We start from the raw sequence: 98,482 nt of genomic DNA on the forward strand, positions 1-98,482 counted from the left end.
CCGGTGTCAGGCTGCGGAAATAGGGCACGAAGCGTTCGTCGTGACGCACGGTATCGCGATAGGCGGTCAGGCTGGCTTGTGACATCTGTTCGAGCAGGTCGCGCCATTCCTGTTTCGGGGCTGCGTTGGGCTCCAGTGTGGCGCGCAGGGTGGCGGCCACATAGATGCCCAGGCTGCGTACCGCAACGCGGGGCAGACCAAACTTATAACGAATCATCTCGCCTTGTTCGGTGACTCGAATCGCGCCTTGGACGGAACCCGGCGGTTGCGAGGCCATGGCTTTTTCGACCGGGCCGCCGCCGCGACCAACGGTGCCGCCACGACCGTGGAACAGCATCAGATGAATGTTGTTCTGTTGTGCCAGAGCGACCAGTTTTTCCTGCGCTTTGTATTGCGCCCAGGTGGCGGTCAGTTTGCCGGCGTCTTTGGCGGAGTCGGAGTAGCCGATCATTACCGTCTGGCGCGCATCGCAGTACTGACGATAGGCGGGCATGGACCAGAGTTGCTCCATCACATCGAAGCTGCGGTCCAGGTCATCCAGGGTTTCAAACAGCGGTACGATGGGCACGTTCCAGTTCAGGCCGCTTTCTTTCAGGATCAGCGCTACGGCCAGCACATCAGACGGCTGACGGGCCATGGAAATGATGTAGCTGGACAGCGTTTCCGGCGGTTCTTCGGCCAGAATACGGGCGGTGTCGAGCACTTCCTGAGTGTCGGCGCTGGGTTCCCAGTTGCGTGGCAGCAGTGGACGTTTGCTGGCCAGTTGTTCCAGCAGGAAGGCTTGGCGTTGGGCTTCGTACCATTCACCGTACTCGCCCAGTTCCAGATAGCGGGTGATTTCATCCAGTGCCTGGACGTGGCGGTCGCTGTCCTGGCGGATGTCGAGTGGCACCAGATTGATGCCAAAGCAATGCACACGGCGAATGGTGTCGAGCAGGCTGCCACGGGCGATGCGTTTCATGCCGCAGTCGGTCAGCGAGCGGTAACACAGCATCAGCGGTTCGAGCAGGTCGTCGCGGCGGGTAATGACGTCGTCTGGAGGCGTCGGGGTTTCACCATTTACACAGGCATCGGCCCATTCCAGGGTGCGCTGCAGGCGGTCACGCAGGCTGTGCAGAATGGCGCGATAGGGCGTGCGCACGTCACCGGAGCGAGCCAGCAGCTCGTCGGACGCTTCGCTCATGCTCAGATCACCGGCCAGATCGTGAATGTCTTTGAGGTACAGATCGGCGGCCATCCAGCGACCCAACAAAATAACTTCGCGGGTGACGGTGTGGGTGACGTTGGGGTTGCCGTCACGGTCGCCGCCCATCCAGGAGTAAAAGTGGAAGGGTGAGGCGTCGACGGGCAGACCCTGGCCCAGACGATGGCGCGCGGCGCGGTCCAGTTCGCGCATAAATTGTGGCACGGCTTGCCACAGCGAATTCTCGATCACCGCGAAACCCCACTTGGCTTCATCGACCGCGGTCGGGCGCTCGTCGCGAATTTCGTTGGTGTGCCAGATCTCATCGACGGTGCGCTTAAGGCCCGATTGCAGTTCGTTGCGCTCATGCGGCAACAAGTCAGTGCGCTTGAGTTCGGCCAGTGCCTGGGCAATACGCTCGTATTTGCGGATCAGCGTACGGCGGGTGACTTCGGTCGGGTGAGCGGTCAGCACCAGTTCGATATTGAGGTTCTTCAGCGCGCCGGCGACATCGTCTTTGCCCAGGGTGTCGACCAGTTCGTCCAGGGTCGATTCCAGGCTGATTTTCTGTTGCGCTTCGGCGCTGGAGAAATACTGTTCATCGGCAATGTTGGCGAGATTTAGAAACTGACTGAACGCCCGCACGATGGGCAGGATATCCTCGTCTTCCAGGTGCGCCAGTTCATCGATTAAAGGTTGTGGGTCGCCATCTTCGGAGGCGTTAACGGCCTTGCCCAGGCGGCGGATGTCTTCCACCTTGCGAAACAATTCTGGACCCTGGTTCTCGAGCAGGGTGTCGCCCAGCAATTCGCCCAGCATTCGAACGTTGTCGCGTAGGGTTTCTGGGATAACGGTCATGATATGGATGCTCCCTCTGGATGCGTAGTCGGCGCGCAGCCTCCAAGCATAGTCGGAGTGCGCATGTTGTGCCGAAGCGCCATCGGCCTGTGCAGCCTCAATCGGCGCGTTATAATAATTAACAGTGCTCGACCATCGTGCCGAGCCAGACCTGTATTGTGGTTAAATTACAAAAAAACTGCCACCTATCTGTGAAATTCGCTCATTTAACGGCGTTTTTCGCCTCAAAATGAAAGGTTCTTACATGACTGTCTTCCATTCGGTTAATCCAGCCACAGGTGAAACACTGGGGCAATGGCCGATATGGACAGATCAGCAACTGCTGGCGGTGATCGATGAACAGGCCGGTCACTGGCCGAGCTTCGCCGCTACGCCTTTGTCACAACGCCTGGCTTGGTTAGCCGCTTTCGGTGATCGTCTGGCTGAGCACCGTCACACTCTGGCGCTGTGCATGACCCGGGAAATGGGCAAGCCTCTGGCGCAGTCGGAAGCCGAAATCGATAAGACCCGCGCGTTGATCGATTATTTGTGCGTGGAAGTTCCCCGAGCATTTGCAGCACAGTCGTTGACCCAGGGCGTGGCGCGCAGAGCCGTTGCTCTGGGTGGCGTGCTCGGCATCATGCCGTGGAATTACCCGCTGTGGCAGTTGGCGCGATTTGCGCTGCCGGCTTTGGCGGTGGGCAACAGTGTGACCATAAAGCCCGCGCCCAATGTGTGGCAATCGAGTGTTTTGTTGGAGCAATGGATTGCCGAGGCGGGTTTTCCTGCGTCGGCTTTGCGGCTGGTGCGTGCTGATATCGACCAACTGCCGTTGCTGTACGATCACCCGCATCTGCGCCAGGTGCACTTTACCGGCAGTCGCGATGTCGGTCGGCAGATTGCCGCAGCCTGTGGTGAGCGCCTGAAACCCACGACCCTGGAATTGGGTGGCAACGATGCCTGGCTGTTGACTGACAGCGGTGATGTCAGCGCTTTTGTCGAGGCGGCGCTGAGCTCACGTTTGAACAACAGCGGCCAAAGCTGCCTGTGCGCCAAACGCTGGCTGGTGCCGCAAGCATCGCTGGATTTGGTTTTGGCATTTCTCGACGCCAAATTACCGCTTTATCAACCGATGTCGCCGGAGCATCCGGACGCACGTTTAGGCCCATTGGCGCGTGCCGATTTGCGGGATCAGTTGCTGTCCCAGTGGCGCCAACTCTGTAGCGAGGCGCAACGGCGCAGTGCCGACCCGGTGGTCGATGGACAGTTTGTGTCGCCGGCCTGGGCAGTGCTGGATAATCCACTAACCAGCCAGGTGTGGCCGGAAGAAGTCTTTGGTCCGCTGATTCAGCTGGCCGCATACGACAACCTGGATCAGGCCGTTGCCTGGGCCAATCACAGCGGCTACGGGCTCGGTGGCTCGGTCTGGGATGCCGACCCGCAACGGGCTTCTGAGCTGGGCCTGCGTCTGCACACGGCCAACCTGGCCATTAATCGACCGATGCGCAGCCGCATTGACGTCAGCTTTGGTGGTCGCGGTTCATCGGGTTGGGGTGTTGAGCTCGGTCAGGACGGGATTGCTGCGCTGATGCGCGGTCAGGTTCAGTACTTTAACGAGTGAAAAATATTCACTCATAGCGTGAAAAAGCATCGTTTGTGAGGCGGCAGTCAGCTGCTTACTCTGTGTGCTGTCCGAATGACCAAACCCAAAGGGGGTCAATATTATGGATAGCAAGATGACCGATAGCACCACGCTCGCTCTGCAAGAAGCCGGAGTGGTATTGGATGACTGGGGCAATATCGACGTTGCTCACTACGAAGCCAAGGCTGTGGAAATGCGCAGCGAATATCTGACGCAGATGTTTGCGTCCTGGCGCAGCAGCGCCGCTCACGCCATCCGCGCCGTCTTCAGTGCGCCGGTGACGCGTAACGTTTAACAGTCTGGGCCGGGTTTTTTCCCCGGTCTGTGCGAGCAAGCTTGAGTACAGTCAGTGCTCCGCTAGGGAGCGAACTTTGACCGGGTAAGGGTTCTTGCCCGGTTTTTTTATGGCCCGGTTTTTCTAGGACCCGGTTCAGCGCGGCTCAATGGCGCCGGTCAGCACGGCTGGTACTTCCTGGTCACGAACCTTCAGGTAGTGCTCTAAAGTCGCGGTGATGGTGCGGAAAGCAATTTCCTGCCAGGGCAGGTCGTTCAGCTCAAACAGAGCGACCTCGCTGCTTTCCTGGGTAATGGAAAATTCAAAATCCGGCATATCGACACGGTAAAAGACGTGCACCTGATCGAACTCGGGCAGGCTGATCATCGATAACAGCACCGGGTTGTGCGCCTTAACCATCGACTCTTCCAACGTCTCACGCAGTGCGCCTTCGACTACGGTTTCGCCGTTTTCCATAAAGCCGGCGGGCAGTGTCCAGTAGCCCAGACGCGGTTCAATGGCGCGCCGACACAACAGAATACGACCATCGGGGGCAACCGGCAGGGTGCCGGTGATCAGGCGTGGATTCTGGTAATGGATGCTGCCGCAGTGGTCGCACAGATAGCGCGGGCGGTTGTCCATATCGGGAATGGCGAACCGCAGAGGTTGGCCGCAATGACTGCAAAAATTCATTGAATTGAAGCGGTGGTGGCTGGAACGACCAGCCTATCAGGACTCGTCGGCTTCGTCTTCCCAAGAACGCGGGCGCAGTGGGATAACATTGGTGGGTCGCGATGCAACCGGCTCGGAAACGACCGTCAGAGTGGAGAAGTCGTTCAGGCTGTCGCACAGGTCGGTGACGCGTTCGTGCATCATCTGCGACATCCGCATGCAGCTTTGGACCGGGTTTTTGGCTTTGCGGCGTTCCATATCGATGGTGAACTGCAAGCCTTGCAGACGTTGGCGTTGATTATCCGGAGCGCGATCAATGAAATCGCGAATCAACGAAGTACGAAGGTGTTCCAGGCCGTCTGGATCGCGATTGGCCAAGTCCATCAAGGTATCAAAGTTGGGTAGTTCTTTTTGGAGTTCCGCCATGAGCGACTTCCTCACCCACTTCCTTGGGGTTGTTCGGGCGACACCGCAGCGCCGCGATCATTTAGGAGCCTTGCGCGAGTTATTCAGAGGCTCTTTACTTCGGCTGGAATCCTTGTGCTCCCTTTCCCAGCCGCTGATAAAGCTAGCATCGAAAAACCGATTTGGGTACCCGTATGGCAATCTCTATCAACGTTAAACGGCCAAATTGTGATTCAGAACGCTGGTCTGCTGCCGATACAACAAGGTTAAGCCCGGCGGCGAGGTCAAGCCACGGCTGTCGAAATATGAGATGCTGTACCCATGAAGCCTGTCAGTCCCCATCAAAACCGTTTTATTGAGCCGCTGCGCTCACATCGCCCACGTCAGTTGACACTCACCACACCCAAAGCCGGTGTGCTGGTACCTTTGGTTGAAACCGATGAGGTGGGCGTATTGCTGACGGTGCGCGCGGCGCATCTTAATAGTCATCCTGGCGAGGTGGCCTTTCCCGGTGGTATGTGGGAGGTCGAAGACAGCGATCTCGCCGAGACCGCCTTGCGTGAAACCCACGAAGAACTCAACTTACCGCCGTCGCGCATCGAACTGCTGGGCTCGCTGTCGACCGGTTTGTCCAAGTCGGGAGTGCAGGTGTTTCCCTACGTTGGCTGGGTTGAGCATCTGGATGATTGCCGGCCGAGCCCGGATGAAATTGCTGACTGGTTTATTGTCCCCTGGGCCTACTTTGCCGATACCGCGCCGGAACTAATGCCGGTGCATCGTCATGGCGTCGATTTCCAGATTCCGCATTATCATTACCAGGGACGCCATATCTGGGGGCTGACCGCTATGATTCTGTTGGAACTGATTAACCTGGTCGAAGGCACCGACTGGCCGCTGCCAGCCTTTGCACCGAGCGATGACGATTTCCCGCTATGAGCTTTGCTGATCGCTTGCGCGAACTGATTGGCACCAGCTCTGTCAGCGCCTTTGCCCGCCGCGTTGATCTGGGTGAAAGTCTGATTCGCAAATACCTCAAAGGCTCAGAGCCGACCTTATCGCGGGCTAACCAGATTGCTGACATCACCGGCTGCTCGCTGGAATGGCTGGCGACTGGCCGTGGCACGCCGGATTATCCGGTCGATGCTGTCGATCTGGTGGCGATGAAAGCGGCCATTTCGATCATGCGTCAGGAAGCGGGTCTGGAAGCAGAGGAAGCGCCAGAAGATGACGGCCTGATACGCACCGTCGCGGTCTATCAATACTTGCGCGTTAACCGCCAGCGTAATGGCGAACCGGACATCCAACTGGGTCGTGCCTTTGCGCGCTTCTTGCGTAACGAAGAAAACCTCAAGGCGTTTCGCGACGAGCGGGTGCGCTGATCCAGGCCAGACTCAGAGCGCCGGCCCCACACTGCCGGGCGCTGGCGTCATCCATAGCGCTCAGCCAGCAGCGACCACCACGCTCATGAACTCCCTGATGCCAGTCCCGGAAAGCGGTCAGTGCTTGCAGTGAGGTCGGATCCCCGGCGTAACTCAGGTTGAATGAAACCTTAGACGGTGCCAGGTCGCTGCTGAGTTGCAGCAAGGCCTGAACCGGGTTGTTACTGGATAAGAGGCGTTGTTCCCGGCCAGGCTGGCATTGCATCACGCCAGCGGTGGTGCGACGCCAGCGCCGCATCCAAGAGGGTCTGTTTTCATGCCACTGAGCTGAGCCAGCAGGCAAAGCCAGGTAGTGCTGAACCAGCGTCTCCGTCCGCGCCAGCTGCGCTCTTATCGCATCGGGATGCCATTGCCGTTCAAGCAAGTCGGCCGCCGTGCTGACCATAATGCCCAAGGCCGCGTAGCCATGCCGACTGCCAAACAACCGCAGATAAAAAGGGTGTTTTAGCTGGGCACTGAGACGCCGGTCTGCAAACTCGGTCTGGTGCTGTGCAACCAGCCTTTGCCAGCGCTCTACCGGTCGCTTCGAACCCACCGCCAGCAAGGCGTCACACTGATAGAGCCAATTATTGATCAGACGATCGGCAAAGCCGTTAGTACCCGTCAGGCGGTCGATCGGAAATCGATTCAGTACGCCCTTGGGCAGATGGCAGTTGGTGTCGGTAATCAGCAATCCATGCACGGCTATCCACTCATTCTGTTTTGTCGCGGTACTCGCATAAATCTTCGATCAGGCAGGCGCCACAACGTGGTTTGCGGGCGGTGCAGGTATAGCGACCGTGGAGGATCAGCCAGTGATGGGCATCCATCATAAACTCGGCGGGAATTAGCCGGACTAGCCGTTGTTCGACTTCCACCACGTTTTTACCGGGTGCAATGCGGGTGCGATTGGCCACCCGAAAAATGTGCGTATCGACGGCCATGGTGGGTTGGCCGAAGGCGGTGTTCAGCACCACATTGGCGGTTTTACGACCGACGCCGGGCAGTGCTTCCAGCGCTTCGCGGGTCTGTGGTACTTCGCCAGCGTGCAGATCGAGCAGTTGCCGGCACAGCTTATGGACGTTTTCGGCTTTGGAATTAAACAGACCGATGGTTTTGATGTAGTCCTTCAGGCCATCGACGCCTAGGTCGTAAATCGCCTGAGGCGTATTGGCGACCGGAAAGAGTTTGGCGGTGGCTTTATTGACGCCCTTGTCGGTCGCCTGGGCCGACAGCACGACGGCGACCAACAGCTCAAAGGGGCTGCTGTATTCGAGCTCGGTTTTAGGCGAGGGGTTGGCCTCACGCAGGCGGGTGAAAATCTCGATGCGTTTGGCTTTGTTCAAGCGGTCGTCTCCAACGGTGGTCGATCAGCAAGGCTACTCGAAGAGTCGGGTTGTGTTAACTGATATGGCCGGTGACCCGAACTCTTTTGGAACCGGCCACAACCCGATCAGCCTTGGCCGCGCGACGGGCTTCAATGCCCGTGTCGATGCGGTTTTTCAGTGCAATCAACAAGCCTAAACCGACAAAGGCGCCGGGCGGCAGAACGGCAAACAGAAAGTCCGGATAGTCGGGAAAGAGGGTCAGTTCCCAGCTGGCCGCAGCAGGCCCGAAGATCAGTTCCATATTGGTCAGCAGCGTGCCCTGACCGATGATCTCGCGCAGCGCGCCGAGCACCAGCAACACCGCCAGGAAACCGAGGCCCATCATCAAGCCGTCGAGCATCGACGGCAGCACCGGGTTCTTACGCGCAAAGGCATCGGCGCGACCGAGAATGGCGCAGTTGGTGACGATCAGCGGAATAAAGATGCCCAGCACCTGATAGAGCTCGTAGGTGAATGCTTGCATCAGCAATTCAGCGCAGGTCACGAAGGACGCGATGATCATCACGAAGGCGGGCAATCGAACGGTATCGGGCACGTAATTGCGAATCAGCGACACCGCCGTATTGGAACCCACCAAAACCACCAGCGTTGCCAGCCCCAGGCCCAGCGCATTGACCACCGTGCCGGTGACGGCCAACAGCGGGCACAGGCCGAGTAGCTGTACCAATGCCGGGTTGTTGCTCCACAGACCATTGCGGGTCAGTTCGCGGGCATCGCTCATTCGCTGGGCTCCTGCGTTGGGTTGATGGTCAGTAACACTGAGCGGTTGAGTTCAAAGAACTGCAAACCCCGGGCGACGGCGCGTACCACGGCTCTTGGGGTGATGGTGGCGCCGGTAAGCTGATCGAAAGCGCCGCCGTCCTTTTTCACTTGCCAGTCTTCCAGCGGTGGCTGCCCCAGAGATTGACCATCAAAGCCGTGAATCCAGTCGGATTTAGTAACCTCAACCTGATCGCCCAAGCCGGGTGTTTCGCGATGTTGCACTACGCGCACGCCCATCAGGGTGCCATCGTGATCGACGGCCATGATTAAGCGGATGGCTTCGGTATAACCTTCCGGCGCCACTAACGGCAAAATCACCGCTACCACTTCGTCGTTCTGCTGAGCCTGATACCAGAGCGCTGGCTCGGGCAAGCGCAGCAATTCGGTTTGGGTTAAGCCGGCTAAGTCCGTGGGGTAGGCGGTATCCAGCAGTTCATTATCGTGCTGATCGGCCGGGACCAGCGCCAGCAATGTCTGAGCTTCGAAAGCGCGTTTGTTGTCGGCGATGCGCTCGGCGGTCAGTTGCTGCGTCAGCGCGATCAGCCCCGCCGTTAACACAGCAAAGAGCCCCAGCCCGATGGCGCCACGGCGAATAGCGCCGCTCAGGGTGATGGTGTCGGTCGGCTCAGTCATCGCGCTTGAATCCTTTGATGGCTTTGCGGTGGCCGTAAACACGCGGTCGGCTGTAGTGGTCGATTAGGGGCGCGGCAAAGTTCATCAGCAGGACCGCAAAAGCAACCGCATCCGGGTAATTACCCCAGGTCCGAATCAGGTAAATCAACACGCCAATACCGGCGCCATAAATCAGTTTGCCTTTGTTGGACGTTGCCGCGCTGACCGGATCGGTGGCGATAAAGAAAGCGCCGAGCATGGTGGCACCACCGAGCAGATGCAGCGACAAGGGCACGCGCAGATCGGCGTCGGAGCCAAACAGCAGGCTCATTATTGCCAGCGCACCGAGCAGCGCGACCGGAATATGCCAGCTGATGATGCGCTGCCAGATCAGCAAAACGCCACCGATCAGAAAGGCTAGGTTAGCGATGTCCCAGCCCTGGGCGACAAAACTGCCAAAGACAGGCTCACGCAGTACTTCGCTGGCGGTCAGGTTGGCGATATTGAGCTTGTACACATCCAAAGGCGTTGCTGCTGTGGCGGCATCGATCGGTACGCCGCCAGCGAAGATCACCGACAGCGTGTCGGCGAATGACAACCACTGATCCGGGTTGGCCCAGCGGGTGGTCATATAGAGCGGCAGCGACACCAGCAGCAAGGTGTAAGCCACCATGGCCGGATTAAACGGATTGTTGCCCAGCCCGCCGAACAGATGCTTGGCGAAGATCAGCGCTAGAGCAGTGCCCAGCACCGTCAGCCACCAGGGTGACAGCGGTGGCAGCGCCAGTGCCAGCAAAGCAGCGGTGACCAGGGCGCTGAAGTCTTTGAGGAAGAACAGCACCGGTCGGCCGCGGGCTTTTAGCAGAGCGGCTTCGGTGATGATGGCAGTTGCGCCAGCCAGTAATGGATTGATCAGATAACCCCAGCCGAAAGAGGCAATCAACACCACCCAGCCCGGAATCAGCGCAGCGAGCACTAAGGCCATCACGCGGCTGACGGAGACCGGGCCTTGAATATGGGGCGCTGTCGGCGTGCTGTTTATCATAAGGCGTTACCCTGATCTCGCGCCGTTTCCAACGCTTGCTGTGCCTGGCGGTGTTTCTCTTCCAGCTTGGTGATGGCCTTTTGCAAAGCGGGCACGGTATCTGGCGCCTCCTGCTCGGCGGCGACCAGGCGCTCATTGGCTTTTTTGACCTTGGCTGCCGCCAGTTCCAGTGCTTTTTCCAGATCGGCCAGGCTTGGCTGGCCGTTGTCAGCCGCTCCGGTTTGACGTTCAGCGCGCTTGGCACGGGCGCGTTCCAGCGCTGCCTGGACCGGATCCGAGCTGGTTTCACCAGCCTCGGTCTGCTTGCGTGCCTGGGCTTCAGCGGCGGCTTTGGCTCGGGCGGCGCGGCGAGCTTCTTTTTCCTGCTGTTCTTTTTCCAGTCGCGCCTGGCGTGCTTCGAAGCGTGCCCGGGCGCGTTCGGACTTAATTTGTTCTTCGCGCTCCTGGCGAATTTCGCCCTTGGCGTAGCGGTAATAGTGCACCAGCGGAATGTGGCTAGGGCACACCCAGGCGCAGGCGCCGCATTCGATGCAATCGGCGATGGAATGCAACTCGGCGCTGTCCAGATCGCGGCTCTTAGCGGCCCAGAACAGTTGCTGCGGTAACAGGCCTGCCGGACAGACCTGCTCGCACTGACCGCAACGAATGCAGGGGTTGTCGATCTGGCTCGGCGGCAGTTCTTTTTTGCTGGGCACCAGCAGGCAGTTAGTGGTTTTGCTCAGCGGCGCGGTGATGTCGGGCAGGGCAAAACCCATCATCGGGCCGCCCATAATGACGCGGTCGGCTTTTTTCAGATGCACGCCGGCCTGGTTGAGCAGGGTTTCGATGGGCGTGCCGATCAACACTTCGTAGTTGCCGGGGCGGTCGGCGGCGGCACCGGTGACGGTGGTAACACGCCGGATCAGCGGTTCATCGTCGATCACTGCGGCGCGAATGGCGGCCAGCGTACCGACGTTCTGGCAGATGATGCCGAGGTCGGAGGGCAGGCCTCCGGCGGGCACTTCCTGGCCAGTAATCAACTGTATCAGTTGTTTTTCGCCGCCACTGGGGTACTTGGTGGGCACCACCGTGACTCTTAATGACAGCTCAAGTTGTTGAGCTGCTGCGGTCATGGCGGCCAGGGCTTCGGGCTTGTTGTCTTCGATGCCCAGACGAATAGTAGTGGCGCCGACCAGGCTGGCGGCAATGGCAGCGCCTTCGAGAATCTCAGTGGCGCGTTCGCGCATCAGCCGGTCGTCGGCGGTGATATAGGGTTCGCATTCGGCGGCGTTGATGATCAGCGTATCGATGGCGTGATGGGTGTTGCGGTATTTGACGTCGGTTGGGAAGCCAGCGCCGCCCAGACCGGCCAGGCCGCAATCGCGCAGGCGTTGAATCAGTTCGCTGGCGTCGCGTTGGCGCCAGTCCGGATAACCCTGACGCTCACGCCAGGCGTCTTCACCATCGGCTTCGAGCACAATGCAGGGCGCGCTCAGCCCCGACTCGTGCGCAATGATGCGATCTTCGATGGCGACTATGCGGCCCGAGGTCGGGGCGTGGACGGCGGCGCTGATGGCGCCATCGGCATCGGCCAGAACATCGCCTTTACGCACCGTCATGCCGACGCTGACGCGCGGTTCGGCGGGTGCGCCCAGATGCATGCGCAGCGGTAACACCAAGACGGGCGGCAGCGGCAGTGTTTCGATGGCGGTGCTGTTCGATTGCGCTTTGTTATCAGCCGGATGTACGCCGCCGTGAAAGCGATGCGGCCGGTCGGTGATGATCAGCGGAGCATTCATGCGGCCTGCTCCCGGTCGGTGGCAATCAGGTTGGCGGGTTTATCCAGATGCCAGTGGTCGAGGTCAGTACCCACTTCCACCATATCGATGCAATCGACCGGGCAGGGTTCCACGCACAGATCGCAGCCGGTGCATTCGCTTTCGATCACGGTGTGCATCTGTTTGGCGGCGCCGAGAATGGCGTCGACCGGGCAGGCCTGAATGCACTTGGTGCAGCCGATGCATTCGTCTTCGCGAATGACCGCCACCATCTTGGCTTTCTCGACGCCGTGTTCGGCATCCAGCGGCTCGGGTTCGACATCGAGCAGATCGGCGAGCGATTGAATAGTAGCTTCGCCGCCCGGCGGGCATTTGTTGATCTTGTCGCCACCGGCAATGGCTTCGGCGTAGGGCCGGCAGCCGGGATAACCGCATTGGCCGCATTGGGTTTGCGGCAGAACGTTATCGATTTCATCGACGATGGGATTGCCTTCGGGCTTGAACCGCACCGAGGCATAACCGAGCGCCGCGCCAAGAATGGCCGCCACGATCAACAGAGTAATAACCGCTGTCCACATCGTCTTAACCCACCGCAACCAGGCCGGAAAAGCCCATAAAGGCCAGCGCCATAATGCCGGCGGTGATCATGCCAATCGCCGGACCCTGAAACGGCTGTGGCACATCGGCTACTGCCAGACGCTCGCGCAGAGCGGCAAACAACACCAGCACCAGCGAGAAACCCACGGCAGCGCCAAAGCCATAGAGGAAGCTTTCGACCAGCGAATTCTGCCGGCTGATATTAAGCAGGGCGACACCGAGAACGGCGCAGTTGGTAGTAATCAGCGGCAGGAAAATACCCAGCACCCGATACAGCAGCGGGCTGGTTTTGCGCACCAGCATTTCGGTGAATTGCACCATAAAGGCGATCACCAGAATAAAGCTGATGGTTTTCAAATAGGTCAGACCGAGCGGTACCAGCAACCAGGAATAAACGATGTAGCTGGCGACCGACGACAGCGTCAGCACAAAGGTCGTCGCCAGTGACATACCGACGGCCGTTTCCAGCTTGTTGGACACGCCCATAAAGGGGCATAGGCCTAGAAACTGAACCAGCACAAAGTTGTTCACCAGAATGGTGGCTACCAACAGCAGTATGTAGTCCGTCATTGCAAGTCCTTGGCGCGGCGCTTGAAGCGGGCGTCATTATCGGGAAACCGGCGATGCCACTCAAGCTGGCAACGTCAGCTGGTTGATTTAGCTCAAGGCGATCAAGGCTACGCCGGTAAAGGCAACCACTAAACCCAGCCAGGCTTTAGATGAGGCTTTATTGCCGCGCAGGCGGTCGATGGCAAACGCCATGATAGCGCAGGTGGCAATCAGCGTTTGTACTACCCCGGCTTCGGCGCGCTTAACCGCCAGTTGTTGGAACCAGATCGCCAATAAGGTACCGACCAAGGTACTCAACGCCAGAATCATCCACTGGCGCAGCGTTAAACGCGGCAGCCAGGACTGACGGCGCAGACTGAGCAAGACCGGCAGGGCGGCGATGCCCGCTAACAAACGCAACAAAGCGCCTTGGCTTGCCGGCATATCCACTGCCAGAAACACCTGGCGCATTAACACCATGCCCAAGGCCTGGCACAGCGCTGCACCCAGCGCAAAACTCAAACCCAATAAAGGATGACTGCGATGCGCTGGATTGCCGGGTTCCAATACCCAGAACAGCGCCGGCAAAATCAGCGCTGCGCCGAGCCATTGCCACAGCGTCAGAAACTCACCGAGCCACAGCATACCCAGACCAATGGTGAACAGCGGCGCGGCCGATTCGGCGATGGTCAGGGTGGTGCGTTCACCAATGCGATTCAGCGCCGAGAACAGCAGCGTATCGCCCAGGGTAATACCGATCAGACCGCTTAATAACAGTGGCAGCCATACCGCCGATGGCAAGCTGATCCACTGGCCCGAGACGGCAATAAAAGCCGCCAGGCCCAGGCAGGCGAGAATGCCTTTCCAGAGGTTCAGCTGCAGCGGTGTCAGGGTGCCGCCGAGATGCCGAAAGCCGTAAGCGGCGGTTGTCCACGACAAGGCCGCTAACAGCGCATAGAGTTCGCCCATTTCGGCTAGCTGATCTTGGTGCCAGGAGCGGCTGCAGCCGGACCTTCCAGTACCCACAGATCGTCACCGCTACTGGCGGCCAACACCATGCCTTCGGACAGGCCAAAACGCATTTTGCGCGGCTTGAGGTTGTACACCAGCACCACCGACTTGCCGACCAGATCCGCCGGTTCGTAGTGGCTGCGAATGCCGGAAAATACCTGGCGGGTTTCGCCATTGCCGGCATCGAGTTGCAGTTGCAGCAGTTTGTCGGCGCCTTCGACGTAGTCGGCGTTCAGTACCTTGGCAACGCGCAGGTCGACCTTGGCGAAATCGCCAAATTCGATTTCGGCCGGGCTGTCTTCAGCGGGTTTGCTCTCGGCTTTAGGCGCAGCCTTTGCTGCTGGTTTGGTTTCAGCGGCAACGTCTTCTTTGCTGGCTTCGATCAGCGCATCAATTTGATCCATCTCGATGCGCGTCAGCAGCGGCTTAAACTTGTTGATGGCATGGCCGGTCAGCACCGTATGACGGTCGGTAAAGTTCAGGCTGTCGACATTCAGGAAAGTCGCAATTTTTTCACTCATTGCCGGCAGCACGGGACCCAGATAGATGGCCAGCAAACGGAACAGGTGAATGCCCATTGAACAGATATCCTGCACTTCCTGATCGCGGCCTTCTTCCTTCGCCAGGCTCCAGGGTGCTTTGGACTGAATGTATTCGTTGGCGCGGTCGGCGAGTGTCATGATTTCACGGATCGCCCGGCTGTATTCGCGCGCTTCAAAATGAGCAGCGATGCGTTCGCCGGCAGCCTGGAAATCGGCCAGCATGGCCGGTTCAGCAATGTTGTCGGACAGCTTGCCGCCGCCTTTTTTGATAAAGCCGGCACAGCGGCTGGCGATGTTGACCACCTTGCCGACCAAGTCGGAATTCACCCGTTGGGCGAAGTCGGTCAGCGACAGATCGATGTCTTCCACACCGTCGCCGAGTTTGGCGGCGTAGTAATAACGCAGGTATTCCGGGCTCAGATGTTCCAGGTAGGTTTTGGCCATAATGAAAGTGCCGCGCGACTTGGACATCTTCTCGCCGTTGACCGTGACATAGCCGTGCGCATAGACGCCGTTCGGTTTGCGGTAGTTGGCGCTGTCGAGCATGGCCGGCCAGAACAGAGCGTGGAAATTAATGATGTCTTTGCCGATAAAGTGATACAGCTCGGCATTGGATTCCTTGCGCCAATAGTCGTCGAAGTTCAGATCGTCGCGACGGTCGCAGAGGTTTTTAAAGCTGGCCATATAGCCGATCGGCGCATCCAGCCAGACGTAGAAATACTTGCCCGGTGCATCGGGAATTTCGAAACCGAAATAGGGCGCATCGCGGCTGACATCCCAAGGCTGCAGTTCGGCATCAACCCACTCAGCCAGCTTGTTGGCGACGCTTTCTTGCAGTGTGCCCGAACGGGTCCAGCTGCGCAGCATGGTCTGGAATTGCGGCAGGTCGAAGAAGTAGTGCTCGGATTCTTTCTCGACCGGCGTGGCGCCGCTGTATACCGAACGCGGGTTGATCAGTTCGTTCGGCTCGTAGGTGGCGCTGCACACTTCGCAGGCATCGCCATACTGATCTTCGCTGCCGCATTTCGGGCAAGTGCCTTTGACGAAACGATCGGCCAGGAAGATTTCTTTCTCCGGATCGTAGAGCTGGCGAATGGTCTTGGTGGTGATATGGCCATTGGCTTTTAAGCGACCGTAAATCTGCTCGGCGAAGAAACGGTTTTCCTCGGAGTGAGTGCTGTAATAGTTGTGGTGGTCGATCAAAAAGCCGGCGAAATCGCGCATATGTTCGCGGCGCATGGTGTCGATATGATCTTCCGGCGTCTTGCCTTCTTTTTCGGCGCGCAGCATAACGGCGGTGCCGTGGGTGTCGTCGGCGCAAACGTAGGTGCAGTGGTTACCCATGCTGTTTTGGAAGCGTACCCAGATATCGGTTTGGATATGTTCCAGCATATGACCCAGGTGGATGGGGCCGTTGGCGTAGGGCAGGGCACTGGTAACCAGAATCTTGCGGGGTTCGCTCATTGCTTCGCGCTTCCTCGTGATTGGACAGCAAAAGGTTCGACGATATCGGCCAGACACAGCGGCCGAAAAAGGCCGCACAGTGTACCCGAAGGCGATTAGAGCGTCATCCTGTGGAGTGATGCGGTCGTGGGCTTTGGCGGCCAGCCAGTGCTATCATCCGCGCATTCTGACACTGTTGAACATGGAGATTGCGGGTTGATTATTCCTGTTTTGCTCGCCGGTGGCGTCGGCTCACGACTGTGGCCGGTATCGCGTGAGTTGTTTCCCAAGCAATGCATCAGCCTGACCGGCACCGAGCACAGCCTGATCCAGCAAACTGTCGAGCGCGCTCAGGCGGCCGGTATGACCGAGGCCCCTATTATTGTCTGTAACGATGAGCACCGGTTTTTAATCGCCCAACAAATGGCCGATTTGCAAGTCAGCAGTGATTTAATTCTTGAACCTGAAGGTCGCAATACGGCCCCGGCCATTGCTTTGGCAGCCTTTCAAGCCGTACAGCGTGATCCGGATGCCACTCTGGTGGTGTTGCCTGCCGACCATGTGATTCAGGATCGGGCATCCTTTAGCGCCGCCTTGCAGCAGGCCCTGGAGCAAGCGGCAGAAGATAAGCTGGTCACCTTCGGTGTGACGCCCAGCTACGCCGAAACCGGCTACGGCTATATTGAAGCCGCCCAGCCTGGGCAAGTCAGCGCCGTTGCCGCCTTCCGTGAAAAACCCGATGCCGAGACCGCTGCAGGCTATTTGCAAAGCGGTCGCCACTACTGGAATTCGGGCATGTTCGTCTTTAAAGCCAGCGTCTATCTGGACGAACTGAAGCGTCATCAGCCGTCGATTTTTGCCGCGACCGAAGCGGCCATGGCCGGTGAATACAGCGATTTGGATTTTATCCGGGTCGATGCCGAAGCCTTCGCCAAGAGCCCGTCCGATTCCATCGATTACGCCATTATGGAACACACCGATCGCGCGGTGGTGGTGCCTTATAGCGGCGACTGGAACGACATCGGCGCCTGGTCCGCACTCTATGATTTGAATGACAAAGACGCCGACGGCAACGCCATTCAAGGCGATGTGTTGACGCACGATGCCCATGGCAATTTGATCCGCGCGGAAAGCCGTTTGGTGGCTGCGGTTGGCGTTAACGATCTGGCCATTATCGAAACCGACGATGCGGTACTGGTGATTCCGCGCGAGCGCGCTCAGGACGTCAAAGAGATCGTCACCCAGATCAAAGCCGGCGGCCGCAGCGAACACCAGCTGCACGCTCGTGTGCATCGTCCCTGGGGCGCTTATAAAACCATTAACATGGGTGAGCGCCATCAGGTGAAACGCATCACCGTCAAACCTGGCGAGAAACTGTCGGTGCAGATGCATCACCATCGCGCCGAACACTGGGTGGTGGTCAGCGGCACGGCTAATGTCACCATCGGTGAAGACACTCGCATGCTGAGCGAGAACGAGTCGGTCTACATTCCCATCGGCACCGTTCATGCGCTGGAAAACCCCGGCAAGATTCCGCTGGAATTGATCGAGGTTCAGACCGGCAGCTACCTGGGTGAAGACGACATCGTGCGCTTTACCGATCGCTACGGACGCAGTTAATGAAGCATCGGGCGGGGCGACTTTAGAAGCCCCGCCCGCATCCCCATCTTGCTACCGCACCCATTTTCCAAATTGAGTTCTTATGTCTCACGAACGCATCCAGACGCTGCTGGGAATCCTGAAAGATCCACACACCGATCGCCCGCTGGCGGAGACCGCCGATATTCGCATCGATGGCGATGATCCCGTCCAGGTTCATATCCATCTGCACTATGCCGCCGGCCAATACGCGCGCGGCCTGAGCATGCTGGTGCAAAGTCATATTGAAGCGCAGTTGGATGATGTCAGCGCTGAAGTCAGCGTTGACTGGTCGGCCGCAGCGGTGAACGTGCGGGATAATCTTCCCGGCCTGAACGGCGTTAAAAATATTATCGCCGTGGCCTCTGGCAAAGGCGGTGTCGGCAAGAGCACCACGGCAGTTAACCTGGCGCTGGCGTTACAGGCTGAAGGTGCGCGGGTCGGCATTCTGGACGCCGATATTTACGGCCCGAGTGTCGCCGCCATGCTCGGTGTGGCCGAAGGCACCCGGCCACAAACGCGCGATGAAAAATTCTTTATTCCGGTAGCAGCGCACGGCCTGCAAAGCATGTCGATGGCTTATCTGGTTACCGAAAAAACGCCCATGGTCTGGCGTGGCCCGATGGTTTCTGGCGCCTTGCAGCAGTTGCTGACGCAAACACTCTGGGATGACCTGGATTACCTGGTCATCGATATGCCGCCGGGCACCGGTGATATCCAATTGACGCTGGCGCAGAAGGTGCCGGTATCCGGTGCGGTGATCGTCACCACACCGCAAGACATCGCCTTACTTGACGCCCGCAAAGGCATTGAGATGTTCCGTAAGGTCGACATTCCGGTGCTGGGTATTGTTGAAAATATGGCCATGCATATCTGCTCCAACTGCGGTCATGTCGAACACATCTTTGGTGAGGGCGGCGGGGCGCAACTCGCGACCGACTACGACGTCACGTTGTTGGAAAGTTTGCCGCTGGATCTGGCCATTCGCACCCAAACCGATGCTGGTGAACCGACGGTTGTTGCTGAGCCGGATGGCGAAATTACCGCTCACTATCAGTTACTGGCGCGTCGCACCGCAGCGGCTTTGGCATTGCGCGGCGCCGATAGTGGACCTAGTATCTCGATGCAATAGAGGCTGTCATCGAATTGTCACTCGGGTGTCATAGTCTGGGCGCGTCCTGAACCGGGCCAGACAGCATCCTCTGCTTAAAGACGCAGTTGCTGGCTGCGGTTAACGACTTATTAATCACAGGGATTTTCATGAAAGTAACTGTTTTTGGTATCGGCTATGTGGGTCTGGTTCAAGGTACTTGCCTGGCAGAAGCGGGCCACGATGTGGTCTGTGTGGATGTCGACGCCAATCGCGTTGAAAACCTAAAACAGGGTCGCATCCCGATCTACGAGCCGGGTCTGGAACCACTGGTTAAAGAAAACTACCAGGAAGGTCGACTGAACTTTACCACCGATGCCGCCGAGGCGGTGCGTCATGGTGACATCCTCTTTATCGCTGTGGGCACACCACCGGATGAAGATGGCAGTGCCGACCTGAAGTACGTGTTGACGGTTGCGCGTACCATTGCCGAAACCATGGATGACTATAAGGTGGTTATCAACAAATCCACGGTGCCGGTTGGTACCGCCGATAAAGTGACCGCCGCCATTGCCGAAGTGTTACAAAAACGCGGCAGCGACGTCAGTTTTGACGTGGTTTCTAACCCGGAATTTTTGAAAGAAGGCGCGGCGGTTAACGATTGCCTGCGTCCGGATCGTATTGTGATCGGTACCGATAGCGAACGCGCCGAAGAAATGCTGCGCGAGCTCTATTCTCCCTTTAACCGCAACCACGACAAGATGATTGTTATGGATGTGCGCAGCGCCGAACTGACCAAGTACGCCGCCAACTGCATGCTGGCAACCAAGATCAGTTTTATGAACGAAATCGCCAACCTGGCTGAGCGTCTGGGTGCCGATGTAGAAGCGGTGCGTCAGGGCATCGGCAGCGATCCGCGCATCGGTTATCACTTTATTTATCCCGGTGTTGGTTATGGCGGTTCTTGCTTCCCGAAAGACGTTCAGGCGTTGATTCGTACCGCCGAGGGCATCGATTTTGACGCCGGTATTCTGAAGGCAGTTGAAGCTCGAAATTATGAGCAGAAAACCACCCTGTTCAAAAAAATCTCGAATTATTATCAGGGTGATCTGGCCGGTAAAACCTTCGCGGTTTGGGGACTGAGTTTTAAACCCAACACCGACGATATGCGCGAAGCACCCAGCCGCGTTTTGATGGAAGCTCTATGGGACGCCGGTGCCAAGGTACAGGCGTTCGACCCGGAAGCCATGGAAGAGACGCAGCGCATCTATGGTGATCGTGATGACCTGGTGCTCAGCGGTACCAAAGAAAGCGCACTGAAAGGCGCCGACGCCTTGATTATCGTCACCGAATGGCAAACCTTCCGCGCCCCGGATTTTGACGTGATCAAACAGCAGCTCAGCGAGCCGCTGGTGTTCGATGGTCGTAACCTTTATGAACCGTCGCGCATGAAGAAGAAAGGCATTCGTTACTATGCCGTTGGCCGTCAGCCGGTGTAGTGTTAATTAATAGCTGAGAACAGCAGTGAGCCGCCGATGAGTGATAACAGCCAAACACCCTATGTTTTTAAAGGATTGGATTTAGCCTCAGAGGCGGTCTGGCACAATCAGGCCGTATCGCCGGCCGATCGTGCCCGGTTAATGGAACAACAACCCCGTTGCATCTGGCTCACTGGATTGTCTGGCTCAGGCAAGTCAACCCTGGCTAATGCTTTGGATATCACTCTGCACGCTAATGGCGTCAAAACGTTTTTGCTCGACGGCGATAATGTCCGCCATGGTCTGAATAAAGACTTGGGCATGAGTGAAAGTGATCGAACTGAAAACATTCGTCGCGTCGGTGAAGTGGCAAAACTGATGGTGGATGCCGGGCTGATTGTGGTCTGTGCTTTTATTTCACCCTATCAGCGCGATCGTCAGATTGTTCGTTCGATATTTGCTCCGGGGCAATTTATCGAGGTTTACTTGAATACGCCTTTGGAAGTTTGCGAAGAGCGCGACCCTAAAGGTTTATACAAAAAAGCACGCGAAGGTGTGATTAAAAATTTCACCGGTATCGATGATCCCTATGAAAAACCTCTCAGTGCTGAAGTGGAAATTGATACCAGCCAAAGCAATGTTGAAAAAGGCGTCAAAGCAATTTTAAAAGCCATGAGTTAATGGTTTTTTCATCGCCATGCTGAATTTTAAAAACCATGACCGCGCGGTTTGTGTTCTTGCTGTTATTACCGCAGCACTCTAGTCTTCATACATGCCTGCGCTAATAACCCTCACTTTTCTTATTGTCGCGCTCGGCGGCCTCTACAGTGGTCGCGGCCGGCCCGCCTATTGGTTTGTGGCAGCGGCAATAGGTTTGTATCTCAGCGGTGTTCTGACGCTATCTGAGGCATTGGGCGGGCTGGTCAATGAGGGCGTGGTCACCCTGGCCATATTGATGATGATTGCCGCCCGGATACAGGACAGTGGTTTACTCGACCGTCCCATGGAAGCCTTGCTGAATCGGGCTCAGCAGCGTCGAGGTGGCTATTTAAATGTATTGGCTCCGGTGGCTCTGCTCAGTGGTTTTTTAAACAATACGCCCATTGTTGCCATGCTGGTCCATCCGGTGCGCGAATGGGCATTACGTCAGAATGTTGCGCCCAGTCGATATCTGTTACCGCTCAGTTATGCGGCCATTATCGGAGGTACGCTGACGCTGATTGGTACCAGCACCAACCTGGTGGTATTCGGTCTGCTTAATGATCTGACTGACAACCATGAACTGAGGTTGTTCAGCCCGGCCGTTGTCGGCGTGCCCTTGTTGTTGGTCTTTTTTTTCTATGTCGCGCTTGCCCAGCGTTGGCTCCCCAATCGCCCCCCCAGCGACACTCGCCCACAAAGCCTGACCGAATTTCAAATACCGGCTCGTGCTGGTGAAGCCGTGCACAATTTGACGGTCGGCGAAGCCGGGTTGCGGCATCTAAAGCATGGCTATTTGTATCGTCTGCACCGCGACGATGACTGGCAGGAAGTCGGTGCCAATACCCGCTTGAAACGATGCGACCGTCTGGTCTTTTTGGGCTCGCCACTGTTAGTAAAAGAACTTTCTCTGTTAGCCGGTATCGATTTTTCTCAGCAAGCGCATCGACCGTCTGCGGCGCCAACGCATTTATTGGAAGCGGTCGTACCGATGGGGTCCGAGTTGATCGGCCGTACTCCAAAAGAGCTTGGTTTCCGTAAGCGTTATGGTGGTGTCATTGTCAGCGTGGCGCACCAGACCGACCAGTTATTCGGCAAGCTGGGCGAATATCGTTTTCAGGCCGGTGACTTGCTGTTATTGGAAAGCCTGTCCAGCAGCAGTACACCACCGATGGCTGATTTGATGGTGCTTAATCGGTACCACTCGGCACGGTCGCCAAGTGAGCAGAAAAAAGCCTACGCGCTGCTGCTTGCCTTTCCGGTCATGGTCATTGGCGGCAGCTTGCTCGGTGTTGCGCTATTGCAGATTGCGCTGGTCTATCTGGGGCTGTGTTTGTTAATCGGGCTGGCTCGGCCGGGTGATTTGGGAAAGGGCCTGGATGCGCAACTCTTTGGATTATTGGTCGGCGCCCTGGCATTGGCTCAGGCTGTTGAAAAGACCGGTCTTGCCGATGGTTTGATGGCGCAGTTCGCCGACCTGTTGTTGCCCGCCTGGCTGGCTGTTTTATTGATATTCGCAATGACCTGGTTGGTCACTGAGCTGTTGACCAATAACTCAGCGGCAGCCTTGATGCTCCCGTTTGCTTTACCTTTTGGCCAACTGACCGGACTGAGTGTTGAGCAGGTCGCCGTTGCGGTTATGGTCGCGGCCTCGACCAGTTTTATTACTCCTTTCGGTTATCAGACCAACCTGATGGTGCTTTCACCGGGCAACTATAAACCGCTGGATTATCTGCGCTTCGGAGCACCTTTGGTGGTACTAAGTGGTCTGGTTACGGTGGTGATGGTGACCGTCTGGGTGGGCTGAAGTGTTTTTTTATTATCGAAAACCGCCTTCATTTTGGTTAACTTTTTTGGAACTATCAGATGAACCTGAACTTCTCCGCAGACTCAGTTACTCAGTTGGCGATTGAAGCCGGTGACGCCATCTTGCGCATCTATCAGCGTGATTTTGACATCGAACAAAAAGCCGATGCCAGCCCTTTAACCGAAGCGGACCTGGCTGCTCATTCGGTCATCACTCAAGGTCTGGCTCAGCTGACGCCGGACATACCCGTCCTCTCTGAAGAAAGCGCCGCCGTTCCCTGGAGCGAACGCCTCCAATGGACGCGCTACTGGCTGGTCGATCCACTGGACGGTACCAAGGAATTCATCAAGAAAAACGGCGAGTTCACCGTCAATATCGCTTTAATAGAAAATGGCGAGCCTATTTGGGGCGTCGTGCATGCGCCGGCGTTGATCTGTACTTATGAGGGTGGTCCGGCTGTTTATGGCAGTCGCAAATGGTTGCAGGGCAAAGCCCAGGGGATTTCAGTGGCACCCTTACCGAAAGGTCGATCAGGTTGGCGACTGGTGGGCAGTCGTTCGCATCAAAGCGATGCCTTTCAGTCCTTTGTGGCTGCTTTTGATGAGCCGGAAATAAAAAGCCTGGGCAGCTCGTTGAAAATCTGCCTGGTCGCAGAAGGCGAAGCGGACCTTTATCCTCGCTTGGGGCCGACCAGTGAATGGGATACCGCTGCAGCGCATGCTGTGTTACGCGGTGCTGGTGGTGAGATACTGGATGCGTTAACCGGTGAGTCATTGCGCTACAACCAAGAGGAGAGCTTGTTGAACTCCTATTTTGTTGCCGCGCCAGCTCAGTATTCGCTGGCTTGATAGCCATTCGCATTTTCAGTGAATGCCGTCAAAAAAACGTCTGTTCGCCTGAAAATTCTCACCAAACTAAACGGCAGCATTGGTTAAGTGATGCTTTAATTATTAATAATTAAACCGCAGTAGAAACTACCGGCTTATGATGTTGTTCTGCCGTTACTTATCTCCCAGGCAAGCCCTGCTTGCTGTCTTTGCCGCTTTTTTCCTGGTCGGTTGCGATCCGGTTCAATCTGAAACGGTGATCGACAGTAACCCGGTTAATCCCAGTCCCAGTTCTCAGAATGTTCTTGGCGCGGGTACGCTGCTAATCAACGAAGTAGGGTCATCGTATTTCAGCAACACCATGCGTTGGTTCGAGTTGTATAACCCGGGCGGCACTGCGGTGGATTTAAGCGACTATCAACTGCGCAGCCCGGCCTACGATGGCGATTCAAGCGTGGCTAACAGTCTTACCTTTAACTTGCCTTCAACGACAGTGAACTCTGGTCAGTATCTGATTGTTCGGGCTCAGTCATTGTCGTCACCAGCGGTCGATACCAGTCGGGTAGTGCACCTGGAGCAGGGTGGTTGGTATCCGTATTGGACCAGCCAGGGGTATCTGGAGCTGCTGGACGCTGCGACGGGTGCCAGTGTTGATTTTGTCACCTTTGATACTTCATTCAGCCCTACTGATGCTTCTGCCTGGAGCGGTGGTGCGGCACTCGCTTTGGTATCTTCAGAAACCAGCTTTGGTCAAAGCATCGGCCGTAACGGCACCAGTGTGGACACCAACACTGGCAATGATTGGTCCCATTCCGGCTGGGCAACGATTGGTGGCCCCAACGATGTGCTTTGTAATACCGACGCCGATGGCGACCTCATCCCGGACTGTAACGAACAAAGCGGCACCACCTTCGCCGGCATGCCCTTGTACGACTGGGGCGCCCGCAGCGGCAAGCCGGACATCTTTATTGAAGTCGACTATATGAACAGCGCCGACGAAGGTGTTATTCCACGGCAGGAAGCGCTTCAAAGCGTGGTCAATGCCTTCGCTGCCCAGGGTATCAGCGTACATTTTGACGTTGGTGATTTGTTCGATGGCGCGGCGGGACTGAACCCAGCGAAGATGGATTTAGGTGGCGGTGGCCAGGTGCCCTTTGCACTGGGGATGACCTTTGGTGATGTCGCTGACATGGCCAATCTCTACCACTACAAACGCGACTATATGGCCTATAACCGTTTGCCAGTGTTCCACTATATGGTGTTTGCCTACACTCAGGATAAAGACGGCAATGCAGGGTCCTCCGGTTTGGCCGAACTGGTCGGCAATGACATCCTCATCACCTTGGGTGCGGTAGGTTTGAACAGTGGCAGCACCGCCGATCGTAATTTGTTGATCAACTTTCAGGCCGGTACTGTCATGCATGAACTGGGGCACAACCTGGGCTTGCGTCACGGCGGTGATGAAAACACCAACGACAAACCCAACTATCTGAGCGTGATGAATTACCTCTACCAGCTCAATGGTTTGCCACTGATCGGTAGTGATGAAGGGGATCGCTATTATTATTCATCGAGCTACTACGAAGCTGATCCGACCTGTTACAGCGGGTTGAACCAAGGACCTGACCAAAGCTACACCGGCTTCCGCCTGGACTATTCTGATGGCTCTGCCATCGATTTAGACATCGCGGCGCTGAACGAAAATCTCGGCTTGGGGGAAGTTGGTTCGGGCAAAGTTGACTTCAACTGTAATGGCACTGACTCCGAAACCAGCGTAAGTAAGGCCAGCAGTGGCACCTGGAGCGATCACGATGACTGGGGTAACCTGCAACTGGATTTTGGTGGTTATGATCTGCTCAGTAATCAGGGTTTCAGTCTGCGCAGCTTTCAGCAGCAACGCAGCGAAAGCCTGCTGCGTTTGCCAGACCCGGTGGGTGATGATCGCAGCCCGATTGCCGAAGAAACTCCGCGCCTGTTCGATACCGTGCCCAGTGCTTATTTTCTTCGTCAACAGCAACGTCCGAGCCAGCCATGAAGCGCAGTGAGAATAGGACTTCGGCAAAAGCAACACTGACGATCTACGGGATCTTAATGTTGGCTGCCTGCTCATCCGCTAACACCATCAGTGAAGCCGCCGAATGGTCGATCAGCGTTCAAGCCAGTAATGAACCAGTCACGCCGCTAGTGGTGGATGACGTTTTGACACTGGGCCAGACAAAGATTTGGCCCTGGTTGGAACCAGCACCCGACTGCACCGCTTGTGAGTTACGAATTGAGCGCCGCCACAGCCCGGTTGGCCCCGACCTGATTCTCAGTCTTTATCAGCAAGAGGAACTGCGTTGGCGTTTAATTGACAGCCGGCAACCCCAGCTGCGCCTCTCCGACGGCAGCCTGATTCAACATCAAGGTGACTTTATGCGCTGGCGTGCCGGCGACGAAACCATCGAAATGACCGACGGCCAGAGCCTGGACTGGCTTGGTTGCCGGCAAAGCCTTAACTGGCTGGCAACACCACCTTTGGCGTCTCCCCAAGGCACCCTCCCAGAGTCCACCACCACCCGACTGCAACTAACAACCACCTGTCCATCGCCTTAACTGACTAACCACCGTCAGACCGCTCAATGGATGCAGTAATTGGGCTTCAGTTGCAAAGCCAATCACATAAGTGATGACAAGGATTGTACTTGTGTGCATGGTGCATTAGTCTCAGCGTTCAACGAATGAACGCAGTGTCGAATAAGCCGATGGAAGCGGTAATTAATAACAAACAATCAGCCTGGTACCTCGTCCAATGCAAGCCGCGCGAAGGTTTCCGCGCCGCCGAGCACCTGGCCAACCAGCATATAGAAACCTTCCATCCGACACACTCAGTTAGCCGTCGCCGCGCGGGGCGCCAGTACTGGCAGACCGAAAGTCTGTTTCCGCATTACCTGTTTGTTAAACCATCACCTGAGCAAAGCATCTCGGCTATCAATAGTACTCGCGGAGTAGCGCGGGTGGTGAATTGCCATGGCAAGCCGTTAGTAGTACCAGAGATGATTGTGGCGGGCGTTAAGAACCAGTGCTTGGTGATGAGGGATAGATCTCAAAACGAACCCATGCTTAAAGCAGGAACGCTGGTTACGATTACAGAAGGCTGTTTCAAGCACCTTCAGGCAATAGTACAGATGACCCGAGGCGAAGATCGAGTGATATTACTGATGCAGCTGCTCAGTAAAGAACAACGCTTGGAGCTGCCACTGAGTTCGGTCCAAGTCGGCTAAGACCACCCCTACACAAAAGTATCACTTGGTGTGCCCTGTATCCGGCTGGGCGGTAGCGTGCTTAAGCTACTTACAGTCCGAATAAAACATCTCCGAAAGACCCTGATCACAGGCTTATCCATACAGTCGGAACATCAACGCGTTGAGTAACCTCATGCTGTCTGAAGAATCTCGTTACAAACTGCTTAAAGCCCTAGAAGCTAATCCTGGCGCCAGTCAACGTGAATTGGCTAAAGAGCTTGGTATTAGTTTGGGAAAGGTTAATTATTGCCTCAAAGCAGTTGTGGAGAAAGGATGGGTAAAGGCGTCTAATTTTACTAAAAGTTCAAACAAGGTTGGATATGTTTATTTGTTGACACCCATGGGAATTGAAGAAAAGGCAAATGTTACTGCTACATTTTTAAAACGAAAGATAAAAGAGTATGAAGAACTAAAGAAAGAAATTGCCTCGTTGACAGAGGAAGTTTTAAGTGAGAAAGAAACAGATTAAGGGTTTACAGGTATTCTGCTATGACTAAGAAAGCTTTGATTACTGGTGTTACAGGGCAAGATGGTTCTTATCTAGCTGAACTTCTTCTTGAAAAGGGTTATGAAGTTCACGGAATAAAAAGACGCGCATCTTCATTTAATACCCAGCGAATAGATCATATTTTTGAAGACCCTCATGTTAAAAATCCAAACTTCTTCCTGCATTATGGTGATTTGACTGACTCCTCAAATTTGACTCGGATACTCAGTGAAGTTGAGCCAGATGAGGTCTATAACCTGGCTGCACAATCTCATGTGGCCGTAAGTTTTGAATCACCAGAGTATACAGCAGACGTAGATGCCTTAGGTACATTGAGGTTGCTTGAAGCAATTCGGTTTTTAGGGCTTCATAAAAAAACAAAATTTTATCAAGCTTCTACATCGGAGCTTTATGGATTAGTACAAGAAGTTCCCCAAAAAGAGACAACACCGTTTTACCCTAGGTCGCCATATGCAGTAGCTAAACTTTATGCATACTGGATAACAGTGAACTATCGTGAATCTTATGGAATATATGCATGCAATGGTATTCTATTTAACCATGAGTCACCGCGCAGAGGAGAAACATTTGTAACTAGAAAAATAACTAGAGGGCTAGCGAACATTTCTCAAGGACTAGAGCAGTGTTTATATTTGGGGAATCTGGACGCACTACGTGATTGGGGGCATGCTAAAGATTACGTACGAATGCAGTGGATGATGCTTCAACAAGAGAAACCACAAGATTTTGTTATTGCGACTGGAAAGCAAATATCGGTTAGAGAGTTTGTTCGCTTGTCCGGCCAAAAGCTTGGTATCAATATTGAATTTAAAGGGAAGGGTGCTGATGAAGTCGGTTATGTTGAATCATTAACCGAAGGGAACGAAACCCAATTAAAACCCGGTGACGTCATTGTGAAAGTAGACCATAGGTATTTTAGGCCAGCAGAAGTAGAGACTTTGTTAGGCGATCCTGGGAAAGCTAAAGCGATACTGGGCTGGGAGCCTGAAATCACAGTAGAAGAAATGTGTTCAGAAATGGTGAAAGAAGATTTATTGGAAGCGAAAAAAAACGCACTATTAATGGCTCATGGACATACTGTAAACATATCACTTGAATAACGTTAGGGTGTGAAATGAAAATTCTGCTAACTGGCGGTAGCGGGATGGTGGGAAATAACTTCCTCGAATATAGCAAAGCACTAGATGCGGAAGTATTTTCACCAAGTAGTAAAGAGCTAGACCTATTAAATTATACGGAAGTCAATGACTACATAACCTATTATAAACCCGAATGTGTGATACATGCGGCAGGGACGGTTGGTGGCATACAAGCAAATATCAGTAATCCGGTTAAGTTTCTCTATAATAATATGGAGATGGGGTTTAATGTTATTAAAGCTGCAGAAACTAATAAAATAAACAAACTAATAAATCTGGGTAGCTCTTGCATGTACCCAAAGTATGCCAAGAATCCATTAAATGAAGAGCAGATATTAACAGGAGCTCTTGAGCCAACAAACGAAGGTTATGCTATTGCCAAAATAGCGTGTGCAAAATTATGTGAATATATTGATAACGAAGATCGTGAATTATTCTATAAAACAGTGATACCATGTAATTTATATGGTAGATATGACAGTTTTTCGAAAGAAAAGTCCCATATGATTCCATCTGTAATTAATAAACTTCATGAGGCAAAAATAAAAAGTATGCCTAGTGTTGACATTTGGGGGGATGGTAGTGCTAGACGAGAGTTTATGTATGCAGGAGATCTTGCAGATTTTCTAATGATGGCAATAGAGAGAATAGAACATGTCCCCCAATATCTCAATGTTGGTTTGGGAGAAGATTATAGTGTGAATGAGTACTACGAGGCTATTGCCAACGTGGTTGGGTTTAAGGGGAAGTTTGAACACGACCTTGAAAAGCCTACAGGTATGAAGCAAAAGTTGGTTGATATTGCGAAGTTAAATAAGTTTGGCTGGCAAGCTAAAACTTCTTTGCTTGAAGGCCTGAAAAAGACATATGAGTTTTATTTAAATGGGAAGTGAAATGAAATATCCATTAGCAAGTAGTAGCTGGGGTCAGGAAGAAATAGCAGCAATTCATAAAGTTATTGATTCAGATAGATATACAATGGGGGCACTAGTTGAGCGGTATGAGGCCGACTTTGCTGCATACTTCGGGTCAAAATATGCAGTGATGACGAGCTCTGGTTCTACTGCAAATTTGCTAATGACTGCAGCAACATTCTTTACAAAGACGCCTCTTCTGCAGCGAGGCGACGAAGTTATTGTGCCAGCCGTCTCATGGTCCACAACGTATTTCCCACTTCAACAATATGGCTTAAAAGTTAAGTTTGTTGATATAGATATTAATACTCTTAATTTTGATCTGGAAAAGCTCGAGAATGCAATAACGGATAATACTAAAGCAATACTCTCAGTGAATCTTCTAGGGAATCCAAATGACTACAGTGAGATTAACCGGCTAATAAGAAATAAAGGTATTTTGCTTTTAGAAGACAATTGCGAATCTATGGGTGCCGTATTTAATGGTAAGAAAACTGGCACATTCGGATTGATGGGGACATACAGTTCTTTTTTTTCACACCACATGTCAACAATGGAAGGCGGGTGTGTTGTGACTGATGATGAGGAAATCTACCATATTCTATTAGCATTGAGGGCTCATGGTTGGACTAGGAACCTTCCAAAAAAAAATAAAATAACCGGAACTAAAAGTGATAATACATTTGACGAATCGTTCAAATTTGTACTTCCTGGTTATAATGTTCGCCCATTAGAAATGAGTGGTGCTATTGGAATTGAACAATTAAAAAAATTACCGAATTTTATAGAAAATAGAAGAAGCAATGCCTCGCATTTTTTGAATACATTTCAAGACCACCCATGGATAAAGATACAAAAAGAGGTGGGAAGCAGTAGCTGGTTTGGTTTTTCTCTTGTTTTATCTAACAATGCCCCATTATCGAGAAATGAGTTGGTACAAATTTTAGAAACAAATAAAATTGAATCTAGGCCAATAGTAACTGGTAATTTTTTAAAGAATACCGAAGTGCTAAGGTATTTTGATTATGAAGTTTCCGGCAACCTCGAAAATGCGGATTGGATAGACAGGAATGGACTGTTTGTTGGTAATCATCATTTTGACATAGTTGATAAGATTGATTACCTAAAAAAATTAGTCATTTAGTAATTTGTAGCTGAGTCTACATTAAGTGACGCCTTTATCGGTGGTTGTCTGTTTGATGGTTAATAATGACTGCTATTCACGATTGTAGCGCAATGATATGCTTCAGATTTATTTTGCTTTATTGGGTTCTGAAAATTTCATACGAAAGCATTGTGGTTTCTAATTAAGTAATTAAAGCTGGGGTGCTAAACTGGATGGCAGATGCTGCTTTTTGCCTGTGGAGTGACTATGAAATTTATACTTCTTAGATTCTTATGAATATAAGAAATAAGCTTTTATATTTTATCTATATTTTTAACATATTTGGTATTTTTTTCTATTCAATCTCAATGTCTATTTGGCTCCCATTTTTGCCAAATTTTTCTCTAGTTACTATTGCTAATTTTTTGTTGATACCCTGTCTGTTTTTAGTTAGGCACGAACTAAAGTTTTTGTCTTTTTTTGTGTTTTTATTTACTGTGTTTTTGATGGTTGATGTTCTAACTCAAAAACATATATCCATTAATGTTATTAGAGGTCTGTTGGTAGTTTATGTTCTTTCAATGATTGGAAGAGAGTTTGTGTCTGAGGCATCGCTGAAAAAAATCGCTAAAACTATATTGTTGCTAGCAGCTTTATTGGTGGTGTTGCAGTTTTTTTCAGTATTGGTTTATGGGGAAGTTTTTTTTGGGGTGCAGTATCCAACATATATATATCCAAATAGCTTGATGACCTTTAGGTATAGTCCTTTAAATGGTGATCCGAATTATTTTGCTTACTCTCTAGTGCCTTTTGTTACGGTTATAATTTATTATCATTTTTTTGCTGGCCAGAATGGTAAGGTAGGTTCGTTATATCTTTTTATCGGTTTCGTCGTTGTGTTTTTTACTATGTCGAGAGGCGCTTTACTTGCGTTGCTGGCTTGTTATTTACTACTGTGGTTGGCTAAATGCGTGAAGAAGGGAGTGTCGTTGAGAGATTTTTTAATGGTGATTTTTTTTATCATTACTTTTATTTTTTTGTTGCTGTACCTTAGTAAAGCAAGAGAAAATAACATTTCAAATTCGTCGTCTCAGAGAATAGAGATATTGGTGAGACAAGTTGAACTTGTTGAAAATAATTTTTTACTGGGACATGGTTTAGATAATACAAAGGTTGTTATTGGAGATAGTATTCTAGGACCACATAACCTATTTTTCGAAGTGCTTAACGGCTACGGGGTGATAGCTCTTCTGGTTTTTCTGATACCAATTATTGTCGTGATTTATAAAAATAAAGGTGTGGGTAGGTATTTGGCCATCAGCTTTATTTTAGCGTCATCATTTCTTGGTTTGTTGATATATCATCCCATGTGGGTTTTTTATCATTTTGTATTTTTAAAAGTAAAAAATAAAAAGTGAAGATATTTAAAGAAATAACTTATAGTGCAGCGATAAAAATTGTTAGTATATCGATTGCATTTTTCGCCCCAATGATTGTGGTACGTGTTTACTCGCTCAGTGAATATGGGGTTTTCAACTATATAATGTCATTGCTTGTCTATATATCAATTGTTCAATCTGGTGTTACTCCAAGTCTTAGGAATAATTTGGCAAGGGTTGAAGATCCATCTGATGCAAAAGATATGTACATAAGCGCTTTGTCTCAGACCACTATTTTGGTCGTTATTTTAACGCTTATATACTTGATTATTTCCATTTTTATAAATCAATTATTAAGTGTGTTTTTATTTTTCTTTGTAAGTTTGTTGTCGTTATATGGTCCTGTGGTTTCTACATATAAAGATTATAAAGATGAATCAGTCAGCTATCGATTGTCTGAGTTGTTTTTTCAACTAATTGCATTCGCTGTCTTCGCTCTCGCAGCTAGTCATGGGATGAATGTCTTTATATTGGCTTCGATTTTTATCTCATATCGCTTTATCTATCCTTTATTTGTATCGAGAAAAGATTTTTTAGTATCTGTATATAGGTTATTTGATAATGGTGGCTTTAGGTATGCTGTTTTTAATGTTGCGGACTATACTTATGTATTAATGCAGTCGCTGTCTGTATTGATGGTTGTCGGTATTAATACCTATGCTTTCAATCTATTCGGATCTTCAGGTTTTGGTGTTTATTCGACTTACTATCGATTTTTTTTCTTTCCTATGCAGGTGTTCTCTTTTATAGCACCTATCATTTGGATTAGGTACGCACAAAGTACATCAGCTAAAACCATAAGATCTGAACTTGGATTGGTTAGTTCAGTTATATTCATGGCTTTTTTCTTGTGGTCAATTTTAATGTATTTCTTTTCCAGTGATGTTGTTGCCTTGTACATGGGTTCGGATAACAAAAGTCCGTTGTCCATACTTACTTTTTGTTTTTTCTATTTGTCATTTCAGGTTAGTGACTTTTTAAGTGTAAGATTAAATGCAAAGTCAATATATCTTCCGCAGGTGTATATGATGGCGCTAACGTTGCTTTTAATTGGTTGGTGCTGGCTCTCTGGTTATGACTTTGAGTATTTTGTTCTTGTTATAAGTGCGATTAGGTTTCTCTTTTTATTTTACTCTTCTTATCTGGCTTTTAGGAGGTAGGTGTATGAATGTGTCAGTTTTTTATGTGGCAATAGGTAATTATATTGATTTTTGGTCTGACTTTTATAAATCATGTGAAACGAATTTTTTACCTGGTGTAAGCAAACAGTATTTTATATTTACGGATAATGTAGGTGCATTCTCTAACAGTGCGTTAGAAAGTTCATTAACAGTCACTGGCGTGCATGACCTAGGCTGGCCATTAAATACTTTGTTGCGATTTAGATACTTTCAAATGGTAAGGAGTAAGGCCTTAGAGTCTGATTATTGCTTTTTTTTCAATGCTAACGCTTACATAAATGAACCAATATCTTTAGAAGAAATTCTTCCAAATGGCTATGAATTAGTTGGTGTTATCCACCCTGGATATAGAAATAGAAGAAAGTTTTTTTTGCCATATGAGCGAAAGAATAAAAACTCTACAGCTCATGTGGGGCAATTTGGGGGAACTCATTATTATCAAGGATGTTTGAATGGTGGTTTTAGTAAGGCATATATGGCTTTGGTTTCTTCTTGTGATTCCTCTATTAGCTTTGATTTGAGAAGTAACTATATTGCTCGTGCTCATGATGAATCGCATTTAAATAAATATTTTCTTGAAAATAAGCCATATTCATTACCAATTAATTATGCCATGCCTGAGGAGTGGGGGTGCGATGGCAAGATAGTTATGAGGGATAAATCTAAGTTCGATTGGTATGGTGAGGTAAAGAATAAGCGTGATGATGGAAGTCGTTTTTCATATGTCAAATATCTAATAAAGAAATTTATTGTAGAGAAATCATGAAAAATATTGTATTGAATGGCGGGTTAGGTAATCAGCTATTTCAAATAGTTGAAGCCTTTCGTTTGAAAAGTAATGGTGTTGACGTATGTATAGACACGTCAGTTATTTCCAGGTGCTGGTTTCAAAAGTATTTTTTGAGACAAAGGTCAGTGGAGCCATACTACAAGTATTTTACCTTGAACTCTGAAATCATGGTGGTTAATAAAAAGAAGACAATTTTCTATGTGTTTATATCTAAAGTCCTTGGTCGTTTATCAGGAGGGCTTATTCGTATGGTCGACGATAACACCTCGGGGAAAAGCTGTTACCATATGGGCTATTGGCAAAACATCGATGTTGCAAAAAAATATACTAATTTTTTTTCCTTTATTAATGACCTTTTTCCTGAAGCCAATAATGAAATAGCCCAGCTGATGGCTGAAAGTAACTCTTTGGCAGTTCACGTTAGGCGGGGTGATTATCTTCTCAAAAAGAATTCTTATTTTGCTAGTTGCACAACAAACTACTATAAAGCTGCTATGTCATTATTTGAAAGTGCACGTATATTTGTTTTTTCTGATGATATTGATTGGGCAAAAGGAAGCGGTCTTTTTCCAAACGATACGGTTTATGTAAATCATAATACACAAGATAATGCGCATATGGACATGTATTTAATGTCTGTAGCTAGCAATATTGTCATTTGTAACAGCACATTTAGTGTCTGGGGGGCTCTATTAGGGGTTAAAGAGAAGGTGATCGCTCCTAAATATTATTATGTGAATTCAGAAAATCATTTAACGCTTCCATGTTGGTGTATGTTGGATAATTAATATGATCATTAAAGTTTTTAAACGTTTATCTAATGAATTTAGGTTTTATTTGAGAAGTTGGAAATATAAAAATAGGCTTTTGAAGAAGACTAACTACACGATCATATCAAGTAACTGTATTGGTGGTTCAATATATAAAGATTTTAACTTGCCTTTTAACTCTCCAACTATTGGCTCATTCATTCATGGACAAGATTTTGTCAGATTTTGCTCTAGATTGAGCTATTATTTGTCACTGGATCTTGTAGAAATTACGGTTAGCAAATGGGTTGGTGCTGTAAGCTATCCTGTCGGTTTATTAGAGGATGTTGAGATACATTTTCTGCATTACGAGAGTTTCGAATCGGCGAAAATAAAGTGGGAGCGTAGGCGGGCTAGGGTGGGTTATGAAAACCTCTTTTTTATTATGACTGACAGGGATTTTTCTACATATAAAGATATGAAGGATTTTGATAGATTAGATGGTAAGAAGTTGCTTTTTTCGTCCGTGCCTCATCAAGAAATTTCATCTTTAGTTTATTGTGCTAAATACAGGAAAGCCGGTCAGGTAGGTGGAATGCTTCCTCTTTTCATGGAGTATTCTGATTATGTTGATATTGTAAATTGGCTTGATGAATAAAATTGTAGGTTTCTAATGAGTTATGTATCAATAGTTCTTTGCGTGAAGAATGGTGAAAAATACATAAGAGATTGTGTTGATAGTGTTCTAGCTCAAACATACCCGCACTTCGAACTAATAGTCGTTTTGAACGGTTCAGATGATTCTTCGAAAACAATACTTGATAGTTATATGGATCAAAGAATTAAGGTTTTTGAAACTAATATTTCTCAACTTAGTTTTAATCTTAATTATGCTATCCATCAATCTTCAGGTGATATTTTAATGCGTATAGATGTGGATGATATATGCGAAAAAAATAGATTGGAAGCGCAGCTTTCATATATGGAAGAGTATGACGTGGTCGGAAGTTCAGTTCGTGTAATTGACTCTAAAAGTAAACTTACTGGTCAGGTTTATAAGTATCCATCAACCAATAAAGAGATAAGAAAAAAAATATTCTATAGGTCGGTTATGGCACACCCTAGTGTGATTATTAAAAAAAATACTTTGTTATCTGTTGGTGGCTATATGGGTGGGCGCTATGGTCAAGATTACGATTTATGGTTGCGTTTAATGAGAGATAAGTCAATTAGGTTTTTTAATATATCAGAGCCACTTGTTAGGTATCGTGTTCACAATAGACAATCAAAAGGGAGCGTCGCTTCTTATGCAGAGGTTTCAGGGTATCTTTTAAGAGAAGCCATTGTTAGTAAAAACATATTATACTTTGTTGGTTCTGTTCTGTATTTGATTAAATCAGTTTTTAAATCATGAATATTGGCTATTTAGTAACTAAGTCAGAAGTAGGTGGTGCTCAAAAATGGGTTCTTGACCAGCTGGATATTACAAATCAGTTTAGTGTGAATTACCTTATTACAAGTAAACCAGGGTGGCTAACTAGAAAGGTGAATGAAGCCACTACCGTGGTTACGAATGATGGGATACTGTCTCTTTTCTCGATTAAATACTTAGTCTGGTTGGTTCGTTATGTTAGGTCAAATAATATTGATCTATTGGTCGCATCGTCAGCTAATGCCGGAATATATGCTAGGTTGGCAGGTGTGCTTTGTCGGTGCAAAGTAATATATGTATCTCACGGTTGGTCAGCTGTATACAATGGTGGAAGGGTGGCTTGGTTTTACATTGCAGTTGAGAGGTTTTTATCGAAGATTTCTTCGTCTGTACTATGTGTATCAGTGTCAGATTATAATACGGCTAGGGATATTATTAAAATCCGTGATGAAAAACTGAAAACGATAGTTAATAAGGTGCTTTCCTCTGGCAAAAAAAGACAATCTATTGGGGATGCAGATAAACCCTTAAACGTGCTTATGGTGGCTAGGTTTTCCCACCCTAAAAGACAGGATTTAGCAATCAGATCATTCCAAGGTTTGAGTGATAATTTGTTTTTAGTTGGAGATGGCCCAGAATTTGATTATTGTCTGAACTTAACTGGCGGAGCTTTTAATATTCAGCTTTTAGGTGAAATAGAAGGTTTTTCTTCATTTCATGAATATGATGTTTTTATGTTGTTATCTGATAGTGAAGGGCTACCTATTTCGGCGCTAGAGGCAATGGATGCTGGGCTACCACTATTACTTAGCAGGGTTGGTGGTTGTGTTAATATTGTGGAAGGCAATGGTGTTTTGGTAGAAAACAGTGTTGAATCTGTACGTTTGGCAGTTAATGATATACGAAATAACTATCAAGCATATCAAGACAGGTCTAATGTTCTTTTTGATGAAAAATACAACCTTTCACTTTTAGCAAGTGAGTATATGGATTACTACCGTGTAGTTAAGGATAATTGAATATACCTTTTGGTATTCTTTATCCATTAAGTATGATTCTTCTTGCCGAAAATATATTGAGTGAAATTTTCTGTGTTATTGATTTCACCTTGCACCAAAACCTGTCAGTATGGTTCTAACAGTGTCAATTACAATCTGAATGTCGAGCCATAGTGAGTAGTTTTTTATATAATAAAAATCGTGCTCGATTTTCTCTTGTGTATCATCGGCAGTTGCTGCATATCCATGACGAACTTGCGCCCACCCAGTTATGCCAGGCTTTACAACATGGCGGTAAGCATAAAAAGGAATGCTTTCCTCAAACTCGTTTACGAAGGCTTGTTGTTCCGGCCTCGGTCCAATTAGGCTCATTTCGCCCTTTAGAATATTCCAGAATTGCGGTAGTTCATCTATCCGCAGTTTTCGAATGACTGCTCCGATCCGTGTGACGCGCATGTCGCCTTCCTGAGCAAATTGGGCGCCGTCTTTCTCAGAGTCCTTCACCATGCTGCGCAGTTTATAAATCCGAAACGTTTTTCCTCCTTGGCCTATGCGTTCTTGTGAAAACAAAGCGGAGCCTGGTGATTCAATTCGGATTGCAATAGCGGTAACAACAATAATGGGAATTACAATGGGGGCGGTGAGAATGGTTGCTGCTAAATCAATTATACGCTTAATGCCTTCATAGTAAGGACTTGGAGTCAGCATGCCATACTGGTTTTCAGATAGGTGATCTAGCTTTACGCGACCAGTCAGCGACTCCATGATTTGTTTGTAGTGATATACGGGAATGCGGGCCAGAGTGCATTGGGCAAGGAATTGCTGCCACTCAGCAGGTAGCTCAGAGCGGAGGTCGGCCACGATTCCGTTATAGCGTGTGTTGCCGAGTGATACGTCAGTGAGTTCGTGAAAATCTGCGTTGGTTAGTTCTGGCAGGCTTTTAGCCTGACCAAAAGGCACAACCGCTAGTTTAGGCCGGGCATGTTTATTCGCTAAACGTTGCCCTAGGAAACAGAGGGCTAACAATAGTGTTCCGCTGGTCAATAATAACGAGCGTGCATATTCCACCCGTCCGATAATCAGAATGAAAAACAGCAGGGCATAAAAGCTCAATAGCGTTGGCAGGATATAAGAAGCAGTGATGGTGCCTGGGTAGTGGAAAATTTTACGAAGCGTGATGACGCTGAATACAAAGACGGCGCTGACACCGAGAAGCGAATTACGTTGTGTTGTGCTTAGGTGAACCCAAAGATAGCTGTCCCAGAGGATGATCGTCGGCAGGTATACTACAATCAGCCAGCCGGCTAGTAGCTGAAAAAATACACTAAATGCTACTTTTTCGTACCAGCGGGAATGACGTTTATTGTGTTCTGAGACCATAAATCCTTGCCTGCGCTAATGTTTCTAAAAGAGGGAGTGCTATTCCATAGGCTCGCAATTTTGCGGTTTTCTGTGCTCAGGGTAAAGCTTGGTGGCTAGGGTTGTTGTTCCTGACAGCCATGGCTCTGGAAATGGCGATGTAGTGACGTTGTCATTTTGTCTAGCAACCCAGAGTCTAGACTTATGGGCCGGGTCGCGTTGCGCCAATGTCCGTCCTTCCCTAAACTGCCCGGCTTTCACTGCGTGAAGTCGTTTGCCTATATAAAGGGTGTTTCTGTTCACAGGAGTTGTGAGTTTGAGTCGGTGTTCCCTCTACATTTTGGGCGCAGGTAAGCCTTTTCAGGGTGAGACGCACAGTGTGTTGCGCAGCGCTACCGGGCACAACAGGGTGTTGGATTGGTTGTTGCGGGCTACCGCGCCGGTCAATCCTGATGTGACCTTTATCGCCGGGTATCAAAAAGAGCAGATTGTGGCTCAGTATCCTGGGTTGAGTTACCTGGATAACCCGGATTGGGAAACGGCTGGGGCTGCGTCTTCGTTAATGTACGCTGACCTGACTGACTCGCGTGATTACCTGATCTCCTATGCCGATGTGTTGTATCGCGACAGTGCCGTCAAAGCGTTGATGGCGGCTCAGGGTGATATTGTGGTGTTGGTCGACTCACACTGGCGCCGGCGGTTTGAGAACCGTTCTGAAAGCGATCTTGAACGCTGTGAGAAAATCAATCTTCATCACAATACTGTTACCCGGTTGGGGCGCGATATTTTGGCAGAACTGGCCGATGCGGAGTTTGCTGGCTTAGTTCGTTTCACGCCCGCGGCTGCTCAGTTTTTGGCCAAGCATGGCAGTGATCTTCCAGTTGCTATTCGTTCCGGTAATTTGCCTCAGCTGCTTGAATTCATGCGAATTCGTGGCTTTACGATTAATGCTGTTGATGTAGAAGGTGACTGGGCGGAGCTCAATGTCCCGGAAGACCTGACTCACTTTATCCTCGGCACCAAGGCACAGACCTTACATCGGTTGCAGCGCCTGGTTAAAAGAAGCCGTATTGAAGATCAGATCAGTTTTACAGTGGCTCAGTGGCAAGACAGTGCCGACGAATTACTGGCTGAAATTGAGCAATCTTTTGCTGGCCAGAAGTTGGTGGTGCGTAGTAGCGCTTTGTCTGAGGATGGTTTCGCCTCGGCAAATGCCGGAGCTTACGACAGCGTTTTGAATGTTGACGGTGCTTCCCGGTCTGCTGTTACCGCCGCTGTTGTACAGGTGGTGAATTCATATCCTGATGCCAACCCGGCTAACCAGGTATTGGTCCAGCCCATGGTCCAGGGCGTGATGGCCAGCGGCGTGGCTTTCACGCGAACCTTGGCGCAGGGCGCACCTTATTACGTCATTAACTACGATGATGTCACTCGCAGTACTGAGTCTATTACCAGCGGTGCCAGTGCGGAGCATAAAACGACGCTGGTCTACCGGGGGGAAGCGCCGGATATTGATGCTTTAGCGGCTCCATTGCGCGGTTTGATGCCGGCGCTGATGGAAATTGAACAGCTGCTCGACTTTGATTCGCTGGACATTGAGTTTGCCATTAGCGAAACCGGGCAGGTTCATATTCTTCAGGTACGACCGATAGCCGTGCGGCATGACGATTATGACGAGTCGGCCGTCGCAGCGGCATTAGCAACAGCGCGCGAACAGTTTGAAACGGCTCAACGTCCCGGCCCATTTATAGCCGGAAAACGTGCTTTGTTTGGTGTGATGCCGGATTGGAATCCGGCGGAGATCATCGGTACGCGCCCAGGCGCCTTGGCAACTTCCTTATACCGTTATCTCATTATGGATGATGTCTGGGCGACGCAGCGTGCCGAATATGGCTACCGCGATGTGCGTCCACAGCCTTTGCTGCACGAGTTTGCCGGCCATCCCTATGTCGATATCCGGGCCAGCTTTAACTCTTTGGTGCCGGCGCAACTGGATGATGAATTGGCCGGACGCTTGGTCGACTTCTATCAGGCCTGGCTGGAGCAGCACCCGCATTTGCACGATAAAGTTGAGTTTGACGTCGTCCCGACTTGTTACAGTCTGAATTTTGAGCACTGGCGCCAGCGGTTATCGGAAGAAGGCGGCTTCAGTGATGGTGACATTGTGCAGTTGGAGCAGGGCCTGCGTCAGGTTACGCAGCATGCTTTAGCACGCACTGATGCCGACTGGGCTGCCGTGCGCAAACTGGAACAACGCTTCGAGCAAATAGCTTCCTCGACCATGCCGCCTTTGCAGCGTGCCTGGGTGTTATTGGAAGAGGCGCACCGCCATGGCACCTTGGTCTTTGCGCATCTGGCTCGCAGTGCTTTTGTGGCCATGACACTGCTGCGTTCGGCTAAGTCAGAAGGTGTACTGTCCAAACAGGCCTATAACGAATTTATGCAGTCCATCGAGACTGTCTCGCATCGGTTTGCCGGTGACGCTGCGGAAGTTGCCGCCGGCTCGAAAAGCTGGGCGAGTTTTGTTGCCGACTACGGGCATCTGCGCCCCGGAACTTATGACATTACCTCCAAAAGTTATGCCGAGGACCCGGAGCATTATCTGGCACCCACTGTTGAACAGGCACGTCTACACCCTGTTTCCTCAGAGGCTGCAACGCCATCTGCGTGGGCGGCAGAAAGAGAAGGCTTTGTTACTGCATTGGTGGCGCACGGCATTGAGACGACGGGGCCACAGATTGAGGCCTTTTTACGGCAAGCTATTGAAGGCCGAGAATACGCAAAGTTTGTATTCACCCGTCACTTGTCGGCCGCTTTGGATGCGCTGGTGGCCTATGGTGCTGAGTATGAAGTTGAGCGTGAGCAGCTGGCCCTGATTCCACTGTCCGTTTTTCGGATTTTGGCCAATCAACCGGATGCCTACGATGCAAAGCGTTGGCTGCAGGCTGCCGCAGAAGAAGGGCGGACGTCCGTCGCGGTGGCACAGCGTGTCGAGTTGCCCTCGCTATTGTGTCAGTCGCTAGACTTTACGCAGTTTGAATACAGTTCAAATCAGCCAAACTTTGTCGGCTCAGGTCGGGCAGTCGCTGACTGTATCGATTTGGCGCAATTGAAGGGCGATGACAGTATCGATCTGGAAGGTAAGATTGCGCTGATCCCTCAGGCTGACCCTGGTTACGACTGGTTATTCGGTCGTGGTATTGCTGGCCTGATCACACTCTATGGGGGCGCCAATTCGCACATGGCTATACGAGCGGCAGAATTTGGTTTGCCGGCGGCCATAGGTGTCGGTGAATCCCGTTATGCAAGCTGGAGTCGTGCTCAGGTGCTGGAGTTGGATGCGGGTAATCAGCGTGTACAGGTGATCCGTTGATGCGTCTGGCCATTAGCCAAAGAGTTGAGATTGTCGCTGCCTACGGTGAGCGCCGCGACGCCTTAGATCAAGCCTGGCACCCTTTATTGGCGCAAGTGGGCGCCGTTGCCATGCCCGTGCCAAATACACCTGAAACCCTGGACGACTGGTTGGATCAATTGCAACCCGAGGGTGTGGTGTTGACTGGTGGCAACGACCTGGCGCATTTGCCGGGCGCGTTTAACCCGGCCCCAGAGCGCGATGCCACCGAACACGGTTTGCTGGTGTACGCTCAGCAACACCATTTGCCGGTGCTGGCGGTTTGTCGCGGTGCGCAGATGATGAACGTCTTTTTAGGCGGTGCGGTGTCCGCCGTGGATGGACACGTCGCCTGCCGCCATGCTGTTCAGCTCAGCGAAACCTTGGCGCCGTTGTCCGGCCTGAAAGAAGTTAACAGCTTTCACGCCTGGGCCATTGGTTCCGGCGAACTTAATACTGCAAGTCAGCCCGCTGCTTATGCAGAAGACAGCAGCATCGAGGCGTTCTTTCATACCAGCTTGCCTTGGGTCGGATTACTGTGGCACCCAGAGCGCGAGGCATCACCTTATATTCCGCAAGACCTCGCCGTCTTGCGTCATCTGTTTGGGAAATCATCATGAGAACCATCATCTTAGCGGCGGGTCAGGGTACTCGCCTGCGACCCTATACCAATGACAAGCCCAAGTGCATGGTCAGTTTGGCCGGCCAGCCGTTGTTGCATCATCAGTTGGATGCAATGGCGGCTTGTGGTGTGCAGCAAGGGATTACCTTGGTTGGCGGTTATTTGAGTGATCGTCTGGACGGCCGCAACGCTGAAGTGGTCATCAACCCGCGTTATGCCGAAACCAACATGGTGCAGACTTTGTTTTGTGCTCGCCATGCCATGGTGCCAGGCGAGGATTTGTTGATCAGTTATGGCGACATCGTATATGAACCTCGCGTTTTGCAAGCGGTGTTAGATTGCGACGCGCCGGTTGCGTTGGCGGCTGATCAGCAATGGCAGCGTCTGTGGAAGTTGCGTATGGATGAACCCTTGGACGATGCTGAAACCTTTGTTATGGATGACCAGCAGCGGGTGGTTTCTCTGGGTAAAAAGCCACAATCCTATGATGAGGTTCAGGCTCAATATATGGGGTTGTTCCGCATCCGTGCCGATTATGTTGAGCGCATGATGGCCGCCTTTGACGCGCTGGATCCGAAGGCGCTTTACGACGGCAAAGATCTCGACAATATGTATATGACCAGCTTCGTCCAACACCTGATTGATCTGGGCTGGCCGGTGCAGGCTTGTCTGGTGGATAACGGTTGGTTGGAAGTGGACACCGCCAGTGAATTGGAAGCCTATGAAGCCATGGCTCAGGATGGGTCTCTGGATCAGTACTGTCAGCTTGGTAAGGCAAAATAACGGGAATATCCGATGAAGTTTTTGCGTAACTTAGTTAAACCCATTCTATGGTTCTTAGGTTGGGTAATTCCAAAGCGGCGCGACCTGGTGTTGTTCGGACAATGGGGAGGTCGTTACGCTGATAATTCCCGGGCGTTGTTTGAGTGGATGACACAACACTCCAGTCATCAAGTGATATGGTTATACAGTTCTGAAAAACCACCTGCAGTACCGGAAGCCATCGCCTCCCAGGTCCGGATGGTAAAGCGGGAATCTTTGTATGCGGGTTGGTTGGCACTCCGGGCTCGGGTTGTGGTGATTTCACACGGTCACAACGATTTCGGTTTGTGGCGTCACGCGGTGCAACGCGCTAGGAGCTTAATGCTTTGGCACGCCATTATGGTAAAGAGTGCATTTTTAACCGACGGTTCTTTATCGGCTTCTCGCAAACGTCGTTACCGGCGTCGTGAAGCTCGGCATTTGGATGCTGTTATTGCCAGTTCTGATATTGACCGCTATCACACCGTTGCCTATATGGGCGTACCGGCAGAGCGTGTTTTTGTTACTGGCTTGCCGCGACAGGATGCGGTATTTCGAACGATGGAAGCGCGAACAACAACAGTAGGCAGTGGTCAGATAAAAATTCTCTATGCACCAACGCACCGAGATACTCATAGCGCACGTCAGCAGTCATTGTTTTTTCCGTTTACTGATAAAGATGAAGCAGAATTTGCTGCGTTTTGCCAGGCTCATAAAATTCAACTTCTAATGCGGCCTCATCCAAATGATAAAGCATCGCGGGTTCATGTTTATGAGCTAGCGGAGCGATACCCCGATGTTTACGTACCCGCAACTCCACGGGAAGTAATGGATGTAGCCGAGCTGCTTCCGCAGATTCAGGTATTGGTTACCGACTATTCTTCAATTTATCTGGATTTGTTGCCATTCGATATCCCCTGTGTGTTTTTGCCGTTCGATATCGAAGAGTATTCGGCGTACCGAGGCTTAGCTTATTACTATGATTTGATAACGCCAGGTCCTAAAGTTTACACTCAAGCCGACCTGACTAGCGCGTTAGCAGAAGCGGTAGTAGGCGCAGAAGCTTGGCGTGAGCGGCGCGATATGGTGACGAAGATGTTCTTCGCGCATCTTGATGCTGCATCTTGCGAGCGGGCTAGTCGTTTAGTTGATCATCTGGTTGCAGGCACCCATCGACGTGCAGCGGCACGCGAAGCTATTTTTGCAGCGCCGGTAATAAGTAGTAATAACGCAGGCGCGCGGCCTGACCTGGGTGCTGTAAGATAGCTGGAGGTGATAGAGGTTAATTAAAGGGATATTGTTGACGGTATAACAAGACGGCAGTAGCTTAGTGATGCATTCCGATGCATTAATTTAATGTTCTAGTCGCAGCCCACAGCGAAGCCGCAAGTCGGTTCCAATGGTGGTCAAAATTTATCGACATGTTGTCTGAGTGGTTAGCGCACCTTGTTGCCAGCTGATCAACCAATGGAGGCCTGCTGATCATATTTTTGGGCTAGGCTATGATGTTTTAAAGATTGACTAATGATATAAGCCGGTACCTGCACGGCAGGGTAAAAAGAGGGCAAGTCTGGTATGGACGATGGCAAATGGAAGCCTAGCTGTCGCTATGTACAGTATATATACTGAGCTGGTCGTCGCTCTCGCTTTTTATCAGCCAATAAAATACTTTTTTTTTGGAAATGAACTGTGCTGAAAGACTATAAGAATACGCTTTACAACGCCGGAAATTACTTTGCAAATAACTGGCCTGAATTCTGTCTGCTGTTTTTTATTGTGCTCTACCCCTTTGGCGAGATCATGCATGTTGCCTTGCTGCCGTTTCTCTATTTTGTGATACGCCAGGGTGTGCCAAATGCGCCTTGGGTCAAGCCTTATCTTGCGTTGGCGTCGCTGTTTTTGATTCCATTGCTGCTGTCGGCATTCACCGCCTGGGTGCTGAAACGTCATCTGGAAATTATTTTTCAATGGGTCTCTTATGTAGCACTGGGGTTGGCGTTGATCGCTATGCTTCGTCACCGCTTCAATGAAAATCTATTGCTCTATGGCATGGCGGCCTTGGTGATGTTTGCGGCCCTGGATGGGCTGATGCAATTTTTCGTGGGTTATAATGTACTAGGTAATCCGCTGGTAAGTGGTCGCGTTGTTGGCGTTTTTTACCCTCACTTGAAGTTGAGTGTCGATCTGGCTCATTTATCGCCTTTTGTATTTGAAGCCATTCGTCGTTATGCCAAGCCTGGTGGCTGGCGTTCTCTAGCCTGGTTGATGATTGTGCCACTGGCCTTTGCCATTTTTCTTGGTGGTAACCGGTCGGGTTGGTTAGTGTTTTTTGTTTTCAGTGTGCTCTACGTGGCTTACTTGTTGTATCGACGTGAGTTTCCGCTCAAAACCTTCTTTTTGGTGAGCACGGTTACGCTAGTCGCTGTGTTCGTGGCTATACAGACATCCTCTTCGATTGAACGACAGGTTGATAAAACACTGATGGCGTTTTCCGGCGATATTGAAGACATTAATGTCGCTGGTTCATATCGTGTGGAAGTTTTCCGTGCGGCGCTTGCTGTTATTGTCGCTCATCCTTGGTTGGGGGTGGGTGAAAGTGGCTTTGATGAAGCAGTGAAGCCATTGGGTATCGATTCGCGCGAGGTTCGCGGCGACAATAAAAGGTTGCGCCACGCACATTTCCATTTATTGGATGTGCCCTTGCAAACCGGCGTGATTGGGTTGGTGGGGTATCTGCTGGCGTTTGCTTGGTTGGTTAAGCGTACTTGGCAGTCAGCCAAACATCCTAACACCATGGCTTTTGCGATGGCCGCAGGTGTTGCGGTCGCCATGATGCCTATCAATATGCACTACAGCTTTTATGATGTTCGCCATGCGAGCCTCAGCCTGGTGTTTTTGATGTTGAGTTTTGTTTATTTGCCAGCATCAGGTTCAAAATCGAGCCCTGAATAGTTTTTCGTGAAGGCTGCCATTGCAACGATCTCACTTCGTGTTTGATGCCTGGATTGCTTGGCCGAACGTGCTGACAATCAAGTGGATTGTCAGTTCGACCAAGGTTCCTATCTACGCACTAAGCTCGAAGTTGACTGAGTGGTCTAGGTGACAGCAGTTTTAGTCAGTATTGGACAGCAACTATCCAAAGAATGGTTTATAGGCCGCAGTATATTTCCTCTAACAAAGAAGACTGTTTATCGAGGTCAAACTTTGTCGTTGCTGTTTGTCGGGCGTTAACTGAAAGTTCAGTCCTAAGGTTTTTGTCATTTAGTACTTGGTGAATTCGGCTGGCAATAGCATCGATGTCTTTTTCCTGAACCAGAAAACCATTAGTACCGTCTATGACTGCTTCAGCAATACCCGCACTGTAGGTGCCTATAACCGGTGTTCCACAAGATAAGGCCTCAAGAATGCTAATTGGCAAGCCTTCCTGGTCTCCAGTGGACGCAGTGATTGAGGGGGCACATAATAATTGCGCAGACTGAACTTCTTCTACTATCTGGTCTGGCGAAAGCCGGCCCATAAAATTGATATTGCATGGGGCCTCATTGGACAGTTCTTTTAGGCTATTCATGAGTGGCCCATCACCAATGATATTAAGTTGTATATTGTCTTTTATGCCGATTTTTTGTAAGGCTTTGATTAAATATTCACAGCCCTTTTTCTCAACTAATCTTCCAACAAATACAATCCTTCCTTCGATGGCGTCGTTGCCTGATGGTTTAAACTTTTGAGTATTAACACCAATATAGTGTTGAATAATTTTGTTTTCAGGACACCCGCGTTCTAATAGTTTGCTTTTAATGAAATCGGAAACAGCAATGATCTTCTGTGAGCCATTAAAGACCTTTTGAAGGTTGTCATCTTGCTTTTTTGTATGTTTATTGATGGTAATGTCGCGGCCATGGAAAGTGGTTAAAAGCGGAATATTTAACGCTTTGCTGAGTGCTAGGCAATTTAGAGCATTTGAACCAAAATGAGCATGTATGATCTGTGGCGACAGCTCTGTTAACTGGCGCAACCAGCGTTTGTTGAGAATGTTGAGTTTCTTGTGAAGCCCTGCAGTCAGTTTGGGGAACTGACTAAAATCACTTTCAATGCAAACATGATATTCTTTGCCTGGAACAGATTTTTGTTCAATTAAATTATATCCAGCCATGTTTCTCTTGAAACCACAAAAAATTGGTTCCCAGCTAGGAAGGTGGTGTGCCTGCTCAGCGATAAAAGTCTCTGAGTAGGGCAGTAAGTCTTTTCGAAATATCAAAGCGCGTGACATAGATTAACTCTCATGCTTGCGGTTGTATAAGAAGTGCCGCTGATGTTTTTAGATTCTCAGCGATGAATAAAATAAATGGGTGAATCGTCCAGTGCCAGGGGTTGACCTGTTTCATGCTTGATTGGTTCACCCAACAGAGTATAGGGAATATGGTCGGCCGGCGGCAAAATAGCGGTGCCGGCGTCCAGGCTGTAAGCTACAATGCAGTTATCAAAATACCACCAAGTGATGCCGTCTTTAATTTTCCGCTTCTCGAAGCTTGCTTGGCCTACTGTGCGATGAAACTGTAGCAGGGCTTTCCAGCCAGGTCTTTCGCGCCAGCCACCTTTGTTGTCAACCAATCCAAACCCAGGGTGCGCCAAACGCCACCACCAAAGCCGTTCTGTAGCCCCACTGCACAAGGTGATCAGAGCATAGCGAATCATATAGGCGGCGCTATCGAGTTCGTTGATGTGCAGTCGACTTTCGCTTTGATTGTTGTATTGATAGGCGCCGGCAAGTGGGCTGTATAAGCCGGTATTTTGTAGCGGCCAATTGACTTCAGTTATGTAAAAACCGGTTTTGTTGTAGCTCTTGGCGATGGCTTTCCCCAACAACGCTTTTTCCAGGGTGGTAAAGCCGTTTTGAGCATTTTCTGGTGCGCCGCGTCGGTCTACATAAAGGTGGCAGGAAAGGGCGTCGACGGCTTCACCGCCGGCATCCAGTAGCGGCGGATAGTACTGAAACTCGAAATCGTTAACAGCAGGTCCGATAAACTGAATCTCTGGATATTGCGCTTTCAGCTGTGCCGCACCGTGCCACAGGCTGGACATTTCTTCGAGATTCCATAAGCCCCATTTAACGCGGTTCACCGCATGGCCAATTTCCACGCAGTGAATATGGCTGTGAACCCGGGCCAGTGCTTTAGCCATAAATGCCTGCCAGGCGGCGGGGTCCAGCACGGCCTGGCGAGATTGAACTAGGCCAATGCCAACCGGGTGGCCTGCTTCGGCCAGTTGCTTGATGGCCTCTGCTGCAGCATCCAGGTGCGGCTGGCCCAGGTGAAAATACAGCCGCACGAAAACGCTTAATCCCGGTGTTTGCTTCAGTTGTTGCAGTTGTTGCTCGAAGGTTTCATCGACTTCAACGCAAACACCAAAGCGTCCGTTCATGTTTACTTCGGTTTGGAAGCTGTCCGATTTCAGTTGTCGATAGCTACGCCAAATCGACCAGCTCTTACGCAGATTGCTGAACAGCGTCGGCCAGATATCAGCGCCGCGGCGCTCGCGTCGACGTTCAGGGCTGCGCAGCATTACCGAAGGTTGGCCGGAGTATTCATCCCACAGCCAGGCATCACGTTCACTCGGTTGGCCGGTGGATACCTGCTTCTTCTCATCAGCCGCTGGATGCAACCACTGACGGATAGTGCGGATCGGATGGCGCCATTTGCGTGAGCGCTGATGACGACGGAAGCGGGCGCGGTAACGATCGGCCCAGCGTTCGAACTCCTTCGGAATCGGCCCGTCGTTCCAGTAAATATGACGGAAGATGCGCAGAAAGTGCGAGGGCAATTTCATCCGGTCCAGATCCCGCGCGCGCTGTTTGTAGCTTGGATTGGCAACAAGTTGGCCGCGGTTAAGGTCAATAAAAGTAGGGTTGGCCCAACTGGCCGGTCCGGTCCGCTGCAACAAAATGTTTTGTGGGCCCAGATCATTATGCAGAAAGCCGCTGTCGTGCATGGTACGGATGGCTTCGGCACAGACACGCAGTAGGCGAATATAGTCGCCAGCGTAAGGCCGCTGACGCAATAAATAGGTCATCTCGGAATACAGATCGGTCGAATCGGTCAGGTATCGGCTGATCAGCAGGCTTTCCACCAACTGGTTGCCATTCCAGCGCTCAAGGTAGCCCAAAGGTTCAGCAACAGCGGCGCCTTGTTCGTAAAGGTGTCGAGCAAAAGCGTGGGCACGCTGAGCCTTGCTTCCGGTGCGTCGATACCAGGCACTGCGTAATTTGCCAGGTTGTTTGAATACTTTGATGCAGATGTCGTTACCACCAGCGATAGGATCTGGCAGGCGATAAACCCGATTGCGTTGGCGGAACAGTAATTCCCCCTGATTCTGTTCATCATTCAGGCTTGCCAGCCAGGCCAGGCCAGCACTGTCGGTATAGCGATGATGAGATTCACCCTCGTATCCGGGGAGCAGAGGTTCCAGGGCTGTATAGGTGCTTATCGGTGACATCGCAGACAGACTTTTTTAGTGGGCGGCCATCATACCGGAGGCTACCAATGGCGACCAGACAGCCGCTCAGATAGCGCCTTGGCCGGTCATCACGTATCCTAGTCGACCTTAAAAACAGCGGTGGATTTTCGTCTTAACACCATGACTGATTCTTCTAGAGACAAGCAGCCGAAGGGCTGGCGTGGCCTGTGGCCAGAACGTATGGATAAGGCTTGGGCGCGTTGCTGTGCGTGGCTGGATTTGCTGGTTGTTGATCTGGGGCTGTTGCGTTTGCCGGTCAATCGTCCGGTGGAGGTTGTGCCGGGCATCTGGCGTTCTAACCAGCCCACACCCTGGCGTCTACGAGCCTTGGCGAAACGCGGTTTTCGATCGGTGATCAACCTGCGCGGAGAAGGGCGTAGCGGTGCTTTTTATCTGGAGCAGTATCACGCTGAGCGTTTGGGGTTGCAGCTTTATAGTCTGCGCATGAGTTCGCGACGAGCACCAACGCCAGAACAGTTGGCTATCTTGCATGATTGGCTCGACAACGCTCCCAGACCGTTGTTATTGCATTGTAAGTCGGGGGCTGACCGGGCCGGCCTGGCTGCTGCTATCAGTCTGCTGTTGCAGGGCGCGACTCCTGAGATGGCAGCCCGGCAGCTGTCTTGGCGTTATCTGCATATCCGCAATGCCTCGACTGGGATGATGGATCATTTTGTTCAGTGCTATGCCGCCAGTGGTTACGCTCAGGGGATGGCGTATCGTGATTGGATTTCCCAGTCGTACGATCGGGAACAGACGCGACTCAGTTTTCGCCGCAGCGGTCGTTGGAGCTGGTTGACAGATCGGTTGCTGCGGCGCGAATAAGTTGCTCCTTTCGGGTAACTCAAATAGCGGTCAATAGCTGATGCCGGCGTTTAAATATGCCCGCCACCACGTTTTAGGAAGGGTACCATCTTGATGGTATCGACCTTGTGTTCACGTTGCGCTTCGAGCAAGTTTTGGATAACAGCCTCAGGCTTGATAAAACGCTCATAATATTGCACCGCGTTATTGGACAAGCGCTGCCATTCTTCTTCTGGCATAACCATCGCGCGTTCAATAGCGTTGTGCAGTCCAGCTTCGCCCTGGAATGCGATGCAATTGACGCCGTCTTCGAGGGCAGGGAAAAAATCATCTCCGTACTCAATGATTGGAACCGTACCCACGGCTAAGGCTTCAACCGCGTTGTGTGACATGGGGTAGCGTACGCCCGGGCAGGCGAAAAAGAATTTTGCCCGGGCGAGCGTTGATAACCACTGTTCGACTTTGATTTTGCAAACTTCATTGCAGATTAACACTGCACCCATGACTTTCTGCCGTTCCCATTGATGCATTTGCCGGGTAGATTCAGGTTCAACCAGTTGGAGTTGCTTGGCTTTTAATGATTCGCGCACCACTTCAAGGTAGCGTTTTCGGGTCACTCTGCCGTAGACGCTACGAACCCAGTCTTTGTCGTATTTGCCAGCGGCCGTCTGTCCGCCAAAAAAGCAGTGCCAAAGCCGTGGCTGTGCTCTTAGCGGGGCAAGTTCAAGGTCTTGTTGGCGTTGGTAGATTCCTGGAAATAAAGGGAAAGGCCAGGGGAATTCATTGTCGGCAAGACGCTCGTTGATCTCCAGGCTTAGCGTGAAATGCGGTGCCTTAGACTTGGTTACCTTAAAAGCTGGCAGGGACTGTTCGCTAACGATGATCCAATCCGTTGGGTCCCCAGGAAGTGTTTCGTTCGCTCCGATGAGACTAAAAGGTTGCTCAAAACAACTGGCTTTAAAGTTCTTTTTGGGGTTGGCCAGGAAGCCATAGTGATTGACGAATACCGGGTGGTAGCCTGCCCGGGTAAAGTAGGTGTGTAGGTTGTGAATACGTCGTCCCTGCGGGCCATCGACCCTTGTACTGCCCAGGTTAAACAGCACTTTCTTGCCTTGTTCCGGGATCGGTTGTTGGCTGGCGATCAAACTCGCATAGGCAGTTCTGAACCTGGGTGTCAGAAACGGGCGGTAGCGGCGCCAAGTTTTGTCCAAATGTCGGCCCAGAACTTTAAAGGTCGGCATAGAAAGGCATCCTGGTAAATTCTGGCAGTCTAACTGAGCTAATTCCTTCAGGCTAGGGAGCTCTTCTTGGCAAGGACTACGGCCATTGCGCTGCAAAGTGTGTATCACTTGTGGCAGAACGTTTTAGCTCGCGTAGAGCTTTGGGGGAGTTATTTAGAGGCTCCCTGGAATCTCCGTTTTCTGAATAATCATCCTGGTATGGGGTTTTGGTTGCCAGTGTCTCGGCTTTATCTGTCCTGGCGGTTTCAGTACCATAGCGCGCTTTTCATCCAGGGTTGTCTGTGAAGGCTACTGATCAAATGAGGGTAGGGTGTGACTGGACTTGAACAGCAGTCCTGCAAGGTGACTATATTGGGGCCATTGAGCCTGAAATCCGGTCCTCCTTTGCTGAGCAGTAAAACCCGCTGGGTGTATGAACACCCCCATGACTCCAGCTTGCTTGTGAAAGTCCATATCCCACGGGGCCCTGGAGCCCAGCAGTCGGGAATCCAGGCATGGTTTGCCGCAGCCAAGGATTATTTTTTATACAGTTCAGGCATGGTGCGTGAACTGCGTCATTTTGTTGAAAGTCGTTATCGTGACCAGGGGTTGGCATGCAGTCGCATCTGCCCCATTCATGGCGTAGTGGAAACGGACTTGGGGCTGGGGTTATTGGTGTCTGCCGCACGGTCTGCCGACGGCAGTCTGGCACCGACGTTACAGACCTTGATGGATAACCGACTGTTAACCGCCAGCCAGGTGGCTGATCTTCGTGCGCTGTTAGACAGTATGGTGGACTCGACTTTGACTTTTGCCGATATGAATTACGAAAACCTGGTACTGGAGCATGCCGGAGATGACTCCGAGCGTTTCGTTATTATCGATGGCCTGGGCGATCGTACCTGGATACCGACGCAACGCTGGTTTCGTAGCGTTCGTCGCAGTAAGAAGCGAGAGTTTCAACAGCGTGTTGAGCGTCGCTTGAGCAGTCTTGGATATGACTGATCGCAGACCTCGGTGGCGCCGCCAATGGCGAGCGCGATGGCAACAACCACAGGTTCGTCTGGCTGTCTGGTTGGATGCACTGTTCGTCGATCACGGTATTGTGCGACCACTGTGGAACAACCCCCAGCAGTTTGCTGCGGATGCCTGGCGCTCCAATCAACCTGGCCCGATCGGTATTCGGCGTTTGTCCAATAAAGGGGTGCGTACTCTGGTCAATTTACGGGGTCAGGGTGGTGGCGGGGCTATCCTGCTGGAAGAAAAAGCCTGTGAACGTTTCGGGATGCAATTAGTGCATTTTCGGATGTCCTCGCGCGGGGCGCCGTCGAAGCAGCGCGTGCTCGCTTTTGCTGATCTGATTAAGCGGCTGGAAACGCCGGTTCTGTTCCACTGCAAGTCGGGTGCAGATCGTTCTGGTTTTGCCGCCGGGCTTTACCTGTTACTCACCGGTCAGGGTTCTGTGGCTGATGCCAAGGCGCAGTTGTCGTGGCGGTACTTACATTTTAAAGGCGCAAAAACCGGCATGCTGCATGAATTTTTTTGCGCTTATGAACGTTATCAGCAGAACAACGAAACCGATCATTCGTTTTTAGATTGGGTCGCTGAGATTTATGATCCCAAGCAGTTGGAGCAATCATTCCAGCCGCGTAAAGCCAGTGCCTGGCTTGTAGACAAGGTATTACGACGTGAGTGAATACAAACTGGACATCCATCAGGACACGCCACGGCGGGCTTTGATTTATCGTCTTTGGCGCAGCTACTTAAAAGGTCACTGGCCTTGGTTGCTGGTGGCGGCTGTGCTGGTGGTTATCGAAGGCAGTGCCTTGGGCTTGCTCAGTTATTTAGTGCAGCCAATGTTCGACAACATTTTTGTGCAGGGTAAATCCGATGATGTGATCTGGATTGCGCTGGCAATTTTTATTGTGTTTACAGCTCGTGCCTTGGGTGGCTTTGGGCAGCGAACCATTACTCTGAGTGTGGGTCTGCGTGTTATTACCAATATGCAGAAAGACATGTTGTCGCACTTGATTAGACTGGACTCTGCATTTTTTGGGCAGCATTCACCTGGTGCGCTGATTGAGCGAGTGCGTGGTGATACACAAGCGCTGAAGAATTTTGCCAGCACGGCATTGATCAACTTAGGCCGCGATTCCATTTCCTTGGTTGCTTTGCTCACAGTAGCGATGATGGCCGATTGGCGATGGACAATTTTTGCTTTGGTTGGTTTGCCGCTGTTGTCGGTTCCAATTGCCGCGTTGCGGCGACTCATTTTGAGAACGACGCGCAGTTCACGCGAAATTTCATCGGTTATGTCAACGCGCTTGGATGAGATTTTTCACGGTATCAATGCCATCAAACAAAATAATCTTGAGCGTCATGAAGATGGCCGGTTCGCTAAAGAGACCGGGCGTTTTTTCAAGTACCAGCGTCGATCAGAAGTGGGTAATGCCGCCATGCCGGCGATGATCGATTTGGTGGCCGGTTTTGGTTTTGTATTTGTGGTGATTTACGGCGGTTACCAGATTATCGATGGTGAAAAGACCATCGGTGAGTTTATGAGTTTCTTCACTGCCATGGCGCTGATTTTCGATCCGTTGCGGCGCTTGTCCAATATCAGTGGTGCTTTCCAGTCGGCCAGTGCCAGCTTGGAACGCATTTTTTCTGTGTTGGATCTTAAGCCTAGAATTCACAGTCCGGCACAACCGCTTCCTGCGCCTCAAAATGTTGCCCAGCGTGATGTTGTGCTGGATAAGGTGCGTTTCGCTTATGGTGATCAGCCTGTGTTACGTGACCTGAGTTTAACGGCGCCAGCCGGGAAAATGACGGCGCTGGTGGGGGCTTCGGGTGCGGGTAAGTCGACCATTTTTAATTTGTTGACGCGTCTGGTTGATCCCCAGTCAGGACAAATACGCCTGGGTGATCAGCCGATTGATCAGTTGGATCTGATTGAGTTGCGTGGGCTTTATTCGGTGGTCAGCCAGGATTCGGCTCTGTTTGACGAAACCATCCGTCAGAATATTCTGCTCGGTGATCTGCAGGCCACGGATGAGCGCTTGACTCAGGCGGCACGCGAAGCCTTGGTCGAGGAATATACCCAACATCTGGAAGCCGGTCTGGATACCCTGGCCGGCCCTCGTGGTTCCAATCTTTCCGGCGGTCAGCGACAGCGGGTGGCCATTGCCAGAGCTTTGCTGCGTGATGCACCTATTCTGTTGTTGGATGAGGCGACCTCAGCACTCGATACCCGAACTGAAAAACTGATTCAGCAGACGTTGGAAGATCTCGCTAAGCGCAAAACCACCCTGGTGATTGCGCATCGTTTATCGACGGTTATGAATGCTGACTTGATTCATGTTTTGGATCAGGGGCAGGTGGTGGAAAGTGGTACTCATCAGGAGTTGCTGGCCAAGGGCGGCGCCTATTACCGTTTGCATTCCACCTTCGAACATTGAGGGTTGGATGCCGCTGCGTTTATAACCGTTGCCTGACCAGCCCAATGGCCGTTGCCAGAAAAATCAGCGGGGGCAACAGCGCAGCGTAAGGCGCGCTCAATCCTGCTACCAGCAATAAGCTGGCGCCGGTCTCGGTTGCCAGCTGCACAGCGATCGCCAAAGCAACGCCTTTGAAGGCTGCATCCCCCAGCGTTTTCTGACGAAACGAGCCAAACGAAAATACCAGTGCTAAAAACAGCATGCCCAGGTAAGTGATTGGAAACCACAGCCGGTTCCAGAAGGTTAGTGCTAATTCTGGATCGGCACGGCGCTGCTGATTCGAGAAAGTCACCTGACGCCAGACCTGAGGCAGCGTTAACTCTCGGGTGCGTTGTGCCAGCAGCGCCAGCAGGTCGGCATTGAAGTTGTCCGGTTGCCAGTTCAGCGTTGCAAACTCGCTGTGAATGACCTGATCGTTTTCAAACTCGATACGTCGACCGTTCAATAACCGCCAGCCGCGATCGATCGGTGACGCTTCGGGCGCGTAGATCATGCTGGTCAGGTTGTTGTCTGTGCTGAGTTCAAAGACGGTCAAGCCGCGAATGTCTCGCTCGGGTGAAACGAAGTCGACGTTAATAATCCATTGATTATCCTGAAACCATTCGCCGCTCAAAGTGGGCAGTGAGCGATTGAGGTTAATGGCGCGCGACACTTCAGCTTGCTGGCGCATTTGCGGAGCCACCCACTCGCCAACAAAATAGATAACCGGCATCAGCAGCAGGCCGGGCAGCAGCAGACGCAATACCAGGCCGTAAGCGCTGCTCGATGCCAATTGAATAATAACCAGCTCGTTGTTCTTGGCCATGCCGGCTACGGAGATCAGGGTGCCGAGCAGCACCATTGGGCCAATATACTGGTAGACCTCCAGTGGCATGCTGAGCAACTGATAAAGGGTCGCCTCCCAGGGGCCATAGCTGTCACTGGCGCGGCGGCTGAGTTCGTCGGCCACCCCCATCACCATCAGCAGACCACCAATCGCCAGCACCACGATGGCAATAAAGACCGCAGTACGGCGAATGATATAGCGGTTGAGAATCGACATCATCAGTTGCGCCTCCGTACCCAGACCAGCCCCACTAATGCCAGAACGATGAGGTACCACCAGGGGCTGGCGATCAAGGGTAACTGACCTTTTTCAACGCCGGTTTGCAGGGTCTGCTGGCCAAAGGTGAAGACGATATAGAGCACGATGCCCAGGGCGACGGCACCAACCTTACCTTTGCGAGGTTTTACCCGGGTCAGGGCGACGGCCCAGACCGCCAGTACAGGTATTAGGCAGGCCAGCAGGGTGCGCTCAATGGCATCGCTGCGGCTGGACTGACTGCCACTGCGCCACAGTGCCAGGGTGTTGCTGGCATCGCGTGAAGCGCTGGCGCGGTTGTTGTCGACGCTGGGGATGTAGAGCGCAAACTGCTTGTAGTCGATTTTTTCAGTATCACCTGGCGTTAATGCAAAAACCCGTTGTACGCCATTAAAAAGGGTTAAATATTGACGCTGCTCCTGTGTCTCGATGCGCGCAGAAGGCGCGGTATTAACGGCGATACGATCACCGTCCACTCTGGCTATAAAAACCGATAACAAGGTGCCTTCGGATGGGTTGGAGCGTTGTGCGTATAGGGTGGCATTGCGCTGGTTCAGCGTGAAAAATTCACCGGGCGTGACGATATCGGTTAACGGGCGGTTTTGCTGTTCGATCAAGTAGCGTGTCAAACTACTTTCGGATAGAGGCGTCAGCCAGTGTGTAAACGCCAGCATAATGATCATGGCCGGTACAGCCGTAAAGAGCAGAACATTTTTCAGGATGCCGCTGTCCGACTGACCAACAGCATGCAGAATAATACGTTCGGATTCTTCGCTCATCCGGTTAAGGCTGGTCAGCGCTGCCAGAAAAAAGGCCGCTGGCAGCAGTTCTGGAATCAAAATGGGCAGCTGATAACCGACTATGGCCAGAATTGCCCAGTCAGAATATTGCCCGGAGACAACCCGCCCCAGGATCTCACTCATTTCGCCGGCGATCAGCAAGGCCGACAGAATCGCCGTGATCAGAATAAAAGGCTTCAGGATTTCACGGCAGAGATACCAGGTGAACAAGGCGGAATCCTGTTTGAAAGAAGAAGGGCGCAGTATAGCGGTCAGCCGCAGACGACCCAAGCCGTCTGCGGCACAGGATCAGTCGTTATCTCGAATGGCCAGGCGGATCAAGGCGACAAATACACCCAAAAAGCCACCCAGCACCAAAGCAGCCGTCGCAATGAGCAGTCGTTTTGGTGAGGCCGGGCTGGCCGGAACTCGGGCCAGGGAGTCCTGGTCGATTAAGGCAACGTTATCGAGTGGGATCTGGATGTTTTGTAAGCTGGCCATTTCACCGACCAGTTCTGAGTGATTAACGCTGCGCTTGGTCACCGGTGGGGTGGTTACGAAAATATTACCCTCAGGCATGGTGGTGATTTTATTCAGGCTTGAAAGATCGATGACTTCGGTCTCATTAAAGCTGCCGGTAAACTGCCGTGCAGCGCCGTCCTGTCGCAACGCCTCCAACTGAGCACTGAGAATCCGCGTACCTTGCAGGAAAAGATCGTTTTCACTGTAACCATTGCCTTGAGTGATCAGTTGAACATTACCGGATCCATGGACCAGTGCTGTCCAGTCGGTAGGCTCTACAATATCCAGCGTATTGGCCAGGTTTATCGCCTGCTCTAATTCATTGACGCGTTGCTGCAGGGTGTTTTCCGCTGCCAGCTCAACCTGAGTGATCTGCGCTTGTAACCTTGCAATACGGATGTCACGAGTGGCTTCTATATCGGCTTTGAAATGTTCAGCGGTACGTTGTGCAGCCAGTACCATTAGCTCATTTAAAACAACCTGAGCGGTCTGCGGATCAGCGGACAGAAAACTCACCGTGACCGTTTCCAGCGGAAGGCTGTCATCTTTTAACGCTTCGGGGTTGGCGGGTGTAATCGTTAGGCTGCGCTGTAGACTTTGTACCGTGCTGACCCGAGCTGCGTCGGCTAGCTGATCGTCTTTATTCTCAAGCGCCGCATTGTAGGCGGCCATCATCAGTGAGTAAGACTTCAGGTTATCGACAAACTCACGGCTGATATCATCCAGTTCAATCGCCTTTATGGATTGTTCCAGCAATGGCTGCACTGCCTGAAGCGTTGGTTGGGTAAAAGTGGCTTCTACTCGATACTTATTTGGCAAAGTCAGAATGATGATACCTGCCGTCGCTACCGCCCCTAGAGTAATGCAACCGATAAGCACCCACTGGGCAAAGAGTCCTCTAAGCAAAGCACCGAGATCGATGGTGTCATCATCCTGGTACGGAACAGACGGTTGCTTGGCCGGCTGAGGATTGTCGTTGGATGCCATCGGCGAGGATACTCCCTATCATTCTGGTGATTTGAATTTGCCGGCCAGTATACGAGAGCGTTGCGGGTGGGCCAACCGGTAGCGTTGCTGGTTTGAAACAGGGTACAGTTGCCTTCTGCTAACGCTGCTAGTTTCCAAAATGGAGTGACGAATGACCGAGTTGACCTGCTTTGGCGCCTACGACATCCGCGGACAGTTGGGTACCGAGCTGAACAGGGATATTGCTTATCGCATCGGCCGTGCCTTTGCCGCCTTCTTAAAGCCGAAAACCGTTGTGGTTGGCGGCGATGTCCGTGAAACCTCGCCAGAGCTGAAGGCAGTTTTTGCGCAAGGGGTGATGGACTTCGGCGCCGATGTGATCGACATCGGCTTATGCGGCACGGAAGAGGTCTATTTCGCCACCGATTACCTCAAGGCCGATGGCGGTTGCATGGTGACGGCCAGTCATAACCCCATCAATTACAACGGCATGAAGATGGTGCGCGAGCTGTCCAAACCGATCTCTCGTGATACCGGGTTGGATGACATTAAGAAAATGGCCGAGACCGAAGACTTCGGCCCGGCAGCGGCCAAACCCGGCACCCTGACCGAACTCGACAACAGCCAGGCCTATGTCGATCACCTGATCAGCTTTGTCGATATTCCTAACCTCAAGCCTATGAAGTTGGTCACCAACGCCGGCAATGGCGCTGCGGGTCCATCACTGGATCGGCTGGAAAAAGCCTTGCTGGCCGCCGGTGCGCCACTGGAATTTATCAAGGTGCATAACGAGCCGGATGCGACTTTCCCCAATGGCATCCCCAATCCTTTGCTGCACGAACAACAGCCGGTGACCTCCAAGGCGGTTCGTGAAAACAACGCCGATATGGGTATTGCCTGGGATGGCGATTTCGACCGCTGTTTTTTATGGGATGAAGACGGCAACTTTATTGAAGGCTATTACATCGTCGGTTTACTGGCGGAAGCTTTTTTGGTCAAACAACCGGGCTCCAAAATTGTCTATGACCCGCGCCTGACCTGGAATACCGTCGAGATCGTCGAAGCTAAGGGCGGCACGGCGGTGATGTGCAAATCCGGCCACGCCTTTATTAAAGAGAAGATGCGCAAGGAAGACGCCATCTATGGTGGCGAAATGAGTGCGCACCATTACTTCCGCGATTTCTCCTACTGCGATTCCGGCATGTTGCCCTGGCTCCTGGTGATTGATCTGCTGAGCAAGAAGCAAACCTCGTTGAAATCCCTGGTTGGTAAGCAGATGGCTAATTTCCCATCACCGGGCGAGATCAACAGCCAGGTGGCAGACGCCGACGAAGCCATGACCCGGGTCTACGAGGCCTACAAAGCCAAGGCCATTGCTGAAGATCGCATTGACGGCCTGTCACTGGAATTCGATGACTGGCGTTTTAACCTGCGCAAATCGAACACCGAGCCGGTGATTCGTCTCAACGTTGAAACCCGCGCCGATAAAGCCTTGATGGACGAAAAGACTCAGGAACTGCTGGCGCTGATCCGACAGTAACCCGCTTGGGATGCCTTGCTTGAAAACGTTTTCAAATATAGAGTGACGGCTCTGAAACATAAGCGGACGAGGGTAAGTCCATGACCATTCTGGTAACCGGTGGCGCGGGTTATATCGGCAGCCATACTTGCATCGAATTGATCGAAGCCGGCCAAGACGTGCTGGTACTCGACAATCTGGCTAACAGCTCGCTGGAGGCTTTGCGCCGGGTCGAAGCAATCGTTGGGCGTCAGGTGCCTTTTGTCGAAGGCGATATCCGCGATGCGGCCTTGCTGGAACGGCTGTTCAGTGAGCAGTCGATCAGTGCTGTGGTGCATTTCGCTGGCCTTAAGGCGGTTGGCGAGAGTACCGAGATTCCCATCGACTACTACGAAAATAACGTCGCCGGCACCATCGCTCTATTGCAGGCCATGCGTCGGCACGACGTAACCCGACTGGTGTTCAGTTCTTCGGCCACCGTTTATGGCGATCCGGCATCGGTGCCGATTCGCGAAGACTTCCCGCTCAGCGCCACCAATCCCTACGGCCAGTCCAAGCTGATGATCGAGCACATGCTGCAGGATTTGGCGCGTTCCGATGAGCGCTGGCGTATTGCCGTGTTGCGTTACTTTAATCCGGTTGGTGCGCATGAATCCGGCACCATCGGTGAAGATCCGAACGGTATTCCCAATAATCTCTTACCTTACATTGCCCAGGTCGCCGTCGGTCGGCGCGAGCAACTGGCGGTGTTCGGTGATGATTACAACACCCCAGACGGTACTGGCGTGCGCGACTACATCCACGTGGTTGATCTGGCGCGGGGCCATCTGCGGGCGCTGGATAAGCTCAATACGCAAAGCGGCTGTGTTGCCTATAACCTGGGCACCGGTCGTGGTTACAGCGTTTTGGAGATGGTGCAAGCCTTTGAGGCGGCCTCGGGCAAAGCTGTGCCTTATAAAATATCACCGCGTCGTCCGGGCGATATCGCTTGCTGTTACGCCGATCCGGCCTTTGCCGAACGTGAATTAGGCTGGGTTGCGGAGAAAGGGCTCGATGTCATGATGGCCGATACTTGGCGCTGGCAGCGGCAAAATCCGCAGGGATACGGGGGCTGAAACAGCCCCTTTTTTTGTGGCCGGCGGCGGTTACTGAACTAGAGTGAATTCCAGCTTTGAACCGGTGTTTTCTTTGATGCGAACGGTCACTTTCTGCTCCAGACAGTAACTGGTGGTTTCGCTCTTCATCTGCATGCGCAGCGCATCGTAACTGAATTTTTCGTCACCACCGCGCAGATCGACAAAGCCGCTGGCGCCATTGTCGTCCAGCTGGATGATCAAACCACCGGCATTGATGTGTACGATCGTCGCCGCCCAATCCTGCTCTTGCTGACGTGCCAGCCATTGCATGCGCAGGTGGTTGTCCACCTCATTGGCGGCCTTGCGACTGGCGCTCAGCTTGTCATTCAACAACTCGACCACAGCGGTGCTGAGCGTCAGCGGCTGGTTATTCAGCTTGGCTTTGATCAAACGATGCAATTGCAGATCGCTGAATTTGCGAATCGGACTGGTTACGGTGGTGTATTGCTCGAAACCGAGTCCAAAATGCGGCGCTGCCTGATTGGTCCACAGACCGCGTTCGAGCCGTTTTTGCAGCACTTTGTGCAACGGGAAGTCGGTGCAGTCGCGCGCCGCGCGCATGATGGTGCGATAGCCATCCAGCGTGCTGCCGTCACAGTCGGCCACAGCCGGAGCGTAGTCGCGCAGTAAACCTTTCAGCTCTTCTTCGCGCTCACTGCGAAAGCCCGGATGAGTCATAAACAAGGCATTATCTTCGGCCAGCCAGGCTGCTGTTATGCGGTTGGTGGCCAGCATGCTTTCTTCTACCAGACTGTGCGCGGTGGTGCGCTCTTCGCGCACAACATCGGTGACGTTCAAGGCGTCGTCCACCCGAATGCGGTAATCCGGTCGGTCAGCCATCACCAGGGCATGGTTTTCGCGCCAGTTACGCAGCGCCTGACAGCAGGCGCGCAGCGTTTCCAGATGCCAATGTTGCGCCGGAATGGGCTCTTCGCCATCGAGCCAGCGGCTGACGTCGGTGTAGCTGAGCTTGGCGGTTGAGCGGATGCGCGCCGGTGTGATGGCGAGCTTGGAGAGATTGCCATCGCGCGCGACCTGCAGATGAAATACCAGCGCCAGTCGAGTGGCGTCTGGAACCAGTGAGCACAACTCTTCGGCCAATCGCTTAGGCAACATATCCAGCGGCATGCCTGGCAAATAGGTGGTGGTGAGCCGTTCCAGGGCTGCCGATTCCAACGCGGAGTCTGAACTGAACCAGGCAGAAGGATCGGCAATGGCGACGTGCAATAACCAGCCATCGTCGGTTTCTTCGGCGAACAGGGCGTCGTCCATATCGCGGGTGCTGGCGGCATCGATGGTGACGAAGGGCAGGTCGGTGAGGTCTTGGCGATCCTCTATTTGCTCGATCAGTTGTTCATCCAGGGCGTCGGCGGCGGCCAGTTGTTCAGCGCTGAAATCTTTCGTCAGGTCGTATTTCTCAATCGCCAGACGGTGCCAGGTACCCGCTTCGTCTTCGGCGCCGAGCACCGCTTCGATTTCCGCCTGGGCCTTGCCCGTTTCCCAAGGATGACGCGTAACGAGCGCTTTTACCCATTGGCCGGACTGGGCTGAGGCGGTTTTCTTGGGGGGAACAAACAGCCACTTGCCGTGGCCGGCGGCTTCGGGTTCAACGCCCTGGGCCTTACCGCGCTCAACGTAGCGGCCGACAAAGCTGGCGAGTTCGCTGCTTTCCAGTGCTTCCAGGCTGGCGCGCAGCTTGCCATCGCTTTGTTCTTCAACCACAAAGGTGACTTGGTCACCGGGGAAAACCCGTGCCATCTCTTCCGGTGGCAGGAAATATTCCAGGCCATCGTCACCGACCACAAAGCCGAAGCTGCGGCCGGTGCCTTTGATGCGGCCGGTCAGCCGCGGCTGGGTAGACTGGATATCGGATTTCAGCGATTGCAGCTGCGCAAGAGCGTTGGCGTCGAGCATAGTGGAGAGCTTGCCTGTTCGTATTAACCGGCGCGGCAGTATAACGGAATCGCGGCGGTTTTTACTCCCCCCAGTTCTTCAGGTTTTGCAGAAAGGTTTCGGTGCGCTCGATGGCGGCCAGCAATTCCGGATCGTCCGGTTTCAGCTGCAACGCTTCGCGCCAGACGGCGAGCGCTTCCTGCAGTAAACCCTGGCCGTACAGCAGCCGGCCACGCTCAAGCAGGGCCGCGGCTTGGGCATCGATGCGTCGCTGCAGGCGTGGTTGCAAGGCGGCGCTCGCCTCGGCATCAATATCCCGGATTTCACCGAGCAGGCGTTTGGCGCCGATCAGGTCGTTAAAGCGCAGCGACTGTTCGAACTGTGTCTGCAGCTGCGGCAATTGCCGTTGTGCCGCGGCGGTTTCCTGCTGACGCTGTTGTTGGCGCTCATCGCGCTGTGCCTGACGGATATTGTTCAGCAAGTCCTCACTGAGGTCGTTCGGTGCCAGTTGGTTGGATAAGGTCAGCGCTTCGATCGCCGTTTCGCTGTCATTTTCGTACAGCGACTGACGGCCCACTGCATAAAGACCGCGTGATGCCTGACTCAATTCCTGCTGGTAGGCGCGGTAGCGTTGCTGGGCGAAGAAACCATCGGGGCTGGCCAGCAACAGTTGCTCTTCGCTGGGCCGGGTGGCCAGCAAATAGCGACCATATTCCATGGCGATGGCGCGCTGGCTCAGTTGAATACTGCGCAGCCGGCGTTGTTCGTAGGCTTGGCGTTGGCTGGTCAGTTCCGGCGCGTCCGGCAGCTTCTCTAGCGCTTCGTCGAGCACGGCAATGGCACTGGGCCAGTCACCTTCCGGCTCGAATTGAGCCGCCTGGGCCAACTGCTGTTCGATGTAGTCGCTGCGTAAGGTTTCAATCTCTTCGATGCGTGGCGTCAGGGCATTGAAGCCCGGGTGATCGGGCGGTACGGCGCCCAGTGCCTCCAGCGCCCGGTCGTAGCGATGCTCGGCAACCCAACCATCGACCTGAGTATTGAGGTCGCCTTTCTGGCTCAGCAGGGTGCTGCAGCCGCTGATCATCAGCAGCATGGATAACAGCAAAGCGGGACGTAACTGATGCATTGGCAACGACTCAGGGTGCGACCGGCGTGGTAAGCCAGTCGGTGATGGTCAAGGCGTCGACCTTTGCTTGAAAGCCTTTGACCTGAATGCTGACGGTATTTTCTGTGCCCAGTGGGTGGGCTGTGTGGACGGCGTCATAGAAACTTTTGTCGGTCATGATCTGGCCGTGTTCGGCGCGGTCGCACAGTCGTGAGGCCAGGTTGGCCGGTTCACCGATAACCGTGTATTGCAGGCGCTCATGCGAGCCGAGCAAGCCCGCCAACAAGGTGCCACCACTCAGACCAATGCGAATGTTCAGGCACGGCAGGTATTGGCGCTCGCGCTCACGGTTCATCTCGACAATGCGTTCACGAATGGCGATGGCGCATTGCATGGCGTGGTAACGATGCTCGGCGTCTGGCTGCGGGCAACCAAACAGCAGCATGGCACAGTCGCCAATGTATTTGTCGACATTGCCCTGATATTGGTGGCAGATGTTGGCGAATTCGGTGAAATATAAATTGAGAATCTCAGCCACTTCTTCCGGATTACGGCCTTCACTGAAAGCGGTATAACCCACCAGGTCGACAAAGATGACCGAGGCTTCCACCCGGCGGCCTTCCTGATTGGGCTCGACGTCATCCTGAGCCATATAGCGCGCCGCAACCGGGTTGCTGACAAAACGTGAAAACAGCCGCTCGACGCGGTCTTTTTGCTGCAGTCCCTGCGCCATGGTGTTGAACGATTCGGTTAACGCCTTGAACTCACCGCTGTGCTGTTGGCGGATGCGGAAGCCATAGTGTCCAGATTCGATGGCGTGCGTCCCCTCAATCAAATCGTTAACCGGTTTACCGAGCGAACGGCCCAGCCGGATCGCCACCAGGGTGATCGCCAGCACCAGCAACATGACCACCAGAATACCTGAACGAACGACGGCGGTTTGGCTGGCATCCAGAGCGGATTTATCCAGCCCGACCCAGGCGGTACCGCCATTGACGTCGCGAAAGACGATGGGTGAATAGAACCAGGTGATGTCGTTTTCACCTAACCGAACGCCGCTGTCAGTGATGTTGTCAGCACCGCCAAAGTAGGGCCTGTAGCGCCCGGCATCGGCCAGCATATTGCCCTGTCGATTGAACACCGCCACTGAGGCAACAACGGACTGCTCGTTCAGCGAATGCACCAGACTCCTTAAACTCAGCGCATCTTCGGTAAAGACCATCTCCACCGAAGCAGCACCGAGCTGAGCGGCCAGGGCATCGCCGGTGTCATTGAACTGGGTTTCCATCATGGAAAACTGGCGATAGACCAGGGTGTAACCGAGGATGCTGGACGCGAACAGAACCAGCAGTGTCATGATCAGTGCCAGCTTGTGGCCGAAATGCCATCTCATTGTTGTGCAGTCTGAAAGTGGTGAACGTATCGGCTCAGCATAACACCGACTTTGTCGAAGCGCGCAATCGGCCGATTCTCGTGTCAGAAGGATGAAAATGTGCGCTGGTTATCGCAAATAATTCATTGGCGGGCTGTGGCCTTTGCTGCCGTGTCGTTAGAATGCGCCGCCATGACAGACGCCTCTTTTTTTCAGTCCTTACTGCTCCACGCCCAGTGGTTTGCAGCCTTATTGTTCGTACCGCTGGTGTGCTTTCTGGAAACGGCCCGGTCCACTGTGGTGTGTCGCTGGAGTGCCTTACTCAGTGGTTATCTGGTGCAGTACGGCCTGATCGCTTGCCTGATCGGCAGCGGCTTCTCCCAGCAGGCCATCATTCTGATCGGTTCAATCGCCGCCTATGCCTGGATTCGTTTATTGACCGGCTGGTTAAAACGACAGTCTGGGCTGGCGCGCCAACAGGATTCAGCCCAATAATTGACGATTTTTTCTGCAGCGTCGCTGCGTCTATGGTTATCATGGGCGATTAAGTTATGCGGCCTGTTTATAAAGTCATGGTGTTAAGGAGTCCGGCGTGGAAGAAACTCTGAACGAGAGCCTCAATACGGTTGTCGATTTGCTCAACCTGGGGCGCGAGAACGCCTGGATTGTTCAGGTATTTGCGATTGTACTGGCAACGCTTGTGGCCAGTTATATCGCTAAGAAAGTCTTTGATCGCCTCGAACAGGGCGCTGCCAAAACCAAGACTTTCTGGGACGATTTGCTGGTCAATTCAGCGCGCAAACCGGTGCGTCTGTTTATCTGGGTTAATGGCTTACTGCTGGCAACGTCGATCGTACGCAGTATTTCCGATGAACCGATTTTCGATATTGTCGATCCGGTACGCGAAGTTTCCTTTATCGTCATCTTCGCCTGGTTTATGACGTCCTTTATCCAGCGCGGCGAAGTCACCGCTCAGGACCCGAACCATGTGCGCAAACCGCTTGACGCCACCACGGCTTCGGCCTTGGGTAAATTGCTGCGTTTGTCGGTGCTGATCACCACCGCTCTGGTGGTATTGCAGGCCTTGGGTTTCAGTGTATCCGGTGTGCTGGCCTTTGGTGGTATTGGTGGCATCGCCGTCGGTTTTGCCGCCAAAGATCTGCTGGCGAATTTCTTTGGTGGCTTGATGGTCTACCTGGATCAGCCGTTTAAGGTGGGGGACTGGATTCGCTCGCCCGATCAGGAAATTGAAGGCACGGTGGAGCATATTGGCTGGCGGCTGACCCGCATTCGAACCTTTGATAAGCGTCCGCTCTACGTGCCCAATGCGACCTTCGTCAGTATTTCGGTGGAGAACCCATCGCGGATGTTGAATCGTCGTATTTTTGAAACCATCGGCGTGCGTTATGCCGATGCCAACAAGGTTGGCGATATTGTTAAAGCGGTGCGTGACATGCTGGAGTCGCACGAAGACATCGACACCAATTCCACCTTGATTGTGAACGTGAATAAGTTTGCCGCTTCATCGATCGACTTCTTTATTTATGCGTTTACCAAGACCACCGACTGGGTGACCTACCACGCCGTCAAACAGAACGTCATGCTGCGCATTATCGATATCATTGACGAGCACGAAGCGGAGATTGCCTTCCCGACGCAGACGGTGCATTTTGCGTCACCGGAAGACGACGAAGGTCGGGCTGCCGCTAAGCGAGTTGATACACCGGATTCGGGCAGGACGACAGCGGGACCCGATGTGGGCGAGGATGCCTGATAAAGAATTGTTCTCTAGCGTTCGGTACTAAAACGACGCTGATAAAAACACAGCCACCCTTAGCGGTGGCTGCTTTTTTTGGAGAGCCAGTATTCGTATTCTTCCTGACCCAGGGCACGGGCTTCGTCTTCGAGCATGACCGGAATGCCATCGCGGATCGGGTAGGCCAGTTTGGCGGCGGTGGAAATCAGTTCGCTTTTTTCCCGATCGACCTGCAAGGGTGCTTTGGTTACCGGGCACACCAGAATATTCAGCAGTTGTTTATCAATCATCATGGTTTGAATCCTCGTTGCGATCGTGCAGTGGTACGCCCGGTACCGGATCAATGCCACCCGGATGTCCCGGATGGCAACGTGCAATGCGTTTTGCCGCCAGCCAACTGCCTTTAATGGCGCCGTGATGTTTCAGTGCGATCAGCGCGTATTCCGAGCAAGTCGGATAAAACCGACAGCGCGGACCGAGCAGCGGACTGATCAGCCAGCGATACAGATACACCAGCGCGATCAGCGGCCACTTCAACATGCTCAGCCTTCGCGCGACCAGCGTGCGCCGTCACGCGTGTCCTGAATGACGATACCGGCAGCGGCGAGTTCATCGCGAATGGCGTCCGCGCGGGCAAAGTCGCGGTTCTTTTTGGCACTTTGGCGCTCGGCGACCAAGGCATCGATGGCGTCGTTGCTGAGGCCGCCCTCATCAGCGCCGCCACCTTGGAACCATTGTTCCGGTGTCTGCTGCAAAATGCCCAGCGTTTCGGCCACGGCAAGTATTTCGCCTTTCAGTCGGGCGCGTTCATCGGCATCGCTGGTTTTGAAAAAGCGATTGCTGGTTTCGTGCAGGGCCGCCAGGGCACGCGGTGTGTTCAGGTCATCGAGCAATGCCTGGAACGCGTCCAGCTTGAGCGGATCTTCGGGCGCTATGGCCTCAATTCTTTCGCTGTCACGCAGCACCGTATAGAGACGGTCCAGCGTTTGACGGGTCTGATGCAACAGTTGTTCAGACCAATTCAGGTTGGAGCGATAGTGCGCTGACAGCAAGGCTAAACGCACCAGTTCGCCGGGCTGGTTGGCCATTAAATCGCGCAGCACAGTAAAGTTGCCGAGCGACTTGGACATCTTCTCGCCATCGACGTCGAGCATGGCGTTGTGCACCCAATAACGCGCATAGCCGGTGCCGTCGGCCGGATGATCGGCAACGCAGCATAAGCCTTGGGCACGTTCGTTTTCGTGATGCGGGAACACCAAATCGCTGCCGCCACCATGAATGTCGATGGTCTCGCCCAGGTGTTTAAAAATCATTGCCGTACATTCGGTGTGCCAGCCCGGCCGACCCCGGCCCCAGGGGCTGTCCCAGCCGGGCAGGTCGTCGGTGGAGGGTTTCCACAACACGAAGTCGAGCGGGTGACGTTTGTAATCGGCCACTTCGACCCGGGCGCCGGCCTGCATGTCGTCCAGTTTGCGATGCGACAAGCGGCCGTAATCGTCGGCGCTGTCGACCGCGAACAGCACATGGCCGTCGCTCACATAGGCGTTATCGCTGGCGATCAGCCGTTCGATGATGTTGATGATTTCGTCGATGGTTTCGGTCGCGCGTGGCTGGATGGTCGGCGTTAAATTACCGAGCGCGTCCATGTCTTGCTGATAGGCATCGATAAAACGCTGGGCGTACTGACCAATATCGACGCCTTCGGCTTTGGCGGCGGCGTTGATTTTGTCATCGACGTCGGTCAGGTTGCGCGCGAAAACCACGGTTGGGTAGAGCCGGCTGAGCAAGCGATAGAGCAGATCGAAAACAGTCGCCGAACGACCGTTACCAACGTGCACGTAGTTATAGACGGTCGGTCCGCAGGCATAGAAGGTTACCCGGTTCGGATCGAGCGGTTGGAAAGCTTCTTTTTGACCGGACAGGGTGTTGTACAGATAAAGCGTCATGCGAGCGTTGGGACCTTGTGAAAATGTCGGGCTGGGAATCGAGGCCGCAGTTTACCATCGCGCACTCAGAGCGTCATGGTCGGTGTTCGGCGATGGCGCCTTTGCGCACCCCTTCAAACGCTTTAACGCGCCACTGTGATTGCGGATGCTCGCGGCCGAGTTCATGGGCCAGGTGCGTGGCGATCAATTCCACGGTGGTGTCGCTGTGCATCGCATAACATTGTTGGCTGCTCAGCCAGACGTCGAAGCGGCCTTGTTCGGCATCGTAGCCGACGTGGGTCAGGTTGGGTTCAGTGCTGTCGAGCTGGTCTTCGGCCGTTACCAGATAGATATCGGAGAAGCGTTGCGCCCAGTCGCGTTCGACCTCGGTATCACGCTGGCCATCGCGCCAGATTTCCAGCCGTGAGCGGTGGCCATGACACAGTCGCTGGCAATCGCCCTGGTGTTTTTTCAGACCGTGAGCGTAGTGATAAAAAGCGCCGTCAATTTGTTCGGTGTGCAGATGCAAATGCACCTTACGCACGTTGGCCGGAACCAGGGTATTGAGGTGGGCTTCTAACGCCGGTCGCGCCGCTTCGATGCTGACGCTCTGGCTGTCGAGCTGGAACACCGCTTCGCGCGGTGCCTGATAGCGAAACTTCAGTTGGCCATTGGCATCGCGATACTCAATATCCAGCCGTTCACCCTCTTGCTCTTCGGTGACCTTCAAACCGGGCAACGCCAAGGGCACCACTAGGGTGTGGTCCAGGCCGCTGTCGAGCGCTGCTTTAAGCAGTTTTTTGACGTGTCCGAAATCGAACAACATGCCTTCGTCGTTCAGTTCGCCTTCCAGCTCGACATCGACAATCCAGCTTTCTCCGACCACACCCCGGTTCGGGTGCAGGTAGCTGAAATCAAGGACGGTGAGATTGTCGACGAACAGACGGGTCATGGGGCTTCCGGAACAGTGGCAGTCAATAACGGGGCGCGAATTCTAGCACTATCGCAGCGCGATCGCTCAATCTTCAATAGGGCCATCGTAACTGAGCGCTTCGACCCAGTATTCGGCTTCACCTGCGGGCGTCTGGACCACGACCTCGTCATCGACGGCTTTGTTCAGCAGGGCGCGTGCCAGTGGTGAGTCGATGCTGATATAGCGCGGATCGACATCGAATTCATCCGGGCCGACGATGCGCATCACTCGCGGCTGGTCATCGGCATCGAGCAATTTTATCCAGGCGCCGAAAAAGATGCGCTCGGGGTTATCCGGCCGGGCAGTGACTACCTTGAGACTTTCTAACCGCTTGCTGAGAAAACGCACCCGGCTATCGATTTCTCGCAGCCGTTTCTTGCCGTAGATGTATTCGGCGTTTTCCGATCGGTCGCCCAATTTGGCCGCGTCCGACACTTCACGCGTCACTTGCGGTCGCTCTACCTTCCACAGTTGCTGCAGCTCGGCGCGCAACCGGGCTTCGCCTTCGGGCGTGATGACGGCGGTAGAGCGGGGGCGAGGTGGGCGATAGCGGCTCATCGATGTCCACGGATCAGTTGGCGAATGACAAAACGGTTGGGGTTCAGATGATTCAGCACGCTCTGGGATATGGGCATCGGCTCGTTGTTCAACCAGCAAGCCAGCGCCTTGGCCGCCAACGGAATGCTGGTCAGGCCTTTGGAGCCGTGCGCAATATTGACCCAGAGTCCCGGGTAGTAAGGCACCGGCGGCTGACGGTCGGTGCGTCTTTTGCGCAGCGCTTCGCCGTAGTCGGTGGCGAGTTTTTCGGGCGCGGCTACCGGGCCCAGTAACGGTAAATAATCGGGCGCCGCACAACGCACCCCGGCGCGTGCTGAAACGATGGCTTCATCGCCCTCAATCAGTTGAGGTAGGCGCTGGTGCAGCGCTGTCAGGTTATCGGCGTCGTCTTCGCTGCGCAGTTCGGCGCGCTTGTCGCGCAGGCGAAAGGTCGCGCCCAGACTGTGGATGCCTTGATCGGCTGGCACTAAATAACGATCGCTGCACAACACCATTTTCAGTGCCGACAAGCGCTCATTAGTGGTAATGCGGCTGACCTGGCCGGCGATCGGTTTTACCGGCAAGTGAGCGGTGGGCGTAAAGTTCGAGGTTTCCCAGGCGGTTGTCAGAATTAACTGCGCAGTCTGGTACTGCGTCTCGCCTTGAGCCGTTTTGCACCCAAGGGTCCAAAGGCCGTCTTGGTGGTTAACGCTTACCACCTGACTGCCGGTTTTTAGCTGAATATTCGGGTGATTCAGGCGGTGCTTAACCAGTTCCGCCGGATTCACCCAGCCGCCGTTACCAAACAGCAGCGCATCCTGATCCAGCGGAACGCCGGCCTGTTTACTGGCCGTCGCTGCATCGATCCATTCGACGAAATCAGCCGGGAAAGGCTGGGACTGTTGAAACTGCTCGAAGCGGGCGGTTTCTTTGGCGCCCTGATTAAGCTGCAGCAAACCGCAGGCGGCGTGAGGCACAGTGTCGGGAAAATGTCGCAAACGCTGCTGCGCCAGCTCCAGCGCCTGGCTGTGAAAGCGGTTGGCGACGGCATCCTGGGCTGACAGGCGCGCATAAACGGCGCCCTGAGCATTACCCGAGGCGCCAGCGGCAACGGTATCGGCCTGTTCCAGAACGGTCACCTGCCAGCCGCGTTGTGCCAGTTCCCAGGCGCTGTGCGCGCCGGCTAAACCGGCACCGACGACGATTGCCCGTCGCGCCTTGCGTGCCGTCTCCGGCCAGGCCCATTCGTTGGTTGGCCATAAGCCGGGTCGTGGCGGACCGCAGCGGCCGATAAAATCAGCCCGCACCATATCGCGTTTGCGGCCAAAGCCGGCGACGCGTTCAACCTGAAAACCAGCGCCGCTTAAGCCGTCACGCACCAGCCGGGCGGCGGTAAAGGTCGCTGCGGTGGTGTCGGCTTTGGACAAACGGTTCATGGCTTCGAACAGCGCCGGCTGCCACAGATCAGGATTCTTGGCCGGCGCGAAACCGTCGAGAAACCAGGCGTCTACGCTGGCATTGAGATCGGTCAGGGTGTCGTTGGCGTCACCGAGCAACAGCAGCAACTCGACATTGTCGGCCAGCTCTACACTGTGGAAGCCTTCGAAACAGCTGGGATAGCGGTCAACCAGAGCCGAACGCAACGCTGACAGCTCTGGCCACGGCGCTAAGGCAGCGTCAATTTGTGCGGCATTCAGGGGGTAGCGTTCGGTGCTGATAAAGGTCAGCCGGGCGGTCGCTGGGGCGACTTGCTGAAATAACTGCCAGGCGGCCAAACAATTCAGTCCAGTGCCAAAACCGGTTTCGCAGATGCAGAAATGGCCGTGATCCGGCAGGGCGGCAAAGCGCTCGGCGAGTCGGTTGTGGTTGAGGAAAACATGGCGGCTTTCGTCCAGACCACCGGCGGCCGAGAAATAGACGTCACCAAAGCGCGCCGAACGCAGCGTGCCATCGGCCGTGGTTTCCAGTAGCGGAGTTTCCATCAGTGTGCTTGGGGCAGATCCAGCAATTGATTAAGCCAGCTTTCGAAATAGGCTTTGGGTAGCACGATATCGCTGAGCGTAAAGCGATTCAGATCTTCCAGCGTATATTGGGTGGCGATATGCAGCTCCCACTGCACCACCACATCGTCGGCGATATCGAGGGCGGTTTCGGGCGTGGTAGGCAGTTGCGGGTCGGCTTCACGATCGAATTCATCGACAAAACGCGCACACCATTCGACGATCTGGAAGTGACTGAAGCGCGACATCGAACCGAGTAAACCCTGGCTCAACAGGTCAGCCAGATTGCCCAGGCTGAAAGCTTTATTGATGGGGGTGTCGGACCAGGCCATGGTGATTTCTTGACAGAGATTTGGCGCCGAGTCTAACACAGCCGGGCGCCACCCCGGCAGCGTGAGATGCTATTTAACGAACAGCTGACGCGGGAAATCGACCAGCATTTCCACCCCGGTTTCGGTGATCAAAATACTCTCGGTGATTTCGATGCCCCAGTCGTCCTGCCAGATACCGGGCATAAAGTGGAAAGTCATGCCTGGCTGCAACACGGTGGTGTCGGTGGCGCGCAGGCTGGAGGTGCGCTCGCCCCAGTCCGGCGGATAGCTGACGCCGACCGGATAACCGCAGCGCGCGCCCTGACGGTCGATGCCGTAGTGCGCCATGGTGGCATCCAGAGCGTTGGCGATATCGCAGGTGCGGTTGCCCGGCTTGGCCTGTTCCAGGCCGGCATCAATGGCTTCCAGCAAGGCTTTTTCGGCGTTGAGAAAACGCGCGCTGGGGCGGCCCATATAGAGGGTGCGTGACATCGGCGCGTGGTATCGCTTGTAGCAACCGGAGATCTCGAAAAAGGTGCCTTCATTGGCGCGGAAGGGTTTTTCATCCCAGGTGATGTGCGAGGCCGACGCCTCTTCGCCCGATGGCAGCAGTGGCACGATGGATGGGTAGTCGCCGCTGTAACCGTCGACGCCGGCAATGGCGGTTTCGTAGATTTGTGAGACCACGTGACTTTTAGGAATGCCGACCCGAGCCACATCCAAAATGCGCTGGTGAATCTTGGCGGTAATGCGCCCGGCGATGCGCATGTATTCGATTTCCTTGGCCGATTTGATGGCCCGGCACCAGTTGACCAAATTGTGGCTGTCGACAAAGCGCGCTTCGGGCATCGCCAGGCGCAAATTACGGTGCGCATCGGCGGTGTAATAGTAGTTGTCCATCTCGGTGGCGATGGTGGCACCATGCCAGTCATTGGCGATAAACAGATGTTCAGCCAGCCAACTCATTGGATGTTTGTCGAGGTTCTGGACGTATTCTTCGGGGTAGCTGGTGAGGTTTTCGCGCTTCATAAAACAGCGCAACAGGGCAGCACTTTCATCCATGCGACGACCGAACCAAATGGGTTCTTCCTGATCGACATGGACCACCACACCCTGGTGTACATAGAAGGACCAGCCGTCGTAGCCGGTGAGCCAGTTCATATTGCCTGGATCGGTAACGATGAGTAGATCGACTTTGCGTGTGCGCATTTCGCGGCGCACTTTCTTAACCCGTTGCAGATACTCTTTCTTGGTAAAGGCGAGTTTCACATGACCTCCGGTGTCTGGCGCAGTGGTCTTGGCAGCGTGGCCTCAGCGATAGGGTCTTAGAATGATCCGGACACCGCCTTGAAGCGGCGCCGGATAAAAGCGGGTGTCAGGCCCAGCTGTCGCGACGCTTGGCGCGGATACGTGGCAGTACAATGCCGAGCACCAGACCGACAAAGATCAGCGCACCGCCGGCCAGCAACATGCTGCTGTCGTTGCTTTCACGAATCTCGGACAGCTGGGATTGCGCCAGGTCCAGATCGTTTTTCAGGCGGGCGTTGTTTTCCGTCAGTTCTTTGTTGCGCTCATCCAAGGCGATGGCGTCGCCGCTGATGGCGGTGATTTCGTTCAGCTCAGTGGCCAGGCGTTCGTTTTCTTCGCGCAGGATTTCCAACTCACCACTGACATCGCCACGGTTGGCGAGCAGCTGACGGTGGCGCTCTTCCAACTCGCTCAATTGCTGTTGCAACTGGTCACGCTCAGCTGCGAGATTGCTCAGGCGCAGGGAGGCTGTCGGTGTGGTCTGAGTATAGCGACGCGGAATCCAGCCCTCGGTGCCTTGTTCGGTGCGGACATTCAGATAACCGTTTTCAGCGGTGTCGCTGAGGGTTTCCATGCGCGTGCCAGAACCAATGGTTTGCAGGACCTGAGCGCTATCGCTGGCAGAGGCGCGCAGGTTTACCCACAGTTCATCGCTAAGCCAGCGGGTTTCGGCCAGGGTTCCAGCGCTGATCGCTGCAGTGGTGATCAGACCGAGAAGAACTTTGGCGGTGGAGAATCGGGTCATGTTACGGCTTCCGTTTGTTAGCTGTCGTTATTTAAGTCAGATGGAAACTCTGGACGTTTATGTTGAGGTTATCGCCGGCAGAGCTTCCCAGGTGTCGGGGTCCACAGAGGTTCCAGAGTGTAAGCAATCCAACACGGCACGCAAGGTATAGATCAAGCCGGAGCGATGGCCGTGTCTGCGTTAGAAAACCCGTTTGAACGGTTTTACGCTGACCTGGGCATAGACACCGGCATCAACATAGGGGTCGGCATCGGCCCAGGCTTTGGCGGCGGCCAGCGATTCGAAATCGGCGATCACCACCGAACCGGTGAAGCCAGCCTCGCCCGGGTCGTCACTTTCAATGGCGGGTGTGGGGCCGGCAACCAGCAGACGGCCTTCGGCCTGCAAGACTTCCAGTCGTGCCAGATGGGCGGGGCGGACACTTTGACGCAAGCGCAGACTGTCGCTGACGTCTTCACTGACAATGGCATACCACATGACAATCAACTCCCTGGGTGATGCGGGACAACAAGGCAGGCATAATACGGGACTCTTTGAAGCGACAGCAACAGGCGTCCGTTTGAATACCAATATCAGTCACCCTTGGGAAATGCATTGCCATAGCCAGGCTTCGGATGGCTTGTTGCCGCCGCAGGCTGTGTACGACCGCGCCAAGGATGCTGGCCTGTCGCACCTGGTATTAACCGATCACGATACTGCCGCCGGTTATCGCGCCTTGTGCGCCGACGGCGAGCTATCTGACGAGCTGCGTTTGTGGCCGGGGGCAGAATTGTCGTCGCTGTGGTTGGGGCGCAACATTCATATCGTCGGCATCGGCATGGATGTCTACAGTGACGCCTGGCTGGCGGTTGAGCAGCGTTATGTGACGGCGCGCGAACAGCGTTTTGAGCGGCTGATGTTTGTGTTGCAGCGCGCTGGTTTAACGATGGATGAAGACGCCATTCGCCTCGAAGCCGCCGGTGCCTTGCCCGGTCGTCCGCATGTGGCGCGCTATCTGGTCAGCAGTGGTCAGGCCAAAGACAGCGCTCAGGCATTCAAACGCTGGCTGGGCACCGGCAAGGTCGGCGATGTCAAACAGGGTTGGCCGCCACTGGAGCAAGCCATAGCGGATATTCGTGACAGCGGCGGCAAGGCAGTGTTGGCGCATCCTCATCGTTACAAGCTCACCTGGCGCAAACTGGATCAACTGCTGGAAGACTTTCAGCAAGCCGGGGGCGAAGCCGTGGAAGTCTGCTGTCCGGCGATGCCCGCGCCGATGCGCGAGCGGTTGGTCACTAGCTGCTGTGAGCGCGATTTGCTGATCGGCGGCGGCAGCGATTTTCATCAGCCCGATACGCCCTGGGCGCGGCTCGGTTGGTATCCGCAGTGGCCGTCTCAGGGCAAGCGGCTGGTGGATGCTTTGCTGGGCTAAACCCGCGCCGCTGCAATGCTTTTCCAAGCAGGTGTCGCAGTGCTAAAGTGGCGCCACTTACTCAGGTCCTTGGCGGGAGCCAATACAGTATGAGCCAGTTTTTCTCGATTCATCCGGAAACACCTCAACCTCGTTTGATCAAACAAGCCGTCGAGATTTTGCGCAATGGTGGGGTCATTGCCTATCCGACCGACAGCGCCTATGCCTTGGGCTGCTGCCTGGAAAACAAACAGGCCATTGATCGTATCCGCCGTATTCGGCAGGTGGATGACAACCATCGCTTTACCCTGGTGTGTCGCGACCTCTCGGAACTGTCGAATTTTGCCAAGGTCGACAACGTCGCCTATCGGCTGATCAAGAATAATACCCCCGGCCCGCTGACCTTTATTTTATCAGCGACGCGTGAAGTGCCTCGGCGTTTGATGCACCCCAAGCGACGCACCATCGGTTTGCGTGTGCTGGCCAACCCCATTGCTCAGGCTTTGCTGGCTGAATTGGGCGAGGCGATGATCAGCACCTCGTTGATTTTGCCAGGTGATGACGCGCCGCAAAGCGACCCGGAAGACATCCGTGACCGCTTGCAGCATGACCTGGATCTGGTGATCGATGGCGGCTTCTGCGGTCTGGAAGAATCATCCATTGTCAGTCTGTTGGATGAAGTGCCGGAAGTGCTGCGCGAAGGCGCTGGCGATGTCACACCCTTTGCGCAATAACAAGCACGGAGAGCGCAGTGAGCGAAACGCCTGACGATCAGCCGGTTGATCAGCCGACCGACGCGGCTTCGGAAAACACCGAAGCTGAAGCGACGGTCACCGAAAACACCGTCCAGCCCTTGTTTGAGCCGAGCGAAACGCCGGTGATGACCGATGCCGTCAGCGCCAAAGAAAGAGCGTTGGAGCGGCTGCGCGAACGTGCTCGTCTGGAACAGACGGAGATGCCCTTTGCGGTGATCGAAGGCGAGGCGATGACGCAGATTCCGATGGATCTGTACATTCCGCCCGACGCGCTGGAAGTCTTTCTCGATGCCTTCGAAGGCCCGCTCGATTTACTGCTCTATCTGATCAAAAAACAGAACCTCGATATTCTCAATATCAACGTCTTCCAGATCACCGAACAGTACATGCAGTACGTTGAACTGATGCATGCCCTGCAGCTGGAATTGGCCGCCGAATATCTGGTGATGGCGTCGATGCTGGCGGAAATCAAAAGCCGGATGTTGCTGCCGCGGGTGTCAGCCGAGGACGAGGACGAGGAAGACGATCCGCGCGCTGAGTTGATTCGTCGGCTGCAGGAATACGAGCAGTTCAAAACCGCCGCCGAAACGATGGATGAGCTGCCGCGTGTCGGACGCGATATCTACACCACTGCGGAGCACCAGCCGGATTATCAACGACCCAAGCTGCATCCGGATGTCGATATGCGCGAGATACTACTGGCGCTGAAAGATGTGATGGCGCGCGCGGACATGTTTGAAGAACACGAAATTCAACGTGAAACGCTGTCGACGCGCCAGCGCATGGGCGAAGTTTTGGAGCGTTTATCCGACGGCGCCTTTGTGCCTTTTATTACGCTTTTTGACGCCAACGAAGGTCGTCTCGGTGTGGTGGTGACCTTCCTGGCGGTGATGGAATTGTGCAAGGAATCTTTAATCGATCTGATTCAGAACGAGGCGTTCGCGCCCATTCATGTAAAGGCTCGTGGTGAATGACGGAACCTAATAACCCAGAAGATAAAAAACTCGACGACGACTCCGTGCCGGACGAGGTTGAAACAACGCCCGATGCGCAATCGACGCCAGCCGAGAATGAATCCGAAGCGAGCGCTGAAACAACTGAGGTTGCCAGCGCAGCAGCCGATGACGATGCCGTGCCGGAAGCCGATCCGGCGGCGCATGACGATCCGGATCTGGGGGACGGCAGCGAAGCGGACGAAGAAGACGCCGACCCACCGGCGGAAGAAGTCGGTGATCCCTACGGTGGTCACGCTCCGGACGATGTTAAACACATTCTCGAAGCCGGTCTGTTTGCCGCGGGCACTGCCTTGTCGGTCGCTCAGCTGGGGGCACTCTTTGGTGATTATGAGCGGCCGCACCGGCGCATCATTCGCAGCCTGGTGGCCGAGTTGATCGCCAAATACAGTGGCGGCGGCCTGGAGTTGGTGGAGGTCGCCAGCGGCTGGCGCTTCCAGACCCGTTCTGACCTCGGTGTCTGGGTCAGCCGGTTATGGGAAGAGAAACCCCAGCGCTACACCCGAGCCTTGCTGGAAACCCTGGCGTTGATCGCCTATCGCCAACCGATTACCCGTGGCGAAATCGAAGACGTACGCGGCGTTTCGGTCAGCTCCAGCATCATTAAGACGTTACAGGAACGCGAATGGGTGCGCGTGGTTGGTCATCGCGATGTGCCCGGTCGGCCGGCGATGTACGCCACCACGCGTCAGTTTCTTGATCATTTTGGCCTGACCAGTCTCGACCAATTGCCGAGCCTGGGTGAAATCCGCGACCTGGATGATCTGGCGCCGGAACTGGCCTTGAATGATGACTCCGACAACGCCGGTTCGGTCGACAGCCAGGCCGAGATCAGCTTCAGTTCGATGGTTGATCGGCTGCGTGAAGACGAACGCAGCGGTAAAACCGGTAACGACTACATCGATGAAAAGCTCGACGACGAGCTGTCGGAAATGGATGCGGTCAACGATGCCATTGAGCAGGCCTTTGAAGCCCAGCGCGCTGGCCATGAACATCCGGATTTGGATTTAACCGACAGCGACGACGAAGATGAATCGATGTCGTCTGGCGAAGCTCAGGAAGCTTTTGAAACAGACGACAATACAGTAACAGCAACCACCGACGACGGCTCCGAACCTTTAAGCGAAGCCGACCACCTGCGCATCATTGAAGAAAAATTGGCGCAACAACAAGCGCTGTTGGACGCTCGGGAGAACGACCAGCAGGGTGGAGAGGAAGACAATGAGCAGTGAACGAATACAGAAAGTCCTGGCCAAAGCCGGTAAAGGCTCGCGTCGTGATATGGAGCGCGCCATCGAAGAAGGCCGGGTGCGCGTCAACGGCGAGTTGGTCAAGCTGGGTGACAAAGTTGGCTCAGACGACAAGCTTGAGCTCGACGGCAAGGTCGTCAAAATCGAAGAGCAACGCGTCCGTCGGGTACTGATCTACAACAAGCCGGAAGGTGAAGTCTGCACCCGGCGCGACCCGGAAGGCCGACCAACGGTTTTCGATCGGCTGCCGCACTTGCCCGGTGAACGCTGGATTGTTGTTGGTCGTCTGGATTTGAATACGTCCGGTCTGTTGCTGTTCACCAACGACGGCGAACTGGCCAACCGCCTGATGCATCCATCGGGTTTGATCGACCGTGAGTATGCGGTGCGCGTCCTGGGTGAGGTGACTCAGGAGCAGGTCGAAACCATGCACGCCGGTGTCGAGCTGGAAGACGGCCCGGCGCGCTTTACCGACATTCAAGAGTTCGGCGGTCGCGGTGCCAATGTCTGGTATCACGTGGTGATTATGGAAGGCCGTAACCGCGAAGTGCGTCGCTTGTGGGAAAGCCAGGGTTTGAAGGTGTCACGCCTGAAACGGGTGCGTTATGGCTCGGTGTTTCTCGATGCCGATGTGCGCGCCGGCACCTGGAAGGAAATGCCCAAGGCGGAAATCGATAAGCTTGCCAAACGTGTGGATCTGCCGTCGGCGCCCTGGAAATCGGTGGTTACCAATAAGCACGACCCGAACAAGCGCCGTATGGAAAACCAGAAGACGCGTCGTTCGGTAAAACCCAAAGCCTCAGCGTCCAAACCTGCACGGTCTAAATCTGACGCGCCCAAACCCAAAGGGCGAGCGCGCCGCGACCGCGATTAAAGTGCTTGGGCGGTGGTGGTCTGCGGGTGGTCAGTTGCCACCCGGTTACGCCCGGCTTGTTTCGCCTGATAAAGCGCGCGGTCGGCGCGGTCGACCAGTTCCGGCCAGTCTGATTCATCATCGAAATGGGCGACGCCGACACTGATCGTCACCGGCGTGTTGGGCGCCGGTGAACGCGTCTGTTCGCTGATGGTGTGACGCAAACGTTCGGCCACCATCCGCGCCAGCGGCAGGTTGGAATCGGTCAGCATGATGAGAAACTCTTCCCCGCCAAAACGGAAGCAGGCATCGCAACCGCGAATGGTGGTGTCGATCAATTGCGCGACCTGGCGCAGCACATCGTCACCGGCCAGATGGCCGTAGCGGTCATTGATGTCTTTGAAGTTATCGATGTCGACCATCAGGATGCTCATGTCCTGATCGTGGCGACGCATGCGGTCCATCTCGCGATTCAGGGTCACCGCCATGGCGCCGCGATTGTTCAAGCCGGTGAGCGGATCAATCATCGCCGTCGCCAGCGCTTTGCGGTAGAGCAGGGCGTTGCGCATCGGATAGACCAGTACGTCCATGACCGATTCCAGCAACTGCATTTCTTTTTCCTGCAGGCGTTTATTGCGCGAAAACCCGAGCCGGCCGAACTGTTCGTCGTTCAGGCTCAGTTCGTAGTTGCAGCGATGCCGCCCGGTTTCACCGAAGTCCAGCACCAGACCGACGCTGTCGGCCACATAGTGACAGCCATCCAGCGTCACCAGATGCTGCAGTTCATTGAAGAAGGTGCGCAGAATCTGTTCGAGGTCGAGCGTCGCCTGCAGTTGCTTCATCAAGTTCAGCCGAAATTCTTTGAGCTGATCTAGCGTCGGGCTGCTCTCTGGAACGGCATGGGCGGACCGGGAACGGTTTGTGCCGGTCTGCTGTGTTGGGCGTCGTTGTGTAAAACTGGTAACCATCCTGATAACCGCCGTTGCTGTTTGCAGCACCACTAAGCGATTTGTGTGCCAATCTTATAAAGTCTTATAAAACAATGGGTTATGGATGATGGCGGCAAAAAAATGACGAATCGGCCAGGGTTTGCCGTTGCCGGCGGCAAAGTGACTGCCGGAAAATTGTCGCCGCCGGCAGTCGTTAAGCCAGGTCTTGGTTGCTGAGGAGTACTCAGTCCGTCAGGTAGTCGCGGGCGTCCCAGGAGATGCCATTAAAGGCCTGGCTGTAATCGCTCATCAGGTAGCGATAAAAGGCTGTGTGCGCTTGCGGTGCCGGCACTTCGGACGGATCTTCCGCCGGATAGGCGGTGGCTCTCATCGCCGTGCGGGTACCGCCGGGATTGATGCAGTGCACGCGTAGCGGCGATACCGTGCCGACTTCATCGGCCAGCGTTTGCATCAGGCCTTCGGTGGCGAATTTTGACACCGCGTAAGCCCCCCAGTAGCCGCGCCCTTTGCGGCCTACGCTGGAAGTGGTGAAGATCAGCCGGCCGTGCGAGCTGGCTTGCAACAGCGGCAACAGCGCCTGGCTGAGGTAGAAGCTGCTGTCCAGGTTGACCTGCATGACCTTGCGCCAGACGGTCGGTGAATACTGTTGAATGCTCATCTTGTCGCCCAGCAGCGACGCATTGAGCAGAACCCCATCGAGCCGGCCGTAAGTCTGCTCGATACCATGCGCCAGCTCGCGCGCATTGTCCGGCGTGATGTCGGCCAGATCGACCGGCAAGATGATCGGTTGGGTATCGGTTTCTGCTTCGATCTGATCGTAGACGGCTTCCAGTTTTTCCTGGGTGCGGCCGATCAGCACCAGATGCGCACCAGCGCGTGCAAAGTCGAGCGCCATGGCCTGACCGATGCCGGCACCTGCGCCGGTTACTACGATGACTTTGTCTTTAAGTGCTGCATCGCCTGAAGCGAGCGCCAGATCGTCTTGAGTCAGTTGGGGAGCGGTGTCAGCCATTGCAGCGCCTTTTCGGTCAGTTGGTGCGTGGATTCAGCCAGATCATCAGCCTGCCATTGGTTTGGGTCGTCATCGGCGTGCAGATAGCCGTAACTGCACGCCAGCGAACGCATGCCGGCAGCATGCGCCGCCTGGATGTCGCGCTCGTGGTCGCCAGCATAGAGACAGTCGGCCGCTTGAACCTTGAGGGCGTCGCTGGCCGCCCAGAGCATGGCTGGATCGGGTTTGATGGTCGGTAGGTCGCCCTGACACACCAACGCCGGTGGCGTTTGTGGCAAGAGGGCGTCCAGCACGGCCAGCGTATGGGGACGTGGTTTGTTGGTGACGATGCCCCAGGGCGTGTCTTGGTCGGTCAGGGTGGCGAGCAAGGATTCGACACCGGGATACCAGTGATTCAGTTCCACTGGCGTGTCCAGAAAGATCGCCAGAAACGCCTCGCGATAGTCCTGAAATTTCGGATGACTGCGATCGATGTTGTGGATGGCCGCCACCGCAGCGCGCGCACCGGCCGAGGCGTAATGCTCGCGATGCTCGGTCAGCCGCGGCAGACCGGCCTGGTCTGCGTAGGCATCCATGGCGGTCATAAAAGCCGGGGCGGAATCGAGCAGGGTGCCATCGAGATCAAACAGCAGGGCGCGTTTGCTCATGCGCTTTCGGGCTTGATGGCGGACAGCAGATAATTCACCGAAACGTCGTGGTTCAGGTGCGTGCGGCGAGTGAACGGATTGTAGTGCATGCCGCGCATACCGGTGACTTTGAGGCCGGCTTCACTGGCCCAGCGGTTGAGCTCAGAGGGGCGGATCAGCTTGCGATATTGGTGGGTGCCGCGCGGCAGCAAGCGCATCACATATTCGGCGCCGACAATGGCCATGGCCCAGGCTTTGGGATTGCGATTGATGGTGGAGAAAAAAGCGCGCCCGCCGGGTTTGAGCAATGTGTGGACTGCCTGAATCACCGAGAATGGATCCGGCACGTGTTCCAGCATTTCCAGGCAGGTGACGACGTCGTAGCTGCCGGCGGCTTCGTCGGCCAGCGCTTCGGCCGTCATTTGCCGGTAATCGATGTTCAGTTCGCCTTCGAGCGCATGCAGCTTGGCCACCTTTAAAGGTGCTTCGCTCATATCGATGCCGGTGGTGACGGCACCGCGCTGCGCCAGCGCTTCTGTCAGAATGCCACCGCCGCAACCGATATCGACGACCTTAAGGCCGGCGACGTTGAGATGCTCATCGATATAGCCGGCGCGTGCCGGGTTGATGTCGTGCAGGGGTTTGAACTCTGAATCCGGGTCCCACCAGCGGCTGGCCAGGGCGCCAAATTTTTCCAGTTCGGCCGGGTCGATGTTAGCGGTCACGGTGATGCCTCGAGCGTTAGGAATGAGCGAGCGGTGACGCCGGGCGCCACCGCCTTCGACTTATTGTGTTTTGCTGATGCGCGCCTGCCAGCTGCGTGCCTTGGTCATGATGGCGTCGCGATCCAGGGTGGTCAGTTGGCGTTGCTTCAGCAGGCGTTTGCCGTCGACCCAGACATCGCTGACCTGATCGCGGGTAGAGGCATACACCAAATGCGATACCGGGTCGTAGAGCGGCTGGCTTTCAAGATCGTCCAGACGCACGGCGGTGATGTCCGCGCGTTTGCCGACTTCCAGGCTGCCAATCTCACTGTCCCAACCCATGGCTTTGGCGCCGTTCAGCGTCGCCATGGCCAGGGCTTCCATCGCCGGCAGGGCCGTGGCGCTTTGGCTGACGGCCTTGGCCAGAATGGCCGCGGTACGCATTTCACCCATCATATCCAGGTCGTTGTTGCTGGCCGCGCCATCGGTACCCAGGGCAACGTTGACACCCAGTTTTTGCAGCTTATCGACCGGGCAGAAACCACTGGCCAGTTTCAGGTTGGATTCGGGGCAATGCACGACGTGAGAGCCGGTTTCGGCGATGTCGGCAATGTCGTCGTCGTTCAGCGCAGTCATATGCACGGCCTGGAACTGCGGGCCCAACAAGCCTAGCTCTTTCAGGCGACGAATCGGGCGGTTGCCGCGTTTTTCAATTTCGCCGTCGACTTCGGTCTGGGTTTCGTGGACGTGCATCTGAATCATTAGATCGTTTTCTTTGGCCAGATCGCGGATGCGGATCATCGGCTCGTCAGAAACGGTGTAGGGCGCGTGTGGGCCGAACATCATCTTGATGTGGCTGTGGCCTTTATAACGTTCGACCAGCTCCATGCCCAGATCGATATGTTCATCGGCGGTCTTGGCCCAGTTGGTCGGGAAGTCGATCACCGAGAACGAGAACTGGGCGCGAACGCCGGCTTTTTCGGTGATCTCCGCGGCCGCTGCCGGGAAGAAATAGTTGTCGGCAAAGGTGGTGGTACCGGAACGCAGCATTTCGGCGATGGCCAGTTCGGTGCCGTCGGCAACGAACTCGTCACCGACCCAGGCGCCTTCGGCCGGCCAGATGTGATCGTTGAGCCAGGTCATGAGTTCCAGGTCGTCGCCCATGCCGCGAAACAGCGCCATGGCAGCGTGGCCGTGGGTGTTGACGAAACCGGGGATCAGCGCGCTTTCGCCCAGATCGACGCTGTCGTCGGCCTGGTACTGAGCCTTGGCCTGATCGGTCGGCAGGATGGCAACGATGACGCCGTCTTTGATGGCCAGGCTGTGGTCCACCAGGACGTCGCGTTGTGGGTTGACGGGGATGATCCAGTGCGCCTGGATCAGGCTGTCGATGCGTTCCATGGTGTCCCTTTTCAGCAATGGGTGAATGGCCGGTCGGCCAGGTGCGCATAGTCTAGTGATTCAACGCCGGGATCACCAGCGCATCGACCCATTAGCGAGCTGATCGGTTATATCTATCTCATTGATTTGTGGTATGATTTCGCGCCATTGTACGTTGCGTCCAAAGGTGGACCCGGCCGCCGATTTCGCCGCCAAATCCGTCCCGTCAGCAGCGTCTCATTGAACCGCTAAGGATACCGTACCGCATGGGTGAGCTAGCCAAAGAAATCCTCCAGATCAACATCGAAGAGGAGCTCAAACAGTCCTATCTGGACTACGCCATGAGCGTCATTGTCGGACGAGCGCTGCCGGATGTGCGCGATGGCTTGAAGCCGGTTCACCGGCGCGTCCTCTTTGCCATGAACGTGCTCGGCAATGACTGGAACAAACCTTATAAAAAATCCGCCCGTGTGGTGGGTGATGTCATCGGTAAATATCACCCGCACGGTGATTCTGCGGTCTACGACACCATCGTCCGTTTGGCGCAGCCTTTTAACATGCGTTACACCCTGGTCGACGGTCAGGGTAACTTCGGTTCTATCGACGGCGATTCCGCAGCGGCGATGCGTTACACCGAAATCCGCATGCAGCGGCTCGCGCACGAACTGCTGGCCGACCTGGACAAAGAAACCGTCGACTACGTAGAAAACTACGACGGCAACGAACTGATTCCCGATGTTCTGCCCACTCGTGTACCTAACTTGCTGGTCAATGGCGCCTCCGGTATCGCTGTTGGTATGGCGACCAACATTCCGCCGCACAACATGAGCGAAGTGATCGACGGCTGTCTGGCGCTGATGGAAAACCCGGACCTGACCATCGATGACCTGATGGAATATATCCCCGGGCCGGACTTCCCAACCGGCGGCATCATCAACGGCCGTAAAGGTATTGTTGAGGCTTACCGGACCGGTCGTGGTCGGATCTATACCCGCGCCAAGGCGGAAGTACTGGTTGACGACAAAACCGGTCGTGAATCCATCATCGTTCATGAAATTCCTTACCAGGTGAACAAGGCGCGCTTGATCGAAAAGATCGCCGAGCTGGTTAAAGAGAAAAAAATTGAGGGTATCTCCGAACTGCGTGACGAATCCGATAAGGACGGTTTGCGCATCGCCATCGAAATGAAGCGTGGCGAGTCCGGTGATGTGGTGTTGAACAACCTTTATTCCCAGACGCAGTTGGAACAGGTGTTCGGCATCAATACCGTGGCGCTGGTCGATGGCCAGCCGCGGGTGCTTAACCTGAAAGAATTGCTCGATGCCTTTATTCGCCATCGTCGCGAAGTGGTCACGCGTCGGACTGTTTTTGAACTGCGCAAGGCACGTCAGCGTGGTCATATTCTCGAAGGTCTGGCGATCGCCCTGGCCAACATCGATAAGATGATCGAGCTGATCCGCGGTTCTGCCACGGGCGCCGAAGCCAAAGAGCGCATGTTGGCACAGAGCTGGGAGCTGGGTGATGTGGCCGCCATGTTGGAGCGTGCCGGTGCCGATATCTCCCGTCCGGAAGATCTCGACGACGCTTATGGCGTACGCGATGAGCGCTATTTCCTGTCACCGGAACAAGCGCAACAGATTCTCGATATGCGTCTGCAAAAACTGACCGGTCTGGAGCACGACAAGCTGATCGGTGAGTACAAACAGATCATTGATGACATCGGTGAATACCTGCGCATTCTGGGTAGTTATGAGCGCTTGATGGAAGTGATCCGTGAAGAGCTGCTGGCCGTCAAAGATCAGTACGGCGATGCGCGTAAAACCGAAATCATCGCCAGCCGTCTCGACCTGTCGATGGAAGATCTGATCACCGAAGAAGACATGGTGGTTACTATCTCCCACGGCGGCTACGCCAAGACTCAACCACTGACCGATTACGAAGCTCAGCGTCGTGGCGGTAAAGGCCGTTCAGCTTCGTCGTTGAAAGACGATGACTTTATTGAACATCTGCTGGTCGCCAGCAGTCACGATACGGTGCTGTGCTTCAGTAACAGAGGCAAGGTGTACTGGTTGCGTGTGTTCGAAATTCCGCAGGCCAGCCGTAACGCCCGTGGCCGACCCATGGTGAATTTGTTGCCCCTGGAGCCGGAAGAGCGGGTCACCGCTATTTTGCCGATTCGAGACTACGATCCTGAGTTGTTTATCTTTATGGCGACCGCCAACGGCACCGTTAAGAAGACGTCATTGGAAGCCTTCTCGCGGCCGCGTTCAGCCGGTCTGATTGCCCTGTCGCTGGATGACGACGATTGGCTGGTGGGCGTTGCACTGACCGACAGCCAGCGCGAAGTTATGTTGTTGTCCAATGCCGGTAAGGTGGTGCGCTTTGATGAAAATCATGTGCGCCCGATGGGCCGGACCGCTCGCGGTGTTCGCGGTATTAAGATGCAGAACGATCAGGTGGTGATCTCGCTGATTATCCCGCAGGAAAACGGCACCATTCTGACGGCTTCCGAACGTGGCTACGGTAAGCGCACTGCGGTCGATGAATTCCCGACCAAAGGTCGTGGTACTCAGGGTGTAATCGCCATGGTGACCAACGATCGTAACGGTCCCTTGGTTGGCGCCAAGCAGGTCTTCGAGGGCGATGAAGTCATGCTGATCAGCGATCAGGGCACCCTGGTGCGCACCGCTGTGGAAGGTATTTCAGTGCTGTCGCGTAACACCCAGGGCGTTAAACTGATTCGCCTGGCAGACGATGAACGTCTGGTGAGCATTGAACGGATCGAAGAGCCGGACGAAGATGAATCGGTGTTGGATGTGGCTGAAACACCGGATGCCGAACGTCCCGCACCGGCAGCGCCGGGTCAACCGGATGCCGACGCCAGCGCTGAGGATGAGCCGCTTGACGACGACGAACCGCAGGATGAAGAAGACTGAGGTTGTAATTAGCACCGCTTGAGGAGAGCAGCGCCGATGACGCGCGGATACAATTTCTGCTCCGGCCCGGCCATGTTGCCGACTGCCGTGATCGAACAGGCTCAGGCAGAGTTGCCTGATTGGCATGGGCTGGGTATGTCGGTCATGGAGCTGTCGCATCGCTCCGATGAATTTGTTGGCGTCGCCGAACAGGCCGAATCCAAATTGCGTCGCCTGTTGGGTGTTCCTGATGACTACGCCGTCTTGTTCTTGCAAGGCGGTGCCACCTTGCAGTTTTCCGCTATTCCGATGAATCTGCTCGGCGCTGGCGGTGCGGCAACCTTTCTCGATACTGGCACCTGGTCGTCCAAGGCGGTAAAAGAAGCGGCGCGTTATGGCGATGTTCGGGTGCTGGCGTCCACCGAATCCGAGAACTATCGGCGCGCTGTGCGCGCCGATGAATTCGAGCTCGACCCGAGCGCGGCTTACCTGCATTACACCCCCAACGAGACCATTGGCGGCGTCGAGTTCGATTACGTCCCGGACAGCGGCGATGTGCCCTTGGTGGCAGATATGTCGTCCTGCATTTTGTCCAAGCCGATCAAGGTGACTGACTTTGATCTGATTTATGCAGGTGCGCAAAAGAACATCGGCCCGGCCGGATTAACGCTGGTCATCGTGCGTAAATCCCTGCTTGGTCGCGCTCTGGCCAGCACGCCTTCCTTGCTCAACTACGCTAACCAGGCGGAAGCCGGTTCCATGGTCAATACGCCGCCGACCTTTGCCGTCTATCTGGCCGGTCTGGTGTTTGACTGGCTGGAACAGCAGGGTGGTGCTGCGGCGATGGCTGAGCTTAATTCGCAGAAGTCGATGCTGTTGTATCAAACCATCGACGACAGTGCATTTTATCGCAATCCGATTGATCTGGCGCATCGTTCACGCATGAATATTCCGTTTATTCTGGCCGACGAATCGTTGAATGATCGTTTCCTCAGCGAAGCGGCAGCCGCCGGTCTCTACAATCTTCAGGGCCACCGCAGTGTGGGTGGCATGCGTGCCAGCATTTATAACGCCATGCCACTGGCCGGCGTGCAGGCACTGGTGGACTTTATGAAGGACTTTGAACAACGCCATGGCTGATCAGGACTCCTCTGCGGACTCTCTCGACGGGCTCGATCTGAACGCACTGCGCGAACAGATCGACCAATTGGATATGGAAATTCTTGAGCGTATTTCGGCGCGCGCCAAATGTGCACTCAAGGTCGCCGAAGTCAAACTCAAGGAATCCCCGGACGCGGTTTTTTATCGCCCGGAACGTGAAGCTCAGGTGCTGACCCGGGTGATGGAACGCAACACCGGCCCGCTCGGTAACGAAGACATGGCGCGCTTGTTCCGCGAAATCATGTCGGCCTGTCTGGCGCTGGAAAAACCGCTGGAAGTGGCTTATCTCGGTCCGGAAGGTACCTTTACTCAGCAGGCGGCGGTCAAGCATTTTGGTCAGTGGGTTAAGTCCAAACCGATGCCGGCGATCGATGAAGTATTCCGTGAAGTTGAAGCCGGTGCTTGCAAATACGGTGTGGTGCCGGTGGAAAATTCCACCGAAGGCGTGGTCAATCACACTCTCGATACTTTTATTAATTCCAGTTTGCGTATTTGTGGCGAAGTGGAGTTGCGCATCCACCATCATTTGATGGTCGGTCCCAATACGCAAAGTGGCAAAATTTCCCGCATCTACAGCCATCAGCAGTCGCTGGCTCAATGTCGTAAATGGCTGGATGCGCATCTGCCTATGGCCGAGCGCGTGGCGGTGAATTCCAATGCCGAGGCGGCGCGGCGCGTCCATGGTGAATGGAATTCGGCGGCCATTGCCGGCGAGATGGCGGCGGAACTCTATGATCTGGAAATTCTCGAAACCAAGATTGAAGATTCACCGGATAATTCGACGCGCTTTTTGATCATCGGTAATGAAGAAGTCGGTACCTCCGGCGATGATAAAACCTCCATCGTTGTGTCCATGCGCAACGAGCCGGGTGCGCTCTATCATCTGTTGCAGCCGTTCAACGATCACAATGTCGACATGACCCGTTTGGAAACGCGGCCTTCGCCATCTGGCAATTGGACTTATGTCTTCTTTATCGACTTTGCCGGTCATCTGCACGATGACAACGTCCAGCAGGCGTTGGCGGACATTCGCACCAAGGCAGTGGAAGTGAAACTGCTTGGTTCCTATCCCAAAGCCGTGCTCTAAGAGCCCAGGTTGGCAAGATGAGTTGCGATTACATGGCCCTGGCGGCTGCCGGTATTCAGACCCTCAAACCCTACGAGCCGGGTAAGCCGATTGACGAGCTTAAGCGTGAGTTGGGCGTCAGCGATGTCATCAAACTGGCCAGCAACGAAAGCCCGCTGGGTTTGTCCGCACGGGTCCAGGAAGTGATGCAACGGGCTTTGCCAGATATCGCTCGTTATCCCGATGGCAATGGCTTTCGTCTTAAGCAGGCACTGGCCGAGCGCCACGGCCTGGAACAGAATCAGATTACTCTTGGTTGCGGTTCCAACGAGCTGTTTGAACTGCTGGCGAAAACTTTTCTAAGCCCCGGTGACGAAGCGGTAATGAGTCAGCATGCCTTTGCGGTTTATCCGCTGGTGGTGCAGGCGGCAGGAGCTGAGTCTGTTGTGGTGCCATCGCGTGACTGGGGTCACGATCTGGATGCCATGGCGGATGCGCTGACCGAGCGCACCCGTCTGGTGTTTATCGCTAATCCCAATAATCCGACCGGTACCTGGTTGAGCAAGGGCGAACTGAAAGCCTTTATGAAGGTGGTGCCCGAAGACGTGCTGGTGGTGCTGGATGAAGCCTATGCCGAGTACGTTGATCAGGAAAACTACCCGAACGGCTTTAAATTGCAGCGCCGCTTTCCCAACCTGATTGTCACCCGGACGTTTTCTAAGGCTTATGGTCTGGCTGGTTTGCGGGTCGGTTATGGCGTTGCCAATGCCGAGATTACCGATTTACTAAACCGGGTTCGTCAGCCGTTCAATTTGAATTCCCTGGCGCTGGTGGCCGCTGAAGCGGCGCTCACCGACGTTGCCCGTATGCAGGAAAGCCTGGCTGTAAATGCGGCTGGTTACGAACAGTTAACCAAGGCCTTCGATCGCTTCGGGCTGACCTTTATTCCTTCGGTCACCAACTTTGTCACCGTCCATTTAGGCCCGCGCGCCGTTGCCATTCACCAGGCGTTACTGCGTTCGGGCATCATCGTGCGTCCTTTGGCCAGTTACGACATGCCTGAATATCTGCGTATCTCCATCGGCCTGGAGGCTGAAAACCAACGCTTTCTGACGGCGCTGGAAGCCGAACTGGCGTCATGACGACCTCGGCGCCACCCAGGGTTCTGATCGTCGGGCTTGGCATGATCGGCGCGTCCTTTGCCAAGGCGCTGCGCTTGTCGCGAGCGGCCTATGTGCTGGGGATGGACGCCCAGCCAGGCGTGGCTGATCGGGCGCTGGAGTTAGGCATCATTGATGAAAGCGTGCCTTCTGCTGAGTCGGTTCCGGCGTTCGATGTGCTGGTGTTGGCAGTGCCAGTGCTGGCCATGGAATCGGTGCTGACCTCGCTGAAACCTTATTTGACCGATCAAACCGTTATTTCCGATGTTGGCAGTGTAAAAGGCCAGGTTGTTGCCGCTGCGAGCAAAGCCCTGGGTGATGATCTGCCGTCTGGTTTTGTGCCGGGTCACCCCATTGCCGGAGCGGAGCGGTCCGGTGTCGAGGCGGCTAAAGCCGATTTGTTTGATCGCCATCTGTTGATCCTGACGCCTCTGGCTTCGTCGTCATCTTCTGCGGTCGCGTTATTGACCGAGCTTTGGCAAGCGGTGGGGGCTGAAGTGGTCACCATGTCGGTGTCGCGCCACGACGAGGTGTTGGCGGCCACCAGTCATTTGCCTCATCTGCTGGCGTTTTCACTGGTCGATACCCTGGCTCGGGAATCCGAGAACCGCGAGATATTTCGCTACGCCGCTGGCGGTTTCCGCGACTTTACCCGTATTGCCGCTTCCGATCCGACCATGTGGCATGACGTCTTCCTTGCCAATAAAGACGCTACCTTAGGCGTACTGCGACGTTTCCAGGGTGATTTGGAACATCTTGCCCAAGCGATCGAGCAGGGCGAGGGTCGGACGCTGTTGGATGTCTTCGGTCGTGCTAAATCAGCGCGCGATTATTTCACTCAGATTCTGCAAAGCCGCCAGCGGCACAGTGACGACACCCGCCGTAATTTGATCGTCGCGCCGGCACCGCAAGGACTGAGTGGCCGCATTGGCGTGCCGGGTGATCGGTCCATTTCCCATCGCGCCGTTATTTTGGCGGCGCTGGCGGAAGGCGACAGTGAGATTCGCGGTTTTGGTGAAAATGATGATAACCGCACGACGCTGGAAGCCTTGCGTAAGTTGGGCGTGGTCATCGATGAGGGCAGTGACGGCAGTCTGAGTATCAAAGGGCGTGGTTTGACCGGACTGCAAGCGCCTGACAGCCCACTTTACCTGGGGCAGTCAGCCACCTCGATGCGCTTATTGGCCGGTGTTTTGTCGGCCCAGTCTTTTGCCAGTGAACTGATCGGTGATGCTTCTTTGAGTCAGCGACCCATGGAGCGGCTGCAATTGCCCTTGGCTGAATTAGGGGCGCATCTTGAGCTGACCGCCAATGGCACTGCTCCCATTGTGATTCAGCCCGCCCAGCAATGGCAGCCATTGGACTATGACTTGCCCATTGCCAGTGCTCAGGTCAAATCGGCCATTCTGCTGGCGGCGCTCTGTGCGGGCATGCCGGTGCGGCTGACCGAACCAGCACCAAGCCGTGATCATACCGAACGCCTGCTGGCGGAGTTGGGGTGCCGGCTGGAAAGCAGAAATGGCGCCCTGGTGTTTGCTCCGGCATCGCAACTGCCACCGTTAAACCTCAGTATTCCAGGCGATTTTTCCCTGGCGGCGGTGCATTTGGCGGCTGCGACCTTGGTCCCTGGTTCAGATGTGACCCTTACTGCTGTGGGCGTTAACCCCAGTCGCCTCGGCTTCCTCGATATCCTCAATGACATGGGCGGTTTGGTCACGCTGAGTAATATTCGTGACCAGGGGGGTGAACCTGTCGCCGATCTTCGGGTAAGATGCGCGCCGCTCAGAGGGGGCAGCTATGGCACCCACTTTAGTGGCCGCACCATTGATGAGTTTCCTTTGTTGTTCGTGTTGGCGGCCCTGGCAGATGGCGACAGTCGTTTTGCCGGTTTGGGTGAATTGCGCTTCAAAGAGACCGATCGACTGACGCGGATGCTGGATGGTCTGCGTGTTTTGGGCGCTGACATCGAAGTGACCGACGAGGACGTTAGAGTCCGCGGTCGGGGCAGGCAGCCGCTTGATGGCGGCATCGTCGATTGTGCCGGGGACCCGCGTGTGGCGCTGGCCTTTATGGTCGCCGCTCAGGTGGCCCGGCGACCGGTCATTATTCGCAATGCCGGCCGTGTGCTCGGGGCTTATCCCGGTTTTAGCGCGGCGGTCGGACAACTTGGTTATGCCGTCACTTTGGAAGACTGATGGCAAACCCACGACAACCAGGACAGATATCATGAATTCCAAGGCTCCCGTCATTACGCTCGACGGACCCGGCGGCGTCGGCAAAGGCACCGTCAGTGGCCTCTTGGCCCGTCGCTTCGGTTGGCACTACCTCGATTCCGGTGCGCTCTATCGTTTAGCGGCGCTGGCGGCGATGAATCACGGTGTTGATTTTGATAATGAATCGGCACTGGCGGTGATCGCCGAACACCTGGACATTCGCTTCCAGCAGGAAGGCGACTCTGTCGTCGTGTTGCTCGAAGGCGATGACGTCACTCGCCAGATCCGTACCGAAGAGGTCGGTTCCAATGCCTCACGGGTGGCGGCTTTTGGCCGGGTGCGCGAAGCGCTGCTCAAGCGTCAGCGCGCCTTCCGCACCGAGCCGGGCCTGATTGCCGATGGCCGCGATATGGGCACGGTGGTGTTTCCCGAAGCCAATCTGAAAATCTTTATGACCGCTTCGGCCGAAGAACGCGCCAACCGTCGTTTTAAGCAATTGCGTGACAGCGGCGCCAGTGCCGACTACAACCGCGTGCTGGCGGACATCGTCGAGCGCGATGAGCGCGATTCGAACCGTTCTGTTGCGCCGCTGAAACCGGCGTCTGACGCCGTTGTGATCGATACCACTGTGCAGAGCATCGATGAGGTGATGGATAGAGTTCTGGCGCTGGTGACCGATCGCGGCATCGAATGGTGAAAAAGTCGAGCCAAGCCCTTGGTTGTTGAGTCTTAATCCGTATAATACGCGCTCCGAATTGGCTGTGTGTTCCGTTCGTACGCGAGTCGAATACACCGTCCGGTCCCGGTCTGATCACCACCCAGCAAGGTGGCGTTCCGGGTTTGTTGGATTGACCCATACGAGCTGGCGTATGGCAAAGCCGCTGGTCACCGCTAACCAAAGAGATCGCAGGTGACGGGCTGTTAATTATTGGGATACCAAATTAAATGACTGAATCTTTCGCTGAGTTATTTGAAGAAAGCTTAAAAACCATCGAGATGGAGCCGGGCTCCATCGTGACCGGCTTGGTCGTCGCTATTGACGCTGACTGGGTTACCGTCCACGCCGGTTTGAAATCTGAAGGCATCATCCCGCGTTCGCAGTTCCTGAGCGAAGAAGGTGAGCTGGAAATCGCCGTCGGTGACGAAGTCAAGGTTGCACTGGAAGCCGTTGAAGACGGTTTCGGTGATACTCGTCTGTCACGCGAGAAAGCCAAGCGTGCTGAAGCCTGGACCGAATTGGAAGAAGCTTACGAAGCGGAAGAAGTGGTCAAAGGTGTTATCAACGGCAAGGTCAAAGGTGGCTTTACTGTCGACATCAGCTCTGTACGCGCCTTCCTGCCAGGTTCTTTGGTGGATATCCGTCCGGTACGCGATACCACTCACCTGGAAGGCAAAGAGCTGGACTTCAAAGTGATCAAGCTGGATCGCCGCCGTAACAACGTCGTGGTTTCTCGCCGCGCCGTTCTGGAAGCGTCCAACAGTGCCGAGCGCGAAGAATTGCTGGCCAGCCTGCAAGAAGGCCAGGTCATCAAGGGTATCGTTAAGAACCTGACCGACTACGGTGCTTTCGTAGATCTGGGCGGCGTTGACGGCCTGCTGCACATCACCGACATGGCTTGGAAGCGCATCAAGCACCCGAGCGAAATCGTTCAGGTTGGCGATGAAATCGAAGTTAAGGTCCTGAAATTCGACCGTGAGCGTAACCGCGTTTCTCTGGGTCTGAAGCAACTGGGTGAAGATCCTTGGGTCGACATCAAGGCGCGTTACCCGGAAGAGCAGGTCGTTAAAGCCCGCGTTACCAACCTCACCGACTACGGCTGCTTTGCCGAGCTGGAAGAGGGCGTCGAAGGTCTGGTTCACGTATCCGAAATGGATTGGACCAACAAGAACATCCATCCGTCTAAAGTCGTTTCTGTTGGCGACGAGATCGAAGTGATGATTCTGGACATCGACGAAGAGCGTCGTCGTATTTCTCTGGGTATCAAGCAGACCGTTGTTAATCCTTGGGAAGACTTCTCCAATAACTTCAACAAGGGCGACAAGGTTGTCGGCAAGATCAAATCGATCACCGACTTCGGTATCTTCATCGGCCTGGAAGGCGGCATCGACGGCCTGGTTCACCTGTCTGACATCAGCTGGAACGAATCTGGCGAAGAAGCCGTACGCAAGTACAAGAAAGGCGATGAGCTGGAAACCACCATCCTGTCGATCGATCCGGAGCGTGAGCGCATTTCTCTGGGTATCAAGCAGCTCGACAGCGATCCGTTCTCAGAGTTCGTCTCTGTGAACGACAAGGGTTCCATCGTTACCGGTACTGTTAAGGAAGTGGACGCCAAAGCAGCGACCATTTTGCTGAGCGACGATATCGAAGGCATTCTGAAAGCTTCCGAAATCTCTCGTGACAAGGTTGAAGACGCTCGTAACGCCCTGAAAGAAGGCGACGAAGTTGAAGCCAAAATCGTCAGCATCGACCGTAAGAACCGAGTCATCAGCCTGTCCATCAAGTCTAAGGACGTGGAAGATGAGAAAGTTGCGGTTCGCGAGCTGAAAGAGAAGAGTGCAGAAGCATCAGGCCCAACCACCATTGGTGATCTGATCAAGCAAAAAATGGAGCAGGGCGACGACGAATAATCGTTAGCGCTGTTTCAAAAAGCCGGCCATTGCGCCGGCTTTTTTGTGCCTGAGTGATTGTTATATCGATCCGCTGAAGTACTGCTTGAAGCAGTTAAGCTGCAAAAAAACGTTAAAAAATAAATACTTGTGTTATCTTGGGGGCTGATTTAGTCTAAATATTGATCGCTTAGGAACACCCGATCGGGGAGGTTCGGATGACCAAATCCGAGTTAATCGAACGGATAGTCGACCGCCAGGGGCAGCTGTCCGTTAAAGATGTCGAGTTGGCCATCAAGACGATGTTGGATCATATGGCCGAAAGTCTGGCCGATGGCGAGCGCATCGAAATACGTGGCTTCGGCAGCTTTTCGCTGCATTATCGATCACCACGTGTGGGTCGTAATCCCAAGACGGGTGAATCCGTCAGCCTGGAAGGCAAGTACGTCCCTCATTTTAAACCGGGCAAGGAACTGCGCGAGTCGGTTAACCTGAGTATCGACGACGAATAATCGCCCCGACCCTCGTTCTCGCAGCCGGGAGGCTGAACACACCCATGCTCATCCGATCAGCCAAAATCTTTTGTGCCATCCTGCTCGCGGTGATGGCTTGGTTGCTGGCTTTTGGAAACAACCAAAGCACCGTTTTGAGCTTTATGGCTTGGCGAACGCCGGCATTGCCATTGTTTGTCTGGTTATTGGCAACGCTCTTTATCGGGGTCCTTATCGGTCTGATTCTGGGCCGTCTTTTCGGCCGTAGGCGCACAGGTCGATAAAATGCTCACCACGGTCAAATCTCTCTGGCGCCGCTTGACGACGCCCTGGTCAGTGCCGTCAAAGTATCGAATAGAGCCTTTTGAGGCCTTGTCTTCCGAGCCGGATCGCGAGCTCGACGTACTGCTCGAACGCTTACCCATTACCGCCGATACGCTGGAAACCCATCTGGCCTTGGCCGAGTTGTTTCGCAAAAGAGGCCAGATCGACCGCGCCATTCGGATTCACGAAACCCTGCTGGAGGCGGACCTGGATAGAGAGCAATCCAACCGGGTGCGAGTGGAACTGGCCCAGGATTTCTTTTCCGCCGGCTTTTTAGGGCGCGCTGAAACCGAACTTGAGGCGTTAATTCTGGGTCAGGGTGAGCGTTTTTCCGCCCAGGCTTTTCGCCTTTGGTTAGTGGTGCTTGAACGAGAACAGGAGTGGGAACGTGCCATCAAGCTGGTGCGTGACTATGGCCAGCCCGGATCGGGCAATATGCGCCTGGCTAATCTGTATTGTGAATATGTTGGTCAGTTAAAGGGGCAGGGCAAGCTGGTTCAGGCCCGTATTGCGCTAAAAGAAGCCCGCAAGTTATCAGACAGCGCCCGAACCTTTATCGCCTCTTCTGAATTGGAAACCTCCTTGGGGCATTACCACAAAGCCTTGCGTCTGTTGAAAGAAGCGTTGGTGCGAGATGTGCGCCGAGTGGATGTCATCCTGCCTGGATTGAAGCGTCTATCACGTCTGGTGGGTGGTGAGGCATCGTTGCGTCGTTATCTTGAAAAGCTCTATGACTTCCACCCCAGCCATCGCGTCCTGGAAGCCATCTTGGACTTGGTAGGCGACAGTGATCCGCGCAGCCACTATTGGCACTCTGAGCTGGAGCGCGTGGTTAACAGTGGTGCATCTTTTGGCCTGATGCAGCGCTGGCTGGAGCAGCGTCGGGATGTAGGACCGACACCGAGGGCGGTTTTGCTGGAATCCATTCAGCGCTTAAAGCTGCGTTTGCCCGATGGTTACCAGTGCAATCACTGTGGCTACGAAACCGGCACGATGATTTGGTTTTGCCCGCAATGTGAGCGCTGGGAGACGGCTTTTTCCAAGCATGAACAGCGGGTCCATGAAGATCGTCGTCGAGCGAGTCTGAATCGCGGCTAGTCTGTTGATTTTCATAAAGTTATTGAACTGATTCTGAAAATTGGTATGATGCGCTCCGCTTTGATGTTCTGCCTCAAAGCTTGGTTTGTCCCGTTCGTCTAGTGGCCTAGGACACCGCCCTTTCACGGCGGTAACAGGGGTTCGAGTCCCCTACGGGACGCCAC

General features: G+C 53.7%; 89 protein-coding genes and 1 tRNA gene (1 of these 90 only partly in view). 52 read left to right on the forward strand and 38 right to left on the reverse strand.

Annotated elements, in window-relative coordinates; genetic code table 11:
• Positions 1-2,041 carry the 5' portion of a phosphoenolpyruvate carboxylase gene (gene ppc, locus ABMA60_RS12370; RefSeq protein WP_392803492.1) on the reverse strand. Its footprint begins 575 nt before the window's first position, so only the first 2,041 of its 2,616 coding nucleotides appear in the window; its start codon is at positions 2,039-2,041; its stop codon lies off the left edge, out of view.
• Between the two features lie 244 nt (positions 2,042-2,285).
• Between ppc and ABMA60_RS12375 the strand changes: the two genes are divergently transcribed.
• Both ABMA60_RS12375 and ABMA60_RS12380 read left to right on the forward strand, forming a co-directional pair.
• Positions 2,286-3,641, forward strand: a complete 1,356-nt coding sequence (locus ABMA60_RS12375; protein WP_392803494.1) for an aldehyde dehydrogenase family protein — start codon at positions 2,286-2,288, stop codon at positions 3,639-3,641.
• 115 nt (positions 3,642-3,756) lie between these two features.
• Positions 3,757-3,957 (forward strand): RSP_7527 family protein, encoded by a 201-nt coding sequence (locus ABMA60_RS12380; RefSeq protein WP_392803496.1) that lies wholly within the window; start codon positions 3,757-3,759, stop codon positions 3,955-3,957.
• Between the two features lie 135 nt (positions 3,958-4,092).
• On the opposite strand, the gene ABMA60_RS12385 is transcribed toward ABMA60_RS12380, so the two are convergent.
• On the reverse strand, positions 4,093-4,629 hold the full coding sequence (locus ABMA60_RS12385; protein WP_392803498.1) for an NUDIX hydrolase: 537 nt from the start codon (positions 4,627-4,629) through the stop codon (positions 4,093-4,095).
• A 36-nt stretch (positions 4,630-4,665) separates the two neighbouring features.
• Positions 4,666-5,034, reverse strand: coding sequence for a DUF3135 domain-containing protein (locus tag ABMA60_RS12390; RefSeq protein ID WP_392803500.1), 369 nt, complete (start codon positions 5,032-5,034; stop codon positions 4,666-4,668).
• 300 nt (positions 5,035-5,334) lie between these two features.
• Here ABMA60_RS12390 and ABMA60_RS12395 point away from each other — a divergent pair, with 300 nt between their 5' ends.
• Complete coding sequence (locus tag ABMA60_RS12395; RefSeq protein WP_392803502.1) at positions 5,335-5,949, forward strand: NUDIX hydrolase; 615 nt, start codon at positions 5,335-5,337, stop codon at positions 5,947-5,949.
• Positions 5,946-6,392, forward strand: coding sequence for a helix-turn-helix domain-containing protein (locus ABMA60_RS12400; RefSeq protein ID WP_392803504.1), 447 nt, complete (start codon positions 5,946-5,948; stop codon positions 6,390-6,392). The genes ABMA60_RS12395 and ABMA60_RS12400 overlap by 4 nt, the downstream gene beginning before the upstream one ends.
• Here ABMA60_RS12400 and ABMA60_RS12405 read toward each other — a convergent pair.
• The 10 genes from ABMA60_RS12405 to metG form a co-directional block, all read right to left on the reverse strand.
• Positions 6,361-7,134, reverse strand: a complete 774-nt coding sequence (locus ABMA60_RS12405; RefSeq protein ID WP_392803506.1) for a hypothetical protein — start codon at positions 7,132-7,134, stop codon at positions 6,361-6,363. The genes ABMA60_RS12400 and ABMA60_RS12405 overlap by 32 nt on opposite strands.
• A 10-nt stretch (positions 7,135-7,144) precedes the next feature.
• Entirely contained in the window at positions 7,145-7,777 is a 633-nt protein-coding gene (gene nth, locus ABMA60_RS12410) for an endonuclease III (RefSeq protein WP_392803508.1), read from the reverse strand.
• Positions 7,778-7,832: 55 nt separating this feature from the next.
• Entirely contained in the window at positions 7,833-8,540 is a 708-nt protein-coding gene (locus ABMA60_RS12415; RefSeq protein ID WP_392803510.1) for an electron transport complex subunit E, read from the reverse strand.
• Positions 8,537-9,214 (reverse strand): electron transport complex subunit RsxG, encoded by a 678-nt coding sequence (gene rsxG / locus ABMA60_RS12420; protein WP_392803512.1) that lies wholly within the window; start codon positions 9,212-9,214, stop codon positions 8,537-8,539. Before rsxG ends, ABMA60_RS12415 begins: the two co-directional genes overlap by 4 nt.
• Positions 9,207-10,238 carry an RnfABCDGE type electron transport complex subunit D gene (locus tag ABMA60_RS12425; protein ID WP_392803514.1) on the reverse strand — a complete coding sequence of 344 codons (1,032 nt, stop codon included), beginning with the start codon at positions 10,236-10,238 and terminating at the stop codon, positions 9,207-9,209. The genes rsxG and ABMA60_RS12425 overlap by 8 nt, the downstream gene beginning before the upstream one ends.
• The gene (rsxC, locus tag ABMA60_RS12430; RefSeq protein ID WP_392803516.1) at positions 10,235-12,016 is read right to left on the reverse strand and encodes an electron transport complex subunit RsxC; all 1,782 of its coding nucleotides are present in this window, start codon (positions 12,014-12,016) and stop codon (positions 10,235-10,237) included. Before rsxC ends, ABMA60_RS12425 begins: the two co-directional genes overlap by 4 nt.
• Entirely contained in the window at positions 12,013-12,573 is a 561-nt protein-coding gene (gene rsxB, locus ABMA60_RS12435) for an electron transport complex subunit RsxB (RefSeq protein ID WP_392803518.1), read from the reverse strand. The genes rsxC and rsxB overlap by 4 nt, the downstream gene beginning before the upstream one ends.
• A gap of 4 nt (positions 12,574-12,577) precedes the next feature.
• Entirely contained in the window at positions 12,578-13,162 is a 585-nt protein-coding gene (gene rsxA / locus ABMA60_RS12440; protein ID WP_392803520.1) for an electron transport complex subunit RsxA, read from the reverse strand.
• Positions 13,163-13,249: 87 nt separating this feature from the next.
• A complete protein-coding gene (locus ABMA60_RS12445; RefSeq protein WP_392803522.1) occupies positions 13,250-14,167 on the reverse strand; it encodes a DMT family transporter in 918 nt (305 codons plus the stop codon).
• Positions 14,116-16,158: a methionine--tRNA ligase gene (gene metG, locus ABMA60_RS12450; RefSeq protein ID WP_392803524.1), complete on the reverse strand. Its 2,043-nt coding sequence runs from the start codon at positions 16,156-16,158 to the stop codon at positions 14,116-14,118. Before metG ends, ABMA60_RS12445 begins: the two co-directional genes overlap by 52 nt.
• A gap of 195 nt (positions 16,159-16,353) precedes the next feature.
• On the opposite strand from metG, the gene ABMA60_RS12455 reads away from it, so the two are divergent.
• The 20 genes from ABMA60_RS12455 (at position 16,354) to ABMA60_RS12550 (ending at position 37,236) form a co-directional block, all read left to right on the forward strand.
• Positions 16,354-17,757 (forward strand): mannose-1-phosphate guanylyltransferase/mannose-6-phosphate isomerase, encoded by a 1,404-nt coding sequence (locus ABMA60_RS12455; RefSeq protein WP_392803526.1) that lies wholly within the window; start codon positions 16,354-16,356, stop codon positions 17,755-17,757.
• An 82-nt stretch (positions 17,758-17,839) separates the two neighbouring features.
• Positions 17,840-18,907 (forward strand): iron-sulfur cluster carrier protein ApbC, encoded by a 1,068-nt coding sequence (gene apbC / locus ABMA60_RS12460; protein WP_392803528.1) that lies wholly within the window; start codon positions 17,840-17,842, stop codon positions 18,905-18,907.
• A 128-nt stretch (positions 18,908-19,035) separates the two neighbouring features.
• The gene (locus tag ABMA60_RS12465) at positions 19,036-20,364 is read left to right on the forward strand and encodes a UDP-glucose dehydrogenase family protein (protein ID WP_392803530.1); all 1,329 of its coding nucleotides are present in this window, start codon (positions 19,036-19,038) and stop codon (positions 20,362-20,364) included.
• 36 nt (positions 20,365-20,400) lie between these two features.
• Entirely contained in the window at positions 20,401-21,024 is a 624-nt protein-coding gene (gene cysC / locus ABMA60_RS12470; protein WP_392803532.1) for an adenylyl-sulfate kinase, read from the forward strand.
• A gap of 91 nt (positions 21,025-21,115) precedes the next feature.
• Entirely contained in the window at positions 21,116-22,849 is a 1,734-nt protein-coding gene (locus ABMA60_RS12475) for an SLC13 family permease (RefSeq protein WP_392803534.1), read from the forward strand.
• A gap of 59 nt (positions 22,850-22,908) precedes the next feature.
• Positions 22,909-23,697, forward strand: coding sequence for a 3'(2'),5'-bisphosphate nucleotidase CysQ (gene cysQ, locus ABMA60_RS12480; RefSeq protein ID WP_392803536.1), 789 nt, complete (start codon positions 22,909-22,911; stop codon positions 23,695-23,697).
• 136 nt (positions 23,698-23,833) lie between these two features.
• Entirely contained in the window at positions 23,834-25,711 is a 1,878-nt protein-coding gene (locus tag ABMA60_RS12485; RefSeq protein ID WP_392803538.1) for a lamin tail domain-containing protein, read from the forward strand.
• 56 nt (positions 25,712-25,767) lie between these two features.
• Positions 25,768-26,271, forward strand: coding sequence for a hypothetical protein (locus ABMA60_RS12490; RefSeq protein WP_392803540.1), 504 nt, complete (start codon positions 25,768-25,770; stop codon positions 26,269-26,271).
• A gap of 125 nt (positions 26,272-26,396) precedes the next feature.
• Entirely contained in the window at positions 26,397-26,939 is a 543-nt protein-coding gene (locus tag ABMA60_RS12495; protein ID WP_392803542.1) for a transcription termination/antitermination NusG family protein, read from the forward strand.
• Between the two features lie 154 nt (positions 26,940-27,093).
• Positions 27,094-27,429, forward strand: a complete 336-nt coding sequence (locus ABMA60_RS12500; RefSeq protein ID WP_392803544.1) for a MarR family EPS-associated transcriptional regulator — start codon at positions 27,094-27,096, stop codon at positions 27,427-27,429.
• 20 nt (positions 27,430-27,449) lie between these two features.
• Positions 27,450-28,568, forward strand: coding sequence for a GDP-mannose 4,6-dehydratase (gene gmd / locus ABMA60_RS12505; RefSeq protein WP_392803546.1), 1,119 nt, complete (start codon positions 27,450-27,452; stop codon positions 28,566-28,568).
• 14 nt (positions 28,569-28,582) lie between these two features.
• A complete protein-coding gene (locus tag ABMA60_RS12510; protein ID WP_392803548.1) occupies positions 28,583-29,500 on the forward strand; it encodes a GDP-L-fucose synthase family protein in 918 nt (305 codons plus the stop codon).
• A gap of 1 nt (position 29,501) precedes the next feature.
• Positions 29,502-30,665, forward strand: a complete 1,164-nt coding sequence (locus ABMA60_RS12515; protein ID WP_392803550.1) for a DegT/DnrJ/EryC1/StrS family aminotransferase — start codon at positions 29,502-29,504, stop codon at positions 30,663-30,665.
• Between the two features lie 467 nt (positions 30,666-31,132).
• Positions 31,133-32,044, forward strand: a complete 912-nt coding sequence (locus tag ABMA60_RS12520; RefSeq protein ID WP_392803552.1) for an O-antigen ligase family protein — start codon at positions 31,133-31,135, stop codon at positions 32,042-32,044.
• Entirely contained in the window at positions 32,041-33,225 is a 1,185-nt protein-coding gene (locus tag ABMA60_RS12525; protein ID WP_392803554.1) for a hypothetical protein, read from the forward strand. The genes ABMA60_RS12520 and ABMA60_RS12525 overlap by 4 nt, the downstream gene beginning before the upstream one ends.
• A 4-nt stretch (positions 33,226-33,229) precedes the next feature.
• A complete protein-coding gene (locus ABMA60_RS12530) occupies positions 33,230-34,012 on the forward strand; it encodes a family 6 glucosyltransferase (RefSeq protein ID WP_392803556.1) in 783 nt (260 codons plus the stop codon).
• A complete protein-coding gene (locus ABMA60_RS12535; RefSeq protein ID WP_392803559.1) occupies positions 34,009-34,824 on the forward strand; it encodes an alpha-1,2-fucosyltransferase in 816 nt (271 codons plus the stop codon). The genes ABMA60_RS12530 and ABMA60_RS12535 overlap by 4 nt, the downstream gene beginning before the upstream one ends.
• Before the next feature lies 1 nt (position 34,825).
• Positions 34,826-35,443, forward strand: coding sequence for a DUF1919 domain-containing protein (locus ABMA60_RS12540; RefSeq protein WP_392803561.1), 618 nt, complete (start codon positions 34,826-34,828; stop codon positions 35,441-35,443).
• A 15-nt stretch (positions 35,444-35,458) separates the two neighbouring features.
• Positions 35,459-36,199, forward strand: coding sequence for a glycosyltransferase (locus ABMA60_RS12545; protein WP_392803564.1), 741 nt, complete (start codon positions 35,459-35,461; stop codon positions 36,197-36,199).
• On the forward strand, positions 36,196-37,236 hold the full coding sequence (locus ABMA60_RS12550) for a glycosyltransferase (RefSeq protein WP_392803566.1): 1,041 nt from the start codon (positions 36,196-36,198) through the stop codon (positions 37,234-37,236). Before ABMA60_RS12545 ends, ABMA60_RS12550 begins: the two co-directional genes overlap by 4 nt.
• A gap of 84 nt (positions 37,237-37,320) precedes the next feature.
• Here the strand turns inward: ABMA60_RS12550 and ABMA60_RS12555 are convergent, their stop codons facing one another.
• Positions 37,321-38,595, reverse strand: coding sequence for a sugar transferase (locus ABMA60_RS12555; protein WP_392803569.1), 1,275 nt, complete (start codon positions 38,593-38,595; stop codon positions 37,321-37,323).
• A gap of 295 nt (positions 38,596-38,890) precedes the next feature.
• On the opposite strand from ABMA60_RS12555, the gene ABMA60_RS12560 reads away from it, so the two are divergent.
• The 5 genes from ABMA60_RS12560 (at position 38,891) to ABMA60_RS12580 (ending at position 46,340) form a co-directional block, all read left to right on the forward strand.
• On the forward strand, positions 38,891-41,947 hold the full coding sequence (locus tag ABMA60_RS12560; RefSeq protein WP_392803571.1) for a PEP/pyruvate-binding domain-containing protein: 3,057 nt from the start codon (positions 38,891-38,893) through the stop codon (positions 41,945-41,947).
• On the forward strand, positions 41,947-42,585 hold the full coding sequence (locus ABMA60_RS12565) for a gamma-glutamyl-gamma-aminobutyrate hydrolase family protein (RefSeq protein WP_392803574.1): 639 nt from the start codon (positions 41,947-41,949) through the stop codon (positions 42,583-42,585). Before ABMA60_RS12560 ends, ABMA60_RS12565 begins: the two co-directional genes overlap by 1 nt.
• A complete protein-coding gene (locus tag ABMA60_RS12570; protein ID WP_392803576.1) occupies positions 42,582-43,370 on the forward strand; it encodes an NTP transferase domain-containing protein in 789 nt (262 codons plus the stop codon). Before ABMA60_RS12565 ends, ABMA60_RS12570 begins: the two co-directional genes overlap by 4 nt.
• Positions 43,371-43,382: 12 nt before the next feature.
• Positions 43,383-44,654, forward strand: a complete 1,272-nt coding sequence (locus ABMA60_RS12575; protein ID WP_392803578.1) for a CDP-glycerol glycerophosphotransferase family protein — start codon at positions 43,383-43,385, stop codon at positions 44,652-44,654.
• Positions 44,655-45,077: 423 nt separating this feature from the next.
• Positions 45,078-46,340 carry an O-antigen ligase family protein gene (locus ABMA60_RS12580; RefSeq protein ID WP_392803581.1) on the forward strand — a complete coding sequence of 421 codons (1,263 nt, stop codon included), beginning with the start codon at positions 45,078-45,080 and terminating at the stop codon, positions 46,338-46,340.
• A 196-nt stretch (positions 46,341-46,536) separates the two neighbouring features.
• Here the strand turns inward: ABMA60_RS12580 and ABMA60_RS12585 are convergent, their stop codons facing one another.
• Complete coding sequence (locus tag ABMA60_RS12585; RefSeq protein WP_392803583.1) at positions 46,537-47,658, reverse strand: glycosyltransferase; 1,122 nt, start codon at positions 47,656-47,658, stop codon at positions 46,537-46,539.
• A gap of 56 nt (positions 47,659-47,714) precedes the next feature.
• Entirely contained in the window at positions 47,715-49,880 is a 2,166-nt protein-coding gene (locus ABMA60_RS12590) for a lipopolysaccharide kinase InaA family protein (protein WP_392803585.1), read from the reverse strand.
• Between the two features lie 201 nt (positions 49,881-50,081).
• Between ABMA60_RS12590 and ABMA60_RS12595 the strand changes: the two genes are divergently transcribed.
• Positions 50,082-50,726: a tyrosine-protein phosphatase gene (locus ABMA60_RS12595; protein ID WP_392803588.1), complete on the forward strand. Its 645-nt coding sequence runs from the start codon at positions 50,082-50,084 to the stop codon at positions 50,724-50,726.
• A 50-nt stretch (positions 50,727-50,776) separates the two neighbouring features.
• Here the strand turns inward: ABMA60_RS12595 and ABMA60_RS12600 are convergent, their stop codons facing one another.
• A complete protein-coding gene (locus tag ABMA60_RS12600) occupies positions 50,777-51,946 on the reverse strand; it encodes a glycosyltransferase (RefSeq protein WP_392803590.1) in 1,170 nt (389 codons plus the stop codon).
• Positions 51,947-52,288: 342 nt separating this feature from the next.
• On the opposite strand from ABMA60_RS12600, the gene ABMA60_RS12605 reads away from it, so the two are divergent.
• The 3 genes from ABMA60_RS12605 to ABMA60_RS12615 are packed head-to-tail and all read left to right on the forward strand — an operon-like array spanning position 52,289 to position 55,380.
• Complete coding sequence (locus tag ABMA60_RS12605) at positions 52,289-52,930, forward strand: YrbL family protein (RefSeq protein ID WP_392803680.1); 642 nt, start codon at positions 52,289-52,291, stop codon at positions 52,928-52,930.
• Positions 52,923-53,621 (forward strand): tyrosine-protein phosphatase, encoded by a 699-nt coding sequence (locus ABMA60_RS12610; protein WP_392803592.1) that lies wholly within the window; start codon positions 52,923-52,925, stop codon positions 53,619-53,621. The genes ABMA60_RS12605 and ABMA60_RS12610 overlap by 8 nt, the downstream gene beginning before the upstream one ends.
• Positions 53,614-55,380: an ABC transporter ATP-binding protein gene (locus ABMA60_RS12615; RefSeq protein ID WP_392803594.1), complete on the forward strand. Its 1,767-nt coding sequence runs from the start codon at positions 53,614-53,616 to the stop codon at positions 55,378-55,380. The genes ABMA60_RS12610 and ABMA60_RS12615 overlap by 8 nt, the downstream gene beginning before the upstream one ends.
• Before the next feature lie 19 nt (positions 55,381-55,399).
• Here ABMA60_RS12615 and lptG read toward each other — a convergent pair whose 3' ends face one another.
• The 3 genes from lptG to ABMA60_RS12630 all read right to left on the reverse strand — a co-directional run bounded on the left by lptG (position 55,400) and on the right by ABMA60_RS12630 (position 58,788).
• Positions 55,400-56,464, reverse strand: coding sequence for an LPS export ABC transporter permease LptG (lptG, locus tag ABMA60_RS12620; RefSeq protein WP_392803597.1), 1,065 nt, complete (start codon positions 56,462-56,464; stop codon positions 55,400-55,402).
• Positions 56,464-57,510 carry an LPS export ABC transporter permease LptF gene (gene lptF / locus ABMA60_RS12625; protein WP_392803599.1) on the reverse strand — a complete coding sequence of 349 codons (1,047 nt, stop codon included), beginning with the start codon at positions 57,508-57,510 and terminating at the stop codon, positions 56,464-56,466. Before lptF ends, lptG begins: the two co-directional genes overlap by 1 nt.
• 78 nt (positions 57,511-57,588) lie before the next feature.
• Positions 57,589-58,788: an LPS O-antigen chain length determinant protein WzzB gene (locus ABMA60_RS12630; protein WP_392803601.1), complete on the reverse strand. Its 1,200-nt coding sequence runs from the start codon at positions 58,786-58,788 to the stop codon at positions 57,589-57,591.
• Between the two features lie 151 nt (positions 58,789-58,939).
• On the opposite strand from ABMA60_RS12630, the gene ABMA60_RS12635 reads away from it, so the two are divergent.
• Positions 58,940-60,307 carry a phosphomannomutase CpsG gene (locus ABMA60_RS12635; protein ID WP_392803604.1) on the forward strand — a complete coding sequence of 456 codons (1,368 nt, stop codon included), beginning with the start codon at positions 58,940-58,942 and terminating at the stop codon, positions 60,305-60,307.
• Positions 60,308-60,387: 80 nt separating this feature from the next.
• On the forward strand, positions 60,388-61,401 hold the full coding sequence (gene galE / locus ABMA60_RS12640; protein WP_392803606.1) for a UDP-glucose 4-epimerase GalE: 1,014 nt from the start codon (positions 60,388-60,390) through the stop codon (positions 61,399-61,401).
• 30 nt (positions 61,402-61,431) lie between these two features.
• Here galE and ABMA60_RS12645 read toward each other — a convergent pair whose 3' ends face one another.
• The 3 genes from ABMA60_RS12645 to ABMA60_RS12655 form a co-directional block, all read right to left on the reverse strand.
• Complete coding sequence (locus ABMA60_RS12645) at positions 61,432-63,336, reverse strand: VacB/RNase II family 3'-5' exoribonuclease (RefSeq protein WP_392803608.1); 1,905 nt, start codon at positions 63,334-63,336, stop codon at positions 61,432-61,434.
• A gap of 61 nt (positions 63,337-63,397) precedes the next feature.
• A complete protein-coding gene (locus ABMA60_RS12650; RefSeq protein WP_392803610.1) occupies positions 63,398-64,441 on the reverse strand; it encodes a tetratricopeptide repeat protein in 1,044 nt (347 codons plus the stop codon).
• A gap of 10 nt (positions 64,442-64,451) precedes the next feature.
• Complete coding sequence (locus tag ABMA60_RS12655) at positions 64,452-65,777, reverse strand: adenylate/guanylate cyclase domain-containing protein (RefSeq protein ID WP_392803612.1); 1,326 nt, start codon at positions 65,775-65,777, stop codon at positions 64,452-64,454.
• A 207-nt stretch (positions 65,778-65,984) separates the two neighbouring features.
• Here ABMA60_RS12655 and ABMA60_RS12660 point away from each other — a divergent pair, with 207 nt between their 5' ends.
• Positions 65,985-66,287, forward strand: coding sequence for a hypothetical protein (locus tag ABMA60_RS12660; protein WP_392803614.1), 303 nt, complete (start codon positions 65,985-65,987; stop codon positions 66,285-66,287).
• Positions 66,288-66,384: 97 nt separating this feature from the next.
• Complete coding sequence (locus tag ABMA60_RS12665; RefSeq protein WP_392803616.1) at positions 66,385-67,566, forward strand: mechanosensitive ion channel family protein; 1,182 nt, start codon at positions 66,385-66,387, stop codon at positions 67,564-67,566.
• 59 nt (positions 67,567-67,625) lie between these two features.
• Here the strand turns inward: ABMA60_RS12665 and ABMA60_RS12670 are convergent, their stop codons facing one another.
• The 10 genes from ABMA60_RS12670 to ABMA60_RS12715 form a co-directional block, all read right to left on the reverse strand.
• Positions 67,626-67,835, reverse strand: a complete 210-nt coding sequence (locus tag ABMA60_RS12670) for a Trm112 family protein (protein ID WP_108165970.1) — start codon at positions 67,833-67,835, stop codon at positions 67,626-67,628.
• Positions 67,831-68,088, reverse strand: a complete 258-nt coding sequence (gene yidD / locus ABMA60_RS12675) for a membrane protein insertion efficiency factor YidD (protein WP_392803618.1) — start codon at positions 68,086-68,088, stop codon at positions 67,831-67,833. Before yidD ends, ABMA60_RS12670 begins: the two co-directional genes overlap by 5 nt.
• 2 nt (positions 68,089-68,090) lie before the next feature.
• Complete coding sequence (gene cysS / locus ABMA60_RS12680) at positions 68,091-69,494, reverse strand: cysteine--tRNA ligase (protein WP_392803620.1); 1,404 nt, start codon at positions 69,492-69,494, stop codon at positions 68,091-68,093.
• A gap of 73 nt (positions 69,495-69,567) precedes the next feature.
• Positions 69,568-70,425 (reverse strand): 6-pyruvoyl tetrahydropterin synthase family protein, encoded by an 858-nt coding sequence (locus tag ABMA60_RS12685; protein WP_392803622.1) that lies wholly within the window; start codon positions 70,423-70,425, stop codon positions 69,568-69,570.
• A gap of 66 nt (positions 70,426-70,491) precedes the next feature.
• On the reverse strand, positions 70,492-71,004 hold the full coding sequence (gene greB, locus ABMA60_RS12690; RefSeq protein WP_392803624.1) for a transcription elongation factor GreB: 513 nt from the start codon (positions 71,002-71,004) through the stop codon (positions 70,492-70,494).
• Positions 71,001-72,965 (reverse strand): bifunctional tRNA (5-methylaminomethyl-2-thiouridine)(34)-methyltransferase MnmD/FAD-dependent 5-carboxymethylaminomethyl-2-thiouridine(34) oxidoreductase MnmC, encoded by a 1,965-nt coding sequence (gene mnmC / locus ABMA60_RS12695; protein ID WP_392803626.1) that lies wholly within the window; start codon positions 72,963-72,965, stop codon positions 71,001-71,003. The genes greB and mnmC overlap by 4 nt, the downstream gene beginning before the upstream one ends.
• On the reverse strand, positions 72,965-73,315 hold the full coding sequence (locus ABMA60_RS12700) for a hypothetical protein (protein ID WP_392803628.1): 351 nt from the start codon (positions 73,313-73,315) through the stop codon (positions 72,965-72,967). The genes mnmC and ABMA60_RS12700 overlap by 1 nt, the downstream gene beginning before the upstream one ends.
• Positions 73,316-73,384: 69 nt before the next feature.
• On the reverse strand, positions 73,385-74,563 hold the full coding sequence (locus ABMA60_RS12705; RefSeq protein ID WP_392803630.1) for a M24 family metallopeptidase: 1,179 nt from the start codon (positions 74,561-74,563) through the stop codon (positions 73,385-73,387).
• Positions 74,564-74,669: 106 nt separating this feature from the next.
• A complete protein-coding gene (locus tag ABMA60_RS12710; protein ID WP_392803632.1) occupies positions 74,670-75,347 on the reverse strand; it encodes a TIGR04211 family SH3 domain-containing protein in 678 nt (225 codons plus the stop codon).
• Positions 75,348-75,527: 180 nt separating this feature from the next.
• Positions 75,528-75,824: a YciI family protein gene (locus ABMA60_RS12715; protein WP_392803634.1), complete on the reverse strand. Its 297-nt coding sequence runs from the start codon at positions 75,822-75,824 to the stop codon at positions 75,528-75,530.
• An 82-nt stretch (positions 75,825-75,906) separates the two neighbouring features.
• Between ABMA60_RS12715 and ABMA60_RS12720 the strand changes: the two genes are divergently transcribed.
• From ABMA60_RS12720 to rluB, 5 genes are all read left to right on the forward strand, one after another.
• Entirely contained in the window at positions 75,907-76,758 is an 852-nt protein-coding gene (locus tag ABMA60_RS12720; protein ID WP_392803636.1) for a phosphatase, read from the forward strand.
• Between the two features lie 89 nt (positions 76,759-76,847).
• Entirely contained in the window at positions 76,848-77,471 is a 624-nt protein-coding gene (locus tag ABMA60_RS12725; RefSeq protein ID WP_392803638.1) for an L-threonylcarbamoyladenylate synthase, read from the forward strand.
• Between the two features lie 17 nt (positions 77,472-77,488).
• The gene (locus tag ABMA60_RS12730; RefSeq protein ID WP_392803640.1) at positions 77,489-78,466 is read left to right on the forward strand and encodes a segregation and condensation protein A; all 978 of its coding nucleotides are present in this window, start codon (positions 77,489-77,491) and stop codon (positions 78,464-78,466) included.
• Positions 78,463-79,737, forward strand: a complete 1,275-nt coding sequence (scpB, locus tag ABMA60_RS12735) for an SMC-Scp complex subunit ScpB (RefSeq protein WP_392803642.1) — start codon at positions 78,463-78,465, stop codon at positions 79,735-79,737. The genes ABMA60_RS12730 and scpB overlap by 4 nt, the downstream gene beginning before the upstream one ends.
• Positions 79,727-80,629 carry a 23S rRNA pseudouridine(2605) synthase RluB gene (gene rluB / locus ABMA60_RS12740; RefSeq protein WP_392803644.1) on the forward strand — a complete coding sequence of 301 codons (903 nt, stop codon included), beginning with the start codon at positions 79,727-79,729 and terminating at the stop codon, positions 80,627-80,629. Before scpB ends, rluB begins: the two co-directional genes overlap by 11 nt.
• Here the strand turns inward: rluB and ABMA60_RS12745 are convergent.
• The 5 genes from ABMA60_RS12745 to ABMA60_RS12765 form a co-directional block, all read right to left on the reverse strand.
• On the reverse strand, positions 80,626-81,450 hold the full coding sequence (locus ABMA60_RS12745; RefSeq protein WP_392803646.1) for a GGDEF domain-containing protein: 825 nt from the start codon (positions 81,448-81,450) through the stop codon (positions 80,626-80,628). The genes rluB and ABMA60_RS12745 overlap by 4 nt on opposite strands.
• A gap of 331 nt (positions 81,451-81,781) precedes the next feature.
• Positions 81,782-82,570 (reverse strand): YciK family oxidoreductase, encoded by a 789-nt coding sequence (locus ABMA60_RS12750; RefSeq protein WP_392803648.1) that lies wholly within the window; start codon positions 82,568-82,570, stop codon positions 81,782-81,784.
• A complete protein-coding gene (locus tag ABMA60_RS12755) occupies positions 82,546-83,217 on the reverse strand; it encodes an HAD family hydrolase (protein WP_392803650.1) in 672 nt (223 codons plus the stop codon). Before ABMA60_RS12755 ends, ABMA60_RS12750 begins: the two co-directional genes overlap by 25 nt.
• Positions 83,214-83,921 carry a bifunctional 2-polyprenyl-6-hydroxyphenol methylase/3-demethylubiquinol 3-O-methyltransferase UbiG gene (ubiG, locus tag ABMA60_RS12760; protein WP_392803653.1) on the reverse strand — a complete coding sequence of 236 codons (708 nt, stop codon included), beginning with the start codon at positions 83,919-83,921 and terminating at the stop codon, positions 83,214-83,216. Before ubiG ends, ABMA60_RS12755 begins: the two co-directional genes overlap by 4 nt.
• A gap of 60 nt (positions 83,922-83,981) precedes the next feature.
• Positions 83,982-85,301 (reverse strand): TRZ/ATZ family hydrolase, encoded by a 1,320-nt coding sequence (locus ABMA60_RS12765; protein WP_392803655.1) that lies wholly within the window; start codon positions 85,299-85,301, stop codon positions 83,982-83,984.
• A 245-nt stretch (positions 85,302-85,546) separates the two neighbouring features.
• On the opposite strand from ABMA60_RS12765, the gene gyrA reads away from it, so the two are divergent.
• The 10 genes from gyrA to ABMA60_RS12815 all read left to right on the forward strand — a co-directional run bounded on the left by gyrA (position 85,547) and on the right by ABMA60_RS12815 (position 98,481).
• Positions 85,547-88,216, forward strand: coding sequence for a DNA gyrase subunit A (gyrA, locus tag ABMA60_RS12770; protein WP_392803657.1), 2,670 nt, complete (start codon positions 85,547-85,549; stop codon positions 88,214-88,216).
• A gap of 36 nt (positions 88,217-88,252) precedes the next feature.
• On the forward strand, positions 88,253-89,335 hold the full coding sequence (gene serC / locus ABMA60_RS12775) for a 3-phosphoserine/phosphohydroxythreonine transaminase (protein ID WP_392803659.1): 1,083 nt from the start codon (positions 88,253-88,255) through the stop codon (positions 89,333-89,335).
• A complete protein-coding gene (pheA, locus tag ABMA60_RS12780; protein WP_392803661.1) occupies positions 89,328-90,443 on the forward strand; it encodes a prephenate dehydratase in 1,116 nt (371 codons plus the stop codon). Before serC ends, pheA begins: the two co-directional genes overlap by 8 nt.
• Before the next feature lie 17 nt (positions 90,444-90,460).
• Positions 90,461-91,564, forward strand: coding sequence for a histidinol-phosphate transaminase (gene hisC / locus ABMA60_RS12785; RefSeq protein ID WP_392803663.1), 1,104 nt, complete (start codon positions 90,461-90,463; stop codon positions 91,562-91,564).
• Entirely contained in the window at positions 91,561-93,777 is a 2,217-nt protein-coding gene (gene aroA, locus ABMA60_RS12790; RefSeq protein ID WP_392803665.1) for a 3-phosphoshikimate 1-carboxyvinyltransferase, read from the forward strand. Before hisC ends, aroA begins: the two co-directional genes overlap by 4 nt.
• A 31-nt stretch (positions 93,778-93,808) precedes the next feature.
• Entirely contained in the window at positions 93,809-94,492 is a 684-nt protein-coding gene (cmk, locus tag ABMA60_RS12795; protein ID WP_392803667.1) for a (d)CMP kinase, read from the forward strand.
• A gap of 248 nt (positions 94,493-94,740) precedes the next feature.
• Positions 94,741-96,426 carry a 30S ribosomal protein S1 gene (rpsA, locus tag ABMA60_RS12800; RefSeq protein WP_392803669.1) on the forward strand — a complete coding sequence of 562 codons (1,686 nt, stop codon included), beginning with the start codon at positions 94,741-94,743 and terminating at the stop codon, positions 96,424-96,426.
• 197 nt (positions 96,427-96,623) lie between these two features.
• Entirely contained in the window at positions 96,624-96,917 is a 294-nt protein-coding gene (ihfB, locus tag ABMA60_RS12805; RefSeq protein ID WP_108165048.1) for an integration host factor subunit beta, read from the forward strand.
• Positions 96,918-97,181: 264 nt separating this feature from the next.
• Positions 97,182-98,318 carry a hypothetical protein gene (locus tag ABMA60_RS12810; protein ID WP_392803672.1) on the forward strand — a complete coding sequence of 379 codons (1,137 nt, stop codon included), beginning with the start codon at positions 97,182-97,184 and terminating at the stop codon, positions 98,316-98,318.
• 87 nt (positions 98,319-98,405) lie between these two features.
• Positions 98,406-98,481, forward strand: a tRNA-Glu gene (locus ABMA60_RS12815).
• Position 98,482 lies beyond the last annotated feature (1 nt).

This window comes from Saccharospirillum sp. HFRX-2 (assembly GCF_043196805.1).
Classification (GTDB): Bacteria; Pseudomonadota; Gammaproteobacteria; order Pseudomonadales; family Natronospirillaceae; genus Saccharospirillum.

Excerpts from the sequence above, each read along its gene's own strand:
- ABMA60_RS12375 (WP_392803494.1), top strand. The coding sequence starts at position 2,286 with ATGACTGTCTTCCATTCGGTTAATCCAGCCACAGGTGAAACACTGGGG.
- ABMA60_RS12380 (WP_392803496.1), top strand. The coding sequence starts at position 3,757 with ATGACCGATAGCACCACGCTCGCTCTGCAAGAAGCCGGAGTGGTATTG.
- ABMA60_RS12385 (WP_392803498.1), bottom strand. The coding sequence starts at position 4,629 with ATGAATTTTTGCAGTCATTGCGGCCAACCTCTGCGGTTCGCCATTCCC.
- ABMA60_RS12390 (WP_392803500.1), bottom strand. The coding sequence starts at position 5,034 with ATGGCGGAACTCCAAAAAGAACTACCCAACTTTGATACCTTGATGGAC.
- ABMA60_RS12395 (WP_392803502.1), top strand. The coding sequence starts at position 5,335 with ATGAAGCCTGTCAGTCCCCATCAAAACCGTTTTATTGAGCCGCTGCGC.
- ABMA60_RS12400 (WP_392803504.1), top strand. The coding sequence starts at position 5,946 with ATGAGCTTTGCTGATCGCTTGCGCGAACTGATTGGCACCAGCTCTGTC.
- ABMA60_RS12415 (WP_392803510.1), bottom strand. The coding sequence starts at position 8,540 with ATGAGCGATGCCCGCGAACTGACCCGCAATGGTCTGTGGAGCAACAAC.
- rsxG (WP_392803512.1), bottom strand. The coding sequence starts at position 9,214 with ATGACTGAGCCGACCGACACCATCACCCTGAGCGGCGCTATTCGCCGT.
- ABMA60_RS12425 (WP_392803514.1), bottom strand. The coding sequence starts at position 10,238 with ATGATAAACAGCACGCCGACAGCGCCCCATATTCAAGGCCCGGTCTCC.
- rsxC (WP_392803516.1), bottom strand. The coding sequence starts at position 12,016 with ATGAATGCTCCGCTGATCATCACCGACCGGCCGCATCGCTTTCACGGC.
- rsxB (WP_392803518.1), bottom strand. The coding sequence starts at position 12,573 with ATGTGGACAGCGGTTATTACTCTGTTGATCGTGGCGGCCATTCTTGGC.
- rsxA (WP_392803520.1), bottom strand. The coding sequence starts at position 13,162 with ATGACGGACTACATACTGCTGTTGGTAGCCACCATTCTGGTGAACAAC.
- metG (WP_392803524.1), bottom strand. The coding sequence starts at position 16,158 with ATGAGCGAACCCCGCAAGATTCTGGTTACCAGTGCCCTGCCCTACGCC.
- apbC (WP_392803528.1), top strand. The coding sequence starts at position 17,840 with ATGTCTCACGAACGCATCCAGACGCTGCTGGGAATCCTGAAAGATCCA.
- ABMA60_RS12465 (WP_392803530.1), top strand. The coding sequence starts at position 19,036 with ATGAAAGTAACTGTTTTTGGTATCGGCTATGTGGGTCTGGTTCAAGGT.
- cysC (WP_392803532.1), top strand. The coding sequence starts at position 20,401 with ATGAGTGATAACAGCCAAACACCCTATGTTTTTAAAGGATTGGATTTA.
- ABMA60_RS12475 (WP_392803534.1), top strand. The coding sequence starts at position 21,116 with ATGCCTGCGCTAATAACCCTCACTTTTCTTATTGTCGCGCTCGGCGGC.
- cysQ (WP_392803536.1), top strand. The coding sequence starts at position 22,909 with ATGAACCTGAACTTCTCCGCAGACTCAGTTACTCAGTTGGCGATTGAA.
- ABMA60_RS12485 (WP_392803538.1), top strand. The coding sequence starts at position 23,834 with ATGATGTTGTTCTGCCGTTACTTATCTCCCAGGCAAGCCCTGCTTGCT.
- ABMA60_RS12490 (WP_392803540.1), top strand. The coding sequence starts at position 25,768 with ATGTTGGCTGCCTGCTCATCCGCTAACACCATCAGTGAAGCCGCCGAA.
- ABMA60_RS12495 (WP_392803542.1), top strand. The coding sequence starts at position 26,397 with ATGAACGCAGTGTCGAATAAGCCGATGGAAGCGGTAATTAATAACAAA.
- ABMA60_RS12500 (WP_392803544.1), top strand. The coding sequence starts at position 27,094 with ATGCTGTCTGAAGAATCTCGTTACAAACTGCTTAAAGCCCTAGAAGCT.
- gmd (WP_392803546.1), top strand. The coding sequence starts at position 27,450 with ATGACTAAGAAAGCTTTGATTACTGGTGTTACAGGGCAAGATGGTTCT.
- ABMA60_RS12510 (WP_392803548.1), top strand. The coding sequence starts at position 28,583 with ATGAAAATTCTGCTAACTGGCGGTAGCGGGATGGTGGGAAATAACTTC.
- ABMA60_RS12515 (WP_392803550.1), top strand. The coding sequence starts at position 29,502 with ATGAAATATCCATTAGCAAGTAGTAGCTGGGGTCAGGAAGAAATAGCA.
- ABMA60_RS12520 (WP_392803552.1), top strand. The coding sequence starts at position 31,133 with ATGGTTGATGTTCTAACTCAAAAACATATATCCATTAATGTTATTAGA.
- ABMA60_RS12530 (WP_392803556.1), top strand. The coding sequence starts at position 33,230 with ATGAATGTGTCAGTTTTTTATGTGGCAATAGGTAATTATATTGATTTT.
- ABMA60_RS12535 (WP_392803559.1), top strand. The coding sequence starts at position 34,009 with ATGAAAAATATTGTATTGAATGGCGGGTTAGGTAATCAGCTATTTCAA.
- ABMA60_RS12540 (WP_392803561.1), top strand. The coding sequence starts at position 34,826 with ATGATCATTAAAGTTTTTAAACGTTTATCTAATGAATTTAGGTTTTAT.
- ABMA60_RS12545 (WP_392803564.1), top strand. The coding sequence starts at position 35,459 with ATGAGTTATGTATCAATAGTTCTTTGCGTGAAGAATGGTGAAAAATAC.
- ABMA60_RS12550 (WP_392803566.1), top strand. The coding sequence starts at position 36,196 with ATGAATATTGGCTATTTAGTAACTAAGTCAGAAGTAGGTGGTGCTCAA.
- ABMA60_RS12555 (WP_392803569.1), bottom strand. The coding sequence starts at position 38,595 with ATGGTCTCAGAACACAATAAACGTCATTCCCGCTGGTACGAAAAAGTA.
- ABMA60_RS12565 (WP_392803574.1), top strand. The coding sequence starts at position 41,947 with ATGCGTCTGGCCATTAGCCAAAGAGTTGAGATTGTCGCTGCCTACGGT.
- ABMA60_RS12570 (WP_392803576.1), top strand. The coding sequence starts at position 42,582 with ATGAGAACCATCATCTTAGCGGCGGGTCAGGGTACTCGCCTGCGACCC.
- ABMA60_RS12575 (WP_392803578.1), top strand. The coding sequence starts at position 43,383 with ATGAAGTTTTTGCGTAACTTAGTTAAACCCATTCTATGGTTCTTAGGT.
- ABMA60_RS12585 (WP_392803583.1), bottom strand. The coding sequence starts at position 47,658 with ATGTCACGCGCTTTGATATTTCGAAAAGACTTACTGCCCTACTCAGAG.
- ABMA60_RS12590 (WP_392803585.1), bottom strand. The coding sequence starts at position 49,880 with ATGTCACCGATAAGCACCTATACAGCCCTGGAACCTCTGCTCCCCGGA.
- ABMA60_RS12595 (WP_392803588.1), top strand. The coding sequence starts at position 50,082 with ATGGATAAGGCTTGGGCGCGTTGCTGTGCGTGGCTGGATTTGCTGGTT.
- ABMA60_RS12600 (WP_392803590.1), bottom strand. The coding sequence starts at position 51,946 with ATGCCGACCTTTAAAGTTCTGGGCCGACATTTGGACAAAACTTGGCGC.
- ABMA60_RS12610 (WP_392803592.1), top strand. The coding sequence starts at position 52,923 with ATGACTGATCGCAGACCTCGGTGGCGCCGCCAATGGCGAGCGCGATGG.
- lptG (WP_392803597.1), bottom strand. The coding sequence starts at position 56,464 with ATGATGTCGATTCTCAACCGCTATATCATTCGCCGTACTGCGGTCTTT.
- ABMA60_RS12630 (WP_392803601.1), bottom strand. The coding sequence starts at position 58,788 with ATGGCATCCAACGACAATCCTCAGCCGGCCAAGCAACCGTCTGTTCCG.
- ABMA60_RS12635 (WP_392803604.1), top strand. The coding sequence starts at position 58,940 with ATGACCGAGTTGACCTGCTTTGGCGCCTACGACATCCGCGGACAGTTG.
- galE (WP_392803606.1), top strand. The coding sequence starts at position 60,388 with ATGACCATTCTGGTAACCGGTGGCGCGGGTTATATCGGCAGCCATACT.
- ABMA60_RS12645 (WP_392803608.1), bottom strand. The coding sequence starts at position 63,336 with ATGCTCGACGCCAACGCTCTTGCGCAGCTGCAATCGCTGAAATCCGAT.
- ABMA60_RS12650 (WP_392803610.1), bottom strand. The coding sequence starts at position 64,441 with ATGCATCAGTTACGTCCCGCTTTGCTGTTATCCATGCTGCTGATGATC.
- ABMA60_RS12655 (WP_392803612.1), bottom strand. The coding sequence starts at position 65,777 with ATGACACTGCTGGTTCTGTTCGCGTCCAGCATCCTCGGTTACACCCTG.
- ABMA60_RS12660 (WP_392803614.1), top strand. The coding sequence starts at position 65,985 with ATGACAGACGCCTCTTTTTTTCAGTCCTTACTGCTCCACGCCCAGTGG.
- yidD (WP_392803618.1), bottom strand. The coding sequence starts at position 68,088 with ATGTTGAAGTGGCCGCTGATCGCGCTGGTGTATCTGTATCGCTGGCTG.
- cysS (WP_392803620.1), bottom strand. The coding sequence starts at position 69,494 with ATGACGCTTTATCTGTACAACACCCTGTCCGGTCAAAAAGAAGCTTTC.
- ABMA60_RS12685 (WP_392803622.1), bottom strand. The coding sequence starts at position 70,425 with ATGACCCGTCTGTTCGTCGACAATCTCACCGTCCTTGATTTCAGCTAC.
- greB (WP_392803624.1), bottom strand. The coding sequence starts at position 71,004 with ATGAGCCGCTATCGCCCACCTCGCCCCCGCTCTACCGCCGTCATCACG.
- mnmC (WP_392803626.1), bottom strand. The coding sequence starts at position 72,965 with ATGGAAACTCCGCTACTGGAAACCACGGCCGATGGCACGCTGCGTTCG.
- ABMA60_RS12700 (WP_392803628.1), bottom strand. The coding sequence starts at position 73,315 with ATGGCCTGGTCCGACACCCCCATCAATAAAGCTTTCAGCCTGGGCAAT.
- ABMA60_RS12710 (WP_392803632.1), bottom strand. The coding sequence starts at position 75,347 with ATGACCCGATTCTCCACCGCCAAAGTTCTTCTCGGTCTGATCACCACT.
- ABMA60_RS12715 (WP_392803634.1), bottom strand. The coding sequence starts at position 75,824 with ATGTGGTATGCCATTGTCAGTGAAGACGTCAGCGACAGTCTGCGCTTG.
- ABMA60_RS12725 (WP_392803638.1), top strand. The coding sequence starts at position 76,848 with ATGAGCCAGTTTTTCTCGATTCATCCGGAAACACCTCAACCTCGTTTG.
- scpB (WP_392803642.1), top strand. The coding sequence starts at position 78,463 with ATGACGGAACCTAATAACCCAGAAGATAAAAAACTCGACGACGACTCC.
- rluB (WP_392803644.1), top strand. The coding sequence starts at position 79,727 with ATGAGCAGTGAACGAATACAGAAAGTCCTGGCCAAAGCCGGTAAAGGC.
- ABMA60_RS12745 (WP_392803646.1), bottom strand. The coding sequence starts at position 81,450 with ATGAAGCAACTGCAGGCGACGCTCGACCTCGAACAGATTCTGCGCACC.
- ABMA60_RS12750 (WP_392803648.1), bottom strand. The coding sequence starts at position 82,570 with ATGGCTGACACCGCTCCCCAACTGACTCAAGACGATCTGGCGCTCGCT.
- ABMA60_RS12755 (WP_392803650.1), bottom strand. The coding sequence starts at position 83,217 with ATGAGCAAACGCGCCCTGCTGTTTGATCTCGATGGCACCCTGCTCGAT.
- ABMA60_RS12765 (WP_392803655.1), bottom strand. The coding sequence starts at position 85,301 with ATGGAACGCATCGACAGCCTGATCCAGGCGCACTGGATCATCCCCGTC.
- gyrA (WP_392803657.1), top strand. The coding sequence starts at position 85,547 with ATGGGTGAGCTAGCCAAAGAAATCCTCCAGATCAACATCGAAGAGGAG.
- serC (WP_392803659.1), top strand. The coding sequence starts at position 88,253 with ATGACGCGCGGATACAATTTCTGCTCCGGCCCGGCCATGTTGCCGACT.
- pheA (WP_392803661.1), top strand. The coding sequence starts at position 89,328 with ATGGCTGATCAGGACTCCTCTGCGGACTCTCTCGACGGGCTCGATCTG.
- hisC (WP_392803663.1), top strand. The coding sequence starts at position 90,461 with ATGAGTTGCGATTACATGGCCCTGGCGGCTGCCGGTATTCAGACCCTC.
- aroA (WP_392803665.1), top strand. The coding sequence starts at position 91,561 with ATGACGACCTCGGCGCCACCCAGGGTTCTGATCGTCGGGCTTGGCATG.
- cmk (WP_392803667.1), top strand. The coding sequence starts at position 93,809 with ATGAATTCCAAGGCTCCCGTCATTACGCTCGACGGACCCGGCGGCGTC.
- rpsA (WP_392803669.1), top strand. The coding sequence starts at position 94,741 with ATGACTGAATCTTTCGCTGAGTTATTTGAAGAAAGCTTAAAAACCATC.
- ihfB (WP_108165048.1), top strand. The coding sequence starts at position 96,624 with ATGACCAAATCCGAGTTAATCGAACGGATAGTCGACCGCCAGGGGCAG.
- ABMA60_RS12810 (WP_392803672.1), top strand. The coding sequence starts at position 97,182 with ATGCTCACCACGGTCAAATCTCTCTGGCGCCGCTTGACGACGCCCTGG.